The sequence below is a fragment of the Poritiphilus flavus genome (assembly GCF_009901585.1).
Taxonomy (GTDB): domain Bacteria; phylum Bacteroidota; class Bacteroidia; order Flavobacteriales; family Flavobacteriaceae; genus Poritiphilus; species Poritiphilus flavus.
The window spans coordinates 460873-576215 of the sequence record NZ_WXYO01000005.1 but is presented as its reverse complement, the minus strand read 5'-3'; the positions used below and the strand labels follow the sequence as shown (position 1 = coordinate 576215).

The window sequence follows — 115343 nt, the reverse complement described above, 5'->3', positions numbered from 1 at the left end:
CCCAATTGCTGATGTCCTGGTTAAAGGCCATTGCATCAGTGAACATGAATCGCATATCGTCACAACCGCTAGTATTCCAATTACCGATATCCTGATTAAAGTCAGTTGCAAACAGAAACATACCTTGCATCCCGGTGTCTATCACACTACTTGTATTCCAGTTACCAATGTTCTGATTGAAGATGCTGGCTGATTCAAACATGCGTATCATATACTGCACGTTGGAGATGTTCCAGGTATTGAAGCTCGGATTCCCCTCGAGGGAACTACAACCTTTAAACATACTGCCCATATTAGTCACAGCGGACAGGTCAGGGGCGTCAGTTGCCTTAACATCCAGATTGGTACAACCTGTAAATGCAAAATCCATTCTGCTCCAGGCAATATTACCCCATTGGTCTACCGAAAGTATCTTCTCTTTATCGGCGGTATTGTTGAGAAGTATCCTGCTCAGTGTCCCGGCTCCGGAAGTAGCATTGCGAACGGCCAACTGAATCTGCCCAGCGGTATAGCTACTACCTGTAGCTGGGTCCGAGTAGTTGGTGATATTTATAGTTATTGTCCCGCTTTGGTCGAACAGGTCATAGGTGCCATCATTGCCCACATCCACATCGTAGGTCCCTGTCAAAGGGAGGGTGATTGAGTTGCTATCGGAAGAACCGGTAGTGGTGATAGTTGTGTTCCAGGTGGTGATGAACTCGGTCTGGGCGGACAGGCCCAGAGTGCATAAACAAGTAAACAGTGTAAGGACAGGCCTTTTTAGACCTATAAAATGTTTTGTTCTCATAATATATCAAGGTATTTATGTGAGGTGATAGCCCTTGTACGAGCGACTTTAACCCATGGAATGGAAGTCCTCTGAATGTCGTAGCGTTCTGACCATTGCTCAGAACATAAGTATGAAGGGGAATCAGGCGATCCCGGAAATTTCAATCTCCCTGTTTTGCCCAACATCCCGGACATGGCTCTCTTATTATCTTCCAAAACGGTCGGCTCCTTACATTCCAATCTTTCGAAATCATCCAACCAGTCGAGCCTAATTGCGGTTTTGACCGGAGGTGTCATAAGGTTTGCACAAGGAGAATATTTCCAGGAAATCTTCCCCATTCAAGCAATCATGACAATTTTTAGAAGTAAAAGTATCCCCTTACAGCCAAGACTTTAACGGCAATGTAACAACTGCCCTTTGCCGATGTAGCAATCGGCTATATACGGCAATAAGTGTTATTTGCCGGTAGATCGCGTTTGGAAATCGGGTTTAACTAGGCATAAGCATTTGAGTTCTTTAGGTCTCTTGAATACTTCTTCAATTTGGGAAAGACCTCATTAGCAGAAGCTTCAAGATATGACAGGGGCTGGTTTCAATTGGAGTGCTAGCAACATAAAGTCGAGGGTTTATGGCTATCTAATTTGTAGCTTACAGCTGTAATACCGGGCTTTCAGGAGACATATGGATTTTAGTATTAAATAATTAATCGTATGTTTACGCTCTTGCTCCGGCGTATACGGATACGCTAACCACAAGTACAGAAAAGTAGTCAACCATTTACTTTTCAATAGTTTATCGTTTTTGAAACAACGCGGGTTTAGCGCAGCACCCTTCGGCAGGCTCAGGACAGGGTACCTACTCATCCTGAAAAAAGAAACAAAGAACACGGTCTTAATAGGCTGCAAAACATACATCGCGGGGTAGAGCAGCACCCTTCGGCAGGCTCAGGACAGGGTACCTACTCATCCTGAAAAAAGAAACAAAGAACACGGTCTTGATAGACTGAAAAACATACATCGCGGGGTAGAGCAGCACCCTTCGGCAGGCTCAGGACAGGGTACCTACTCATCCTGAAAAAAGAAACAAAGAACACGGTCTTAATAGACTGAAAAACATACATCGCGGGGTAGAGCAGTAGGTAGCTCGTCGGGCTCATAACCCGAAGGTCGCTGGTTCGAGTCCAGTCCCCGCTACCAAGGCAAGCCATCAACGAAAGTTGGTGGCTTTTTTATTGCAAAACAGTCAAGCTTGCTTGTGCTGTGGAGGAATAAGAGGGTGATGAGTAAACAGTAATCAGTGAACCGTAAACAGTCGTCAATTATATTATCAACGGAAGATTACAATTGAGATTTCTTCCCTTTTATGAATTGAAAATTTCACAATCGACTATCTTTAATGTCGAGCAGATGTTTTCCATCTTATGAAATATGCGCAGTTTAAAAATTATACAACTATTCAAAACGAGACCAATAACTATAACCAAGAAACATCCCTTATTAAATGGCACTTCATATCAAGAAAAAGCCGACCACCACGAGAATGATATTCATTAATAGAGGTAATCCACAACTCAGCATCTATCACTTAACACTTACACTGTTGTTTTTGATCTCAACTTGCGTTGAACTAAGCGGACAGGATAATAACAAGCTGACCACAGATCAGATCACCGATGAGATGGTATCCAGGATCCATACAGCCATAGATCCTGAGTTTATATATGAATATGAACAAACAAAGTTTGTGCCTCCAGAGGATAAAACACTGCTGATCATGGGGCAAACTGTTGAGGGCATTACAGAATATATGGATAACTTCCCGAATCAACCCATCCCAGGAGGTTGGGCAGCCTATTGGGCAATTTCTGAATTTAAAGGGGTTACAGAGACTCATAAAAACGAATCCGGCACTTCTCAAAACCACCAAATGTTGATAGATAAGTTTCCCAATACTGTCATCCAAAGCGCTATGTGGATGGTCGGAAAATGGAATATCGCGAAATTCGCGGCCAATGGAGATTACGACCGTGTTATAAAGAAATATAGTAACTGGGCTAAATCGGCTAAAAGACCTATCTACTTAAGAATTGGCTACGAATTTGATGGCCCCCACAACGAACTTGATCCGGAGGAATATGTCAAGGCATATAGAAATATTGTTGATGTCATACGAAAAAAAGGAGTGGACAACATAGCCTTCGTTTGGCATTCCTATGCCTCTAAACCTTATAAGGATTATCCGCTATCTGCGTGGTACCCCGGTGATGAATATGTGGACTGGGTAGCTATATCTGTCTTCGGGCATGCATATGCTGGTACAGACTTTGGTCCTGATTGTGATAATGTGCTGAAGTTCGCTAAAGAACACAAGAAACCGGTTATGATCGCTGAGTCTAACCCTATAAAAGGTATCGATAAGGAAAGCGCTGATGTTTGGGATGACTGGTTTGTCAACCTCTTTTCTTTCGCTTACAGCAAAAACATTAAGGCCATCAGTTTTATAAACGAAGACTGGACCCGCACCAGAATTCCTGGAATTTCGGAATGGAAAGACAGTAGGCTCTACAATAACGAACAAGTTTCCCGGGCCTGGTTTAAAGAGACTGAAAAGAATCGTTATTTGAAGCAATCCGAAGAACTCTATAAGCAGTTAGGATATAACAAACAATAAATATCGAATACAGTAACTACAAACCAGAGGGAAAGAGGGCATTAGTAAAAATTGAACTAACCTAGCCCAATAATCTTTTTTCTGTGTTTGATTCCCCAATGCGTCAGTTCCTTAAAAACTGGATCCAACGTCCGTCCGTACTCTGTAAGTTCGTATTCCACTGTAATTGGTGAAGTATCCTTCACCGTTCTGGACACAATATCATGTTGTTCCAAAAATTTTAAATCTTTTGATAAAACCCTGCCCGTAATTCTTGGAATACTTCGTTTGATCTCGTTAAACCTCATTCTGCCGCCAAGATATAGGGTTGTCATAATAATAATCTTCCACCTGCCACTAAGCAATTCCATGGTGTCCATAATTGGCAATAACTTTTTGGATATTTCACTTTTTTCGTCCATGAATTAAGCAATTAAGTATCCTTAAAGTAACCGGTATACAAAGAGATACTGTTATACTTTGGATACCAAATATACCTAATTTCGAATCACTCAGAAATTCATAATTACCATGGAGAAAATAGTTTTATTTAATGCCACAGGATGTCAAGGTTCTTCAATAGCAAATAGACTACTGGTGAACAAAGTACAAATTATAGCACCTGTGCGTTCCGAAAAAAACATACAGTTATTGAAGGGCAGAAATATCGATGCCTTCCTAACAGATTTTTCAATCAGATCTTTGGTCCCGGAACTTCATAAAGCGAACAAAGTAGTGTTGCAAATACCAGCGGCGGTAAAACCATCTTTAATGATTGAAATTGCGGAAAACGCGATGGATGCGATTGTCCAGGCAGGGTATCCAAAGACCATTGTGGTTATAAGTAGCACCATACCTACAAAGCTGACAAACAAAGAGAGTGTTAATGCACGTCTAAGAATTAAGGAAATGTCTCTAGAAAAATTACCCGATTCACCTATCTTAAGCGCAACCGAATACCTGGAAAACTTTTCAACCGCCTACAGAGAGCCAATCTTAAAACAGGGCGTAATTCCTCAAACAATACCGTCAATCCATGCAGTGAATTATCTTTCCTGGAATGATCTGTCTTTATACGTCCATGCCGCGCTTAATACGACTAACCTAACAGGAAAAGTCTATCCAATTGGTGGAAATGAAGGAATCAACGGAAAGGAATTGGCAGAACGCCTGGGAAAAGTGTTGAAGAAGGAGCTCATTTATTCTGCTGTTTCCCATAAACAACTAGAAGGAATTCTAACACCCATAATGGGCTCTGAAATTGCGCAAGACTATGCAGAATTCTACATATGGCAGGACACCGAAGGAGCAGCCTTACTCAACCCGGATACTGACAAAATTAGAAAACTACTTAATATCGAACTTCCATCATTCGAGGCTTGGGCAGCAGGAGCATTTTTGACTAATTAATTTCGCTATTAGTTAAGAACACATGCTAAAACAGGCGATAGAGCCTAGAACCATTAAGTGGACCCGACTATGCCGCGAGATCGGATATTGCAGCTTGTCCATTTAAGCTTGCTAAAACTGACAGCTGTACTTGCCAACCGGTGGGAATGGTGGTTACAGTAAACAGTAATCAGTAAACAGTAAACAGTCGGCAGTTAGCAGTTACCACTAATTAATGGATCTTCTTCCTTTTCCTGCTTTCTAAATGCAGTGCTAACGACTAACTTAACTTTGGGGAGGGGTTTAGAACCCCTGTGATCAGTAAACAGTCGGCAGTTAGCAGTTACCACTAATTAATGGATCTTCTTCCTTTTCTGCTTTTTAGATGCAGTACTAACGACTAACTTAACTTCGGGGAGGGGCTTGGAGCCCCTATGGTGAGTAAGCAATAAGCACTGAACAGTAGGCAGTGCCGATAGCTATCGGAAGTAAACATTGCTCCTTAACCTTTGGTGTTGATAATGAACGTGAGCCAACTCCCAAATCAAAACTCAAACCTCAAATCTTAGCCTCTTTAACTTGAACCTGATCTTAAACTTGAACTTTAAATTTTCCCTATCTTCACACAATTCTCAAACCAATAACAACTATATGAAAAAGCTAATACTGCTAATCATTTGCATGCTTTTAATACCTGTAACGCATCATGCCCAAAGAAGAAAAAAGCAAAGCACAGAGCCGGTTGTAAAACTTACCGATAGCTTATTTCACGGTTTAAAATGGCGAAATATTGGTCCGTATAGAGGTGGCAGAAGTGTTGCCTGCACCGGAGTTATAGGACAACCCCACACCTACTATTTTGGTTCTACAGGTGGTGGGGTCTTTAAAACTACGGACGATGGCATTAGCTGGAAAAATGTTTCAGATAAATTCTTTAAAACCGGATCGGTCGGGGCCATTGCAGTGTCTGAAAGCGATGTCAATGTAGTGGTGGTTGGAATGGGAGAACATGCCGCTCGTGGGGTTATGACCTCTATGGGCGATGGTGTTTACAAATCTACCGACGCTGGAAAAACATGGGAACATATGGGGTTGGAGTTCACTCGTCATATATCGGATGTTATTATTCATCCAACAAACCCTGACATCATCTATGTGGCTGCACAAGGTGCTCAATACGCACCCACAAAGGAAAGAGGCATTTACAGAACTACTGATGGCGGTAAAAATTGGGAACAGTTACTGTATGTGAATACAAGCACAGGGGCATCCTCTTTATCTATGGATATGACCAATCCACGCATTTTATACGCTGCAATGTGGCAGCATCGGCGTTATCCCTGGATCATAGAATCCGGAGGGGAACAATCAGGATTGTATAAATCCACAGATGGCGGTGATAGCTGGGATAAGATGAAAGAGGGTTTGCCAGAAGAGTTTGGTAAATCAGGTATTTCCGTATCCAGGGCAAACCCGGAAAGGGTATTTGCAGTTATCGAAGCAGAAGGTGAAAAAGGAGGTGTCTATCGGTCTGATGATGCCGGAAAAAAATGGAAACAGGTCAATAGTAATCGTATAAACATCGCGCGTTCCTGGTATTATATGGAGGTCTTTGCCGATCCGCAAAATGAGAATGTGGTATACGTTTTAAACGCTCCCGTGATGAAATCAGTTGATGGAGGTAAGAGCTTTACCAATATTCCCGTTCCGCACGGAGATAATCATCATTTGTGGATCAATCCACATGACAATACCAATCTCATTAACTCCAACGACGGGGGCGCCAATATTTCATTTAATGGTGGCAAGAGTTGGAGCACACAAAAAAATCAAGCCACATCCCAATTCTATCGCGTTATTACCGACAATCTGGTGCCCTATAATGTTTATGGCGGCCAACAAGACAACTCAGCCATAGCCATTGCCAGCCGTACAAATGATCAGGGCATAGATTGGAAGGATTGGTATTCCGTAGCCGGAGGGGAAAGCGCTTTTATCGCCTTTGATCCGGATAATCCGGAAACGGTTTATGGTGGAACATACCAGGGTAATATCAGTAAATGGACAAAAGCCTCCAGGGCTCAAAAATCAATCAAGGAATACCCGGAACTGGGATTAAGCATTGCTCCGAAAGACTCTAAATATCGTTACAATTGGAATGCGCCTATCATTACTTCACCTCATGATAGAAAAACGATTTATCATGCAGGGAATGTTGTTTTTAAAACCACTGATGGTGGAACAAGCTGGACTACCATAAGTCCGGACCTTACAAAGAACGAAGAAGAAAAACACGGTCCTGGTGGAGGTCCCTATACTAATGAAGCAGCCGGAGGAGAAAACTACAATACGCTCTCGGCTTTAGTAGAATCCCAACACCAGGAAGGTGTGCTCTATGCAGGTAGTGATGATGGCCTTTTACACATTACCAAAGATGGAGGCGCAAATTGGGAGAATATTACCCCAGAGGGTATTTCGGATGGTATTATAAACAGTATTGACATCTCCGAACAAGATGCCGCAACTGCTTATGTGGTCATTATGCGATACAAATCCTTAGACCTCAATTCCTATGTTTTTAAAACAACGGACTACGGGCAAACATGGACTAAAATTGTAAATGGGCTCGATGATCCGCATGGGTTTACGAGAGTCGTTAGGGCAGATAAAAAGCAAAAAGGATTGTTATATGCAGGAACGGAAACAGGACTGTATGTCTCTAATGATGATGGCGCACATTGGCAACGTTTAACTTTGAATTTACCAGTAGTGGCCATTAACGACCTAATAATACAAGATAATGATCTGGTAGCTGCAACATCCGGTCGTGGATTCTGGATCTTAGACGACCTGGGCGTACTACAAAATATGACCCTCCCTGATAATTCGCTTCAGATATTCAAGCCAAAAGACAGCTATCGCATTTTTGGCGGCACTTCCAAAGCTATTGGTCAAGGTCAAAATCCCAAAAGCGGAGTGACCTTCGATTATTACCTTAATAAGGATTCGGACTCCTTGGATTTAAAGCTGGACATTTTAGAAGGTGGCAAAGTGATAAGAACCTATACGAATAAAAAGCCGAAAGACTTTAAATCCTGGCCAGGAGGACCGGCGAAACCTCAGGTTTTACCCTCAAAGAAAGGGTACAACAGGTTCACATGGGACTTTAAAAGAGAGGAATTACCTCCTATTAACAAGGTTTTCGTTTTTGGAGGACTTTCCGGGTCCGGTGTGGCGCCAGGCAACTACACCCTAAGATTAACCCTGGATGGGGAGAGTGTGGAAACGGAAGCTACCATTCTTCCTAATCCTGCAATTCAGGCAACAGCTCAGGATTTTGCGGAACAACAGCAGATGCTTGTGACTATTGAAAACACCATTAAAGAGATGCATGAATCCGTTATCCAAATGCGCTCTGCCAAAACACAACTGGAGGCTTATGCCAAACTTTTAAAAGATGACGATAATGCCAAGACACTTATAGAAAAGGGAGAGGCTTTAACAAAGCGCATTAATAGCTGGCAGGAGAACCTCATACAAGCGAAGCAAAAAACCTTTCAGGATGTCATAAATTTCAACAACAAGCTCAATGCACAGCTAATACAACTCAAGGGATATATAGATCAGGCAGACCCAAAACTAACCCAAGGCGCTAAAGAGCGCTTCAAGGATCTAATGAAAGATTGGCAAGTGTATAAAGACGAACGAGATGCTATTATAAACACCGAGATGAGGGGCTATAATGACACTTTTAGTTCATTAAGTATACCTGCGCTAATCATTGAAAAAAACTAAATCAAATATTAGCTTAAAGCTTAACGCAGTTTTAAGTTTTGGGTGTTAAGTGTTAAGTGTTAAGTTAAATTTACTGGAAAACTTAGTATTAAAACCTATTACTCAACACTTTTCAAAAAGATGAACTTAAAGTCTTGGAGAGTTTAACTTAAAGTTTTGCCCTTACTGCTGCGAGGGTAAAATCTGTGGTTTTCTTTTTAATTTTCCAAATACTAAACCAGCTATTGCAAATTTGTGGCAAACTGGGAGTCGTTGGCAGGAATCTATGATAAGGTTAGATATTAATACCTCTTCCCAATAGAGTTCACTTTTTTACTCCAACAAATTTGTCAAATTTTAGTTTTGAAAAATTTCCAATACTATCCCTAACAAACTCTAACCTGGACCAAAATTGCCTATTAATGAATTTTGCAATTTTTCCATCTTCTTGAACCGCTGGTATCAAAGGAGCTCCATCAGAAAGTAACATGTCATTCTCATAACTAATGGAAACAGTACCATTAGGATTATAGAAATTTTCGTCAAATTGATAAACCCCTTTCAATTTTTGAGCTAAATCATATCCTACTGCTGTGGGGTTCACTAAATTTAATTGTTCATATTGCTCTCCAAATACGATCGCTGCAATTTTGGGAACATTGAAGTAAGGAATATGTATCTTAATATTTGACAGCATTATTATGGACAAATCTTCTTCCGGATAAACTAGAAAATAGCTGGAAAATCCTGGTGTGCTTCCACTGCGATAATAACGTAATCGCCCATCTCTACGATTTGCTGATATGCCATATCCCAAAGATGTATCATAATACGAAGATGTGATTGTTTTCCAAGAGTCTACAGACAACAACCTGTTATGAATAATGGCCTGTCCAAACTTATACAAATCATTTACCGTTGAGTAGATAGACGCGTGTCCAATTTTTGTTGACCAATGGATTTTCTCTGCAATTTTCAAGCCGTCAACACCTTCTGGTTCATATCCATTCGCAAGATTAGGAATATCTTGATAATCCACTTTAAACCCGTAATGACCCGTATTAGTCATTTCTAAAGGATTGAAAATGTTACTTTGAAGATACTCTCCATAAGAGTTTCCGGATTGCATTTCAATAATTTTTGCCAACAGGATAAAAGAAGACCCAGAATGCCTGTATTTCATGCCTGGTTCGGCTATTGGCTCTAACTTTCCGATATACTCCACCAATTGGTCTAATGTGTGAGGTGTTTGAGTTAATCTTGCGTATGAGCCATCCGCATTTGAAACAACCCTGGGCAATCCTGATCTTTCAGTAAGTAAATGATGAATAGTTATCTTTTCACCATTGGGAATATCAGTCAGGAACTTAGCTACTTTGTCATCCAAATTAATCTTTTGGTTTTCTACAAGCTGCATTATCGCAACGGAAGTAAACATTGCCGAGATAGATCCAATTAGGAATTTTGTATCTGAAGTATTTTGTACTTTGTTTTCACGATCAAAATAGCCGTAAGATTTTGAAACTACTGTACTTTTTCCGCTTTTAACCAAAACATTACCGCTAAAATTATTGGATTTGGAAATTGGAGTGATTAAGCGATCTATTTTCTCAAAAAGTTCAAAATCCCTATCATTTTTCGGGTCTTGTGAGTATGATACATTAGCTATAATGAACAATATCGAAGTCAACTTCAGTAGCAGTCGTTTCATGGCCATTACTTTTTCAAGTTATACATGAAGGACTTAAAAATTTTTCCAACGTTACAAAACCCTAATAAAGCGTCTGGAAATAACATACAAATTCACAGCTACCACGAGATTGAATCCCGTGGTATGCCAATTTAAACTTCATAAAAAACAGCAGTTGCAATCTGGCTGTGGCGGAGGTGGCCAAGCCGGGATTTGAAATTTTTCTTTAGTGGTAATCTGCATTGTCCCCCCGAGCGGGGTCGAGGGGTAAATAGGAAACCGTTCTCCTGCGCTAAAGGCACTAAGGACGATTTTAGCAGAATTCCCATTTAAAATTCAAAACTCAAAACTTAACCCTTAAACTTGAGCTTGTACATAAACTTGATTTCTTCAAATTCACAATTAGCTGTCCTAGTCAACTAACGGCCTGGTAGATTCCCTAACCACAAGTTCTGTGCGTACTAATTGATGTGTCGGTTTGCCGGTATTGAATTCCTCCAAACGGTCTATAAGGCTTCTAACAGCCATGGTTCCCATATCCTCGGCATGTTGAGACACTGAGGTCAAAGGAGGGTTAGAATAGCGGCCCATAGAACCGTCTGTAAAGCCAATGAAGGAAATATCGTCCGGTATGCTGTAGCCCTGCCTTTGCACCATGTTCATGGCGCAGACCGCAGATCTTTCATCCGCAGCCAGAATAGCATCTACAGGGTATTCCCTAAGATGTTCCTTTAAAGTTGTCGCGAAGGAATCGTAATCCGAGATACGAATAACCTGTGGCTTGAATAACTGCTCACCGCTCAGGCGAATTATGGAACGATACCCTTCTTCCCTTTGCCTGCCCACACTGGTTTTAGAGATAGTGGATAAAAAGGCAATATTCTTACAACCGGTCTGGACCAGATACTCCGTGGCCATACAGGCCGCCTTGAAATCGTCTACGGAAACCTTGTCGCAATCCAACTCCTTGGAGATCCGGTCAAACAAAACCATGGGAACTTTGGCACCTAACTTCTTTTTTAGATGTCCGTAGCTTCCGTTAAATTGAGTCTGGCTGGCCAGGGATATCAGAATGCCGTCTACCCTACCTGAAGTAAAGGTATTCAAGCCACCTTCTTCCTTCTTGGTCAAATCGTCAGAAATGCAGATCATGACGTTATAACCCTGCTTGTTTGCTTCCTTCTCAATGCCCTGAAGCACCATGGCAAAAAACTCATCCAAAATATTTGGTATAACCACCCCTATATTTTTAGTACGCTTTAACTTCAGGCTTCGGGCGGAGTAGTTTGGGATATAACCATGATTTTTAGCAAGCTTCCTTACCTTCCTTTTAGTTTCAAAGCTAATCTCCGGGCTGTCATTGAGCGATTTGGATATGGTAGAAGGTGAGAGATTCAGAATGGTTGCCAGTTCCTTAAGTGTTACCATCGTTTGGTGGGTTTTAGGATGCACACGGGTTTTTTCAGGTTCCGGGCTACTAAATATATCCATTTTTCCCATTTAACCACCAGACAATTGGGTTTATTTCTTAAACACTATGCCTTCATAAGGGGTTCAACATGGCCAGTACTGCAGTCGTTATTGGAAACTCATATCGGAGAAAAGATCAAAACTCCTGTTTCCATTGGAAAATGTTACCTTTCTGGAAAGCAAGAACACAATGATTGGGATTTGGCTACCATAGGCCACTTTTTTAAATACCTGGCAGGCCAAATACCAATTCTCGCACTAAATTCGCGGAGCATATGGATTTGAATCTAAAAGACAAGGTTGTACTGATCACGGGGGCTGCAGGCCTTAAAGGCAGTATAGGAGAGACCATTTTACAAAACCTGGTAAAAGAGGGGGCCATCCCTGCTGTATTAGACTTAAGCGACCGTGGCAGGGAATACGTCAAAGCCATACAGGACAAGGGAATAGACGCCTTATTCTGCAAGACAGACCTCACCAAAGAGGATCAAATAGAGCGAGCGGTCAATGCCGTCATCAAAAAATACGGCAAGATCGATGTGGTGATCAATAATGTTGGGGTTAACGACGGCGCCGGTCTCGATGCTTCCTACGAAGATTTTATGGAATCCCTAAAACTAAACCTGATCAGCTATTTTCTCGTGGTGAAATATGCGCTTCCCGCCCTAAAACGCTCCAGGGGAAATATTCTAAATACCGGGTCTAAGGTAGCCTTAACAGGTCAGGGAGGAACCTCAGGATATGCGGCTGCAAAAGGTGGGGTTTTGGGGCTTACCCGAGAATGGGCGGTGGACCTCATCCAATACGGCATCAGATCAAATGCCCTGATTATTGCGGAAAGCTGGACCCCTTCCTATGAAGAGTGGATCAAATCCATAAAGGACGGGGAAGAAAAACTTCAATCCATCATACAAAAAATCCCTCTGGAAAAACGAATGACCACCCCACAGGAGATTGCAGATCTATGCCTGTTCACGATTTCGGAAAGATCATCTCATACTACCGGGCAGTTCATCTTTGTGGATGGGGGTTATGTGCATTTAGACCGGGCCATGCTCACACAATAAATTCTTCCCTAAACATTAGAAAAACCAACCAGGCATAAGCCAATACCAAAATCAAACAACCCAATGGATAACACGAAAAAGGCCGTAGTAGTTTCTAAGGCGGTATTAATACCTTTTATTCTGATCACCTCTCTTTTTGCGCTCTGGGGTTTAGCGAATGATTTAACCAACCCTATGGTAAGGGGTTTCCAGAAGGTCCTTGAACTCAGCAATACACAAGCGTCCCTGGTACAACTCGCATTTTATGGAGGATATTTTACCATGGCCATCCCGGCCGCCCTTTTCGTCAATCGGTTTTCATATAAAAAAGGAATTCTTTTAGGACTTGCGCTTTACGCCTTGGGAGCATTGCTTTTCTTTCCGGCTGCAGCAAAAGAAAGTTATGGCTTTTTTCTGGCCGCTCTTTATATACTGACCTTTGGCCTGGCCTTTTTAGAGACTACCTCAAACCCCTACATCCTTTCCATGGGCGCTCCGGAGACTGCGACACAGCGTTTGAATTTTTCTCAAATGTTCAACCCGGTTGGTTCCATAACCGGACTGCTGATCGCTCAAAACTTCATCCTTGGCTCACTACAATCCGATGATTTGGCCGCAGACGGCAGTTCTATTTACGACAGCCTGTCCGAATCCGCAAAAGCAGCCATTAGAACTTCTGACCTGGAAGTGATCCGCAACCCCTATGTGGTCCTGGGTCTTGTGGTTTTGGTTTTCTTTATTCTGATCAGTGTATTGAAAATGCCGCAAAACAAAGATCAGGAGGCCCGTGTTAAGTTTACGGACTCTGTGAGGCGTTTGTGGAAGCAACCCAAATTCGCTTTTGGGGTGATCGCCCAGGCCTTTTATGTTGGAGTGCAGATCATGTGTTGGACCTATGTTTACCAGTATGCGGAAACCCTGGGAATTGACAGTAAAACCGCTGTTTGGTATGGCTTAGCGGGCTATGTGGTTTTCCTCATTGGCAGGAGTGTAGGAACAGCCCTTCTGGCCAAAATAGATTCGGGAAAGTTATTAATGCTCTTCGGCATTGGAGGTATGATAACTGTTGTAGGAGCCATCTTCCTGCCCGGTATGCTTGGGATCTATTCCCTTATCGCCACCTCTTTTTTCATGTCCATAATGTTCCCGACCATTTACGGGATTGCTTTGGAAGGACAGGGGGAAGATGCCAAATTCGGGGCGGCATTTTTGGTAATGGCTATCGTCGGAGGTGCGCTTATGCCCTACCTTCAGGGATACATCCTGGATGCAGGCGGTACTGCTTACGAAGACATTTCCATCTTGGGGGTCACGGAAATGCGACTCTCCTTTATTCCTTCGTTCATCTGTCTGGTGATCATCGCCATATTCGGGAACAAGGTCTATAGGGTTTATCACAAAAACAACTCGTAAACCGCAGCCTTAATCTTCCCAATGCGTGTCAATTACATTTTGAATATGAGGATAATTGGCGTCCGTTTCATTAAGGTCTGCTCGCAGTTGTTTCAATTGTCGTTTCAGGTCGGCGATTGTTTCTGCGTATTCAGGGTTGCCGTAGAGATTGTTCAACTCTTTTGGGTCTTTTTCCAGGTCGTAGAATTCCCAGGCCACGGGGGTATGTCGGGTAAAATCGTTCCCCCAGCTATTCTTGTTCCACGCTGCATTCGGGTCATCCGTATCTACCCAGTACTTCCCATAAAAAAAGATGAGTTTATAGCGCTTTGTACGAATCCCGAAATGCGCAGGATTAGCATGCCTGTGCGCCATGTGCATCCAGTACCTGTAGTAGGTAGCCTGTTGCCAGCCTTCGGGCTCCATTCGGGTCTTCAGGATCTCTTTAAAGCTCTTCCCCTGCATATAACCTGGCACCTCCCCTCCCGCTAACTCTAACAATGTAGGGGCAAAATCGGTGTTATTTATGATAGCATCCGTTCGACTTCCGCCCTGATCTGAAGTTGGGTCGAATACAAAAAAGGGCATACGCATAGCTTCATCGTACATCCATCTTTTGTCAATATAGTCGTGTTCGCCTAGCATAAAACCCTGGTCTCCGGTGTAGACAATGATGGTATTTTCCATAAGCCCTTCTTCCTTAAGATAGTCTAATAGCCTTTTCACATTATCATCCACACCTTTTACACAACGCAGGTAGCGTTTTAAATATTCCTGATAAACGATACTGGTATGCTTTTGCTCCGTTTCGTTATGATCAAAAGGTTTTAGTTCTTCCGGGCGAACTTCGCCGGCTGTTCGGTAGTTCTTATAGACTGTGCTGTCCATATAAAGGTTCATGGCCTGATTGCGGACGATATTCCGGTGTGAAACTGAAGATCCTATAATACGCACCAATGAATCTTTAGATCCCCGGGTCGCAATTGACCCATTGTTCTTATTGTCATATAGACTTTCAGGTTCCGGAATGAAGATATCTTCCAGGTAATTATCGTAGCGCGGTGCATTTTCAAAATCGTCATGAGGTGCCTTGAAATGGTGCATCAGGAAAAAGGGTTTAGACTTGTCCCTTTTATGCTCCAACCAGTCTAAGCTAATATCCGTAATAACATCTGAGGAGTGCCCTTTGGTTTCCACGGTATTATCCGGCCAGGCCTCATCACCACGGACTCGGAATACCGGGTCAAAATAAGTTCCCTGTCCCGGTAAAACCTGGTAATAGTCAAATTCCGCGGGCTCATGGTGCAGGTGCCATTTCCCGACAATGGCGGTTTGATAACCCAGTTCTTTCATCTCTTTGGGCAGGAACTGCTTTTCAGCATTTATGGAACCTTCCAGGTCTATGACCCCGTTGGTTTGGGCACGCTGGCCGGTTATAATAGCGGCCCGACTCGGCACGCAAATGGAGTTATTTACAAAACAGTTGTCAAAGATCATCCCTTTCCCTGCCAACTCGTCCAGAACCGGAGTAGGGTTCAGTTCTGCCAGTCTGCTGCCGTAGATCCCGAACCCCTGGGTGGTGTGATCATCGGACATGATAAATATGACGTTTGGCCTTTTGACTTCTGCGCTTTCAGACTGCTTTTTACAGGAAGCAACAATGCCCAAGAATGACAGTGTAATACAGGCATTTCGAATTTGTGCAAATTTCATATTTTGTTTGATTCTGAATCCCATCTTTAGGTGAAGAGATCCTTTACTACATGCCCGTGGACGTCCGTCAACCTAAAACGCCTTCCCTGATGTTTAAATACCAGGCGTTCATGATCTATTCCGAATAAATGCAGCAGCGTAGCCTGGAAGTCGTGAACGTGTACCGGATCCCGGACCACATTATAACTAAAGTCATCGGTTTCTCCATAAGTAAATCCGGGTTTTACACCGGCTCCGGCCATCCACATGGTAAATGCCTTCGGATGGTGATCACGCCCGTAATTATCAGGGGTCAGCTGACCCTGAGAATATACCGTCCTGCCAAATTCTCCTCCCCAGATAACCAGTGTATCTTCCAGCATTCCCCGTTGTTTCAGGTCTTTGATCAAGGCGGCATTCGCCTGATCAGTTCGCTTGCATTGGGCCGTGACCCCACCAGGGCAACCAATATGCTGATCCCATCCCTGATGATAGAGCTGTACGAATTTCACATCTTTCTCTAAAAGTTTTCTTGCCATCAGGCAGTTAGCCGCATAAGTCCCGGGATCCCTGCTGTCTTCTCCATAAAGGTCGAATATATAGTCCGGCTCATCCGAGAGGTCCGTAACCTCAGGAACGGAGGTTTGCATTCGAAAGGCCATTTCATACTGAGTCATCCTCGCCTTGATCTCCGGGTCTCCATAAGCGTCATTTTGCAAGCTGTTAAGTTTAGCCAGGTAATCTAACATCTTCCTCCGATCAGTCCCGTCATAGTTTTCCGGATTGGACAGATAGAGCACGGGATCTTTTCCGGAACGGAATTGCACCCCCTGATGTTCGGTAGGAAGGAAGCCATTTCCCCATAATCTGGAATAGAGGGGTTGACCACCCATGCCCTTGGTTATCAAGGTAATAAATGTGGGAAGGTTATCATTATCGGAACCCAAACCATAACTCAGCCAGGCGCCTATAGAGGGCCTTCCCGGAAGTTGGCTCCCGGTTTGAAAGAAAGTTATTGCAGGGTCGTGGTTTATGGCATCCGTCTGCATGGATTTGATGAAACACAGCTCATCTACGATCTCCGCGGTATAAGGCATCAATTCACTGACCCATGCCCGGGACTCACCATATTGCTTAAAGTCCATTATGGAAGGGGCTATAGGGAAAACGGTCTGATCTGCGCTCATGGCTGTCAGGCGTTGACCCTGCCTTACGGATTCCGGCAGGTCCTGCCCGAACATTTCCCTTAATTTTGGCTTGTAGTCAAACATATCAAGCTGGGATGGTCCTCCACTTTGGAAGAGGTATACAATGCGTTTGGCCCTTGGAAGGTGGTGCGGCAGGCCCATTCGGTTTTTGAGAGCAGAATTCAGTAAATCTGTCCCGGAACTATCGGCGCCTAAGCTTCCGAAAGCCTTTTCCGTCTTCAACAAGGAACCCAAGGCCAAAGCCCCAAGCCCAAGTGAGGTCTTGGTAAGGAAATTTCTTCTGTCCCATTGCTTTTCTACCTCCTGTAAGTCCTTATTGTTGGATCTGATTATGTCGTGATTATGGCACATAACAATTTTTTATCGTTTGGTGATCATCGCATCCAGATTCATTATGGCACTGGCTACCACAGCGTTAGCGGCAATCAGCGCGGTGTCGTCTCCAGCACTAATACGGAAGGCACCGCTGTTAAGCCAACCCAGAGACTTTCTGGGGTTAGACTTAAACTTATCGTACTCTTCTTTTTGAAGTTCCGACAATAACTCCTGTTCCCCTGCACGTATCGCTCTTCCAGTGAGTAGTTTAAATGCCTTTGCGATCCCTTCTTCAGTTTGCTGGAAATCGCTCATTTTTTTCCCAAGAACCCGTGCAGCTTCGATATAGGTAGGATCATTGAGGAGAACTAAAGCCTGTAAGGGTGTATTGGTCTCCTGTCTTCTTACGGTACAAATAGAACGATCAGGCGCGTCAAAGGTAGCAATGGTCGGATGTGGAACGGATCGTTTCCAAATGGTGTACATGCTACGCCTATAGAGGTTTTCACCCTTATCCTGCTCGTATTCGGCTCCGTTTATCTTCCAAAGCCCTTCAGGCTGATAGGGTCGTACACTTTCACCTCCCAGGGTTTTATTCAGAAGGCCGGAGGCCGCCAGAACATTATCCCTTAACATCTCGCCGGAAAGTCTCTTGGAAGGTCCTCTGGCCAAAAGGCGATTTTCTTTATCTCTTTCTAATAGTTCTTCAGTACTCAATGACGATTGTCGATAAGTGCGCGACATCACCATCAGCTTGTGAAGCGCTTTTACATCCCATCCGGAATTCATGAATTCCAGCGCCAGCCAGTCCAACAACTCCGGATGGCTGGGCAATTCTCCCTGGTTCCCAAAATCTTCGGCAGTCTTTACGATCCCGGTCCCAAACATGCGTTGCCAGTATCTATTAACGGCTACCCTTGCCGTGAGTGGATGGTCTTTAGAGACCAGCCATTTGGCAAGTCCAAGGCGATTCTTCGGCAAACTATCCGGAAAAGCGAAGATCCGCTCTGGGGTAGATGGGAAGACCTGTTCCCCATAAACATCGTATTGCCCGCGGTCCAGGACAAAGGACTCCCTGGGTTTTTCCATCTCTTTCATCACCATAATCTCCTTAACGCGGTCCATACTGTCTACCTGGACTCCCCTTGTTTTTTTTAAGGATGCGATGGATTTTCTGAATTTCTGCGATCTGGTGGACCAAAAGTACTCCATGAGTCCCTTTTGCTCATCTTCGGAGAGATCCTCATAGGGCTTTTTCAGTATGCCGGACAGGCCGCCAGGATCTGAAATCTGCATTACCTCTGTAGGGGATAGCGATTTTTGAAAGACAAGCAGGTCGTCCACAATGGCACCACCAATGCCTTTTCCACGCCATCTGGCACCGATCTGAAGTCCGGGTTCCTCGGGATTGTCCAATGGACTACCTTCGTAATCATTGAAAATAATGTCCTTGTATAGATTGTCAATGACCACCCTGGTCTTCATTGGCTCGCCATTCAAGTAGAGTTTCAATCCGTCTGCCCGGCTAGACCCATCGTAGGTCATGGTTAACTGCACCCATTGTTCTTTAGGAATGTCTTCAAGGGTTTCCTCCACCAGAGCGTTGTCTGGCCAGACATGGGCCAGTAGCATTTCTATTTTATTGTCCTTTAGATTGAGATGGTATCCTCTATAGTTGTAAAGCCTCGTACCTACCATCTTGTGAAAAATGACCCCGTTTTCCAGGTCTTTTGGAACATAGATCCGAATGCCTATGCTGAAGGGTTCGTTCCTTCTATAGATCCCGAGTTTATCCAGATCCAACCATACATCCCCATCCATTTGCAAGCCTTTTCCACTATATCCCTCGGTAAAATGGCTCTTTTCATTCTCAGTAAACTGCGTTCTCATACGTCCTTTCTGTGCAGGGTTGAGCTTGTTGAATAACTTGAACTGGTCAAAATCATAGTGGATGACAAGTTTCTCCGGCAAAGCTTTCGGATCAATATTCTTATACTCCTGGTTTGTAAGCCATTTTTTCGCCAGGTTCTCATCTTCTTTACGGGCCAGCTCTAAAGCATTCTCATCCTGATCAACCAACTTATTGATATAGGCCAGAAAATCCTCCTGTTCTTTAGTTGGGAGCAAAAGAGAAGGAACCGGCATAGAAAAATCCCATGAGATCTGTCCTGATTCGTTTACGTTGTTGAAAAAACTATAAAGCTCGTAGTAGTTCTTTTGCGAAATGGGATCGTATTTGTGATCGTGGCATTTTGCACAGGCCATGGTAATTCCCATAAGACCTTCTCCCAAAACATCTGTGCGGTCAGACACATAGGCTACCCTGAATTCCTCATCCACAATACCCCCTTCCATATTCTGCGGATGCAACCTGTTAAATGTAGTGGCAAGAATTTGTTCATGAGTGGGATCCTCCATCATATCACCTGCCAATTGCCATTGCAAAAAGGTGTCGTAGGGCATATTGCTGTTAAATGAACTTATCACCCAGTCTCTCCATGCAGATACATCCCGGTATCGATCAACAGTATAACCATGGGTGTCCGCATATCTGGAGACATCCAACCAATCCACAGCCCGCTGTTCTCCATAATGGGGAGAAGCCAGCAAACGGTCTACCACTTTTTCATAAGCGCTTTCAGAGTCATCATTCAGGAAATCTTCAATTTCATCGAGGGAAGGTGGTAAACCGGTAAGATCAAAAGAAACCCTCCTCAACAAGGTTTCTTTATCCGCCTCCTGAGAGAAGCCTAATCCCTCGCTTTCTAATCGCGAAAGAATAAAATGATCTATAGGGTTAACCAGGCTTGCCTCAGACTCAACTTCGGGTATGGAACGCTTTTCAGGAGGGGTAAATGCCCAATGGTCTTTGTATTCCGCCCCCTGTTCAATCCACTTGATAAGCAGCGCTTTTTCCCGGTCCGAGAGGGAGAGATGTGAATCCGGTGAAGGCATAAGGATCTCGGGGTCATCTGATAAGATCCTATGAACAATTTCACTTTTGTTCAAATTCCCGGGCTTTATGGCATACTTGCCGGGAGATTGAGCCAATTCAGCATAGGCAAGTTCCTGGAGATGCAATTGTAAACCCGCTTTTACTTCCGCTTCATCAGGTCCGTGGCAGATGTAACATTTGTCGGACAACACGGGCTTGATATGCTGATTAAAATCTACATTCTCAGGAAGCTGGGCATAAGCTTCCTCCACGCCTGGCGGTAGTTCAGGTCCTCCGCAAGAGAACAATAATATTCCTGCAAGGAGGCTAAGTATGAAAGCGAGTTTATTCATATTTGCTGCCCGATAGAACTGCTTAGCATTTGTTTTTAAAACGATTTTCACAACAACCTCTAAGATACCTATTTGCCTTGCCAATTTCAATTTTTAACACCAACCCAAATGCGTTATACCCGGCAAGCAGAAGATCGCATCTAAGAGCCGGGCTCGTAAACCCCACTAAGGTCCAGAGTATCCTTGAGTTCTTGCTGCATTTGCCGAAGCTCCTTAAAGAGCAGATCTACCTTTGATTTATATTGAGGTTGCCCGGAGAGATCGCGCATTTCCTGTGGATCGGTTTTCAGGTCAAAAAGCAAGAGTTTGTTGATCTTGGGGTAAACCACCAATTTAAATCCGTCTTTCCGGATCATTCTTTGGAAGTTTATATAACCCCCGTAAATACCGTCATAGGAACTGCCCTGCTGTTCTCCGTTTATCAAGCCCATCAGGCTATGGAAATACAGATAATCCGGCCTTTCTATGCCGGCCAGGTCCAGGGAGGTGGCCATGGCGTCCTGCAAATAAATGTCTTCCGCAATTTGTTTCCCTGCGGGTATGCCCGGGCCTGAAATCAGAAACGGTACTCGTATACTGTGATCAAAAAGGCTTTGCTTCCCCATCAGGCCATGCCTGCCCAATGCCAGACCGTGGTCCGCGGTAAAGATGATATAGGTATTTTCTTTTTTGCCACTTTGCTCAAGACCATTCAGGATCTCGCCAATCTGCTGATCTAAATGGGTGATTATGGCATAGTACTCCTGCTTGTGTTTTTTAAGGGCATAGGCGGTCCTCGGATAAGGCGCCAGGGCTTCATCCCGCAGTTTTGGGCCGTTTCCTATGGCTTCCTTAAAGGGGTATTCCGGCAACCAATTCTCAGGAAGATCAAGCTCTTCGGCCTTATACATCGCTATGTATTCCGGAGGTGCCTGCCTGGGGTCATGTGGGGCATTGAATGCCAGATACATGAAAAAGGGCTTATCCCTTCCGGCGGCCTCAGAAATAAACTGAAGCGCATCGTCCCTGAGGACCTCACTCCAATGCTTACCTCCCTCCCAAAAGCCTCCGAAACTTTTATCTGTTGGGGACCAACTGCTATCCTTCTCGCTCAGGGGCCTGTTATAACCCACAGGCATAACGGAGGAAGGGTGCTTGTCCGTGCCTTCTATGCTTTTAAATTTTTCTACCATGGGGTGATGCTCCCAGGCATCCGGCGGCATCCCGGGACGCGGGTGAACAACCTGCCCGAATACTTTCTCTGGTGGGGCATCCACATGCCATTTGCCAGTCATATAAGTATCATAACCTGCTTGCTCCATTAACTTCCCCCAGGTCTTATCCAAATTCCGGTCCTGCAACCATTCCTGGCGGAATTCATTGGCTTCCCAGACACTTCTCCCGGAAATGATCATGGCTCTGGATGCTACACAGACGGCCCCATTCCAGGCGCCCATATTGTATGCGTGGGTAAAAGTCGCCCCTGTATTCACCAGCTTGTCCAGGTTGGGTGTGGCAATTTCCTGGTTTCCCAGAGCATGGATGGCTGTATAGGTCATGTCATCCGCAAAAATGAAAACAATATTAGGCTTAGAAGCTTCCTGATCTTTTTGTTCCGCACAGGACGTTAGAACTATTAATACACTGAGAAAAAAGAGCTTTTTCATGATCTGAATTGATTATTCCGATAAGATCCTGGAGTGTGATGTGGCATAGATGGCCATTATTTTTGATGCGTACCTTGTCTTTATAATAAACTACACTCCAAGCGTAAGTCCTCCAGCCAGACAACTTAGCACAGGCTATCCCAAGATAGGAATTCCTGTTCGTTGAGGCAAAGTCTTATAGCCCGGGGGCAACTAAGAACTGCTGTGTTTATCAAAGTAGCGCAGACTGCTTTCCAGGTGTTTCTGCCAATAGGGCCATTCATGTGCTCCATCGAACTCCTCGTAAATATGATCTATTTCTAATTCCAAGAGTTGATTGTGAAGGGTTCTGTTAGCTTCAAGCAGATCATCTTCCAAACCACAGTCGAACCTGATTGGCGGGAGATGGTGCTGATTTTTCCGGATGGCATCAATGGCGTCAATCACTTCGTCTTGCAGGGCGTAGGCATCCAATGGTTCTTCTACAAAACTGCTCATCTCCTCAAAACGGGTTATGGCGCTATGGGCAGATATTGCCTTGAACTTATTTGAATACAGCGCACCCAGCCTCAGGGCGCCAAAGCCACCCATAGACAGTCCGCCAATACAAAGTGGGGAATCCGGGCCGGCATAAGGGCAGTTCTCCCTGATCGCCAGGGGAACTTCGGACACTATCCATTCACCGAAGTCCTTTTCCGAATGCCTGATATATCCTGATCCGTCTCCCCAAAGCCCGTCTGAGGGCATGGCAATTATAGCAGGGCATATTTGAGCTTCAGCAACTAGTTTTTTTGCCGTATGATGAGCACCTCCTTTTAGGGCCCAGGCCCAGGCACTGCCATATACTCCGTGAAGCAATATATAAATAGGCAAGTTCGTGACGGCCTCAGGGACATCGGGCACATAAAAACAAATATCACCCCTGCCTTTTAGTTTCTTAGATTTTACCGTTAGGAAGCGCAGGCCGTCATTTTCAAAAATTGGATCCGAAAGTTGTATGGTATGGAAGCTGCTCAATTTGACAGATTTTAGTATATAATTTTAACTCACCTTTGAAGTTTTATTTAATCAAAAACAATTACCCCTTTGGCATTTTTACCATTCAGCAGGTCGTCGAAGGCATTTGAAAGCTTATCCAGGGGATATTCACGGGTAATCATTTCGTCCAATAAGAGAGACCCTTTTTTGTAAAGCCTGATGAGCTTAGGAAAATCTGTTTGGGGACGACACTGCCCATACAAGGGGTTGATGTAGATCTTATCCCATTCAAACAATCGCATATCTACTATGATCTCCTCTTCTATGCCGCTTACCTGTACCGCTGTACCTGCATTCCGTATCATCGCCAGGGGTGCAGCTCCTAGTGCCGGGATGGCCGTACATTCAAAAGCGTAGTCCGCGCCTCTGCCATCGCATAAAGACTTCACTTTATTAGCCGCAACCTCTAGCTGTTTGTCTGCTTTATCGGCCAAAATAGTATGTGTGGCTCCAAATTGTTTCGCCATTTTGAGCTTTTCAGGATTGATGTCGACAGCTATGATCATTCCCGCTCCCGAAATCCTCGCGGCCTGTATGACATTCAACCCAACACCACCACATCCCAGGATTACGGCGGATGATCCTGATTCAAGCTTTGCCGCATGTACCACCGAACCATAACCCGTCATCACCCCACAACTGACAATACTCGCCGCGGAGAAATTCAGATCTGCTTCATCTACTTTAACCAAAGCGGAGCGCTTAACCAAGGTATATTCACTCAGCGTACCTATGTTAAATGATCTTTCAATGGGTTTTCCTTTCCAGACGGATCCATCCAGCCTGGCATGCCCCGGGGTGTAACCGTTAGCTCCGGCAACCACGGGGGAATTTTGTTCGCAAAGGTGCTGATTGCCCTCCTGGCACTGGAAACAATTCAGGCAGGGGGTTGCCCAGTTGAGGATCACCTGATCTCCTACGTCAAGTCCGCTGACATCAGGACCCAGTTTTTCTACAATCCCGGCACCCTCATGCCCCATGATGATGGGTTTTCCCCAGGACAAAGAATCGTAATCCGTATGACAAAGCCCGGCGGCTTTCATCCGAACAACAACCTCATCTCCTTCTGGATCCGCAACCCTTACGTCGTCTATAATAAAATCGCCGTCTCCCTTTGCAATGGCACTTTTGGAATGAATGGGCATCTGTTTTTTGATTAGGTTATTCAGCAAATAGACTTATAGGCTTCAATTCGGTAGCGGGTACTGTAAATTTAGTTTATTTATTATTCGGTTTTCCGACGGAGGCCAGGTTCCTGATATATAGGTCTTGGTTAGGATTTATTAGTACTGTTATATTGAGGTCAAACATCAATAAGAATATGACGGGCTGGTGTTAAAATGTGGATTTAGGTTCTACGATAAGAGAAATGAATTCGCTAAAAAGTTCTTGGATGCTTATCGATTATTTGAGGTCTTCACCGCAATAAAGAGGAATTTAATCTATCTAATATTAGTTTTTGGCAGGATACTATGCTCATATGAGGGCTTTGTCTAAATTTGCTGTTTTCATGAGTAGCTTTTGGAGCAGAAATTGGTCATAAGTGTCAAGATTACAGAATTGGAGTTAACCTTAATAGTTCGATAAATTTTGCGGCGAAAATTTTCAATAATGAGACTTAAGGAAGTTGTTTTTATTGTTTGTGTATGTCTCATCGCCGGATGCAGCAGCGGAGATAATAATTCTGAGGATCCAAATGAAAATGAGGGTGGCCAATTGCCTAAAGGGAGTTTTCCTTCAAATGTTACCATTATTGGGGAAAGAGATGACATAAAGTATCAGTTAGATATTAGCAGGGACGGAGTTATCTCTCCAGAAATCAATCTGCATGAACAGCTGGATCTAAATGAGGACACCTCGTTATTTTATGTAGTTAGGGGGGATATCCTCAGGTTCCATTACCACCTTGGCAGAACACACTATTCTCAAAAAAATCTTGCCACCGGTGAGATTATTGGCCGAGTAAATATTTGCCCGCCAGTTGAAGGTGAACAGCAGAGTGGTGCATCCATTCATTCCAACTCAAGAATGGCAATTCGTATTAATAGTTTTTCTACCAACGAGGATTTTGCTGTAATCCATGACATTGCCACTGGTTCATGCCAAAAAATACTACTACCGCCACACGTGAATCATGAATCCTCTATAATGAATGAATCCTACCTAGTACTATACCTTCAATCAGAGGAGTTAGGGGATTTTCTTGTAGTAATTGATCTGGAATCCGGCACTATAGTTAAGACTTTTAGTTATGGATTGGGGAACTTCATTAGTGGTACAATAAACGACAAGACTTTATGGGTTTTCTCGAGGGACTTTACTTATCAGGCATATGATCTGGAAACTTCTGAACTTGTCAGGCAAGGTGAAGCTTATGATAGCATAGTAGATATGGGACTTAGGTTGTTCCGCAGTAAAAACCTGGGATCTAAGATGCTCTTAACACTTTCCTACGTTCAGCCTAATCCGGTCGTTGAAGGCCCTTTAATCTATGACTATGATACAGGAGTGGCGTTAGGGGAGAACATGGTTCTTTTAGAGGCAAATGATTTTATGAACAATAACGGCTACGGATTTGTAGGGATTAACGATTTTGACGTAGATATGGAAAGCGAGACCATCTATGTATGCGGAAAGGGCGTTAGAGGTAGCGACGTGAGTAATGTCGGCATTTTTATGGTATTGGACTTTAGTGGTCGCATAATTCATTTTACAGAAATTGGAATAACACCAGAAGAAATTTTCGTACGAAACTAGCGGCCAGATAGTCCCGAATTATCCACATTAGGTACATCAAAATTTCCCGTTTACGCTTTAAATTACCGCATTTAGGAAAGTCTGATATTATATTCATTTTCGTTGCTATAAAATGCTTATTTCATTATTTTAGTGAATATATTCCTCAGTTTAAGGCATAAGTAAATCCATTGAAATTTCTAAGCACCATAATAATCTGCCTTTTGTGCTGCCTCAGTTTATCTGCTCAGCAAGACAACTCCTTATTTACTAAAGATTCATCCAAAAACGATCTCTTTAAAAAAGACTGGAGCAGTTTTGATCATTTACTCAGGGGAAGTCCTAATCTGCAGCAACAGCAATTGTCCGAATTAGACCTTCGATCCGATATTACCTTAAATGATCTCATCCTGGAAGATATGCAAGCCAATCCAAACCACAGCGGCAGGGTTGTTGACATGCCCATTCACAAACCTGATGGAACCCACGCCATGCCCATTTTCCAGGTTTATGATCCGAATCGGTTCTATTTAAGGATTTTGCCTTCGGAATAGGCAAATGTATTATTGTTAAGGTTCTTTAAGCTTTCGTCGGCCCTGCCACCAGTCCGATCATGCAACTATCCCTCCATCCACAAATCCAATAATCCAACAGTCCAACCATTCAACAATCCAACAGTCCAACCATTCAATAATCCAATAGTCCAGCAATCGAATCGTCCGTTTATCTAAAAATCCAACTATCCAACCATCCAACCCTCCCCATATGACATAAATCATTGTCGTTTTTAACTGTGCTTAATACTTTCGGATTTCTTAAAAAGGAGAAAAGAGAGAATAGACGATAGACGATAGAAATTAGACAGCAAGACTTGGACTTAAGCTTAAACTTAATCTTGGACTTGTGCTTAAACTTGGACTTAGACTTCAATCATCATGAACACTAATATAAAACTATGCTTATTTGGACTATTAACCGCTGCTTTAACACTATCCGCAGGATGCAAAGAGAAGAAAGTAGAAAAACCCGTATCGGAAACTGTGGAAGTCCCGGTAAAGGCCGTGCCAAAGACACTGAAGCAGGTAGGGGATTTTGCCAGTCTCTCCTTTGCTTCTATTGATGAGGCCTCTGACCAATTGAGCTTCTTATTGGTTGACAGCCAGGGGGTAGTTCAAAATTCAGATATGGATGCTGCTCTGCGTCAATACCGCAGCCTTACCTCCTCCAAAGTAGTGGATTCCTGGCCGGTTTTTGAACTAAAGAACTCTAACGAGGCCATAGTTACAGTACAGGGAGAGGGGTATATTGGCCGGATATGGGCCACCGTTCTGGTAGGCAAGGCGAGTGGAAAGATCAAGAAAATCGCACTTGGCCACCTTGCAGAATCTGAAACACATGGCGCTAAAATGACCCGCTCCTCCTTTCAGGATCAGTTTGTAGGCAAATTGGTCAACAACCAGGACCAGACTTTTGGGTTTAGGCAGGACGGTACGATCGTTGCGGACGGCCCACAAATGGTAGATGGTATTTCAGGGGCTACGGTTACCAGTCGTGCCGTAGTAAACATGCTAAATTCCGGCATAGAAAGGTACAGCGAATACCTGGCAAATGAGGAATAGATAGTTTTCGTATCTTTCCCCTACCAATCGCTTTAAACCTATGTACACCCGAAGAATATTTCCCGTGAGGGGGGTCATTCGCTGGACCCGCCGTCATATTTTCCTCTTTCTTCTCCTGGCTGCAATCCCTGTAATTCTCTTTGAAGTACTGCGCTGGAAATGGCTACATGTGCCGTGGCTTCCATTGGCCGTACTGGGTACCGCTGTAGCTTTCATCGTAAGTTTTAAAAACAACGCCTCTTATGACAGGCTCTGGGAAGCCCGGAAGATCTGGGGAGGTATCGTAAACTCCTCCCGTTCCTGGACTATTATGGTAAAGGATTTCATCACGGACCGGCACGCCAAATCGCCCAAAGGAAAGGAAGGCCTGCACACCATTCACAGGGAACTGGTGCACCGGCATGTTGCCTGGTTAACCGCCTTGAGATATCAGCTGAGAAAAGATAAACCCTGGGAAACCCATTTGAAAACAGGAAAGTCTAACAAGGAATTCCGTGAAACCCAGTATACGGTTCACGAAGACACCTATCCGATCAAGGATATGATCACTCCCTATATCTCCAGGGAAGAATACGATGAGATCTTTGCCAAGGGAAATCAGGCGTCACAATTACTGGGGATACAATCCAGAAGGTTGCGGGAATTGCTTGATGAAGGTCATATCGAGGATTTCCGGCATATGGAAATGGAAAATATGCTGGTGGAGTTTTATACGCTACAGGGGAAATGCGAGCGGATCAAGAACTTCCCTTACCCCCGGCAGTTCGCCACGCTGAACTATATCTTTGTCTGGATATTTATTCTTTTACTTCCTTTTGGGGTGATGGAAAGTTTTGAGGCCATTGGAGGCCAGATCATCGAAGATCTCAAAGCCAATCCCGCATATTTTGACTTCACTCAAAAGCTGCAGATCTTTATCGGCAACCACTTCGTTTGGTTCTCCATCCCTTTTAGCGCGCTGATCGCCTGGGTATTCCACACCATGGAAGCTATTGGGGAAAATACCGAGAACCCCTTTGAAGGTGGGCCAAACGATGTTCCCATTACGGATATGAGCCGGGGCATTGAAATCGACATCCGCCAGCTTATAGACGACACGGATATCCCAGCACCTTATACCTGGAAGAACGATATTGTGATGTAGTAACCCCCTGGTTAATTTGTAAGAATTCCTTCGGGACCTGGCTTTGCTCTGCGACCTCTCAGCGAATTTATGCCCATAAGCAGGGTGATCAGCAGGAAGATCGCCGCCCCGATCGCAAATACGGTCACCGCGATACTCTCAAACAACATTCCCCCAATAATAAGGCCCAACATACTCGCAAAACTACCCATACTATTACCATAGCCCTGTATTGCTCCCTGCATATGCTTCTCACCGCTTGCTGAAAGCAGGGCCAGGAAACTGGGCCACATCAAACCATTACCTACCGAAAACAAGGTGTTGGCCAGATATAGTAAAAGCGTATTATCCAAACCTAACAGAAAGAAGCCCAGGGCTAAGAAAAGCGAGCCCATTATAATCAGTGTCCGATTGGAAAGTTTCCTGGAAAGTCTGGTAAGCAGAGGCCCCTGCACCAGGATCATGATAAAACTGGAGTAAGCCAGAAAGATTCCCAGATCCGTGGCTGTCCAATCTAAAAGCGTATTCGCATATATCGGCAATCCGGCATAAAAAAGGCTGAAGGCGAGAAAAGTCAGGAAGTAAACGGCATACAACAAGGGGATACCTGGTTGCTGCAAGACGGCTTTCCACCCTCTTTTGGGCGGATTCGCCTGTAATTCGCCTTCTTCAAAACAATTCTTATGCTCTACCTGGAAGAACCTGCGGAACGCGCCCAACTTTACCTTACCAGTATTGACCACGCAGGGAACGGTCTCTTCCAGCCTGGTATTGATCACAAAGATGGCGATAAGAGAAATTACAGCAGCCAGTAAAAGAGGGAGCGCCTCCCCCATAAAAGTAGAAGCAAGTATGCCAGCCACTGCCGGCCCCAGTACAAATCCCAGGCTTGTTGAAGCCCCCATCTTCCCAAAATTTGCATTCCGGTCCTCGTCCGTGGAAATATCGGAAAGGTAGGCATTAGCCACAGAGACATTCCCGCCTGTGAAACCGTCAAATATTCTGGCTAAAAAAATAATCAGCAAGGGCAGGGTCATAGTGTAGTTGCCGGTAAGTTCCGTATCCTGGCCCCATAATGTAGTTTTTGGCAGCAGAAAGGCCAATAGAAAGAGTACCCAGGCAACAAAAGTGCCCAATTGGCTGATCACCAGCACCTTCTTGCGGCCAATCCGGTCTGAAAGACTTCCAAGAATGGGAGCCCCGATGAACTGGAAGAAAGGATACATAGCTCCAAGAATGCCATAAATAAAGCCATTTCCCCCCAGATCCACCACTATAAATATCAGTATCGGAATGACAATACTATAACCTAAGATCCCGATGAAATTCACCAGAAGTATCGGAAAGATCCGGGCCGGAATGAGTTTGGAAATGCGCAAGGGAAGTGGTCTTTAGTTTCCTATAAAAATAGCAAATCCAGAGACGCGCAGGTGGACTCTTAAAAATTAATTCCAATGTTTTTTAAGCTAGATAGAATTTAAGTGCTGAACCATTCTTTTTCTAAATGTCGCATCCGGAAGGCGCCCAAATCCGGCACCCATATTATCCAGAAGATGATGTGGCTTGGAAGTTCCGGGAATTGCGCAGTTTACCGCCTCATGTGCTAATATATATTTTAAGAAGAACTGCCCCCAGGAATGGATATCAGCCTCTTTACACCAGGCAGGCAATTCCTTCCCTTTGATAGCTCGGAACAGGCTGCCCCCGTCGTAAGGCCTGTTGATCAGAACCGCAGTCCCCTGGTCCCTGGCAACTCCAAGCAGCCTGTTCTCCGCATTTCTTTGATTGATGGAATAATTGAACTGTACAAAATCCGGCTTTTCGGCTTGTATAATTCGGGCCAGTTTCTCATGTGAGGAATTGGTATAATGCGTAATACCCCAATACCTGATCTTGGCCTTTTCCTTCCACTCTCTTAATGTTTTTATGTGCGTCTGCAAGTCTACCAGGTTATGGATCTGCATCAGGTCCATTTGTGGCCTGCGCATTCGCCTCTTTGAGGTCTCCATCTGCCGGATACCGGATTGCTTCCCTGAAGTCCAGACCTTAGTAGCGTAGAAAAAACTGCTTTGTATGCCCATTTTGGCGGTCAGGTCTCCGACAACCTGCTCAGAGCTCCCGTACATGGGAGAACTGTCAATGACCTTGCCTCCTTTTTGTTTCATGGCAGAAAGAACCTTTTCCAACTGCTCACGGAGCGTGGAAGAGGTCCCTACATCGAAAGACTGCCAGGTTCCCAGGCCAACAATAGGGAGTTGTTCCCCGGAGGAGGGTATCTTTCTGGTTCTGATGCTCTCTGCCTTTGCTGACCAGTGAGATGGCCATACCAAAGTACCGGCAGACATACAGGCAAGCTGTTTTGCCATTTCTCTTCTGGAGTACTTTCTCATATCAGTTCGTTTTTTGATGTATATAATTTTTAGAGCTCTCCTCCGCTTTCCTGCCCAATCGGAATCCGGTGTAAGACCATAGCATTACTAAAGGTACGGCAATAAGTGCTATCCAGGACAGCCCGAACCCGAGAGATACCAGTCCGGCAAAGGCCCAGCCGGAAAGGGCGTCCCCTCCCCTGTAGATTGCAGTGTCGAGAAAATTCTTCGCCAGGTACTTTTCACCGCGGTTACATACGGTATACAACATTTCCCTTCCCGGCCGGAGCAGGATAAAATTACCCGTACGGTGTAATACCATTAAAGCGCCTATCACAAGGAGTATCGGGGTCTTACTCAATAGCAGAAAACCCAGCCCAATCAAAACAGGTACAGCACATAGCGTAATGGCCAGTCCGAATTTGCGGATCATACGATTGGTTAGCAGTAATTGTCCGCTTATCGCAAGTGTATTGGTAATCAGGTCTACCCTGGAAAAGTAGGTCACACGGGCCGTACTATCAGCTAAGGTGGCCTCAACAATGTGCGCCTGTTCAAAATACAGGAAAGTAGAGACTGAGGTATACAACAGCATGAACAAGACCAGTTTTTGCAGGTAGGCAGAATCCCATACCATTTTTATACCGGAAAGAATGGATCCAGATCCAAGCAAGGGTAATGAAGTTTTTGCATCTTCCGAAAGTGCTTCGACTCTGGACAGCCTGTGCATACGCTGCAAGCGAACCAAAGACCAGAGTACCAGGAACAAAAGAAGCAGTGCCAGGAGAAAAAGGTTCTCAATACCAATTATACCGATCAGAGACTGGGTAAGCAGCGGCCCCAAAATGGCTCCCAGGCTTCCTCCCACGGCTATGATACCGAAAAGCCGCTTGGATTGCTCAGTAGTGAAAAGGTCTACCATAAAACTCCAGAATAAGGAAACAGCGAACAGGTTAAAGACACTTAACCAGATAAAAAAAACAATCGGCAAGATATCCGGATACAGTTTGAAACTAAAGAGAATGTAGAATGCGATGATATTGAGGATAAAAAAGACATATGAAAACCTAAGCACCCTGGCAATCGCATATTTCCGGCATAACATGCCAAAAACAGGAACTATGGCCAGCATGCTCAGGAAGGTACCTGTAAACAGCCATTGCATATTTGAAGCTCCGTTCAGTATCCCCATTTCATCTCGTATGGGCCTAAGCACAAAATATGCAGCGAGCAAGACAAAAAAGTAAAAGCAGGCCCAGAATACCTTAGACCGCTCCATGGGTTCAATTAGCAGATAAGTGGAAAGTCGCTCCCGAGACACAGAATTATGCTTAGTAGTCTCAAGGTGAACAAACGACCTTGGAAATCCTGAGCAATTTTTAAATGCGACTTACGGATTTATAAATCCCTCAAATCAACTTTGGTGATCGCGGAAGTAGGAAGGTGTGGTTCCTGTGTGTTTTTTAAAGGAAGCATTAAAGGAAGAAAGGGAATTAAAGCCACATTCATAAGCAATCTGGGCAATTTTAATATTGCGGAAGGCATCGGAACTTAGTTTGCTTTTGGCCTCTTCCACCCTATAGGAATTGATCAAATCCGAAAAATTTGTCTTAAACCCTTTGTTGATGACATGTGAAACGATATACCGTGCCGTTCCTACAAGTTCCGATAAGCTTTCAAGGGAAAAGTCCGCTTCCAGATAAGGTTTTTCCGCTACCATCAGGGTTTCGATCCGATTCCGGATCCTGTCAAATTCCTTAGCCTCCAGGTGAATATTACCATACTTTACAAGCTGGCCTTCGGAACTTCCCGTTTGCCTTTCCGTAACTGCAAAAAAGGCGATCGCGAAGACAAATACACCATAGACCACGGGGCCGGCCAAATAGGGTGTTAACCCCAGCAGATAGTTGGAAAAATAGGCCAGTTGAATGCTGAAAACCCCCAGTACCAGGACACTCAGCCATAGCCAATCCCTGTTGGCCAGTTTGGCAAGGCTTTCTTCCCGCCTTCTTCGGCCAAAAGAAAACACCAGCAAGCCAAGAGTGAGCAAGGCGTACGTCAATTGCTGGTATAAAAGGGCGGAATAGCCTCCTTTATACCAAAAATTGGCCTCATTAAGATAAAACAGCAGAAGCAGCAATACGGCGGATGGAAGAAAGTGCAGTAAGTGTATCCCCTTCCAGGACTTATCCCGCATGAAATAGATCAGGTATAAAAACAACAGGGGACCGCTTGCACTATGGGCAACGAAACCCAGATTCAGGAACCACTGGGGAACCTGGTCCAGATATACCCACAGCAGGGATTTTACGATCCGCAGTGTAATAAACAGAAAAAAAAGCGTCAGTAGAAGGTTTTTGGTGTTCCTGCGTTTGCTCAGGAATAGATATACAGAGAGGAAGGCGCTTTGCATCGCCCCGAAACTCCCTAATACGAGCTCGGCAGTCTCTGACAACTGTAATATTCCCTTTTTCGCTGATCCTGAACCGACCACCCTGGATAATTGTTTGATTTATACCAGTAAAATACCACTTTTTGCGGCAGCATTGACCGCATTGCTCAGAATTTATTGACTTATTAAAAGAAAAAGATTATTGTTCAATACCAGAGACCTCGAGCCCTGAAAGTTCTCCGTTGTTGAATTCCGGGCTAACCTCAATGGGGTTGCAACAGATCTCACAGTCTTCGATATAAGTTTGCCTGCTAATTGAAGGATCAAAGAGCATTGAGATGTTTTCCCAACAATAAGGACATTGAAAAAAGTGCTCGTACATCTTATCAGAAAGCGATCAAAGTGTTAGAAAATAGAATCATTCCACAGTCATTTAACGGCCAACGACGACTTACAAATTTACCCAATTCACGGTTTTTTCAGCACTGCTTTATCAGCTGAAAAGTCACAGTTCCCTGAAAACAGTTGTTTTGGCCGAAGGCAAAATTGTATTAATTTTACTCGGAAAATTCGGATACTTGGGGTACTTCACACCCAAATTACCGTTTTTATCATAACCAATCGTGAATCCCGAATAATGAAATTATCCATCGTAAGCCCCGTGTATCAGGCTGATAAAGTTATCGGGGAACTCGTACGCAGGATACATGAAAGTGTTCAGCAAATTACTCCTGATTATGAGATCATCCTGGTGGAAGACGGTGGATTGGACAATTCCTGGGAAGAAATCGCAAATATCGCGTCCCGGGAAGAAAAGGTCAAAGGAATTCGGCTGAGCAGGAATTTCGGCCAACATTATGCCATTACAGCCGGGCTGGACCACGCCAGGGGCGAATGGATAGTGGTGATGGATTGCGATCTGCAGGACTTGCCTGAGGAGATTCCAAAACTCTTTGCAAAAACCGCCGAAGGATACGAGGTTGTACTCGCGAGCCGGACAAGGCGAAGGGATTCTTTTGTCAAAAAATTCTTCTCCAGGGCATTTTACAAGGTTCTGAGCTACCTTACCGGCTATACGCATGATGAAACGATCGCCAATTTCGGCATCTACCATAGAAAAGTGATCGATGCGGTGATCTCCATGAGGGAATCCGTTCGTTACTTTCCAACAATGATCAAGTGGGTCGGTTTCAACACTACCAAAGTAAAGGTAGAACACGGAAGACGGACTGAGGGGCGATCCAGTTATAATTTCAGATCGCTATTCAGGCTGGCCATAGATATTATTCTCGCCTTTTCGGACAAACCCATACGCTTACTGATCAAAGCCGGAGGAATCGTTTCCCTGGGTTCTATAGTTGTGGCCATGGTTTACCTTTACAAATGGCTCAAGGGCGATGTTATCGTGTTGGGATATACCAGCCTGATCGTTTCCATTTGGTTTTTGTCTGGCCTTATCATGGCGACCCTCGGTGTGGTGGGGCTCTATGTCGGTAAGACATTTGAAGGGGTACGGCAGCGGCCATTGTATATCGTAAAGGAAATGATCCATGATTAGGCTTTATCTGCTTGGCAAAAAAGGATTGGAATGCCTGAAAGGCCTTGATCCCAAATTCCTTCCATCTATTTCCGACATCGTAATAGGCCAGGATAAGAACATAGTTGAAGATCACGCCGAGGAACTCAAAGAACTGGCGGAGCGACAAGGAATACCCTTTTATCTGGGAAAAGATGCCCCGGAAAACGAGTCCGTTTCCCTGCAGTTCGCGATAGGCTGGAGGTGGATGATCCCGTCTGAAAAGGAACTGGTCGTTTTTCACGATTCCCTGTTGCCCAAATACCGGGGCTTTAATCCACTGGTCAGCGCCCTTATTAATGGGGATAGCGAAATTGGCGCCACAGCCTTTATCGCCAACGATGAGTTTGATAAGGGAGCCATAGTAAAGCAACGAAAGCTATCCGTTGACTACCCTGTTAAAATAAAAGAGGCCATAGACAAAATAGCTTTGTTGTATGTGGATATGCTCAACGAACTTATGGCAGATTTCCAAGGACCTGGTCTTTTATCCTCTGAACAGAATGAGAGCCTTGCTTCCTACAGCCTCTGGAGGGACGAAGAGGATTACGTTATAAACTGGTCTCAGTCCGCCAAAGAGATCAAAAGATTCATAGACGCTGTAGGTTATCCCTATAAAGGAGCAAAAACCAAGGTAGAGGGTTCCTGGGTTCGTATCTATGAAGCTACTGTTGAAGAAGATCTGATGATCGTAAACAGGGTTCCCGGAAAATTGCTATTCCGGCAGGCTGAAAAGGTTGTTATCGTCTGTGGACAGGGTTTACTAGGTGTTGACGAATTCTATGACAACTCGGGAGAGCCCACCACAATTCCTAACTCATTTCGACTCAGATTTGGCTAATGGATCCATTGCAGTTTAACATCCCGTTCAATAAACCTCACCTTACCGGTAAAGAACTGGTATACATCCGAGATGCCGTGGAGAGCGGGCAGCTATCCGGAAATGGCAAGTATACGAAAATGTGCCAGCGTTTCTTTGAAGAGGAATTCGGTTTTCTAAAGTGCCTGTTGACTTCTTCCTGCACGGATGCCCTTGAAATGGCAGCCATTTTGCTGAATATTAAAGAGGGGGATGAGATCATTGTTCCGGCCTATACATTCGTTAGCACGGCGAATGCCTTTGTGCTCAGAGGTGCGAAGATAGTATTCGCGGATTGCCGGAAAGACAACCCTAATATGGACGAAGATCTGCTGGAGGACTTGATTACTCCCAGGACCAAGGCCATAGTTCCGGTTCATTATTCCGGCGTGGCCTGCAATATGGAGCGCATTATGGAATTGGCAGAGGATCATGGGATCTATGTAATCGAGGATGCTGCCCAGGCTGTTAACAGCTATTTCACCGACACCAAAGGCAATAAACACGCCTTAGGTTCCATTGGCCATATGGCGACTTTTTCCTTTCACGAGACCAAAAACATCATTTCAGGTGAAGGGGGTATGCTGGTAATCAACGACCCAGAACTGGTCCCCAGGGCGGAGATCATTTGGGAAAAAGGGACCAATCGTTCCGCTTTCTTCCGGAACGAGGTTAAGAAATATGAGTGGGTGGATATTGGCTCCTCATTTCTTCCCTCTGAGGTAACCGCGGCATTTTTATATGCACAGTTGGAATCTATGGATAAAATCCACCAAAAGAGGCGTAAGATCTGGGACACTTATTTTGAAAGACTGTCTGAATGGGCGAAAGAACAACAGATCCAATTGCCATCTATTCCGGCTTATGCCACAAATAACGCCCACCTGTTTTACCTGGTAGCAAGAGACCTGGAGCAACGAGATCTGATCATAGATCATCTCAAAAAACAGGGAATATTGGCCATTTTCCATTATTTAAGCCTGCATCGCAGCCCATTCTATGCCGCAAAACACGGAACACGGGAATTACCTGAAAGCGACAGGCTTTCCAATTCCCTCTTGAGGTTACCCTTGTTCTACGGATTATCTGAAGAGGAATTGGATCATATTATAGAAAACTTAAAGTCCGTACCATTTAATGAATAACCACCCAAATTTGAATAGATGAGCAGCCGTATGAGCACTTTCTTTAATAAAGCAACTGTAAAATACGGCATAGCCCTGGGTGTTATTTTCCTGTATCACCTTCCCTATTTGATCTACTGGGATAATGCCCCGATTACCATACACGACAACCTGGACTCTACTTTTGCCTGGGTCAAGGTGCTGTTGGATAGCGGGATGTTGTTCTCATCTCCGAATGAGCCGGTGCTACAGGTCTTAAACGGCCTCCCCAAATTTGCTTTTTATGGAAGTTACGATCTGGGGCTGCTCTGGTTCGCACTCTTCGGGATGTACGGCGGCCTGGTGGTAAATAAGATAGTGATGAGTGTGGTGGGCTTCTTTGGTATGTTTTTGCTGCTTAAAAAACATCTGCTCCCGGAAAATACCCCCGAACTGATCCCCTGGGGTACTGCAGTCCTTTTTTCCATATTACCTTTTTGGTCTTTTACCCTGAGTGTGAGTGGCATCCCCCTGGCTTGCTACGCCTTTATGGAGATTAGACAGGGAGAACGCAGTGCGGTAAACTGGGTGATACTATTTTTGTTCGCTTTTTATTCTTCACTGATACTCTCCGGACTTTTTTTGCTGCTTGTTCTGGCTTTCATTTTGGTTTACGACCTGATCCGGCAACGGAAGATCAACTTCCGGTTTCTGTATGCGATTATTTTTTTGGGTCTGATGTATGCCATAAGTCATTTCCCGCTGGTTTACTCCTTCTTTTTCAAAGGAGATTTCGTATCCCACAGGACGGCTTTTGATCTCAAGACAAGAACGCTTTCGGAAAGTCTGGAACAACTGGACGCCATCTTCAGGTTTGGTCAGTACCACGCCCACAGTCTCCACACCTATCTGCTCATTCCCATAGTTGGTGTACTGATCTTTCTTATTATCAAAAGACAACCCCTTAAGCGATACCTGTTACTATTCCTGTTTATCGTAATCACCTCATTACTCTATGCCGTACTCCGTTGGGAATTGGCCGCTTCCTTCTTCAATAAAATAGCCCAGATCCTGCCTATTCAGCTTCAGCGATTCCATTTCCTGCATCCCATGGCCTGGTATATCTTACTCGCTCTTGCCCTATCGGTCATAGTACGCTGGCAACGCCTAGGGAAAGTACTGATCATCGCCATACTGGGATTCCAATTTTTATTCATTGTTGACAAACACGAGATCCGGACCGAATCCGGACAGCCTTCCTTTAAACAGTTTTTTGCGGAATCCCTTTTTCAGGAGGTCAGGGAATTCATTCCGGAAGCAGCCGAGGATTACCGGGTGATCAGTGTGGGGATACATCCTTCAATCTCACATTACAACGGCTTTTACACCCTGGATGGCTATTTCCCGAATTACCCGCTTGAATACAAAAATGATTTCCGTAGAATAATCGCGAAAGAACTTGCGAAGGATACCTACCTCACCTATTATTTTGACCATTGGGGATCCCGATGTTACGCCTTCAATCAAACGTTGAGAAGGGACCATTTAAACCCGACTCCCCGGAAGATCCGAAACCTGGAATACGATTATAAGGCCCTGGCAGAAATGGGTGGCAAGTACCTGCTCTCCAGTGCCGAGGTTGATCCAGAAAACAATAGGGAAGTAAAACTACTCAAGGTATTCGAGCATCCGGACTCCTACTGGACGATCTATCTCTACGAAAACAAGGAATATCAGAAATAACTACCACTGCAGTACTTAGCCTGCCCGCAATCTTAGAACGGAATATTGAGTAATTGACCCGTTAGCTGTAATAACTGTAATTCTGCCAACTTGGCGTCGTACTTTGCCAGGTTTTTGTTGGTTTGTGCATTCAGCAGATTAATTTGTGCCTGACGGAACTCTATGGAAGTAATTCTTCCAAGTTCAAACTGTTCCTGAGAACGCTCAAAATTATTCTGGTTAGTGATGACGTTCTGTTGCTGGATCTTAAAGATCTCCAGGCGGTTCTCATAGATAGCCAGCGCATTCAGGATGTCCCTGTCTACCTCCAATTCCACCTGCTCATTCAGTATTTCCTGGTTCTTGTAAGCAAGTTTGGCATTTTTCAAGCGTACGGTGGTCCCTCCACCGTCAAACAGGTTCCAGGTTAGGCTTGCGCCAAGGGCAAAGTTCCAGGTCTCATTATTGGTGCCTGGAAAAAAGGCGGAGGCCGCGCTCTGGTTCAGGTTCCATCCGTAGGAGCCATTTAAGCCTACAGTAGGCAAATACCCTGATCGGCTGATCTTGATATCGTATTCATTTATAGCGGTATTACTTTTCTGTTGAAGAAGTGCTACATTGTTCTCCTTTGCGGTAGCGATAAAATCTTCGAGCTGTAGCTTAGGGATAAACCGGACTACGGTGTCCACTTTAAAGACCTCGTTCAGGCTACGGCTTAAGACTACATTCAAATCGCGTTTGGTATTGACCAGTTGTTGACGGGCATTGAGCAGACTAATACTGTCATTCGTAACATCTACCTGGGCATTCAGAATGTCCAGCTTGGTATTTTGTCCGTACTCAAAGGCGTACTCTGCCCTGGTGATCCGGTCCCTGGAGATCCTGAGCGCTTCTTTAAAAACGTTTTCGTTTTCCGACAGGCGCGCAACCTCAAAGTATACGGTAAACAACTGAAGTACAGTATTCTCTATGGTCTCTCTGGCCTGCAGTTCACTGAGTTCATATTGCTCCCTGAGGCTTTTGTAGTTATACAGTCGGCCAAGACCATCAAAAAGCGTATAGTTGACCGTAAGCCCGGAGTTGTATCGCTGTGCTTCGGCCTTATCGAGGACGATATCCGGTCTGGGATCCCCATTTTCCAGAAATTGACCCGGAAATTCAATAACAGAATCATCCCGGTTGTATGTCGCCCCGGCATTTGCCGTAACTGTTGGCAAATAACCCGAATTCAGAATACTCTTGTTATTCTCCGCTATCTCAACCTGATTCCTGGCAACCGCGATACCAAAATTGTTTTCCAGCGCTAATTCAACCGCAACCTCTTTTGAGAGAAGTTCTTCCTGGGCCTTCATCCCTGTCGACACTATCAAAACAGCGATGATCAGTAAAAATGTTTTTCTCATTATTCCTTTACTTGAAGGGCCTCCTCAGTTTCTTCCAATTGTTTAAGCGGGCCTTCCAATTGTTCTTCTATAACCGTTTGTTTGTCCTCTAATTGTCCCTGAAGATGCCGTTCTTCAGCCTGTTCTTTTATGGCTCTTTCCACTTCTTCCTTCGTTATGGTATTTCCGGTTTTCAACCATTTTGTTCCTACTTTCACCTTGTTGCTGAAAGACAGGAACAAGGGTACCATGATCAGGGTGAGCAGTGTGGCAAAGCCAATACCATAGGCAATTGCAATGGCCATTGGCTTCAGAAACTGCGCCTGCCGGCTTTTCTCCAGGAGTAAGGGGGCCAAACCTGCAATCGTGGTCACGGAGGTCAAGAATATGGCCCTGAACCTGGAGCGGCCCGCTTCATAGATCGCATCATCGAACTTCATTCCATTCCTCAGGTTCCCGTTGAATTTACTGATCAGTACCAGGCCATCGTTAACCATAATTCCGATCAGTGCAATAATACCCAGCATGGACAGGATATTTATCGGAAAACCGTGTATCCAGTGCCCCCAGGCAACAGCCGTAAGGCTAAAGGGGACCAGCAAAAGCAGCAGCAAAGGCTGACTGAAACTCCTAAAAGTAAAAGCGATGGTAATGTAGATCAGCAATAAAACTGAAAACCCAACCACATTGAGGGAGTCCAACAATTTATTCGCTTCCCTGTTCTGGCCTTCATAAGAGGGGGTTATAGTAGGGTATTTGGCCTGGATATCCGGCATAACATCGTTCTTTATCCAGTTCATGATATCCGTACCGCTTGTGGTATTGGGATCTTTGAGGTCCGAAGACAAGCGTATCTCCCTTCTACCGTCCAGATGGTTTATGGCCACATCGCCTCGTTCAATACTGTAAGAAGCTATCTCCTTAAGCGGTACCCGCCCCCCGTTCGGAGTAGCGATCCGCATTTCATCCAAATCCGTAATGGATGAGCGGTTTTCCCTGTCATAGCGAACCCAAACCCGGATCTCATCCTGCCCGCGTTGAAAACGCTGTGCCTGTGCTCCAAAGAAGCCGGCTCTTACCTGGTTCATTACCGTTCTCAGATCCAGGCCCAACAGATAGGCATTCTCCTTTAATTCCAGCCTTATTTCTTTAATCCCTGCGGGATCGTTATCTGCAACATCCTTTAGCAGATCATTGTTTATCATGGCCGTCTTCAACTCCTGCTTTGCTGCTTTGAGCTCTTGTATATTGGTGCCGAGCAGGGCGACGGAAACCGGATCTCCTCCAAAATTCCCTCCGGAACCGTAGATAAGACTTTCTACTCCAATTACCGGACCTACCAATTCCCTAAGCCTGCCTGTGACCACATCGGCGCGTACAGCATCCGGTCTTTCTTCCCCTGGTAACAGGTTTATAACAAGAGTAGCGGCCGAAGAACCCGGTCCCAGATTCTTGATCACATTCTCAAACAGTACTTTATCCGTTCCTGCCAGATACTTTTCGGTAAGTTCCTGGTTAACGATCTCGGCATTTTCTTCAATCAAACTTATGATGGAATCCGTAACCCGTTCGTTGGTACCATTAGGCATTAATAGTTCTACCCTAACCTGGTCGCTGGCTATACGAGGAAAGAAGGAAGTGCGAATAATACCCCCGCCTATAGAACCCAGGGTGAGAATCAGCGCCATCGCGAAAAAAGCGAATGTGAGCAATTTGTATTTCAGCGAGAAACGAAGGGCAGGACTGTACATATTGTCCCTCATCCAGGCCATAATACGGTCTCCTGTTCTGTTGAACCCTCTTAGTTTGGCGAAGACTAAGGCAATACCTGTTTTTGGTCCTTTGTCCTTATTGGGACTCAAGGCCTTGGAATGTGCCAGGTGGGCAGGTAAAATGATCAGGGCTTCTACCAGTGAAATAATAAGCGTAAGCAGTACGATCACCGAAACCTCTCCAAAGAAATCCCCGATCCGGCCATCCAGGAATAGAAAGATAGAAAAAGCGAGCACGGTGGTAATAATGGCAGATACAATCGGTGGTATTACCTCCATGGTACCATCAATCGCCGCCTTGATAGGCGTCTTGCCCTTTTCATAATGCTGGTATATGTTTTCCGCAATAACGATCCCATCATCCACCAGGATCCCAATTACAATGATCATTCCGAAAAGGGAAAGCACATTAATGGTAACCCCGAAAAAGGGAGCGAAAACAAACATCCCCAGAAAGGAAATAGGCAAGCCAAAGGCTACCCAAAAGGCCAGCCGTGTATTCAGGAAAAGTGAGAGGAAGATAAGTACCAATATCATCCCCATAATGGCATTTTCCGTAAGCAGTTGTGTTCTCTGGGTTAAAACCGTGGAAAGGTCCCGTACCACGCTTAGCTGAACATTGTTGTATTTCTGGTTGAACTCTTCTGTATATTCCCGGACCTTCTCCGCGGACGAAATAAGATCTTCGGTATTTGTGCTGGTAATGGTGGTATTGACGGACAGCTCCCCGTTGAAAAAAGAGCTGTTAGGGGATTCCGAAAAGCGGTCACGCACTTCAGCCACATCCTTGAGGCGTACCGCCTTCCCACTGGCATCAGCTCGAATAATGAGGTTAGACAACTCATCGCCGTAATAGGAGCGATTGTTTGCCCTGATCAGGTATTCTTCCGCGCTGGTCTTGATATTACCCCCTGTAACCAGAATGTTGGCATTGCCAATGGCCAGAGCAACCTGGTTAAAAGACATATTATAGGCCAATAATTTGTCCTCATTAACAGCAATTTCGATCTCTTCCTCCGGATAGCCGGTAATACTGATCTGTGAGATCCCATCTATGGCCCTAAGTTCGTTCTCAATTTGCCTGGCGATTTGTTTTAGGGTAACCAGAGGTATGTTCTCTCCGCTGATCGCAAAACTGATCGTTTGCCTTATCGCTTCAAGTTTAGAAACGATTAGGGGTTCCATACCCGCCGGGAAAGTAGGTACACGGTCTACCGCATTCTTTACTTCCAGCAGCATAAAATCAATATCCCTGCCCTTCTCAATTTCCACGTTAATGGAACCGCTGTTTTCTCTGGAGGTAGAGGTAACCCTGTCTACACCTTCCAGTCCTTTGAGGTTGTCTTCTATTTTCAGTACGATTCCCTCTTCCACCTCCTGGGGAGAGGCCCCGGGATAGGCGATAGTGATCAGGATATTTTTGGAGTCCGTAAGTGGGAAAAAGGAAGATTTCAGTGATTTGGCTCCAAAGATGCCAAAGATAAAAAAGGCGATGATTATGACGTCTACAGCGACATGGTACCTAATGAAATATGCGATTACTTTTCTCATGGCATGGAAAAATTTAGGATCACCTTAGGCTTTGAGATTCATTGAATACCCGTACCAGCATTCCTGCATAGGCACCAACCACCGGTTTTGAAACTATAGTTGTTCCATCGGGAACTTCTTTCAGAACCACTTTCTTTTCTGAAAAATACACCGGTTTCACCGGGATAAGATCCAGGATAGAGTCTCTTACGACAAAGATCTGGTCGTTTTCGAGCAGCAGATTCCGATCTATCTCAATAGCCTCCTTTTCAGATTTGGCATTGAGTTTGGCCTCCAGGTACATCCCCTCCTTCAGATCTTCGTGTCTTACCTCAATAAAGGCCGTTATGGTCTGAGTGGCCTGATCTACTCTTCCGTTAATCCGGCTGACGGTGCCCTGATAAGCCTTGGTTTTTTCGAGATTTATCAGTTCCACGGTCTCTCCGACTTTTAGCAGATCGCTATAACTTTTGCTAACTGCAACTTCCAGTTCATAGACCCCGGTATCTATAAATTCCCCAAGTTTCTGACCGGCCCTGATCAACGTCCCTTCCGTCACCAAAGCTTCCGTAAGCACCCCGTCAAACGGCGCCCTGATACTGTATTTAGCCAGGCGCTGTTCCATATTTTTGAGGTTGTAATAATTGGTCAGTATCCCGCGGCCCGAGATAAAATACTTTTCCTTATCCGTACTCATTTCCGGAAGGGGTGGGGTAGTTTTATCAATATCAAAGCTGCTGAGGTAATCCTGCCATTTGCCGTATACTTCCTTATAGTCCATTCTAAGATCCGGCATGATGGAAGTAATCAGATTATACAGGTTGCTCTTGGAGGACTGCACACTGGCATAGTATTCCGAAGCATCCATACGAATAATGGTCTCTCCGGCCCTATAGGGTTGCCCTGCCTTAAAAAGCCTCCTGCCCTTGCGGAAAACCCCCTGCACTTCAGAATAAAGTTCCAGGCGCTGTTTGGCCACCAAATTGCCATTGGCCGGGACAATTATAGGAACCTCAGAATTCTTTACCGTATCTACAAATACGGTTTTAATAACTTTTCCCGGACGGGGCCTTGCGGTATCCCTGCTATTTACTATTAGCCTGGCCGCGTAAACGGAGGCGAGGATAATCACAATGCCCAGAATGGATAAGGCTATTTTTCTCATAAAACGTATTATAAAGTAGCTGTCTCTGCTGTAAAATTATGCTGTACCCTTTTCAGGATCTCTATTACTCTTTTTTTCTCCTCTGACGTAATGTCTTTCTCCATGGTTCGCATAAGTGATTTCATCACTGGCTTTGTCCTTTTGAATACCTCCCGCCCTTCAGGGGTGAGAAAAACTTCGTTATTGCGTTTATCTTCGGCTGATTGTTTGCGCAGTATGTAGTCTTTCCTTTCCATCTTTGATAGAAGGCGGGCAAGGGAAGACTTATCCCTGAATGTCAGAAAAGCAAGCTCATTCTGATTAAGACCGTCATTGTCATGGAGTTTTTTTAAGACGATCATTTGTTCTTTCGTCAGATCCAGTCCTTGTTTTTGAAGCGCTTCGTGAAGGTAATAGTCCATTATCTTAGTGGTCTTCCCCAACCAAGGACCCAGCGAACTTTCAAAATCAAGCTTATGCTGTTCATCATGCATTGGGCGAAACTAAATAAAAATTGATTAGTTGCACATGCAACTAATGTTAAATATCTCTTAAAAATTTGGGAGTTTGCCATTGAAAAAGGGACGCTTTCGCATCCCTTTATCCAAACTAACTAAATATAAAATTGACTACTCGTTGTCATCAACATCGTCTTCGAACTTGGTATCAGCCATCCTTGTCCTGGAAAAATTGATATCCTTGAAATCCTTTTTAGCGTCTTCCTTGTCGTAATCGAAGACCAGGAAGTTCCTTGTGTTTATTTGTTCCAGGTTTTTGTACGAACTGAATTTGTTGTTTTGGATCTGCAGTACCTTCAGGCTTGCCAGTTCTCCAAATTCCTTTGGTATGGCGCCGTCGAGCTGGTTGTTAGACAACACCAGCTCTTCCAGCATAGCCATTTGCCCCATTTCTGCCGGTATCTCGCCATACAAAGTGTTTTGAAAGAGTCCCAAACTCTTGAGTTTTGTAAGTTTTCCTATGCTGTTGGGAATTCTTCCGAATATCTTATTGCTAGATAGATTGAGCTTTTTCAGATTACCAAGGTCTCCTATGCTTTCCGGGATACGGCCGACAAAAAAGTTGTTGAAGGCGGTAAACTCTATAAGGTTACTCAACTTGCCAATATCGCTGGGGATGGAACCCCCGAGTAGATTCATTTCCAGCCTTAGAGAACGCAGTTGTACCAGGTTAACCAGGCTTTTGGGTAATTCCCCATCTATGCTGTTAAACGCCAGGTTCAGACTTCTCAGGTACTTGAGGTTGCCCAGGCTTTCGGGCAGGCTGCCTTTGAGGTTATTCCTGAAGAGATTTAATCCTATAACCCGGTTGTTTACCACATGTACCCCATGCCAGTCTGAGACCGGCTGCTTTAAATCCCAGGTCTTATGCCATTTCGGCCCGTTGGTGCTTTCATAGATCTCCATAAGCGCCTGTCGCTCTCCATCGGAAACCTCAGCCAGTATAAGTTGGACACTTCCCAACAAGATCGTAAGCGTTAGAAGTAGATTTTTCATAGTGCTGATTTAGGGACTACTCAACCGATTTGGAATTAAACTTATAACTCTTTAAAGAATTACCCTACAAAAATAACGGCATTTATGGATAAAATGCCTATTTTATCGATGAAGTGTTCATTTTTGTTGTGAAAGTCCGTTTATCTGTTGTGAAAAAATTTTGACTAACACTAAATCCTCGCTTTACCCCCTGTTTTCGAGCTCTAAGGTGAGCTTTTCCCAGTCAGACATCAGCTGTTCCAGTTCTGCTTTTTTGAGGTGGTATTTGTCAAAAAATCCATCCTGTGCAATGGTTTCATCATAATTCATTTGTAAATCATGATCAATGCCGGCGATCTCCTTTTCAAGGTCAGAGATCTTGCTTTCAATACCGCTCAATTTATTCTTCAGGGATTTTAGCTTTTTCTGATCCTCGTAGCTTGATTCCTTTTTTTTATCTGGCTTAATGTTAACCTTTTCCCTCTTTGTCCTTTCTATAGCCCTGAAATCATCTACTTTCCGTTGTTCCAGATAGTAGTTGATGTCTCCGAGGTACTCCTTAATTTTCCTGTCCTTGAATTCGTAGACCTTGTTGGTGAGTCCCTGAAGGAAGTCACGATCGTGAGATACCAATATTAAGGTCCCGTTGAACTTTTGCAATGCTTTTTTAAGCACCTGTTTGGATTGGATATCCAGGTGATTCGTAGGTTCGTCCATAACCAGGACGTTCAGGGGTTGTAAAAGCAACTTCGCCAGGGCGAGCCTGTTGCGTTCACCCCCGCTGAGCACCTTTACATATTTGTCAACATCATCTCCACTAAAAAGGAACGAACCCAGAATATCCCTTACCCTACTGCGGTTTTTTTCATTCGCGGCATCCGTCATCGTATCGAGAACGGTCTTGCTGCCGTCCAGGTATTCGGCCTGGTCCTGGGCAAAGTACCCTATCTGCACATTGTGCCCTAACTTAAGCTGCCCCTGGTATTCCAGCTCGCCCACAAGTATTTTCGCCAGGGTGGTCTTCCCCTGTCCATTCTGGCCGACAAAAGCGGTTTTGCTGTCGCGTTCCAAAAGCAGATCGATGTCCTTTAAAACCTCCTTGGGTCCGTAAGACTTGCCCAGGCCTTCCATCTCGGCTATGACTTTGCCGGGGTTAACAGCGACTTCAAAGCGGAGGTTCATCACGCTGTGGTCTTCTCCATCTACCTCTATGCGTTCCATACGATCCAGTTTCTTGATCAGGGACTGTGCCATGGAGGCTTTGCTCGATTTTGCCCTGAACTTCTCGATCAGCCGTTCTGCCTGCTGGATCTCACGGTCCTGGTTCTTTTTGGCGCTCAGCTGTTGTTCCCTGATCTCCTGCCGCTGGATCAGGTATTTTGAATATGGTTTGTTGTAGTCGTAGATACGCCCCAGAGAGATCTCAATGGTGCGATTGGTTACCTGGTCCAGGAACATTTTATCGTGGGATACGATCACCACAGCCCCGGCAAAATTTTTGAGGAATTGCTCCAGCCAGATAATGGATTCTATGTCCAGGTGGTTTGTAGGCTCATCCAGAAGGAGAATATCGTTGTTCTGAAGCAACAACTTGGCCAGTTCTATTCTCATGCGCCAGCCTCCGGAGAAGGTTTCCGTCTTTTTGTCGAATTCATCCCGTTTAAACCCAAGTCCGAGAAGCACCTTTTCCGTATCTCCCTCATAATTGTATCCGCCGAGAATTTCGTAGCGGGCTGTGATATCGTTCAGGTCGATGATCAGCTGGTTGTACTCTTCGCTTTCATAATCCGTTCTGCTGCCCAGGGCCTCGTTGATGCGATCCAGTTCGGCTTCCAGTGTTTTGAGTTCCTCAAAGGCCTGATAAGCCTCTTCCAGCACTGTCCGCCCTTTCTCAAACTCAATATCCTGTCTGAGGAAACCGATCCGGACTCCTTTTTCCTGAGCGATAGTACCGGATTCCGGAGCAATATTCCTTGAAAGCAGGTTGAGCAAGGTAGACTTCCCCGCCCCGTTTTTACCGATCAGGCCAACCCGATCTCCCGGCTTTAGCCGGAAGCTGATCTCTTTGAAGAGGTTTTCTCCTCCAAAAGAAACGGAAAGATTGTGAACATTAAGCATTATTTGTGATCTGTGTTACACTTAAAATCGCCTGAAATCCTACTTTTGTAGAAACTTTTGCAAATGTTAAAAAAAGGAAACAAACTCTACAGTATTTTAACAGGAAGTTGCCCCAAATGCCACCAGGAAAGCATGTATAAAGACGTTAATCCTTATAGACTGGGAAAGCTGTTTGACATGCATGAACACTGTTCCAATTGCGGCACCAAATACAAAATAGAACCCTCTTTTTTTTACGGCGCCATGTATGTTAGTTATGCTGTTGGTATTGCCTTTGCCACGGCCGCATTTGTGATTTCATACCTCATTGTAGGTGCCTCCCTGATCAACACCTTTATCTCCATCGTCGCTACCCTGGTGGTATTTTTGCCTGTGATCATCAGGTTATCCCGGAATATCTGGATCAATTTCTTCATTAAATACGACAAAGAGGCTGTTAAAGGCTGAATATTGAACTTACAGGCATCAGCTGGTTTGATACCTGGATGCGAAGCGGGAGATGTCCATAGCAGCATTCAGCGGTTTGCCTTCTTCAATATATTCAAACAATTGTTTGGCCGCATAGGGTGCTATCAGGACCCCCCGGGAACCCAGCCCGTTCAGCATGAAAAGATTGTCGAATTTTGGATGCCTGCCTACCAGGGGGCGTCGGTCTGTAACCGTAGGCCTGATCCCGGCCACATGATCGATCACTTTGTAGGGGCATTTTAAGAAGGTATTGAGCTTCTCTAATAACTCTGCCCGTGCTTCCTCTGTAGGCGTATTGGTTTTGTCCTTCCATTTGTATGTGGCCCCTATGCGGAACATTTTCCGGCCAAGAGGAATGCAAAACACTCCCGACTTGACAATTTCAGCTATTTCAAGATCCGGCGCCTCAATGGTCAGTAGTTCACCCTTGGTGCCATTCAGAGGTAAGTAGTTAAAGAACGGATCGCTTTTTAATCCGTAGCCCATGGCTAAGATCAGCTTTTTGGCCACGACCTTTTTGTAGGTCACGGAGTCCTTATCAATTTGCAGTTGGGTGAAGTCAAAGGTGTCCTTGAATAGCTTGTACTGTGATTCCAGGTAGTATGTGTAGGATCTGAGTAATAAAGCAGTGTCTACCCTGCCGGTATGTAATAGTTTTCCAAACCCGAATGGCGCATCGATATGAGGATTGGAATTCGGGATGATCTCGGTGGACATATAAGGCTTGAGTCCCGGACGGTCTGCGGCCTCAAACCAGAGATTCTGCTCTTCAACTGAGGCGAATCTGCGCAGAATGGCCAATTCATGATCCAGTTTAATACCCAGCTTACGCTCTATATTCCGATAGAAAGGTTTGGCAAGCTCCAATTGTCTGGGGCCTTCCCAGGCGCCGGTAAAACGTTTTAGGATGACGGGGTTGTATAAGCCGGCAGCCACCTCAGAGGACTTCTGTGAGCCGTCTGAGATCACTTTGAAGCTCTTTTGGTGAAGCTCTAGGGTTTCGCAGATGGAAACCCCTGCCAGGCCCAGACCCACTATCAAATAATCGTACATGGGGCAAAGGTAAAAAAAGGCATGCGGTGGTGAGGAATAAAAAAACGCCGCACCTTCCGGTACGGCGTTTTCCGCATATTATAGAATTGGAATAAATAATGCTTAGTAGGCCCACATATCCTGTTCCCTGTCTCTTATCGTCTCTTTAATTCGATTCGCTTCGAGTAATTGGAACAGGGCGTTGTCCGCAATATAATCCTGAATTACACGGTCTCCGTGAACGTTGTCTTCCCTGTAGATGACCCCGTTAAAACGGCGAGCATTCAAGAGCATATCAAACGAAATGGGTTGTGCAGAATTGCGCTGGTTAAACACCTTCGCATCGTGTAATATCTGCCTGGCACTTGGCAGCCAAACCCAGAACAATTCCACTTTGTTGTCTGCAGGATCCATAGATTCGTCGTCTATGAAGTTTACGTCAGGTGCAACTGGTGCGATACCCAACATACGGTATTTAAGCTCACCCTGGCGCTTGTCAAAATACCATATCCCTTTAATACGGTACTCTTCGATATCTGCGGCAGTAAGATCTCTTCTGTTAACAAACTCTTCGGAAAGCTGTTCCCCGGCATTGATCTGTTCGTAACCGAGATCAGTAGTATCTATCTTCTGCAAGGTTGCAGCAAGGTCTCCAAAGTTTCTCTTTTCAGTAAAGTAGGAATCCACATAAACATCCGTGAGCTTCCCGTTCTTGATATTCTTAATAAAGACATCATACAGTGATCTTCTGTCTGCACCAATATCCACGGTGTCTATTGGGTAGTACAGTGGGAAATTCACTCGCTCATCAAGATCGATAACTTCCCATACGGTCTTAGACCAAAGGATATCCCTGTCGTCTACATAGCCGTATTCCAGTGGAGCATCATTATCCAAAATCTTTTTCTCTTCAGTTTTTACACCGATTTCCTCCGGTTTTTTAGCGTTCAGGATATTGGCCTGAGCCACCATGGAGGCTGGTAAAAGTGCAAGAGCTCCAGCGATTAAAACATTCTTCCAATTCATTTTTAACTACTATTTGCTGTTATAGGTTAAGTGCAATGCGCCATTCTGGATTCAACTTCTTAAAGCCTGTTGAATGGCGCATTACACAGTTTAATTTTCCCTATTCTTAGTTGGTAAGCTCCACGACTACCGGAGATACCTTCTTCAATTTATAAGTTCTGTTATTGGTGATATACGCCTGGATATCGAATATCTGTACGGCATCACCTCTTTTAGCTCTTTTAAGAGCAGACTTAGCTCTGTTATCCAGTTTACTACCGTTAACGCTTACTGTAGGCTGACCAGGAACTTTGAATTTAAATCCGCTTACCGCAAGATTCAGGTCAAAGTCAAAGTCTTCCAACAAGGCACCAACAGAGGAGATCTCAAGATTTCTCCTTGGCATCTTAACGCTACCAGCTTCACCTCGGATAGATCCTGCAGGCCTTGGAATATCTTTAATTCTGAATTCAGATCTTGTAGATATTCTTTGTCCGTCAGGCAATATACCTGAAGCGGTAATAGTAACAGTTCTACCTTTTCCAGGATTCATGGTATAGCTGCTACCACTTCGCTTAGAAAGACCAGGTGCAGAAGCTGTAACCTTGTTATTAGGAATTCCAGGAATCGAGATAGACATAGGGTTAGATACACCTCTATAAACCACGTTCATCTTGTCTGCGGCAATAAGTGCAGCGTTAGGCTTAGAGATGGTAGAGAAAGAATTCTTTACAGGTACTTCTTTTTCCTCACCATCCTGCATATAAAACAGAGAACCGGCAATAGTGTGATCTCCAGGATTTCCAGCACCGATCAACATCTTAACTCCACCTTCCTGAAGCTCGTAATCCCTTCCTTCTGTCAGTTTACGACCGTCTAAAGTAAGCTCAGCTTTAACGGGCTTAGCAGACTTATCAGTTTTTCCTAAAACGATGTTTCCGGTAAAACGCTCTCCAGAGTAGAAAGCGGACTTTTCCTGCTCTAACAAAGTAGAGAAGTTAGATAGTGAAACCTGATCGGTCAGCTCTCCTTGTAGCATAGCTTTAAGGGCACCTTCTTCAGTAGCTTTGATATCAGACTGAAGTGCAGTGATCTTAGTAAGCGACGCGATCAAAGGGAAACCTTCGTAGTTATAGTTTATCCAGTCTACCTTAACACCGTCCCTACGCTTTACCTTACCGTCTTTGTCTCCTGTCTGGAAGCGAGCGGAAACAGCGCTTTTTACCTCCTGGAATTCATCTCCAAGGATAGCCAAAACCTGATCGCGGTAGCTATTCAAGTTTTGCAGGAACTTCTTTCCTTCAGGAGCCAGGTTGTCTCCCTGAAAGAGTTTTTGGTCCAGGTAATCCGACTTATCCATCACCTGATAGTCTTTAGGATCTTCGATATCCTTGACCATTTCTTTCTTCAGGTTTTCAAGATAATTGTAGTAATCTGTAGAGAGTTGCTTGATCTTCTTGGCGTCCTCATGCAGTTTTGCATACTTCGCAGCATCCTCACCTGCTTTGGTTTCAAGGCTTGCCAAGAAAGCCGTATTGCTCTCTGTAGCTTTTACATTAGAAGCCTCTAACTTTTCGTTCATTAGTCCGAACGCAGCCAGAACTTCTTTACTCATATTTAAGGCCAACATCGCGATGAAGATCAAATACATTAAGTTGATCATCTTCTGACGTGGTGATAGCTTTCCTCCTGCCATGTTTTCTAATTAGTTTTTAATTAATAATTTGATTTGGGTGGTTTCAATAAAAACTAATTAGCTTTTGCTCATGGCGCTCAACATACCGCCGTAAACTCCATTCAGGGAAGAAAGATTAGAGGCCAAAGACTCCATTTGGTCTTTAAGGGCACCAGCATTCTGTACCACTTCTTCGTTGATTGAAGCCTGACGGCTTGCGCTTTCCAACTGAACTTTATACAAGCTGTTCAAAGATTCCATCTGAGCAGCAGCATGTGTCATTTCTTCAGAGTATTTCTTAGTAGACTCCATGGCATCGGCAGTAGGAGCGATACCTTTGGCAGCATCTTCGAAATTCTTGATACCGTCGCTAAGGCTTTCCATCAGGTTAGCATCAATTCCGGCTTCCTGAAGCAACTGATCCAGTTTTCTTGAAAGAAGACCTTCAGCTTCCTGAGCTTCTTGTGCGTCCGTCTTACCGTTAGACTGACCTCCGGCCAATTCCGGGTATACTAAAGACCAATCGTATTCGTCGTCTACCGGCTCAAAGGCGCTGATAGCAAAAATAAGTGCTTCGGTAATCAGACCGACTGCAAGAAGCAGACCACCTGTAAGGGGACCGAATTCCCAGTGTAGGATTTTAAAAAGTGCACCGATAATTACTACCGAAGCCCCCAGGCCATAGGCCATATTAAAAAGTTTTTTTGTTGATTTTGACTGTGCCATAATTTTAAATTTAATTTAAGTTTATTCTGATTTAAGTATTTGGTTAAAGGTTTGATTACTTAATTACGTATAAATTACTGTGTAGAGTCTTCCTCTCCCATATAATCTTGTACGGTTCTGAATCCAATATAGCTTCTTGCTGAATCCTTGTACTCATAATCACGTGTACTTACCTGTAGGAAATAAGCAACATCTTTCCAGGAACCGCCTCGGATAACTTTACGGGCATTGCCGCCGTCACCTCCGTTAGGGTTCATGGTAGATACGTAATCGTAAGAACTTGGATCGTAGCTGGAATTGGTCCACTCCGATACATTTCCTGCCATATTGTACAGGTTAAAATCATTAGGTTCGTATGATTTTGCCTCTACAGTATAGAGCGCCGCGTCTGCAGCATAATCCCCGCGCTGAGGTTTGAAGTTGGCCATAAAGCAGCCCGTATCGCTAATTACATACGGTCCACCCCACGGATAGGTTCCACCTTCGATTCCACCTCGTGCAGCGTACTCCCATTCAGCTTCTGTAGGTAATCTGAATTGGTTTACAAACTGCCTTCCACGGCTCTTCTGATCGTCATTTTTGAATTTAGTCCTCCAGTTACAAAAAGCTTTTGCCTGCATCCAGGAAACTCCCACCACCGGATAATCGCTATACGCGTCATGCCAGAAATAGTCGTTGTGCATTGGCTCGTTGTAAGAGTATTCAAAATCCCTGATCCAAACTGTGGTATCAGGATATATTTCTAATTCTTCCTGCTTGATAAATTCTTTTCTTCTCGCGTCACGGTTCCTTGCAGCAGCCTCTATATCCATCCAGCTGTACTTGTACTTCAATTTGGTAACGTCTACTGTGCGTTGTCCGTTATACGATTCCTCTTCAGGAATGTAAAGGGAATCCATCACCTCGGTGTAATACTCATCCGGGTAATCAGAAGTATCCCATATCACATCTTCGTCTTTGTTCAAAGAACGTCCTTCGTATCCAGTTTCGCCAAGCCCGGAATAATTGTCGAGCATGTACTTGTCATAGGTGGACATTCTGGTAGTATCTGCATCTTTGAATGCGTACTCACCAATTCCTCCATCTTCAGGACCCATTCCCAATTCATCCGCAAGGATAGCTAGTCTGGTTCTCACAATAGAGTCTTTGACCCACTCCACGAACTGACGGTATTCACTGTTGGTGATCTCAGTGTCGTCCATGTAGAAAGATCGGACGGTAACGGTTTTGGTCGGTGCATTAAGTACCTGAGCCATATCCTCCTCACTCTTACCCATAATGAAAGAACCCCTTGGGATAAGTTCCATTCCATAGGGCTTTTCAGGGTACCATTTCTTACCTCTGACTCCTACTAGTTCACCTTTTGTCTTAGAGCCGCAACTGCTGAGCAAAAAGACAAATGCTATAGATGATAACAATAGCTTCTTCATACTTTAGGTTAAATTTCGATTAAGACTAAAACAGTAATGACAATTTGTATTATTCTGTAAAACTGAATTTTGAATAATTTATTGTGTAAAACCGCCTCTCGTTTTAAATTATTTTTTGTTAGCTGAAGCCTTTTTTATAGGCCTTGAACCACCGTTCAGGAAGATTTTGATCGCAAGCATCCAAATAGTCCTGCTCGGTGCATGGTAATAACGCCGATGAATTGGTTTTAGTATGTGAAGCTATGATTGAAGGAATCTCTACCCACCATCTTTCGGTGAGATGACTTTTATAAAAGACCAATTCTTCTGTTTCGGAGGGTACAATGAATTTAGTGAAGTCCTTATTATCAGCTCCCGGGCTTTCCTTTATTCTGTAATTAAACCCTTCCATGAAATACCAGATTATCTGGGCGGTTAACTGAAACGCCTGGGGATTATTCTCTATCTCGTATATCCCAAAAACGGATACCATATCGCTGATCCCTGCATACCTGGCGATGGCACATATCTCCCTTCCTGTAAAACCATTTGGAGAAAAGTTTTTGGAGAGGCCCATCTCGCTCGCCCGGATCGCCCGGGCATCTATACTAATAATATGTGCGTTTCTCATTACAGGTTCTGCCAGAGTGATATCCGCTGTAATATCACCCAGCCTGTAGGCATCAAAAAAAAGCCGTTCCATCAGATCTATTTCCTCCTGGGCGTTGAAATAACTCTGATATCCGATATTGGAAAAATTGAAAAGGTTGTTGGGCTTGTCCGTGATGATCTTACTCATATAGGAATGCGACGAGATCAGTTCTTCATCAGCGCCAAAATCAAAGCGGCTGTCCACACAAACCAGGTTGATCATATCCTTGATCTTATCAAAGGCCCGGTAAGTGGGATAAGTGATATCTTGCGTAGCCCCTATTACAATAGGGATGACTCCTTCTTCGAGCAATTCCGCAACGATCTCCTTCACCACAAAATAGGTATCCTCTACGCTTTCCCCTTCCTCAATATCACCCAGATCTACCAGGGTGGCATTCCAGTTTCCCATCATCAGTTTGTAAAACTGTATCCTGAGTTCGGTGGTGTTGAGACGCTCCGGTTTCTTTTCGAAGGCGTTTCGCGATTCCAGTACGCCAAGTATGGCAAAGGAAGCATTAGCGAGCACAGGAAGCCCATCTCTTTTGGTATGTATATGGATATTTCGGCCCACTGCCTGGGGAGGAAGTAACTCGCAATGCGCCAGTACTTTGTCGTCTACCGGAACTAAAAAATCAAATGCCATGGACCATGATTGCCTTAAGACTTTTTGGTCTTCTTTTTTGGTTTTTTCTGAGCTAACAAAGCCTGGACATCTTCAAGCGACATTGCAGAAGGATCCACATCTTTGGAAATCTCAACCTTCGTTTTTCCTTTAATTATATTGTGTCTGCCCCATCGGGCTTTTTCGATTCGAATGTTTTCTTCGGGCCATTCCCTGACAAGTTTTTCAGCCTCTTTCTGCTTTTTAGCCTCTATCAGCTCTTCGATATCGGCCTGGCTCAGGTTGTCAAAATCGTATTTCTTGTTGACGTTGATAAACATTCCGTCCCACTTGATAAAAGGCCCGAAACGTCCTTTACCTTTGGTCACTTCCTTACCTTCATAGCTGGCTATAGGAGCGTCTGCCTTTTGCTTTGCCTGTATCAATTCTATGGCCCTTTCAAGGTCCACTTCGAAGGCGCTTTCTCCCCTGCCCAGGGACACAAACTTCTTACCAAATCGAACATAAGGCCCGTATCTGCCTACATTCGCTTCAATCTCTTCACCCTCATATACCCCCAACTTACGCGGAAGTTCAAAAAGTTCCATAGCTTCTTCATAGGTGATGGTATTGAGAGATTGTTCCGGAAGTAAACTGGCAAACAGCGGTTTCTCTTCTTCTTCCACCGTGCCTATCTGCACCATCGGACCAAAACGCCCTAAGCGAACCGCAACCTGCCTCCCGGTTTTTGGATCAGTACCGAGCACCCGTTCTCCACTGGCCCGGTCTGCGTTCTCCTCCACGTCCTGTACGTTTGGATGGAAGTCTTTGTAGAACTCCTTCATGACTTTCTTCCAATCCTCGTCCCCGGCGGCTATCTCATCGAAGTCTTTCTCTACCTGGGCGGTAAAATTGTAATCGAGGATATTGGCAAAATGACTTACCAGAAAGTCGTTTACGATCATCCCTATATCTGTGGGCACCAGTTTCCCACGGTCTGATCCTATGGTCTCCGACAGGGTTTTATCCTGTATACTCCCTGATTTCAAATGGAGTTGGGTGTACTTCCTCTCAGTGCCATCCACCGTACCCTTTTCCACATAACCTCTGTTCTGAATGGTAGAGATGGTAGGCGCGTAGGTAGACGGCCTTCCGATTCCTAACTCCTCCAGTTTCTTCACCAGAGTAGCTTCAGTATAGCGGTAGGGCGCCCTGGTAAAGCGCTCGGTGGCAGTCATATAATTATTCCTGACCGCTTCGCCTTCCCTTAGTGCCGGCAACATTCCTTCCTGCTCTTCCACCGCGTCTTCCTCATCCCTTCCTTCCAGGTATACCTTCAGAAAACCGTCGAATTTAATCACTTCGCCATTTGCGGAAAAAAGCTCCTGATGGGTATTGGCTTTTATTTTTACATTGGTGCGTTCCAATTCTGCATCACTCATTTGAGATGCCAGCGTACGCTTCCATATCAGTTCATATAACCGCAGCTGGTCGTTTTCTACGTTAGGCGATTGAAGGGACATATCTGTAGGGCGTATCGCTTCGTGCGCTTCCTGAGCCCCTTTGGATTTTCCGGTAAAGTTCCTGACCTTGCTGTAGGACTCCCCGTAATTGGTTATAATGGCATCTTTGGCCGCATTGATAGCCTCATTAGATAGATTAACACTATCTGTTCTCATATAGGTAATAAGCCCGGCTTCGTATAAGCGTTGGGCTACCTGCATGGTGCGGGAAACTGAAAAGTACAGTTTACGCGAGGCTTCCTGTTGTAAAGTGGAAGTCGTAAATGGTGCCGCCGGTGTTTTTTTTGCAGGCTTCTTATCCAGTGAAGTAACCGAAAAGTTAGCTCCTATATTCTTTTCAAGGAAGTTCTGAGCCTCTGTCTTTGAGCCAAAGGTTTTACCCAATCTGGCCATGAAAGGGTTTCCTTCATCATTGGCGAATTCCGCGGCCACCCTAAAGGAGGCTTCAGGATTAAAGGCCTCTATACTTCTTTCCCTTTCAACGATCAAGCGTACGGCAACGGATTGCACCCTCCCGGCGGAAAGGCCCGGTTTTATTTTTTTCCAGAGTACAGGTGAAAGTTCATAACCAACCAGACGATCAAGGACACGCCTGGCTTGTTGGGCGTTTACCAGGTCGTAGTTGATGTCCCTGGGGTTTTCTATGGCCTTTTGAATGGCGGATTTAGTAATGGAATTAAAAACTATCCTGCGGGTCTTACTTTTATCCAGTTTTAAGGTTTCCACCAGATGCCATGAAATAGCTTCCCCTTCCCGGTCTTCATCACTGGCCAGCCAGATAGTTTCAGCATTTTTTACCAGATCCTTCAATTTTCGGACCAGGGTTTTCTTTTCCTGGTCAACGATGTACTTGGGTGTAAAATCATTCTCGACATCCACACCAAGCTCCTTTGACGGCAGGTCCGCGATATGTCCGAAACTCGAAGTTACTTTGAAATCTTTACCAAGGAATTTCTCGATGGTCTTGGCCTTAGCAGGAGACTCTACGATTACTAAATTCTTTGCCATTCATGCTTTTTTGAAGGAACAAAAGTATAGTAAAATTTTTATTTCGGGTTATCTCTATGTTATTTGCCATAAAAAAACACCCTGCAAATACAGGGTGTTTATGGGTATAAACCCAGATTTGAATAGTTATTGATACACTTATAATTCCAGGGTACTGATCAGGCGGATCTCATCTTGTAAATACTCGTATTGATACAGAACCTCATCACCTACCATCAGCAAATGATCTTCCATCGGGATAACGTCAAAAGTGATGATATCCTTGAAGTGATTTAAGGATATCAGATCTTCAACATCTGTTTTGTCATAAACCTTAAGGCCGGAAGATCCATCACATATGAACAACTTCTCATCTTTAATTCCAAGGCCATAAGGTTCATCCATGGGATAACTGATCTTCAGTGTAGGCGCGGTTATTTCGGAAATGTCTACAATAAAAAGTCCGCTTTCTTCCGCCCCGCAGAGACTGCCACCCCTCAGGGTAACATAGGCGTAATCCCCATCAACTACAACGGGGTCACAGGCGGTACCGTGCCTAAACTCTGAAACAAACGTCGGGGTAGCCGGCGTAGTGATATCATATATATACATGCCTTGCATGCTCCCGATAAACAAATGTTGTCCCCGATTAAAAATGGTTTCAATATCAAAACCGGCAAAAACGTCTTCCAGGTCTTTAGGGTTCTCAAGGTCAGAGATCTCAAATACATTGATATTATGACTGTCTACCGCATATAGATAGTCGTCCACGATCTTAAAGCGTGCCAGGGAACCGCCTTGTCCTGTGCCGTCGTTAGCAGACTCGGCTACAGCCAGATCATCCAGGAACAAACCAGGTTGCACTTCTTCTATCAATCTTCGCTCACTGACAACTTCCCATCCTACCAGGATCTCATTTTGGTAGTCTATCCCATCGTACTCGAAAATATCCGCGGCCGGCCAGACTACATTGTCGCGCAGTACATCCCTCATTCTGTTTACTATCTGAATGTTGTCAATATCCGAAATATCAAACACCATTAAATCCGTGAGGCTGTCCGCATAGAGATAATCGTCCTTGACAGAGATGTCTACATTTCCGGCAATTTTAATAAAGGAGATCTTTTGAGGAGAAGACGGGCTGCTGTTATCTATAACATGTACTCCTTTATATTTATCATTGACAAAGACATAGTCCTTGTAGGCATAGATCTTTCCTGATTCATCTATAGGTAGCGGACCGATAATATCCACACTGTTCTCAAATTCCTCAAGGGTCATTGTTAAAGGTCTTGCAACCAGGTAGTCGGCGTACTTGTCATCTTGATTGTCATCATCACAGGAAAGTGTCCAGATAGTAATGAATGCCAGGAGGAGCAGGGTTGTTCTTTTCATAGTTTGTTTTTTTAATTGTTATTGGGCTGTCAAAAAATAGATACGGAGGCTTTTCCGGCGTTGCGTATAATTTCATAAATAATTAACTGTCAATTTGTCACAAAATTTTATAAAGTACTATCTTTGCTGATCGCAAAAGATGCGTCGCAAGAGTGCAGATCATGGAGAAAACTATAGACGAATCGGTTCAGGGAACAGCCCTTGTGCTTAAGGATAAGGGAAGTAATTCCAGAAAGCTTTACATCGAGAGCTACGGCTGCCAGATGAATTTTTCTGATAGCGAGATAGTGGCTTCCATACTGGCCCAGGAGGGCTTTAACACCACTGAGAACATTGAAGAGGCAGACCTCGTACTGGTAAATACCTGTTCTATACGCGAGAAGGCAGAACTAACCGTTCGAAAACGCCTTGAAAAATTCAATGCGGTTAAGAAGACCAGACCACATATTAAGGTAGGGGTGCTAGGTTGTATGGCTGAACGGCTTAAGAGTCAGCTATTGGAAGAAGAGAAGATAGTGGATATGGTCGTGGGGCCAGATGCCTATAAAGACCTTCCCAACCTTGTACAGGAAATAGATGCGGGTCGGAATGCAGTAAATGTCATCCTTTCTAAAGAGGAGACCTATGGCGATGTGGCTCCGGTACGTTTGAATTCAAACGGGGTAACCGCTTTTGTTTCCATAACCCGGGGATGCGACAATATGTGTACTTTTTGTGTTGTACCCTTTACGAGAGGAAGGGAAAGAAGCAGGGATCCTTTATCCATATTAGAGGAAGTTAACGACCTCTGGGAGAAAGGTTTTAAAGAGGTAACGCTGCTGGGGCAAAATGTGGATAGTTATTTATGGTATGGGGGAGGACTTAAAAAGGATTTCGAAAAAGCCTCTGAAATGCAAAAAGCCACGGCGGTGAATTTTGCAAAGCTTTTGGAAATGGTTGCCCAGGCGCAACCTAAAATGCGCTTTAGGTTTTCTACTTCCAACCCTCAGGATATGACTTTAGACGTTATCGAGACTATGGCGCGATACCGGAATATTTGCGATTACATCCATCTACCAGTTCAAAGTGGCAGTAACCGGATACTCAAGGCCATGAACCGACTTCACAGCAGGGAAGAGTACTTCACCCTGATAGATAACATCCGAAGGATCAATCCGGATTGTGCGATTAGTCAGGATATGATAGCCGGCTTTCCAACGGAGACTGAGGAAGACCATCAGGACACGCTTTCCCTGATGGAATACGTGAAATACGATTTCGGTTTTATGTTCGCCTATTCGGAACGACCGGGTACTCTGGCTGCGAGAAAACTTGAAGACGACATCCCGGAAGAAACCAAGAAACGAAGGCTGAGAGAGATCATAGCCTTGCAACAGCAACACGGGCTGTACCGAACACGGCAGCATCTCGGTAAAACGGAGGAAGTGTTGATAGAAGGGCTTTCTAAAAAGTCCACAGATCACTGGATGGGGCGTAACTCCCAAAACACCGTGGTGGTTTTCCCAAAAGAGCATTATAAAGTAGGGGATTTTGTCAATGTACGTATTGATGACTGTACCTCGGCGACTTTGCTGGGAGAAGCAGTTGGCTATTCCGAAAACAACTAGGTATGGAAAATGTACAGGCCATAAAGCAGCGTTTTGAGCTCATTGGTAACGATGTAAAACTGAATCGGGCTCTGGAGAAGGCTATTCAGGTAGCCCCTACGGACATTTCTGTACTGGTTACCGGAGAAAGTGGAGTGGGTAAGGAATCTGTACCTAAGATCATACATTCGCTATCTCACAGAAAACACGCCAAATACATAGCGGTAAACTGTGGCGCTATTCCTGAAGGCACCATAGACAGTGAGCTATTCGGGCACGAAAAGGGCGCTTTTACCGGGGCAACACAAACAAGGAGCGGCTACTTTGAGGTTGCCGATGGCGGGACCATCTTTCTTGACGAGGTTGGGGAATTACCACTTACTACCCAGGTGCGCTTGCTAAGGGTACTGGAAAATGGGGAATTCCTGAAAGTGGGTTCTTCTCAGGTTCAGAAAACTGATGTGCGCATTGTTGCGGCCACCAATTTGAATATGATTGAGGCCATTAAAAAAGGAAAATTCCGGGAGGATCTTTATTACCGGCTGAGCACGGTGGAAATTCATATTCCACCACTCAGGGACAGGCAGGGAGACATCCATTTGTTATTCCGAAAATTTGCCTCGGATTTTGGCCAGAAATACAAAATGCCAACCATTCGCCTGGAGGAAGACGCGGTACAGTTGTTATTGAAATACCGATGGCCGGGTAACATCAGGCAACTCCGAAATGTAGCGGAACAGATCTCAGTTTTAGAAGAAGGGCGGAATATTTCGCTGGCCACGCTGAACAGTTACCTGCCTAATGCGGGAGACTCTAATTTACCTGCGGTAATCAGCAAGGACTCAAGCGACAGCAATTTCAACAACGAAAGAGAGATCCTCTACAAAGTGCTTTTCGATATGAAGGGAGACCTGAACGATCTCAAAAAGCTTACCCTGGAGCTGCTAAAGTCTAGTGACACCGCCAAGGTACAGGAAGAAAACGAAACTTTGATCCAGAAGATCTACGGCACCAATGGTGAACCTGTCCGTGAAGAAGAAGATGCGCCTTTGGAGGTATTACCTTTGCCCGAGGCCCGGACGGAACCTCAACCTCCTCCACAGCAGGAAGACAAATATCACTTTGCTGAAGAGATCCAGGAAGAGGAGACCCTGTCCTTACAGGAGAAGGAAATTGAACTGATCAAAAAGTCTTTAGAGCGAAACAGGGGTAAACGGAAAGCCGCTGCCGCTGAGCTGGGAATATCTGAAAGAACGCTCTATCGGAAGATCAAGCAATACGATCTATAGTTTGGAATCACTCGGTTTGAGGTTAAAAGTTTCCGAAAGTTGTTGAGAATTACAAAATTAAATTGTCTATTTGGGTTGGTTATGCCTGATATAATATGGTCCGTAACTTAGTCACGATGTACAAACAACTTTTAAAATCCTGGTCTTTTAGAAACGCAGCCATGCTGTTCTTCGCTTTGCTTATCTCTGGCTGCGGGGCCTATAATTTTACCGGAGGGGATGTGGGCGACGCAACAACTTTCCAGGTAAACTACTTTCAGAATTACGCTTCTCAAAGCCCTGGCTCTACTTTTGATCCTGCGCTGGATCGGGACTTCACCTTATCCTTACAGGACGTCATCCTGAACCAGACCAGTCTGGACCTGGTTAGCTCTAACGGAGACCTGTTATACGAGGGTGAGATCGTGGAATACCGGGTATCTCCGATGACGGCAACGGCAGAACAAACAGCAGCCCAAAACCGTCTGACCATTGGGGTCAATGTACGTTTCTTTAATCGCACCAAGGAAGATTCGGATTTTGAAAGGCGCTTTTCTTTCTTCTTTGACTTTGATGCGAATTCACAGTTGGCTTCGGTAAGGGATGAAGCTCATGAGGCGATCTTTGAAAGGATCAATCAGGATATATTCAATGCTTCTCTGGCGAATTGGTGAGTTCAGTTGACAGTGAACAGTGGGCAGTAAACAGTCCTCCTTCGCTAAAGCTTCGGAGGATGAATACATAAGAGTTATTATGTCAGGTCGAGCGCAGTCGAGACCTAATTTAGGATAGTGCCATAAACAGTCCCGATAGCTATCGGGAGTGAACAATAAACAGTTACCCCATTAACTATCCGATGGTCCAATATTCCAAAAGCCCAACCATCTATCCGTCTAACAATCCAACAATCTACCCATCTAACTGTCTAATCGTCTAACAGTCTAACTATCCAACTATCTAACCATCCAATAGTCCAACTATCCAACAGTCTAACTATCCAACAGTCCAACCATCCAACCATCCAATAATCCATTTCCAAATTCTCAAATTTTCAAATCTTCAAATTACTACATTGCTACATTTTCACATTCTCAACCCTCTTCTCCTTTTTGCTTCTAAACCCCAAGTTACTTACCTTAGGCCTCCATTAAGGAATACACATGAAAGTTTCGGACTTCACATACTTATTGCAGCACCCGGACAAGGTAGTAGATCCGGTGCAGACCAAGCATCTGGAAGATGTTCTTGAAGAGTATCCTTATTTTCAAGCCGCCCGGGCCCTTCATCTTAAGGGCTTAAAAAATCTTAACAGTTTTAAATACAACAATGCCCTAAAAGTTACGGCTGCCTATACGGCAGACCGGGATATACTGTTCGATTTTATCACCTCCAAGGAATTTCTGCAGAACAGTATAGCCGATACCATCTCTGGTAAAACCCCGCCCTTAGGCGAAAAGGAGATCATCTCGGAAGAGATCATTCCGGATCCGGAGACCGAACCTTCGCTGATCGAGGAATCTGAAGATCTTCCACTACCCCGTTCCGCAAAAGACGCGGATACCATACTGGATCCTTCCCTCTTCAAATCAAAAGACCCTGCGGTTGATAAGGCTATTGAAGCGGATCGTAAAAGAGCAGCTGAGGAACTGGAACTTGGAAAACCAATTGCGTTCAGTAAAAAAGAAAAATATTCCTTTGGAGAGTGGCTGCAACTCACCAATTTGAAATCCGTAAAAAGAAAACCTAAGGAGGTCGATAATTCCAAGGCCAAGGATCTTAAGGAAATTCATTTCCCCCTGGATGAAGATCTGGCCAAAAAGAAGAAATTCGACCTGATCGATAAGTTTATAGCCCATAATCCAAAAATTGTCCCGAAAGAACATGTAGACATCGAGATAGATATCAAAGAGTCTACTAAAATGGACAAAGAGGAATTGATGACGGAGACCCTGGCGAAGGTCTACCTGGAGCAGAAAAAGTACAAAAAAGCCATACAGGCCTATAAGATTTTAAGTTTGAAATATCCGGAAAAAAGTGGTTTCTTTGCAGACCGAATTAAAGCGGTGGAAAAAATTCAACAAGAAAAATCAGATTAATGAGTACTTTTTCAATCTTCCTGATCCTCATCATCGTAGTTTGCTTTCTTTTGGTTCTGGTGGTTATGGTTCAAAACCCAAAAGGTGGCGGACTTTCTTCTTCCTTTGGAGGTGGTGGCAACCAGGTTGTCGGTGGTGTGAAGAAAACGGGAGACTTCTTAGATAAGAGTACCTGGACACTGGCTACATTACTGATCGTACTGATACTGTTATCCAATGTAGCTTTGAAAGGTAGTTTCGCAGATGCAGAATCCAAATTACTCCAGGGAGACGATATAGAAAATGCCATTCCCGAGGAACTTCCGGAAGAATTACCTGCAACGGATGGTAACAGTCCTTCAGATTCAATTCAGTAAGGTTCTATCGAAAAAATATTTTGAAATGCCAGCATGAATGACAAGCTGGCATTTCTTGTTTTACAAACTGTCAGTTTTCAGCTATTGGCATAATTTCTGCCTAAAGAAAACATGAAAATTTAAAATCTAAAAACGAAAATCAATATGGCTAAAGTTAACATCAAACCACTGGCGGACAGGGTCCTTATTGAGCCCATGGCGGCAGAGACCAAAACCGCTTCCGGTATTTTTATTCCGGATACCGCAAAGGAAAAACCTCAAAAGGGCAAGGTAGTAGCGGTTGGCCCTGGCACTAAAGACGAACAGGTCACGGTAAAGGTTGGAGACACCGTACTTTATGGGAAATACTCTGGAACTGAACTTAAACTGGACGGTTCAGATTATTTGATGATGAGGGAAAGTGACATTTTAGCGATCATATAAAAACCGATTAAATTATCTATAGACAATGGCAAAAGACATAAAATTTGATATTGATGCCCGCGATGGCCTTAGACGAGGGGTAGATGCCCTGGCCAACGCGGTAAAGGTAACCCTGGGACCAAAAGGAAGAAACGTTATCGTAAGTAAATCGTTCGGTGCTCCTCAGGTTACTAAAGACGGGGTAACCGTTGCCAAGGAAATTGAATTGGCAGACCCTCTTGAGGATATGGGTGCTCAAATGGTAAAAGAAGTGGCCTCTAAAACAAACGACCTCGCGGGGGACGGTACCACAACCGCCACAGTGCTGGCTCAGGCCATCGTAAAAGAAGGATTGAAGAACGTTGCGGCAGGGGCTAACCCCATGGACCTCAAAAGAGGAATAGACAAGGCTGTTGACGCAATCGTGGAAAACCTTTCCAAACAATCCAAAAAAGTTGGTGATTCTTCTGAAAAGATCACCCAGGTAGCTGCCATCTCTTCCAATAATGACGAAATGATCGGGGCTTTGATCTCAGAAGCTTTTGAAAAAGTAGGGAAAGAAGGTGTAATCACTGTAGAAGAAGCCAAAGGAACAGATACTTATGTAGATGTTGTTGAAGGTATGCAGTTCGATAGAGGTTACCTCTCTCCATACTTCGTTACAGATTCAGAAAAAATGACAGCAGATCTGGATAGCCCTTATGTGTTGTTATTTGATAAGAAGATCTCTACAATGAAAGATCTTCTGCCCGTGTTAGAGCCTGTTGCTCAGTCAGGAAAACCCCTGTTGATCATCGCAGAGGATGTAGATGGCGAAGCACTTGCCACCCTTGTTGTGAACAAGCTAAGAGGTTCTCTTAAAATTGCAGCGGTAAAAGCTCCCGGCTTCGGTGATCGCAGAAAAGCCATGTTGGAAGACATCGCCATTCTAACTGGTGGCACAGTAATCTCTGAAGAACGCGGATTCTCCTTAGAGAACACCACTTTGGATATGCTGGGTAGCTGTGAAAAGATCACCATAGACAAGGACAATACGACTATCGTTAATGGATCAGGTGCTGCAAAACACATCAAGACCCGTGTTGGTCAGATCAAATCACAGATAGAGACCACTACCTCGGATTACGACAAGGAAAAACTTCAGGAACGTCTCGCCAAATTGGCGGGAGGGGTAGCCGTACTTTATGTTGGTGCAGCCTCTGAGGTAGAAATGAAAGAAAAGAAAGACCGGGTAGACGATGCACTTCACGCTACCAGGGCTGCTGTTGAAGAAGGAATTGTCGCTGGTGGTGGAGTAGCCTTAGTACGCGCTCAAAAGATACTTTCTAAAGTTGAAGTAGAGAACTCTGACGAAGAGACCGGATTGCAGATCGTTGCAAGGGCTGTTGAATCTCCACTTCGCACCATCGTTGAAAACGCCGGTGGTGAAGGTTCTGTAGTAGTTGCCAAGGTAAATGAGGGCAAAGGAGACTTTGGCTACGATGCCAAGTCCGAAAAATACGTGGATATGCTGAAAGCAGGGATCATCGATCCTAAGAAAGTAACCCGAATCGCGCTTGAAAATGCGGCTTCGGTTGCCGGAATGATCCTAACTACGGAATGTGCTCTTACGGATATTAAAGAAGAGGCTCCTGCCGCAGCACCTCCGATGGGAGGAGGCGGTATGCCGGGTATGATGTAAGCCCGTTGGCCCATTCATAAAAATGAAACCGCCCTGACATTGAATCGTCAGGGCGGTTTTGTGTTTAGGCATTCGGGTATATATAAGAGTTAGCTGCCATAGAGCTCAGTAGTATAAAAAGCAGGGATGGAAAACCAATAGGCCATAAATGAGGAGGAGGTTTTGAGGCTTTGCCCGGTCCGCGGACCTGATACGGCTTCCCCAAAAATGTTCCAGCTGTTTCCTTCATTATCACTTAATACGACCTCGGAACCATTGAAATCATAGGTGTATTGCAGGCCACCCTTGTCTCCATCCAGTTCAAAGGACGCCATAAAATTCGCATTGCCCACGATAAGGTATTCCTTTCCATTAAAGGTATCCCGTATAAGGTTTTCAGCAATAAGGTCAGCAAAGCGGTAAGCCTTGGCATCGTCACCATCTATTATGGCGTGGATACGTTCTTTGGAAGGCAGGCGATCGTCTACCGGTACCGGGAAAATAAAAAATTCATTGTTGGTGCGGTAGTCCACATAGGGGTAAACTCCGTAAGTGCGCGAAAAGCCAGTATTCAGACTTAGGATTTTGGTATCCGGATACATGGTCTTCCAGGTTTTCCAATCAGTTTCAACCAGGGTGACAAGCTCCACCTTCTGCCCTATCAACTGCCCGTTTACGGACTCGTTGAGGATTTGAGACCAGTTGCTGCGCGTAGCCCTGTCAAAAGGAATGAGGTTGGTATTGTACAACAGCCCGGAAACACCAAAGGTGGTCTCCTGCCCGTTAATGATCCGGTTCCATCCTATGCCGGTGCCTGTCAGCGGACAATAGGTAACCGCCATGGAAACATCCCCAATATTGTCGTTTACAATCTCATGCCAGTCCAACACAATATGCTGGTAAGCCCTGATATCATCCCCGTTCTTAAATCCTAATACCAGATCAGAATCCAATAGCAAAGCGGCATTGTCCGCCACCGTAAACCCGGGATTCTCCAATGCCGGGATCCCGTCCCTGCCAGGTCCACCATCAAAAACATCCGCAACAGGAATGCTCCAGACATCTGAGGTGCCAGAATCGTCGGTGGACTCTGTACCTCCACCTGTTTCTTCTGTAGTACTGGAAGAGCTACATGAGAACAGCAGCCCTATCAGTACCAGTAGTAAAACTTCCTTTTTCATTCGCTTACATTTATGAGATTATCATTTTTCACTTTGAATTTATAAGTCATGCCGGCAGTTACCCGGAGCGTAGGCGTAAGTTGCGTGCCTTCCACAAAACTGTAGAGGGGTAATTCCAACCTTGTGGTAATCGCGATGTTCGGATTGATCTGTGCACTTAATTCCGGTCGGACAAATACCCATTCCCCTCCGGTATTTGGAAGGTCTACCTTATTGATGCGGTCTTCCTTCGCCTTTCTATACTTAAAAACAATCCCCGGATTGAATACCGTATTAAACAACAAGAACTGATCTGTATATCCCAGGTTGCCCTGAATGACATCACCGAATTCATAGACAGAAGTGTTGTTCAGGTATTCATCATTTTCACCGGTTAACCTGTAAATAAAGCTTGCGGATAGTGTTGCCGATGGCCGGAAACCCAATCCTTTTGAAAAGGAGAGCCAGCCTAATCCATCCCATGCCCCGCTGCCGGGTTGCAGATCTGCCGTGAGCTGTATGCCCTGGTCTGTGGTTAAATCCGATCTCCCAAAGGGAGCCTTGGCGCCCACACCAATACTCAGTACGGTCTCTGCTCCAAGTACATTAGGAAAGGCGTATTTTACTAACAGCACCGCGTCTCCAATACCCGTGGTTTCCGTAAGGCTTTCATTCCCGAATTGGGTTATGGTCCTGGTCTGGTTTACCCAGGTAAAGAGGCTTTCTATAGAAAAACGGTCAGAAAAAGCATATCCAATCCCCAACAGGACAGAATTGGTGTTCCGTTCCCTGGAATCATCGTCCAAGGTATTGGAACCGGCATTCAGGGTATTCAGATTATTGTAGTCGTAGTTTAATCCTAACTGGAAAGATCCTTTGCCCTCATTAGACATCCCCAAATTATTAGACAAAGGCACTCCTCCTGAACAACAGGTTTGGGTATAGGCCTGCTGCCCAAACAGAAAAACCAACGTAATGAAGGTCATCCGGTTGTACATATATAAGGATGTTGCCCGATTTTAGTGGTCGAAATCCGGGAATCCTTACACAAAAGGCTGGAATAAATGCGGTTTTAACGGTGAAAACCCATGCCTGGCCACTTAAAAGCAGAATATATCAGGAAAGTTGGCAATTACTAAAGGAGGTGTTTCCTGTCACATCGAGCGCCCGCCTGATCCACATAGTCGGGCAGGCAGTCGAGATGTATTGGTAATGGAGATAGAAATAGTTCTCGACTGCGCTCGAACTGACAATTTAGATTTAGGACACTCCTCCTTCTGGCTTATTTCAGCATCATTTAGTCGTGATGCTTTTCAGAATCATCGGTGTCGTCTTCCCGGTATTTACAACAGGGATGAACATTGTCATAAGCCTCCTGAGTGGCTTTCAGTTCCTTGGTATCATGACCCACCTCAACCAACGCGGTTTTGATCTGCATGGCATCGGTTTTCCTTTCGTCAATGATCAAAGACAATTGATGCGAAGGGATATCCCAAAGGGCGTATTTTACACCCTTGACCCCTAAAGCAGCTTTCTCAATGCGCATCTTACACATTTCGCATTTCCCGTCAACCTCGAAGGTCAACTTCTTGTTCTTGTCCTGCCCCATCGCAACCGATGTTACCAAAACGCAGATCAGTGATAATACAATTTTCTTCATGACATTAATTTTTATCAAACTATATTTTATATCGGAATCCCGCATAGTACATCCTGCCCATTATGGGAGCAAATACTATACTGGTATCAAAATTCGGTCCAAAGGGATCTGTCGATCCCAAGACCGGACTATCCTGGGTGAAATTGGTTAAATTTTCACCACCTATGTAGACCTCAAACTTCCCGGAGAACACCTTGGTTACCTGAGCGTTCATTAAGCTATAAGGTTCTGAATTTTCAGGTAGCCTGAACTCCGCCGGGTTGGCCGAGGTATTCGGAAGGCGTTGCTCTCCCAGACTGTGAACGGTATAATCCAATCGCCATTGAGAGCCGTTCTCCTTAGGTTTGGTCTGGTATCCCAGATTCGCAAAAAATCGTTGCCTGGCCTGTAGGGGTTTTTGGAGCCTGCCACTTTGGTAATCCGTCTTTACATCGTACAACTTGTAGGCCGCACGCAAGTCCAGATTCTCCAGGATCTCGTGGTTTACCTCCAACTGAAAACTATTGGCATAGCTCTCTCCTTCCAGGTTGTAGAACGAAATTGCCCGGGGATCCTCCCAATCCACAACCACCTGATCGCGAAAGTCTGTGCGGTAATAATCCACCGTTACGTTCCCCTGTCTTCCGAACAAGTTGAAGCCCTGTAAAAAACTAAGCCCGTAGTTCCAGGCGTCTTCGGGATCCAGCCCATAGACGCTTCTTCCGGTATCCAGTATGCGCAGTTCCCTGGAAGTGGCAAAAAACTGCTGATTCTCTGCAAAGAAGTTGGCGGCCCGCCTGCCACGACCAAAAGACCCCCTTAAACTGGCCCCTTCCCATGGAGTATACCTGATGTGAAATCTTGGAGTAAAAAAGGTCCCCAATCGGTTGTGGGTATCCACCCTAAGGCCGGCGGTTAAACTTACCTTTTCCAGGTCTTCGTAGCTGTATTCGAAAAAGGCTCCTACAGAATTATCTACCCGTGCATAATCCACGGTATTGACCAATTCGTCATACCCATCATGAGCAAATGTAATCCCAGTCTTGAATTTGTTACGGGTATCCCCAATGATAGAATTGAACATCAGGTTGGAATAGATACTTTCATGCCTGATATCGTATTGGTTGAAGCCAAAGTAAGATTCCTGTTTATGCGTACTGTACGACAACTGAAATCCAAAACTCTGAAAAGGCAATTCCGGAAAAACATAACCGAGTTTTAGGGAGGAATCGAATCTGCGGGTATCTATTTCACTTCCCCAGGCATTGGTGGTAAAGCGGTCCGTTAGCGGGTCGTAATCAGACTGCCCCACCTGTTTTTCATCGTTCAGGAAGCGGACATTCACAAAACTTACCCAGCCTTTTTCCGCATCCTGTATCTGCCAGCGGTTTTGAACATTGATCTGATTGGCGAGTGGTGCATCCAGAAAACCATCTCCATTCCGGTCTTCAATCTGATCCCTTCGATTTCCGTGGATGTAAAGGCCAGTGCTCAGTTTGTCCGTAAGTTTATGATTGATGTGAGTGTTAAGCTCCAACCTTCCGTTCCTGTTGGCATAGCCGTTTATAAAAAGGCTATTGTCCGTTAAAGGTTTGACCAATTCCGCGTTGATCTGCCCGGAAATACTCTCATATCCGTTTACCACGCTACCGGCACCTTTGGTGATCTGTATACTTTCTACCCAGGTTCCGGGAGTGAAAGTAAGGCCATAGGCCTGAGAAGCTCCACGTACCATAGGAATATTTTCCTGGGTTATCAACAGATAAGGACTGGTAAGACCCAGCATACGGATCTGCCTGGTCCCTGTAAGGGCATCAGAAAAATTAACGTCTATGGCCGGGTTGGTCTCAAAACTTTCAGACAGGTTGCAACAAGCTGCCTTAAGCAACTCGGCGCTGTTGATCGTGACCACATTCTGCGAACTAAAACGGGCCTTTTCAACAGCATCCCTTTCTTTGATCAATTCCACTTCCTCCAATTCATTGGACGGTATCAACAAGTGGTGTACGAACTGAGGGGAATTTATGGTCAGGGTGTCTGTTCTGTAACCCACATAGCTGATGATCAATTTCTTGTACTCTTGTAAATAAGGGATGCTAAAAGTGCCATCCGCTTTGGTGATCGTTCCGGTCTGCGAGTTCATCCAATATACGTTGGCCCCTTCCAGGCCAATGTGCTCATTTTCGGGATTGGCTTCCATAACCATGCCTTTTAACTGCTGCTGAGAAAAAGATATGGAAGGTAGCAGACCCAAAAAGATCATAAATACTATTTTCTTCATTGGATCTTCTTTAAGTGTAAAATCTGCTAAGCATAATCCCCGCCATGAGCAGCATAATGGCATTCTCAATAAAGGTAGCCTCTGTCATAGGAAGTTTAAGGGCCGTTCCAAGACAGGCACATCGGATACTCTTTTTGTCAAGTAGGGTTTTTGTAACCCCTACGGTAGTGATGCCCAAGATCACTATGGTGACAATAAGCGCTATGTTCAATTGAAAGCGCATAAGGAACATCAGGCCCAGGGCCAGCTCGAGAAACGGGTATATCCAACCATATACCGGCAAAACTTTAGCCAGGGGGTCGTACATGCGGAAACTTTCCGGAAATCCTTTCAGGTCTAAGAACTTAAAAAAACTGAAAACGATATAGAAAAGCCCCATAAAGTCCAGCATAGCCTCTCCCGTATTCCAGTCCCTAAAGTTTAACAAGAAGCTGGCGCTGAAAAGGTAAAGAAAGATGAGGAAAAGCGGCCTTAGCTGCTGGAGTTTGGTTTTTCCTACCGTAATTTCCGGAGTAACGGATACTTCTTTGGATTGTTTTTCGGAAATGGAATATTTGTCTGAAAGCGCTGATCTCAGATCTGATAAGGGAATATGCCTCTTCATGGATATCACGGCCTGGGAGCTTTCCAGGTCTACGGCCACATCCTGCACTCCGTCAAGGGAGATCAGTTGATCCGTAACGCTTGCAACGCAACCGCTACAGGTCATTCCATCTATTTTGTATGTATGTTTCATTTTATTTGATATCAAAAATTACGTCTGTAAAGTACATTGGGAAAGCATTCAACAGAGAATGAGGTCCCATGGTTTGCCTCCCGGCTCAAACGGCAGTTCGTTTTAACGGGTAGACACAGTAGTAACCTTTGGATATCAAATCAGAAATACCTGATCCAGCAATTGAAGATCCCGGATCAATATGGGAGGTGGGTATTCCTTGTGAGGAACTACCAGTTCCTCAAGGTTTTCAAGGGTATTAAGATAGGTATAAGTAAAGGCATATAGGAAAACCTGCTGTCCGAGGTCCAGTTGTTCCCAGGAATGATTCAGGTCGTCCTGCCCATCCACAGCGATCAGTTCGTGTTCGCAGCAGGAATTCTCGAGGGTACTCTCCAAATCGCTCAGCATACCACAGCCTTCCGCCTTGCTAAACAGGGCGACGTCAACGACCATGCCCATGCAATAGTGCTTCTCTATGGTCCAGGAGACGGTAGAAGCCAGGAGCAAAAAGGCCATGGCCAAGGCAGTTATTTTATGAAAAAAAGCTTTCATTGGAATACAAAAATAAGAAATCCTGATCTTTAGAGGACACTTACCGCTTTTATTAACGAAATATTAGCGCAGAGATTGCGTAAGTTCCCAGCAGGAGATAGGACTAATCTGGGGTTTTAAATATCTTTGCAAAAAACTATTTATGTTCGATAAACTAAGAGCTCAGATCCAATCAATTACAGCAAAAGAGACCCTTTCAACCGAGGCCAGGCTACAGGAGATTTGCGAACTACTTCGGGATGCAGTTCCATATTACGACTGGGTTGGATTTTACTTTCGGAATGGCGAGAAGGAAGAACTGAAACTCGGCCCCTACTCAGGAGAACCCACGGATCACACTATAATTCCATTTGGAAAGGGGATTTGCGGGCAGGTAGCGGTATCAAACCAGAATTTCGTAGTACCAGACGTTAGCGCACAAGACAATTATATCGCCTGTAGCATTACGGTAAAATCCGAAATCGTGGTGCCTCTTTTTGTAAATGGGGAAAATATAGGTCAGATCGATATCGATTCCAACACCCCGGACCCCTTCTCGGAAGCGGATGAACGATTTTTGGAATTCGTAAACCAGGAAGTCGCCAAAATTCTTTAAAACTTTAAGGTTTTTGTTGATAACCTCATCTTATATTTCGCCTTAAAAAAATTACATTTGTGCTTTTACGCCACCCTGATTTTCAGGGCTTGAGATTGTGTAAAGACGTCCGGATGCGACAGCTGTCCCAAGACTGAGTAAGAACTATTTTCACAAAAGTAAACTGTTTAAAATGAGTACAGGCAAGAAGGCAACATCCGCGCTAATTTCAGTATTCCACAAAGACGGACTGGAGCCCATAGTAAAAAAACTAGATGAACTGGGTATTCAGATCTACTCCACAGGAGGCACTGAGAAATTTATACGTGAACTGGGTATTGAAGTGATACCGGTAGAAGAGGTAACCAGCTATCCTTCCATACTTGGAGGCAGGGTAAAGACCTTGCATCCAAAGGTTTTCGGTGGGATCCTGAACAGGCAGGACAATGAGGGTGATGTGGCTCAGCTCGAAGAATTTGAGATCCCGCAGCTGGATATTGTCATCGTGGACCTGTATCCTTTTGAAAAGACTGTTGCCAGTGGTGCTTCAGAACAGGACATTATAGAAAAGATAGATATAGGCGGAATATCCCTTATAAGGGCAGCGGCTAAAAACTACAAAGACGTGCTCTGCGTTTCTTCTATGGAAGACTACGCAGCTTTCCTTGATCTCATTTCTTCCGGGAACGGCAGCACAAGCCTTGAGGACCGACAAAGATTTGCGGCCAAGGCATTCAATGTGTCTTCGCACTATGATACGGCCATCTTCAATTACTTTAACCGTACCGGAGCACAAAGCGCCTTGAAACTCAGTGAGCTTAGTGGCAAGATCTTGAGATATGGAGAGAATCCGCATCAGAAAGGCTATTTCTTTGGCGATTTTGAGGCCATGTTCAGTAAATTACACGGAAAAGAACTCTCCTATAACAATCTGTTAGATGTAGATGCAGCCGTAAATCTGATGGCTGAATTCCAGGACGACGCCCCTACTTTTGCCATTCTGAAACACAATAATGCCTGTGGACTGGCTACCCGGGATACCATTAAGAATGCCTATGTTGATGCCCTGGCCGGTGATCCTGTCTCGGCTTTCGGAGGAATCCTAATCGCCAACCGGGAGATCGACGCAGATACCGCTGAGGAGATACACAAACTTTTCTGTGAAGTAGTGATTGCTCCGAGCTACACAACAGAAGCCCTGGATATTCTAACGGGAAAGAAAAATCGTATCCTGCTCGTTCAGAATGATGTACCCCTTTCAGATACCCTGGTACGAACCTGCCTAAACGGCTACCTGGTTCAGGACAAGGACATGAAAACCGATGCGATTTCCGATCTGGAATACGTAACCGATAAAAAACCTTCACAGCGGGAGCTCGAAGACCTCATCTTTGCCTCCAAGCTTTGTAAGCATACAAAATCCAACACCATCGTACTCGCAAAGAACAAGCAATTGTGCGCCAGCGGTACCGGTCAGACCTCCCGTGTAGACGCCCTGAATCAGGCGATTCACAAGGCAAAATCCTTCAATTTTGATCTGGAAGGAGCCGTTATGGCGAGCGATGCATTCTTCCCTTTTCCGGATTGTGTAGAAATTTCGCATAAAAGTGGTATTACCAGCGTTATACAGCCTGGGGGGTCCATAAAAGACCAGCTCAGCATCGATTATTGTAACGAAAATGGAATTGCCATGGTAATGACAGGGACCCGTCATTTTAAGCATTAATTTTACTACTTTTGTCGATGAAATGCACCCTTTAATCCGAAAACCAAACTAGAATAATGGGATTTTTTGATTTCTTAACAGAGGAGATTGCTATCGATTTGGGTACTGCAAATACGTTGATCATTCATGCTGATAAAGTAGTGGTTGACAGCCCCTCTATTGTTGCCCGGGACAGAATTACGGGTAAAATTATCGCAGTGGGCAAAGAGGCCAATATGATGCAGGGCAAGACCCATGAGAACATCAAGACGATCAGGCCTTTGAAAGATGGGGTAATTGCGGATTTTGACGCTTCTGAGAAAATGATCAATATGTTCATAAAGAACATTCCGGCATTAAAAAAGAAGTGGTTCCCTCCTGCTCTTAGAATGGTGATCTGTATTCCATCAGGGATCACTGAAGTGGAAATGCGGGCGGTTAAGGAGTCTGCGGAACGGGTAAACGGAAAAGAGGTATACCTTATTCACGAGCCCATGGCCGCGGCCATCGGTATCGGTTTGGACATCATGCAACCCAAAGGGAATATGATAGTAGACATCGGAGGTGGTACCACGGAGATTGCGGTAATAGCCCTGGGGGGTATCGTTTGCGATAAATCAGTAAAGATCGCGGGTGACGTATTTACCAATGACATTATTTACTATATGCGCACTCAGCATAATCTATATGTTGGCGAAAGCACCGCGGAGAATATCAAAATACAGATCGGATCCGCCACTGAGGACCTTCAGTCGCCACCGGACGAGATGTCTGTTCAGGGACGTGACCTGCTCACCGGAAAACCCAAACAGGTTTCAATTTCCTTCAGAGAGATTGCGAAAGCCCTGGACAAGTCCATTCTCAGGGTAGAGGATGCGGTAATGGAGACCCTTTCTCAGACACCTCCGGAACTGGCTGCGGATATTTACAATACAGGAATATACCTGGCCGGAGGAGGTTCTATGCTGCGCGGGCTGGATCGCAGACTGTCTCAGAAGACCGACCTCCCCGTTTATATCGCAGAAGACCCTCTTAGAGCGGTAGTACGAGGTACCGGAATCGCGCTCAAGAATTTGGAGCGCTACAAGAGTATCCTCATCAAATAAGCTTGCAAAGGCCCGCAATTGAACATGCCCAATTGAATTGCTAAATAAGTACAGCTTGTAACCAATACGAAAGTGAATGCAGCAGATCGCTAATTTTATCATCCGATACAAAACCTCGCTGCTCTACATGCTCTTATTGTTTATTGCGCTTGCCTTTACTGTTCAGTCTCACTCCTATCACAGATCGAAATTCTTTAACTCCGCCAATTGGTTCAGCGGTACAGTATACAGTGCCTCCAGTAGTATTTCTTCCTATTTTGACCTGGACGATGAGAACAGGGCCTTAGTGGAGGAGAATACGCAGCTGAAAAGGCTATTGCTGAACAGTCCGGTATTGGATTCCGTAGAATTGGATACCACAGAGATCAACTATACGATACTTCCGGCGCAGATCATCAAAAACAGTTATGCCAACCCGGATAATTATATTACCATCAACCGGGGTAAGCGCGATAGCGTAAAACAGGATATGGGCGTTATAACCGCGAAGGGAATATTGGGTATTGTGGAGATCACCAGCAACAGGTTCGCTGCGGTTCAAAGCATTCTCAATACCAAATCCACCATAAACGCCAAGATAAAAAACACCAATTACTTTGGCTCTCTGACCTGGGATACCAAACGCTACGACGTAGTGCAGTTGGAAGATATCCCCAGGCTGGTACCCCTATTGGTAGGAGACACTATTGTTACCGGGGCCATGTCCAGTATTTTCCCGGAAAACATCCCTATTGGAACCATCAAAAAATTTGATTTGAATGCCTCCAAAAGTTTTTATAGAATAGATGTGGAGCTTTTTAATGATATGACCAACTTAAAAAATGTCTATGTCATTGAAAATATAAATCGCCCTGAAGTCTTACAGCTCGAATCCGAGATAAACAACCAATGACCAACAGTTATTACTTCATCAATGTTATTCGGTTTACGCTGCTCGTCCTGGTGCAGGTATTGGTCTTTAACCGGTTGAACTTCTTCGGTTTCATCAATCCTATGGTCTATATTCTGTTTCTCTATTGGTATCCGATCAAGGAAAACAGGCCTGTATTCCTGGGCATTGGTTTCCTGCTGGGGCTGGCCATAGATTTCTTTTCAGATACTATGGCTTTACACGCGGCCTCAACGGTGACTATCGCTTATCTTAGGCCAACCATTATGCGTTTTGTATTCGGGGTGAATTACGAATTTCAAAGTTTCAAATTATCCAACACCACCAGGGCACAACAAATTACATTTTTGGCGTTATTAGTAGTAGCGCACCACATCATTTTCTTTAGTCTTGAAATTTTTAGTTTATCTAATTTGCTCTTAATTTTGAAGAAAGTACTATTCACGGGAAGCGCAACACTTGTTTTATGTCTTTTATTCGGTTCGCTTTTCAGCGTTAGCAGGGAGTAATGAAAAAGGTACTGTTATCATCCATAATCGTGATCATCGGCATCACCTTCATCGGGAGGCTGTCCTATCTGCAGATATTCAGCTTTTCGCCAGACCAGGTCTTGGAGGACCCCGCCATAAAAGCTATTTACGATTATCCTGAAAGAGGTTATATCTACGACCGTAACGGCAAGTTGCTGGTAGGGAATCAACCGGCTTATGATGTAATGGTGATCCCCCGGGAGGTACAACCCCTGGATACCCTGGAATTCTGTTCCCTATTGGGAATAGACAAGGAGCAATTTATCGATAAATTAAAGAAAGCCAGGATATATTCCCCACGTCTACCTTCGGTATTGGTCCCGCAACTCTCTAAGGAAGACTACGCCCGCCTACAGGAAAAGATGCGTAAATACGAAGGCTTTTACATTCAGAAAAGATCGCTTCGGGACTATCTCACAGAAAGTGCCGCCAATGTTCTGGGATATATCAGTGAGGTAAACGAAAGGGATCTCAAAAAAAATCCATATTACGAACAGGGAGAACTTACCGGAAGAACCGGGGTAGAAAAGCAATACGAGGAGACACTGAGAGGAAGAAAAGGCGTACAGTACATCCAGAAAGACCGGTTCAACAGGGATATCGGACCCTATAAAAATGGTATTCTGGACACCTTACCTGAACAGGGTAAAGAAATAAGCATAACCCTGGACAAGGACCTTCAGGAATATGGAGAACGATTGATGAACGGGAAACGGGGTGGTATTGTGGCCATAGAACCAGAGTCAGGAGAGATACTCGCTATGATCTCCGGCCCTACATATAATCCTTCCCTACTTGTGGGGAGAGAACGTTCCAGAAATTATAGCAAATTACACTACGATACTATTGCCAAACCCTTGTTCGACCGGGCAATATCTGCCGAAGGATCTCCCGGTTCCCCATTCAAGACATTGAATGCGCTGGTAGCGCTGCAGGAAGGCGTAATCCAACCAGGGACTACTTTCCGCTGCTATAACGGCTTTTATGTGGGCAATACCAAAAGGGGTTGTCATTGCGGTGGTGGCATGCGCAACATGAATAGCGGTATCTATAAATCCTGCAACGCTTACTTTGCAGGTACGTTTAGAAAGATTTATGAAAAATTCCCAACGACAGACGAGGGTATGGATGTTTGGGAAAAGCATATGAAGAGTTTCGGGCTTGGGAATTACCTGGGTTACGACCTGCCTACCGGAAGGCCGGGGCGCATACCTGGTAAAACCTATTACGATAAGTGGTATGGGGATAACCGCTGGGCATCGTCTTATATCATCTCCAACTCCATAGGACAGGGAGAAGTAGCGGCTACTCCTATTCAACTTGCCAATATGACCGCCGCGATAGCCAATAGAGGCCATTACTTTACACCTCATATCCTTAAAAAGATTGGTGGAATACCCATAGACCTACCGCAATTCACCGAGGCCAAATACACGACTATAGACCGTAAGCATTTTGAGCCGGTAGTTCAGGGAATGGCGGATGTGTATAAAAAAGGTACGGCCAAATGGCTTCAGATCCCGGACATAGAAATTGCTGGTAAGACCGGAACTGTTGAAAATTTCACAAAGATAGACGGGCTTAAAACACAGTTGACAGACCACTCCGTTTTTGTGGCATTTGCGCCGGTTGAGAATCCCAAAATTGCTCTGGCCGTTTATATCGAGCATGGCTATTACGGGGCAAGATATGCCGGACATATCGCCTCATTGTTAATAGAAAAGTACCTCAAAGGTGAAATTACCAGGACCGACCTGGAGAAGCGAATGCTTGAAAAGACCCTCGAACACGAGTATGCAAAACCGCATAGCGGGGAAGAATTCAAGATAAATGAATATGTCTGGTAGAAGTGTACTTAAGCGGGTCGATTGGCTTAGTGTTCTTTTTTTCCTTTTGCTTGTAGGCATTGGATGGATCAATATTTATTCCAGTACATTTTCCGAAGAAAGCCCTTCTATTTTTGATTTTGGACAGCTGTACGGTAAACAACTTTTCTTTATTGGAGTAAGTCTGGTAGGCGTTCTGGTGATACTCGCCCTGGAAGCTAGTTTTTACGAACGGTTTTCAAGTGTGCTGTATATTATTTCGCTGGTGTTGCTCCTGGGGCTATTCCTTTTTGGTAAGACCATTGCCGGGGCCACCTCCTGGTACGATCTCGGTTTCTTTAACTTACAGCCCTCAGAATTTGCAAAGGTGGCCACCGCCCTGGCGCTGGCAAAGTATCTCAGTGATATCCAGACGGACATCAAGCGAAGAAAAGACCAGCTCTATGCCTTCCTGATCATCCTGGTCCCTGCCTTGCTTATTGTGCCCCAACCGGATCCGGGTAGTGCCATGGTGTTCTTTGCGTTGGTCTTTGTGCTGTTCCGGGAAGGCCTGCCACTCTATTACCTGGGGATCGCGCTACTGGCCATACTGGTTTTTATTACAACCCTGATGTTCGGCACGACCTGGGTAGGGATTGGACTGGCCTTGCTGATAGCCATTTTCCTTTTGGTAAAGAAATCCTCCTTTAAGGTTCCGGCCATTCCGATGGTGATCTTTTTTACGGTTGCGATCGCCTTTTCCCTCTCCGTAAATTTCGTCTACAACAATGTTTTTGAACAAAGGCACCGTGACAGGTTCAGTCTTTGGCTACGTCTGGAAAAGGACCCGGCCAAACTGGAAGAGATCCGGAAGACCATCGGGTACAATACGTACCAATCTGAAAAGGCTATTGAATCCGGAGGATTTTCAGGCAAAGGCTTTTTGGAAGGAACGCGTACCAAAGGGGATTTTGTACCTGAGCAGCACACGGATTATATTTTTAGTACGGTGGGCGAAGAGTGGGGATTCCTGGGCACAGCCACCGTAGTGATACTGTTTACCTTGCTTTTGCTAAGACTGGTATATCTGGCCGAAAGGCAAAGGAATGCTTTTAGCCGAATGTATGGATACGGGGTCATTTCCATTCTTCTGATCCACTATTTTATCAATGTGGGAATGGTTATTGGCGTACTGCCTACCGTTGGTATCCCGCTGCCATTTTTTAGTTATGGTGGTTCCGGTCTTTTAGGATTTACAGCCCTATTGTTCATTTTTCTGAAGCTGGATGCCAACAGACTCAACGAGTGGCTCTAGATCTCCCAGTCTTCGGACATAAGGCTTCCTTCCAGAGTTTTTTCCTCCGCTTCCGGCAAGTTTTCAAAAAAGTCTATCCCGGTCAATTCTTCAATGCGGTCCACAGCAACACAAAAGGATTTCAGAGGGGCTGAAGTTTCTTTGTTCGGGATCACAAAAGCGATTACCTTAAGATTTCCAGGATTGCCCCTGGCAATAATTTTATAGTAGCTACCCGGTACGGTGACTTCTTCCTCTCCGATGGCGTCCATTGGCCGACTCAATACGCCTCCGGTTACCACATAGAGCTCCCCGTATCTTCTACACCAATTACGTACCTGCATCTCCAGCCTGTTCCAGATCCCAGCGTTAAAATCCCGGTCCTGCGGACTGATATTACTGGTATAAAACGTCTCGTTGTACGCCTGCTCGGAAAACCTGCGATCTCCGGCCGGACACAAGTGGCCCCTGTCATATCCTGAGCCCCGGTAATTACGCCAATCAGCCGAGTGAGAAGCTATCTTCGGATCTTCAATAAAGTAAGGCCGCTCACGATCGTCCTGGGTCAGGTGGGACCTCTTTAGGGTGTAAGCCACCCATTCTGACTGTTCGTCCGCTTCCCGGTACGAAAGCGCATAGTGTTGGTGCCTGACCAATACCCCTGTGGTAGTGGCAGGTCTGAAGAATTCCGGAACAACGGTATTTCCGGAGATATCTTCCGGTTTAGAGTAGGTAGCCGGTGTATAGAAGTTTTCAAAGATCCAAAAACCAACGATACAGAGTACTAGTAAAAGGGTATAGATCAGTTGGTTCCTGCGACTTTTTCTCATCCGCCAAAAGTACTTGAAATCCCTGAAATCCGCTTCGAAAAGAAGTAAGAAAAACACTTTAAATCCGACTAAAAGGGGAGCAAAGATCTCAGATTACTTTTGTATTTTAACTCTAATAAAAACAAGCTTATGCTTAGGTGGAAAGACATTGTACATTTTAGTGTTAACGGTAATCCGGAACCGGACCTCAGGGTCGAAAAAACCGAACAGGAATGGCGTGAATTGCTGAGTCCTGAGCAATTCAGGATCACAAGGAAGAAGGGTACGGAAGCGCCTCATTCAGGGGCTTTGTGCAGCATATACGAAGCGGGAAAATACTCATGTATTTGTTGTGACACGCCGCTCTTTGATTCCACGATCAAATTCGAATCCGGAACAGGCTGGCCAAGTTTTACCCAGCCAATTAAGGAGAACGCCATTAAATACGAGAGGGATAACTCATACGGGATGGTCAGGGTTGAGGTAATGTGCAATACCTGTGATGCTCACCTGGGACATGTATTCCCGGACGGGCCGGAACCCAGCGGATTGCGCTATTGCATTAATTCAGAGTCCCTGCAACTCGACAAAAAAACTGAAGCTTATGGAGAATAGATCGAATATGGATACAGCTACATTCGGAGGAGGCTGCTTTTGGTGTACAGAAGCAATATTTCAACAGGTGAAGGGTGTGATTAAGGTAGTTTCAGGATACACAGGCGGCAAGGCCCCGGGGAAACCCACCTATCGGGAAGTGTGTTCTGGGCTTACCGGTCATGCAGAGGTGGTTCAGCTTACTTTTGATCCCAATGTGATCTCTTATAAAGAACTTCTGATCATATTCATGACTACCCACGACCCGACTACCCTGAACAGACAGGGGGCCGATGTTGGGACCCAATACCGTTCTGTGATCTATTATCACGACGATGAACAGAAGCAACTAGCGGAAGATGTATTGAAGGAGGTGGCACCTTATTTTGACAATCCTGTGGTTACGGAGATCAGCCCGTTGCAGGTATTTTATGAAGCCGAGGACTACCATCAGGATTATTACCGCAACAATACGCAGCAGGGGTATTGCAATTATGTGATCACTCCTAAACTTGCAAAGTTACGGCAGATGCACGCCGATAAACTAAAAGATGTAACGGTATAGCTTCTTTCAGTCCGGGTAAAGCGGAAGCCTTTCGGTCCTGTGTAAGGTGATAATGTTGAAAAAAGCGATAGGTGGAATGATGTCTGCCTCGAAGATCACTTCGTTGTTAGACATATCGATCTCCATGGACTTTCCAAATATGGATCCGTCAAAAATGATGGCGCCCGGGGAGTACAACATATGATCTTTCTGAGGCAAATAGTCTACATCTGAAACGATCCTGGAGTAGGCTTCCTCCCCAAGTTCCTTGCCGTACTGCCAGATCTGTTGTATGGTCATATCAGTCGGGTTGACCCTGTAAACCACAGCCCGGCTGTACCGTTCATTTGAGCTATAGTTCCGTGAATCTCCATTATCAAAAAGCATGATATCTCCATTAGGCATAACCAGGGGAGCGTGTTGGTACCAGTTCCATTCAAAGTCGGGATGATTGCTATCACCGTCCAAAACAGCCTGGGAGCTAATGGGTGTGCCATCCTTGTCCAGGGGAGTTAGCAGGAATTGATTAAGGTCTTTCCCGTTCCCTGCGGAACCCCAATCCTTGTGCGGGGCCATGATCCACACTACCTCGTTAGAGGCTGTAAGCTTAACCACACCCTGCGTACGTCCGGAAACGATTATGGTATCATCCGTCTCATCATAGACCACCGCATTGGCGTGAAACCAATCCTGGCTATCAGTCGTCCAGGTGGTACGCGTTTTTTCCAGCGAGACTCCCAGGTCCCAGACCTTAATGATCTGCTTGCTCTCCCGATCAATTTCAATAATGTGGTCCTCAATAGTAGGAGCGCCAATTTTGTTCACTGTTACAAGAAAGTTCCCATTTGGTTTTTCATGTACCTCATGGTGAAACTCATAACCGGGCATTTCCCAGGTATTCTGTACAGCCCCAAAAAGGTCTACTTCGTAAATGCTATTACTGGCATCTCCACCAAAAGCTGTACCTCCTGATCCAAAATAAAAATTCCCATTGGCAAGGCGTTCCATACCATCGTCATAGAATAAACCATTGAGGTCCGGATGTCCCCTGAAATCCAGATACCAGCGTATATCGCCAAAGGAATCAAAAATGAAAGGCCTTTGTGGGAAAGCAGTACCATTATGTCCAAAGTAACTCACCAGGGTAAAGCCTTCTGCCATGGCCTGCCTGTCCGCTTCTTTGATGACGATCTGAGGTAAGTCTGCAAGCAAAGGGCCGGTCTGAATTGTATAGTCTTTGCTGCCAAGCGAAGTTCCTGAATCGTCCTCGAAATTCAGTGTAACCGTATTTTCGGTGTTGGCATAAAGGCCGTGAACGGGTATACTGAAATCGGTACCCATATCAGGAAATTCCCGAATAATATCAGACTCTTCCCCATTTTTCCCATGAACCCTCAGGCTGATACTGACATCAGAGGCAGTGCTGAGATCAATACGGGCAGAGAGTGGCGCATAAGATCCGGGGTTTACCCTAACCACATCTGAGAGGATTACGTCCGGGCCCTCTACCGGAGGTGTATCATCCGAGGAACCTGTGACATCATCCGATCCACAGCCATTGAGCAATAGTCCCAGGCAAAACATTAGAAGTGTACCTCTACGTAACAATTCCTTTTTTATTAAAGATAAAATTAAGAGCAAAAAAAACCCTGAAATATTTCAGGGTTTATTGATTCTTAATGGATGATCAGCCCTTTACACTGGCCAGTTTTCCATTTTTAATATTGTTGATCTTCAGGTCCTGAAGCACATTAATCGCTTCTTCCACATAGACATCCTTAGCCAGGTTCTTATGCCAGCGATCTCTCTTTTCCCTTAAGACCGGATCTTCATTAAACAGTTCCTGCTCGTATTTAAGGGACTTGAAGGTGAGTTTGGAATCGTATTCTGAGATCGACCTAAAGTAGTCGGACTTTTCTTTGTCCTTTTTCTCTTCCTTCTTGTAATCATCGTAGTTCAGGGAAACCACTGTTTCTTCCTGTTGACGCTTCAACCACTTGGCATTCTCCTCGATCAGTTTGATCTGAGGATTCATTGCCATACGCTTCCTGCTATTTTCAATTGTGGCTTCGTAATCAATATATCCATCCCAGGTCTTATAGTTCGCCGGGGTGATCTTGTCCCATCCAAGAGGATTAGACTGATCACGCTCACCCAGGTCTATATAACTGTACTTATCCGGCACAACCACATCGCTTTTTACCCCTTCCAGTTGGGTAGAACCACCGTTGATCCTGTAAAACTTCTGGGTAGTGAGCTTAATGGCACCTAGATCGCCGTGTTCGTTGCTTCTAACTATATTTTCCAATGGGATCACGTTTTGAACCGTTCCCTTTCCAAAAGTCTGCTTACTACCAATAACTATGGCCCTTTTGTAATCCTGCATAGCCGCGGCAAGGATCTCGGAAGCCGAAGCAGATAATTCATTGACCAATATTACCAATGGGCCATCCCATTGAATGCGCTCATCCTTATCCTCATAGATATCCTTATCCTTACCTGAGGAGCGAACCTGTACTATGGGTCCGTCCTTGATAAACAAACCTGCCATTTCCACAACGGTCTTCAAGGAGCCTCCGCCATTATCTCTTAGATCCAATACAAGGCCTTCTACCCCGTCTTCTTTAAGGCGATCCACTTCTTTGGCTACGTCCGTAGCGGCATTCCGCTCGGCATAATCGTTAAAATCCACGTAGAATTTCGGCAAATTGATCAAGCCGAATTTCTGATTATTCTTGATCACTGTAGCTGATTTGGCATAGGATTCTTCCAACAATACCACGTCTCTCGTGATGGATACCTCTCGAACAGAACCATCAACCTTTCTTACCGTAAGGTCTACAATGGTACCTTTGGGGCCCTTGATCAACTTGATGGCATCGTCTAGTCTCATTCCAACAATATCCACAGGTAACTCCCCTTCCTGACCCACTTTAAGGATCTCATCACCAACTTCCAGCTGCTTGTCTCTCCATACGGGTCCTCCGGAAATGATCTCTACGATCCTTGCACCTTCCGGTTTCTTTTGCAGCCTCGCTCCTATTCCTTCAAACTTACCGGACATACTGATATCAAACTTATCCTTGTCATCCGGTGGGAAGTAGTAAGTGTGAGGGTCAAATTCGTCTACTATGGTATTGATGTACTGAACAAACCAGTCTTTTCTTTCCAGATCATCCACGAAATCAAAAAACTCGTCCAGGGTTTCCGTAGTTGCTTCCCTGGAAGCCTCTTCCAATTCTTCCGCGGACTTGCTCTTATATCCTTCTTCCTCTTTTTCTTTTCGCTCTTCGTTTCGCAACTTGGAGTCGAAAGTTCCAATAGTGGCGTATTTCAATTGCTTTCTCCAGCGCTCTTTCAGTTCTGATTTGGAATCTACAAAGGCCTGCTCTTTATAGTCAATGTCCAGGCTCTCTTTTTTGCGATAATCAAAGGGTTCTGAGAGCACTTTTTTATAAACCTCTCTAGCCTCTGCCATACGAATCATCAGACGGTCATATACAAGGTTAAAAAAGCTGATGTCCGTATTCTTTATCTGGTCATCGATCTGAAATTTGTATTGCTCAAACTCCAGGATATCATCTTCAAGGAAATACCTTTTGGTCGGGTCTACCACATCAATGAAATCTTCGAACACATTGGCAGAAAAATCGTCATTGATATTTTTGGGTTCATAATGGCCTTTCTCCAGAACATAAGTGATAAGGTCTAAGAGCAGTTTGTCCTTATCGTCATTTTCGAAAGCTTTGTTGGTGAAGCTGCAGGAAGCTGCAGCGATAACAGTGATTAAAAATCCAAGCGCTAAATTCCTTTTCATCTATTGTTTTTTATGTTGCGTAAGCCGATTCCTGTTAACCGAATGGGCTTCGTTCGTTGTTCACAATTCAACCAATTCTCTAAGATACTGAAAAAACTATGCCAGTCAGCAGTTCAGAGACATTAATTTTTTGTTAAACGAAGTGCTAATTAGGTCTTTAGGAAAAACGTATTTTTGTGCCATAAATTATGTCGGATGCAAAAACCATTGATTTTGGTTACCAACGATGACGGTATAACTGCTCCCGGATTACGTGCTTTAGTGGGTTATATGAAAGAGATCGGAGAGGTAGTCGTCGTAGCGCCAGACAGCCCGCAATCGGGTATGGGGCACGCCATAACACTGGACAACACCTTATATTCCACAAAGATCAATACGGACGCCAAAAACGGGGCAAAAGCGGAGTACAGTTGCAGCGGAACCCCGGCAGATTGTGTAAAATTGGCCCTTCAGGAGCTCTTGGACCGAAAACCCGACATCTGTGTCAGCGGCATAAACCACGGCTCTAACTCCTCCATAAATGTCATATATTCCGGTACCATGAGTGCTGCTATAGAGGCAGGGATTGAAGGAGTTCCTGCCATTGGATTCTCCCTTTGCGATTATTCCTGGGAAGCCGACTTTGGACCTGCCAGGGATTTTGTGATCCGCATTGTACGTGAGGCGCTTGTCCATAAGATCCCCAAGGGTGTTGTGTTGAACGTGAATATTCCAAAAAGCGATAGCAAGGAGATCGCGGGGATTAAAATATGCAGACAGGCGAGGGCAAATTGGAAGGAAAAGTTCGATAAGCGTACCAATCCCATGGGAAAGGACTATTACTGGCTTACCGGAGAATTTGAATTGCTGGACAAAGGCCAGGATACGGATGAATGGGCCCTCGCAAACGGATATATTTCAGTGGTTCCCACACAATTTGATCTTACCGCTCATCACGCCATACAACGATTAAACAATTGGAATTTGAATGAATAATAAAAAAGAAATTGCCATAGGTTTTTTAGTAGGTATTATTGCGAACACTATTGGAACCCTGGTGTACATCCTTATTTTTTCGGACTACGATATTGCCACCACCTTTGAAGTGGCGATAGAACAGGGTCATGTAGGCAGCCTGTTAGCCTTGGGAGCCATATTGAACCTTGTGGCCTTCTTTGGGTTCTTAAAGATCCGGAGAGATGCCAGGGCCAGGGGCGTTTTGATAGCTACCTTATTGACGGCAATGGTAATTCTTTACTACAAGATCTTCTGATCTTGGTCTGGCTGAGATGTTGAATTAAATAGGATGAAATACTACATCATTGCAGGTGAGGCTTCGGGTGATCTTCACGGATCTAATCTGATAAAAGCTATTAAACAAAAGCAAGCCACAGCGGAGATACGCTGTTGGGGAGGGGATCTCATGCGGTCTGCCGGGGGAGTACTTGTAAAACACTACAAGGAAATGGCATTTATGGGCTTCCTTGAAGTATTGCGGAACCTGCCCAGAATCTTCAAAAACATCAGGTATTGCAAGGAGGATATTGCCCGTTTTAAGCCAGATGTACTCATATTTATCGACTATTCCGGTTTCAATCTAAGAATAGCGGAATGGGCACGGAAAGAAGGATTCAGAACCCAGTACTATATTTCTCCACAGATCTGGGCCTCCAGAGAAGGCCGGATAAAAAAGATCAAAAGAGATATTGATGCCATGTATGTTATCCTTCCTTTTGAAAAAGACTTTTATGAAAAAAAACACGACTATCCGGTACATTTTGTAGGCCATCCTCTGATTGACGCCATTGCGGACTTTCCAAAAAAAGACCCTGCGGAATTCCGGAACGAGCACGGACTAGATCCGGAAAAGCCGATCATTGCACTGCTACCGGGAAGCCGGAAGCAGGAGGTTCAGAATATGTTACGACTCATGCTGGCTGTGACCACGGATTTTCAGGGTTACCAGTTTGTAATAGCGGGAGCTCCAAGCCTGGAGGATGAGTTTTACCTTCCTTTTCTAAAGCAAAAAGAAGTAAGTTTTGTTTCCAATAAAACCTACCAGCTCTTAAGTTGTGCGCATGCAGCTTTGGTAACCAGTGGTACGGCCACGTTGGAAACTGCCCTTTTTAAGGTGCCACAAGTAGTCTGTTACAAGGGGAATTGGCTGTCTTACCAGATCGCGAAACGCATCATCACACTGAATTATATCTCTTTGGTAAACCTGATCATGGACAAAGAGGTGGTCACGGAACTCATTCAGGGAAAACTCACGCCAAAGAATATTTCAGCCGAATTAGCCAGGATCGTGGAGGGACCAAAACGCCGTGAACAACTGGGATCTTATGACAAACTGGAACAGAAACTGGGAGGCAAAGGCGCCAGTGAAAAAGCGGCGGAACTCATTGTAAAATCAGTGTAATTCCTCAACTTCCTTGTGTTAGATTCCTGACTTTTCGAATAATTCTATAATTTTAACCTCCGAGAGCCCCTAAATTTCTTGGATGACCCGTAAAATCTTTATTCCTGTCCTTCTCCTTTCCCTGGCCAGCTGTGGGGTGGTTAAAAAGAAGACCACCTATGGCAAAGAGCGGAAAATTACCGTCGAGGCCTCGGAAAAAGACAGTCTTACCACAAGGGAGGAGGCAAGTATCATTCCCGCCCCAGAGGTTACTGACAAAGCAGACGAGATCATCAGAAGCGCGTTGACCTATTCAGGTGTGCGTTATAAATTCGGTGGTACCACAAGGAAAGGCATGGACTGTTCCGGCTTGTTGTATGTCTCATTCGGGGAACACGATATTGCCCTACCCAGGGTTTCGCATCAAATGGCACAGGAGGGAAAACGAATCCGGATCAATCAGGTAACCAAAGGCGATCTGCTTTTCTTTAAAACCAGCAGGCGGGGCAGAAAGATCAACCATGTTGGCCTGGTGGTTGAAGTAGCAGGAGACGACATCCGTTTTATTCACTCCACATCTTCCAGAGGGGTCATTGTTTCTTCATTGCGGGAAGGCTTTTGGAACTACGCCTTTGTAAAAGCTACCCGGGTACTCTGATGCTACCAAAACTCATTAAATAATACATCATACTGCTGTTAAACTGCAGTCCTAAGCCTTAAGATAGCACGGATAAACCAGGTTTATCCGTTATGAAATTATTAGACTTCATTCCTATCAGGCTGACTATCTTTCTGATCTTAGGGATCCTGCTTGGAGATTGGCTCCAGATCTCCGCTCCTTTTGCGTTAATCACAAGTTGGCTTTTACTTGCTTTGCTGGGATTGCTGTTTTTGGGCAAGTACAGGCGATGGTCCGTACGCTTTGGCCTGCTGACCTTCGCCCTAACGAGTTGCATCGGAGTTTACCTATACAGCTATGCGAATCATTCGGAACGCGGGGAACATTATACCAATCATCAATATCAGGGAGTACGTTTCTGGCATTTAAAGATCAGCAAAAAGCTTAAGGCCACTGACCACTACAGCAGGTATTATGCCGAAGTTATCGCTTTGGACAGCCTGCAAAGATCCGGCCGTATGCTGCTGACAAAAAGCCTGGAAAATGGATCGAAATTCCAGGTAGACGATGAACTGCTGGTATTGGCACAGGCCATGGAAATACGAAAGCCATTGAATCCCCATGAATTCAATTACAGCAACTATCTGAACAAACAAGGGGTACTACACCAGATCCGTCTGGACAGTCTGAATCATCGTCTCTTAAAAAATAGCCGGGCCACCCTAAGGGGTATGGCAGCCTCTATCAGGTCTACGGTGATGCAGAAGCTGGAATCCAGAGGTTTTGGAAAATCGGAGCTATCGATAATTCAGGCGCTACTCCTGGGAGATCGTATGGAGATCTCCCGTGACACCTATGAAAGCTATCAACGTTCCGGGGCTGTACACCTTTTGGCCGTTTCCGGCCTGCACATTGGCATTGTCCTTCTGATCCTACAATTTCTTTTGAAGCCACTTGGCGTCCTTCCGGGTGGTAACAAGCTACAACTACCCATTATTTTGCTTGCCCTTTGGGGTTTCGCTCTATTGGCCGGACTGTCTCCCTCTGTCATCCGGGCGGTCAGTATGTTCTCTTTTATAGCTTATGCCATGTCCTTAAACAGGCCCAACAATATACACAACACCCTGGCGCTTTCCGTACTTTTTATCCTGCTCGCATTTGATCCATTGCTGTTATTTCAACCGGGTTTCCAGATGAGTTATGCCGCAGTCATCGCAATTGTAAGTGTTTATCCGCGATTCATGCGGTTTTGGTTGCCCAGGAATGTTTTGGTACGCAAGATCTGGCAATTGACTTCAGTTTCCATTGCAGCCCAGCTTGGGGTATTACCCATAAGCCTTTATTACTTCCATCAGTTTCCGGCTTTGTTTTTAGTTACTAACCTGATCATCGTTCCTTTTCTCGGTATACTTCTGGCTTTTGGAATATTGGTTGTAATTCTCGCCTTGTTAGACTTGCTGCCCAATGGATTGGTATGGATCTATGATTCCCTCATCCGGGGCATGAACCGCATTGTGGATTGGGCGGGTAGACAGCGGGCATTTGTCTTTGAGGATATTCCATTTGATTTTGCCCAACTGATAATTTGTTACTTGCTTATCTTTTCTTTCCTGGCTGTATTGGACAAATTCAAGTTCCGACGCCTGGCCTTGTTAATGTCCGTGTTCATCTTACTACAAGCCTGGACCGTAATTCGGGATTATAAGGTGGCCGGATCAGAACGTATTCTGGTCCTGCATCAGTACAAAAATACGGCCATCCTTCATCAAAAGGGATCTAATCTAGCCTTATACAGCCGGGATCCCTCCAGATTAGACTACTTTCTGAGTTCCTATAAAACCGCGGAGCGGATCAAAACCATCACCTTTAAAGAACTAAAGAACGCCTATACCATAGGAAGTGAAAAACTGCTTGTACTGGACAGCTTAAGCAGGCATCCCCCATCAGGTATTCAGGTAGACTACCTCCTGATAACGCAATCTCCCAAAATACACCTGGGGCACTACCTGGATCAGCTCAAGCCCAAACTGTTAATCGCGGATGGAAGCAATTACGGCACTTACATAAAGCGGTGGCAGAAAACCTGCGCCAAAAGAAAACTCCCTTTTCACTATACAGGCGAAAAGGGAGCATATATTTTTGAACAGTCACCTTAGGCTAACGATCTGCCATTTCCACTTCTTCAGTGGCCTCTCTGGCTAAAACGGTCTCTTGGTCCTCAGCTCCATGAGTAAGGCGTTTTAAGGGTTTAAGCAGCAATAACACCAATACTCCAAAAAGTACGGCAAATACAAACAGGCCTCCAAAGACTTTCAATTCTCCTGCCTTTACAGAACTTTCCCCGATAATTCCTGCCACTTTATTGCCTAAACCGGTCGCTGCCCAATAGACTCCCATCATCAGCGCCATATATCTGGCCGGGGCCAGTTTGGTGAAAAAGGAGAGCGAGACCGGAGACAGGCATAATTCCCCGATAGTGTGGAATAAATAAGCCAACACCAGCCAGTACATGGCTGAACTTCCTTCACTTTCGTACTGCAGGGAAGCGAATACCATGTACACGAAACCTATTCCCATAATTATAATTCCAACCCCCATCTTAAAGAGGGAGGAGGCTTCTTTACCTTTTAGTTTTCTCCTGGCCCAAAAATTGGCAATGGCCACCGCCAATAATATTATGAAACCGGCATTGGCTCCCTGGAACCAGGCTGCAGGCACTTCCCATCCCAGGAACATACGATTGGTCTTCTCCTGGGCGTATAAATTCATCAAGCCACCCATCTGCTCAAAGCATCCCCAGAAAACCATCACCATCAGAAGGGATAATAACAGCACCACATAACGGTCTTTTTCTACCTGGCCGTTAAGGTTCTTATAGATCATCATCATCATTCCTGTGATCAGGGAAAGTACGATGAACAGTGCTCCATAGCCCCAGTGATCCGGTCCTTCAAAAGTGAATCCGGCGTAGAGTGATAGAGCCAGCAAAACCACTACAATCCCTAGTTGGAGAGGGGATTTAAGCAATTGTCCGAATAAGGTAGACAGGCTGATATCCGACGATTTTTCTTCTACAGTTGGTTCGTTGCCAACATGGGTCAGGAAGCGTTGGCCGTACAGATATACCAGCAAACCCATTAACATTCCGATCCCCGCCAATCCAAAGCCGGAATGCCAGCCGTATACGGCTGCCACAAGGCCAACGGATAGAGACGCGATAAATGAGCCAAGGTTGATACCGACATAGAAAATGCTGAATCCCTTATCACGCCGTATATCATTCGGCTTGTAAAGTCCACCAACCATAGTCGAAATATTGGGTTTAAGCATCCCAACACCCAATATCACCAGTCCGAGACCGGTATAATAGGCCCAAACCGCATCAATAGCAAGGACTCCATGACCGCAAGTAAGTAATATGGCCCCAATGGTTACAGCCTTTTTCTGTCCAATGATCCTATCTGCGATAAACCCTCCGGGTATCCCCATAACGTATACCAGCATAGTGTACCATCCGTAAAGTGCCAGGGCCTCAGTACTGGTCCACCCCAGACCGCTTTGTGGGTCATTTTCCAGGGTCTGTGCAGTCATATAAAGGGTAAGTAGCGCCCGCATTCCGTAATATGAAAAGCGTTCCCACATTTCGGTAAAAAACAGGACATACAAGCCTACCGGGTGTCCAAATAGCTCTCTTTGATGAGCTGGTCTTAAGGTGTTTGCCATAATGTATATGTAGTTTAGTTAGTCTAGCCTTTGATCATCTCCTTCTCCGGAACTTCCTGTTTTTTTGATGGGAGAGCGCCTAAATTCTTGTGGATGAAGTCCGTCATTTTGGTATAGAGATGCAATCGGGTGTTACCACCGTAAATACCATGTGTTTTGTCCGGGTACATGGCCCATTCAAATTGTTTGTTGGCCTGTACCAATGCTTCTATCATTCGCATGGTATTTTGGGCGTGAACATTGTCATCACCCGATCCGTGAACAAGCAGGTATTTTCCTTTTAGCAATTCGGGGTAATTCAGGGGGGAATTCTCATCGTAACCACTGGGGTTCTCCTGAGGGGTAAGCATATAGCGCTCTGTATAAATGGTATCGTAAAATCTCCAACTGGTTACCGGAGCAACAGCGATGGCCATCTCAAAAGTGTCATTTCCCTTTAAGAGGCAGTTGGTAGACATAAAGCCCCCATAGCTCCAGCCCCAGATGCCGGTCCTATCCTCATCTATATAAGGAAGTTCACTTAATTTCCTGGCGGCGGCTATCTGGTCTTCCACCTCATACTTCCCCAGTTCCTTTTGTGTAACCTTCTTAAAGTCTCTTCCTTTGAGTCCGGTACCACGTCCGTCTACACAAGCGATGATGTAACCTTCGGAAGCGAGCATCTGATGCCAGTAGTCGTTGGCACCCATCCAACGGTTGGCCACCTGTTGAGATCCCGGTCCACTGTATTGATACATGAAAAGAGGATACTTCTTTGCCGGATCAAAATCCTTGGGTTTGATCATATACATATTCAGATCGTTCCCGTTGATATTGATCGTAGAGAATTCTTTAGGGCTCAACTCGTAACCGCTTAGTTTTTTCAATAAGGCATCATTGTTTTTAATGTCTTTTATTTTCCTACCGGATTTGGCTTTGTGAAGGCTATACTCCGGAGGTGTTGCTGTACTTGAAAAAGAGTTGATGAATACGGAAAAATCCGCGCTGAAATCAGCCCGGTTCGTTCCTTCTCTTGAGCTCAGTCGAGTTTTACTCTTCCCATTGGCGTTGATGCTGTAAATATCCCTGTTGATAGAGCCATTCTCGGTAGACTGGTAAAAGATCTTTCCGGAATCACCGTCATATCCATAGTAATGGGTAACCTCCCAGGGTCCTTTGGTAACCTGGTTTTTGAGCTTACCGTCAGCTCCGTAGAGATAGATATGATTGTTTCCATCCCTTTCGCTGGTCCAAATGAAACTATCATCGGAAAGGAAGGTAAGGTCGTCCGTAATATCTACATAGGCCTCATCTTTTTCTTCCAGAAGCACAGAGGCTTCAAAGGTTTCGGCATTCACAAGCCACAATTTCAGATCATTCTGATGCCTGTTCAGCGTTCGGACGCTCAAAGAGGACGGATCATTCATCCATTTTATCCTGGGGATGTAATAGGGATTATTTAATTCGATGGGAGTAGTTGTACCCGACTCAACATCGTACATATGTAAAGAGACCTTGGCATTTTCTTCCCCCGCCTTAGGGTATTTAAACTGTTGTTGTGAAGGATATAGGGTTGTGCCGTAAATGTCCATGGAAAACTGAGGTACATTAGTCTCATCAAATCGTAGGAAAGCAATGTGGGTACCATTTGAATTCCATGCAAAGGCACGGACAAAGGCAAACTCTTCTTCGTAAACCCAGTCGGTTATCCCGTTAATTATTTTGTTTTTTTCTCCATCTGTGGTAAGCTGGCTGGTCTTGCCTGAAGGGAGATCCAGAAGAAAGAGGTTGTTCTCCCTTGCATATGCTACTTTATTTCCATCAGGAGACAGAGAAGGTTCCTGAATCTTGGTTTCGGAAATCCTGGTAGCCTGTTGGGTCTTCAGGTCGTAGACGTAATAGATCCCAAGTCTTGAATGTCTGTAAACCCGTTCCACCTCTGTTGCAAGGAGAATTTTGGATTCATCGTCACTAAAGGAATAAGAGGTAAAAAAAGGAATGCCTTTGGCAGCATCCGACGAAACTAAAGTTGCCGTTTTTTCCTGAGACTCATAGTCGTATTGATCTATGGAACTCCTTTTGCTGGCCCTGTCAATATTTAAGACGGTGTACTGCTCTCCATTTTTCATGGAGCGCAATACGTCCATACCTTCTGTCCTAAAACTTCCTCCCCAAATATCTTCCAGGCTGATCTTCTGCTGAGATAGTAAAACTGTACAGCTCAGGAATGCCAAAAGAAACAAAACAACGGGTTTTTTCATGATCACAAAATTTTTATTAAATCTTCCAAGTTTACTAATATTTTACCTAAAAAAAGAACTTTGCGCCTAAAACCTTAGAACTTTACGCGCGGTTCTGACTATTGAGGAATCTAAGCTTCACTTCCGCCCGTAATCCTTATATTTATCCTCCAAAACACGGAATACATGACCGCTCCTATCGAAGGATTTTCCAAGCTCTCCAAAGAAGCAAAGATCGATTGGATTGCCAAAAACTATACCGCCAAACCCGAAGCTGCAAAAGAACTCCTCAAAAAATACTGGAATTCGGATACCCGCGTGCAAAAGCTGCATGATGAGTTTATAGAGAATACCATAAGTAACTATTACCTGCCCTTTGGGATCGCGCCAAATTTCCTGATCAACAACAAATTATATGCCATTCCAATGGCCATTGAAGAAAGCTCGGTAGTAGCTGCAGCCAGCCGTGCGGCCAAGTTCTGGCTGAGCAGGGGCGGGTTTCAGGCGTCGGTCAGTGGCACTGAAAAAGTAGGTCAGGTTCACTTTAAATACAATGGTGATAAGGAAAAGCTCGGGCGATTTATCGCTTCACTACAGCCTGTTTTTCTTTCTGAAACCACTGAGCTTACCGCCAAAATGGAAAAAAGAGGCGGTGGGATAAAACAGATCGAGCTAAAAGACAAAAGCTCAGACCTGGCAAATTACTTCCAGCTGCACTGTACGTTTGAAACGGTGGATGCCATGGGTGCCAATTTTATCAACTCCTGCCTGGAACAATTCGCGGCCATACTGGAAAGGGAAGCCAGGAATAATTCGGAATTCGACGAAAACGAAAGGCAGCTTGAAGTTGTCATGAGCATCCTTTCTAATTATGTGCCGGATTGCCTGGTAAAGGCTAAGGTGAGCTGCCCTATAAGTGAATTGAACGAAGACAAAGGCCTTTCTCCCGAGGAATTCGCGGAAAAAATGGTGCAGGCGGTCGCTATCGCAAAAGCGGAACCTTTCAGGGCCGTGACCCACAACAAGGGGATCATGAACGGTATAGACGCTGTAGTCCTCGCAACAGGTAACGATTTCAGGGCTGTGGAAGCCGGTATTCACGCCTACGCGGCCAGCGAGGGCAGATATTCCAGCCTTACCCATGCGGAGATCAAGGATGACATTTTCTCTTTTTGGATTGAAATCCCTTTGGCAGTTGGTACTGTGGGCGGACTTACCAGTCTGCACCCCCTGGTAAAACTGGCACTTGAAATCTTGCAAAACCCCAATGCCAAAGAGCTGATGCAGATCATCGCGGTTGCCGGACTGGCGCAGAATTTTGCCGCCCTGAGATCGCTGGTAACAACCGGTATCCAGCAAGGCCATATGAAAATGCATTTGCTGAATATGCTCAATAAACTGGGTGCCAGTGAAGAGGAAAAAGTAGCCCTGATCCATCACTTTAAGACCCATACCGTTACCCATAGCGCGGTGGAAGAAGCGATCCATAATCTACGTAAATAATGGAAAGGGAATTCCGCAGCAATGGCAAACTTCTGCTCACCGGAGAATACGCCGTACTCGATGGTGCACTTAGCCTGGCCGTGCCAACCCGCTTCGGTCAAAGCCTGAAAGTTCTGGAGAATAATTCAGGCCTTATACGTTGGAAAAGCCTGGACCAGGACAACAAGGTTTGGTTTGAAAGCGAATTCCCCGTAGATATACTTACGAATACCTCCAAGGACACGGATACTGACGATATAAGCCTGATGTTGATGAAGATCCTTAGCCAGGCCAGAAACCTCAACCCAGATTTTCTTGAAGGCTCCAGGGGCTATGAGGTTGTAACCCAATTGGATTTCCCACGAAACTGGGGTTTGGGAACATCGTCTACCCTGATCAACAATATTGCGCAATGGGCTATGATAGACGCTTTTGATCTGTTACATGGCAGCATTCCAGGAAGCGGATATGATATAGCCTGTGCACAGCACAGCACAGCAATTTTATACCAAATTGAAGATTCCAAACCACGGGTTACTCCTGTAGATTTTAGCCCGCCATTTCAAGACCAGCTATTTTTTGTATTCCTCAACAGGAAGCAGAACAGCAGGGAAGCGATCGCGCACTACAGGGAGAAGACCTTGAACAAAGCGGAACTCATAGCTGAGATTTCCGGGATCACAGAAGGTATGGTCAATTGCAATGATCTGCATGACTTTATACATCTCATGGAAACTCATGAGCAAACCCTTTCTGAGGTTCTTGGTCTGGATACTGTTAAGTCTTCTACCTTCCCTGACTATCCCGGAGCAGTTAAAAGCCTAGGTGCCTGGGGCGGGGATTTTGTACTGGCCGCGGGCGAACCAGACAGCCCTGTGTATTTTAAGCGCAAAGGCTATGCTACCGTTTTCGCATTCAAGGACCTTGTACTAAACAAAAAAGCAGGCCGTTAAGACCTGCTTCTTCTTTTATAAAATATGTTTTCCTAGTAAAAGGTCGCCCTGTTGTCTTCGATATCCGCTTTCTTTTTCAAAGCGTTGTATACTGCTGAATTTACCCTGGCAGCATTTGAAGATTGTAGTGTAGTGGCGTATGTCGCATAATTGTCCAACTGAGGGGCGTCCTCCTTTTTAGTCACCTCGATCTTAAAGACCCCGGTTTCCCCTTCCAGGAGCTCAGAGGCAGTACCCTCGGCCAGGGCGAAGGCGGTCCCTACAATAAGAGGTTCTCTTCCCGCTCCCGCAATGGTTGGGGTTTTTACGGTCAGGGCTGAAGCATTCGATATACTTTGGCCGTTATTGGTCGCAAGGTCGTCCAGGGATCTTCCGCTGTTGGCGGCAATGATCTGGGCGGCTTTTTTCTGCTTTCTGAGAATAGGGAGTACCCTTCCGGAGGCATCTTCTACACTCATCAATCCTTTATCATACTCGCCGGTTAGCTGAACAACAGCATATCCGTTATTGATACTGAAACGCTTGATGTCCCCTATCTTGGTATCGTCATTGAAAGCCCATTGCACGATTGTTCGCTGAGCCCCAAGCCCTGGCAGGTTCTCGTCTAACTGTTTGAGCTTATTGACTGGTCTTACCAGGAATTCGCTTTCCTTTGCAACATCGGGAAAGGATTTATCCGAAGAAGTCGTAGCCATTTCAAATTTGGTGGCGTCCTCAAAAAGTTTATTGATGGTTTCCTCAGATGGTTCTATATCCCTGCTAAGGGTAGCGATCTGAACTACATCTTCCTTATCATCCACCTTTACAATATGAAAGCCGAACTCAGTCTCTACCAGTCCGATATGACCCACATTATTGCCAAAAGCAAAATCATTGAATTTTGGGGTCATTATACCTTCCTGAAAAAATCCGAGGTCGCCTCCTCTTGGAGCAGAAGGCCCGTCTGAATTGTCTCTGGCCAACTCGGCAAAAACGGTCCCGCTTTTAGTGGCTTCTTTAAGCAGTTCGTTTGCTCTTTCTTCTGCTTCTTCTTTTGTCCTGGTGATCTCCGGACTAGCTCTCTCAGCACCTTCATAGGTGATAAGAATGTGACTCGCCTTTACGGAGCCATTTGGCCTGCGGGCTATCATACGGGAAACTTTAAAGGCGTCTCCATCCCTGTAAGGACCGTAGACTTCCCCTACCTGAAGATTCATCAGAGTATCTGCAAACTGAGATGGAAGTTCCTTTTTAGCTCTGAAAATCGTGTCGAATTTGGTATCCGAATTACGATCAAGGAATTCCGCAATATTGGTAGTCCTCAGAAAACCCGGGATGGTGTCTGTGGTATCCTGCTCTTCAAAATACTCCACTGAGTCTTCCAATAGCTGGCTGATCTGATCCTTTATAGCTGCCTCATCTTCCGGAGATGGCTTCTCCTCAAAATACACAAATTGCAGGTCTCTGGCCGGATCCTGTTCGTATTCATCCTTGTGTTCAGCGATGTATTCCGCGATCTCGTTCTTGGAAACTACTATGGTACTATCCGGAACGGAAGCGTAAGGTATACGCACATAACGGATATCCACTTTATCGTTGGCCAGTTTATAATCCAGCTCTCCTTCTTTGAGGGTTGCCCCGTTTCCGGCCTTGATCAGGTTAAAATAGGCCTGTTCTTTTGCCCGGTCTATGATGGATTGCTCGTCTAGCAGCCAGTCGTTATACTGATCCGGCGCACTTTGCTTAAGTTCGATGATGAAATCCCTGAACTTCGACTCGTCAAAAACCCCGTTTTCGTTCATGAATTGTGGGTTGGAGGCCAGGCCAGGACTGGATTTAATAACATCAATGATCTGATCCTGCTCAATGCTGATCCCAAGATCTTCAAACTGTTGTCCGAGTATGGCTGAACGCTCAACCTGGTTCCAAACGGTATTCACCAACTGCATGGAAGTAGAAGAAGGGAAACCGGAACGGGAAGCCCGCTCAACTTTTCTTCTGAACTCATCAATTGAAATTTCATTTCCGTTGATCTCCGCTATGGAAGAACCTACCTTCCCTCCTGAAAAATCGTTACTGGTAAAGATCCCGGAAATGACGAAAGCGAACAGCGCCATCCCAATAATAAGGATCAGTACCGTGGTACGCTTTCTAATATTCTCTAAAATCGCCATAATGCGTAAAATTTAAAATTATCCCGACTAATATCGGGTGGCGAAATTACCATTTTCTGCCTAATAATAAAAGTTAAATCCTAATGAGATAGCTGCTTAGCCGGCCTTAATCCTTTTCAAGTACTTCCATGGTGACCAGGTCTATTTTTGTGCTGGACACTTCCAGGACGGTAAAGAGAAAGTTTTCTACCTGTATCCTCGAATCCTGATCCGGGATCTCCCCGGTCTCATTGACGATCAGCCCTCCAAGGGTTTCATATTCTTCGCTTTCAGGTAAATCCAGTTTGTACTGTTCATTGAGGTAGTCCACTTCCAATCGTGCGGAAAGCTTAAAGCTGCCCGGCCCCAATTGTTCTTCATGAAGGTCTGTGGAATCGTGTTCATCTTCTATTTCGCCAAAGAGTTCCTCCACAATATCCTCTACGGTCATAATGCCTGAAGTACCTCCGTATTCGTCAAGCACTACAGCGATACTCTTGCGTTTCTTGGTAAGTACATTCAGGATATCATTGATCAGCATGGTTTCCGGCACAAACTCCACAGGCAAGAGTATACTTCTTATGGTCTTGGGTTTCTTAAAAAGCTCAAAAGAATGGACGTAGCCAATAATATCGTCTATGGTATCCCTATACACCAGTATTTTGGAGTAGCCGGTCTCTGTAAACAGCTTAGCCAGGTTTTTAGGAGTTTCGTGCAATTCTACCGCGGTGATCTCCGTTCTTGGCACCATTACTTCCCTGGCCTTCACTGCGGAAAACTCCAGGGCGTTCTGAAATATCTGTATTTCGGAGTCTACCTCATCTTCCTCTTCCACCGTTTCCATTTGTTCTGTAATATAATCCCCCAACTCCATTTTACTAAATGCCAGTTGTACCTCATCCCCATCTGTCCTGAAAAAGGTTTTCAGGATAATATCTGAAACCTTGATCACGAATTCAGAAAAAATCGAAAAAAGCAGGTAGAAAAAATATGCCGGGATGGCCAGTACCTTTAGCAGGGTATTTGAATAGATCTGAAATAGCACCTTAGGCAAAAATTCCGCAGTGATCAGTATAACAAGCGTGGAAACCAGCGTCTGTGTCAGCAGGTTAAAATCTGTAAGCATAAGGTGCAGGAAGCTATTGGACGGTGTCAGGGTCTGAAACCAGCTTACGAGCAGATCACCCATATACAAGCCGTAAACTACCAGGGCGATATTGTTGCCGATAAGCATGGTAGCGATAAACTTTGAAGGTTTTTGAGTAAGACGGGTCAGCACTTTTGCAAGTATCCCTTCCTGTTTTTTCTCAATTTCAATATGGATGCGATTCGCCGAGACAAAAGCGATTTCCATGCCCGAGAAAAAGGCGGACAATAGCAGTGAAATCAGAATGATAATTACTGGGGTCTCCAACGCTAGTTCTGATTTTCCTTTTTGCGCTTCTCAAATCGTTTGCGGTACCTGCGCCTGAACAGGAACATACCAAGGGAGGCCAGGCCAAAAAAGATAAAAATATAGGTCCCTTCCCTGTCCGTGTTCCACTTAGTGGCTATCTCGTATAAACATACCAGGAAAACGCCCAGGTAGAGGTACTCTGTATATCTCAGTATTTTGATCATGATTCATCTTCTTTTATGGTCATCAGACCATAGGTCTTATGTGCTTTAAAAAAATTCAGGTCCCTTCGGAAGTCCATGCCTTCACCGTCCATTATGGTCCCGTCTTCCGGATTGGTGAATTTGAACTTGGCCTGGGTGAAGATCCAGTCTTCCGTTCTGTCCCAATACAACTGAGGGGTTTCCAATTTCTTGCCGTCATGGGTCTCTATCACCACGTTCCCTTGCAGGTCAATGATATTTGTTGCGGAATAAATGATACCGTAGTCCGCAACTATGGTGCTTTTATTGTGCTCCTCGTCGAAGAAATCAACTTTCAGGCCCTCCGGAAAATTCCAGTATTTAAATCTCAGGTTGTCAAAATCCTCCGCGATGGTGCTATTCAAGATAGCGATTAATTTAGTATCGCTACTATCTTCACTCCCTACTTTTTCTACGGTTTCCGTATAGGTAAGCCTGAAGTTCTGGGCCACGCCCTGTGGGTAGATGAGTTCCTGAGCTTCCTCACCTATACGCTTGTAATTGTCCTTACAAGCTAAAAAAAACATTGCCATAGTAAGAACCATGGCAATGCACTTATTATTTCCGAAAAAGGATTTCATTTAACTTATAGACTGGGCACTTTTACGCTGCCTCCAACCCAACAACTAAAGGTGATGGATTTCCCGGCCAGACCGGAATTAAATATATCCGTTTTGGACGGCGCCTTAGCACTGTAACTGGCAGCCGACTGATTAGCTCTTCCACTCAATGAAGGATCTACCCTTCCCGCTTTTCTGGCCATATCCGCAGCCCTCCAGTACACCGCTCTTTTTTCGAATGGTGTACTACCGCATTGGTTAGCACTGGTAGCGTAGAGATTGGCAATTAGCAAATAGGCTTTTCCATTAGCTGAGTTCGCGTTGATCGCTTTCTGAGCATAGGTTCTCGCCGAAGATTTGCTACTTTTCCTCATAATAGTGGCGATCTTATAAAGGATATCTGATTTTTTGTACGAATCTGTTTCCAGTTCAACCGCCTTGTTGAAATCCGCGATAGCTCCTTTGTTATCGCCAGCTTTTTGCTTGAGAACCCCGCCGTACATATATGCACTGGCCGAAGGCTCAAGGGCCAACTGAGCTTCAAATAGTTTTCTAAACATAGGATCGTCTGTACACTCTTTTCCGAACATACGTCCTACGGCTCTTTTTACCCAGGTAATATCACCTTTCTTGGCATCGAAACTTTTTTCGTAAAGTGGGATAAGGTTGCTGCAATCTGCAAGCGCTCCCAATTTGCTGTCGATACTTCCGTTGATCTTACCGTACGACTTGGAGTTGGTAGTCGCCACCCGAAGTTTGCTTTTTTCTTTCTTAGTAAGCGTTCCCAAGGAATCTTTTGGAAGCAACTGAGTTACAATGTTGGTAAGTTTCTTATTCTCTTCTTCAATTTTTTCAGTAACGTCATCGTAAGTATCGAATACTGACTGAAGATCCTGCTTACCTTCTCCGTGAAGATCTACAAGGCTTGAGAAATAAAGGTAAAGTGCTTTTGGATTTTTGAAATTCTTTCTGTCTTCTTTAAAGGCTTTATCCAAAGTATTGTAAAGCTCTTCATTAGAAGCCATTTTGTTGTCGTATAGCAGTAATGCTTTTTTAACAGATACGACGCCGAGTGGGTATCGCTTTGGAAAGTGGACCCCACCGTTATCCCAAAGGGTAAGAAGGTCCTGGATAAAACCGTCTTTCTCTCCTCCGGAGCTGTTTTTTATTTTGTGTTGAAGGATTTTTTCCCCCAGTGAAAAGTTCGCCTTATTTATTGCAGGGCAATTTTCATAAACCATCTTCCAGGGCGTATAAGCCGCATCGTAATTTTTTACTTTGGCGTGTTCCGCGTATATGGAAAGATTGGTCATACATTCAGGATTTTGAGCCTGCGCATTACTTATGCCAACCATGCCCAAAACCGCGATCATCATTAAGTAAAGTTCCTTTTTCATCGTGTTAATAAGTTTAAAGCGGTTAATGTACTAAATTTTTATCAATCTATCTGCCTTTTTCTGAACCATAAGTCGTTTAAAGACAGTCCTAAGTTCACTTTAAGATAACTTTCTTGAATTAAGTCCGCTGTTGTAGTTCCTTTCCTACCCAATTCAAAACCAAGGTTAAGATTGGAGAAATTACCACCCAGCGGTAAGCCAAATCCAAAAGTTATGCCAAAGTCTTTGATCTCTTTATCATTAACAATTAATCCGGTGTTCTGCATCCGGACGCCTGCCCTATAAGTAACGCGTTTTAAATAACCTGAAAAGGAAGAATAGTCTGGTATAAAGAAGCCTCCCAAAGTAATCCTATTGGCATCCTGATAGCGCACATTTTCTACAGTAGTAAAATCATTGGTAAAAGAACTCAGTTGCTGGAAGCTGTATTCTGCCCCCAGGAACCATTTTTTATCCTCCCCAAATCCCAGGCCCAGAGTGGTCGTTGTGGGGAGTTTCAATTCTGTATTGCGAAGGTTTTGCGCGTCCAGGTCTACCTCAATAACTTCGATCTCTTGCAGGGAACTCAAAGAAAAAGACCCGATCCGTTGTGAATTTTCGGAAGTTAAGTTAGCCTGAGTATTTACGGTAACTGAGGTAAACAGGGTGTACTTATCTTTGATCATCGGGGTATAAGTCGCTCCGAAATTAAAGTCGAAACCGTTTACTTTGGATTCCCTGCGATCCAGGGTACCAAATTGCACATCCTCTACACTTTGTACTCTTTGGTTTCGCAATTCCCCGAAGTTATAACTGGCGGTTGCCCCTATGTGCACATTCGGCACCACCTGATATCCCAAAGAGACATAGGCCTGGTTTAGGCCCCCGTCACCATTGAACTGATTGGTGACGGTTTCCCCATCGCCATTGGTACTCTGATCAATGATGTTGTATCCTACGGAGGTAAACGGTTTTAAACCAAAACCTACCCCGAGTTTCTGACTGAGTGGGAATCCTATAGAAAGGTATTCCAGGTTGGTGACACTGCTGTTCTCTTCTTCGGTAAAGCTACTGAGGCGCACTTCGCGATGGCTCAACCCTACGGTATATGTAGTAAGTCTTAGTTTTCCGTAAGCCGCCGGGTTTCTGAGGTTGATGTGAATGCTATCGGTATACATGCTCAACCCCCCCATCATTTGATTGTCTATAGTACCTGCGGATCTCAATTCACCAATACCGAAAAAAGAGTAGGGAGAAACAGTACCATTTTGAGCATTCATGTAAAAGGCGGTAAGGCATATAACCGCGACGAGAATCTTTCTTACCATCTAGCGTTTGTTGTATTCCAGCAAATAATTCAAGCCTTCCAGGAGAAAATTAGAATGCGCAAATATGGTATTTTTTAGTCGTTTAGACAAAAATTGGGCGTCGCCCCCTGTTAAAATAACTGTTAAATCTTGAAAACGAGCAAGGTACTGTTCAATTACCCCATCAATCTCGTTACAGATACCGTTGACCACCCCGCTGTGGATACCGGATTCGGTGGAGTTACCAATAAAATCCAGAAGCTCTGAAGGTTCCAGTAATGGTAGTCCGGCGGTATGTTCGTGTAGCGCGTTATACCGCATTCTAAGACCGGGAGAAATGGCTCCCCCGAGGTATTCTCCATAGTCGTTTAGCATATCATAAGTAACGCAGGTCCCGGCATCTACAACCAGGGTATTGCCATTGGGATTGCGGTAAAAAGCAGCCGTGGCAAGGGCAATGCGATCTACCCCCAGGGTTTGGGGTGTGGCATAGGAATTTTTAAAGGGTACCCGGGTGTCATGGCTTAGGAAATGCACCTTGCAGAAAATGGAAAGTACCGCCTTGTCCCGGCTATCCATAGGGCCTACGGAGGCCACCATGGCGTGGCGTATATTGGGGAAGCGATCGAACAGTTCTTTCACCTTGTCGGAGAAGCGGAGGAGCTCCGTTTTTTGGAAAAAAACCATATTGTTTTTGTCAAAAACCGCAAGCTTTACAAGGGTATTACCGGCATCTACGATCAGGTTCATAATGCAAAGATCACAAAAAGAAAAAAACAACCGGCTTTTTTTACTATTTAGTTTGTAGTTCCTAAATTTGAAAGTATATTTGCCCCCGCCTTCGCAAAAGCGAGTGCTTTTGCTTCGGCGGACGCAAGCCCGCCAGAACTGGCAAGTTGAAATCTGGTTTCGGCTCAAGAAATTGAAATACTGGTACCTTAGCTCAGTTGGTAGAGCAACGGACTGAAAATCCGTGTGTCCCTGGTTCGATTCCTGGAGGTACCACATCAAGCACAAAACCCTGACGTTTCAGTCAGGGTTTTTTATTTCCAGGAGCCGTGAAAAGTATACTTTTCTAAGGAAACTGGGAATAAAATACACTGCCGCAGGTAGTGGTTTTGTATTTGCATAAGGGGTATCAAAGGAACAACGAGCAAAGCGAAGTTATCTCCTAGAGGTACCACATCACTCACAATCCGGACGCTACTGTCCGGATTTTATTTTCAGGAGCCGTGAAAAGTATACTTTTCTAAGGAAACTGGGAATAAAATACACTGCCGCAGGTAGTGGTTTTGCACCTACACTCCGGTAGGCAGGTTTGCAGCAGGTTAATAGGTAATTCTACATTAAAAAGCCTCAAACAGCTGGCAGATACCCCTGAGATAGATGTTATTGTTTTTTTGATCCATTGCTAAACGGATACGTTAAATACCATGGAAAAGCAAATCAAATTCGTGCCAGAGACGATTTAGATGCACTTCTAAGTACTATTGATAATTCAATAGGAAAACTTTCCTTTGCTGAGTAATTCACTTTGAATTTTCCTACATTTCCCTTACTTTTATCTTTCCCGGTCACTTTAAACCAAACTCGAAATGAAAAATGCACTATTGGCGCTGTTTTTGCTTCCCCTTATTTCTTGTTCCTCAGATGATTCCGACGGAAATATTCAACAACAAGACCCTATAATTGGAGAATGGGTAATTATTGAAAGTGGAGCGACCTTTGATGATGGAGATCAGTTCGTAGAAGTTAATCCCTGTAGTAATGCTCATAGACTATTTATTTTTGAGGACGGTCTGCTTGATTCGGAACTTCGGGGGTTTAACAACGGGGCCTGTAATCTGGACTTAATACGCACTGGTGAGTGGGTGAAAACCACCAGTAACGATTTCCCAAATGCAAATTATCGTCTTACATTTAATGCTTTACCTGATGTCGATGATGAAGTGTTGAGCTATGCTAAAATCACCTTCTTTAGCAGCACTATGAGAATTGAATATGAAGATGTTAAAAACGAAAGCATCTTTGATATGACGTACAGAGTCTATCGAAGAGAATAGCGATTTTGATCCGGTTTCCAAAAAGAGTGATCAAGCGCTGAAGAAATCATAGGCTACAGCAAAATGTAGTTGGATTATTCCTCATTGGGAAGCGGGTAAGGGTTATCATGATTATTACAAGAAAAAGATCTATTGGGGCTCAGGTCTAAATCCCCAGTCAGAAAAGCTATCCGTGTCCTGGATGTACAAACCTCATGAGCTCTCCCACAAGCGGTGGTTTTGTGCCTGCGCTACGGTAGGCAGGATTGCTTCAGGGGTATAAAAAGAACAACGAGCGAAACGAAGTTATCTCCTGGAAGTACCACATCACTCATTATCTCACGATTTTCTACCAGGATTACTACTTTTGTAGCACAGTTAAAAAGTCAAAATCAAAAGCTTCTTTAATCTTGTTATTGACTAACAGTAAGGAAAGCCACAATTTTCTCTTTTTGCTCATTTTATATCAAAAATTTACTAATTTTAACAAAAATAGCTGAAATTTTGACCTCTGAAGAAGCCATTTACTTTAGAAAAAAGCTGGGTCTGACCCAAAAAGAGCTGTGCGCTGTTGTCGGATATTCCGTGGGCACCGTAAAGCGATGGGAAAACGGTACCATCAAGGTTCCCCGACCGGTCGAAATCATTTTCGGCTATATTCAGAAGTATGAAATGGGCCCGTTACCGGAACTGGTCAAGTCTTTAGACAACTATGTTGAGCTCAGAATTCAGGAAGAGAACGAGCTAATTTGGAAACAGCTTAACATATTCCGGAAACGGTTAAAAGAGCAGGATCAGGAGAAACTCGATTCTGGAAAGAATATCAGGCAGTCTTTTTAGAACTGTTGATAACCTTGATACCCGCCACCCATTTCATTTCTTTTTCTTTTAATCCAATCAAAAATTTACAAGTTTTGCAATCGTGAGTGTGAACCATGAAATGCAAATGCTTTAAGGCCTCCTTGGAGTTTTCCTTAAAGAGAATAGCCTCTTTCTCAGCTTTGAGATCCTTCACCTTGTGAACTGCGATGATGTCCAATAGCAGTACTTCAAAAAATCGCCGTTGATCCTCGTCGGCCACTTCAATACAAAGCTCCAGGCCTTTGATCACTTCTTTGAGTCCGCCAGGAAATGCCTCTATCTCCTGAGCGAGTTTTTCTTGTAGGGTCATTGTTAGTTGTTGTTTTGTTTGTAGTAGTAAAATAAGAAACTAGACCCACAGGCCGATCATCCTTGCCGAAATAATAGCGTTTTTAAGGATAAAAAGCTGCATCCCTTGTAGGAAAAAGAGGATGCATAAATGATCAGCCAAAAAAAAACAGCCTCGGACGAAGGCTGTTTCTCCCGCTATAAAATATAGATTGATATAGCGAAAATTTCCTTTAAGAATTGTCTACAACCCCGGCACCGGGTGCATTCTTCTTAACCGAAGCGATCCCCTTGGAGCAGGTTGCTGAACTGGCGTACATCTGACTTGTACCGATCACCTGTCCGTTAGAAGCTTTGAGGTTAAAACGTGGCTTTCCGTTCTTCGCAACACTTACGTCGAACATCTTATCATTCTGTGAATTCTTTCTTACGGATTCGATTCCGTTCTCGCAGGCAGACTTGGTATTGTAGCCCTCACTACTGAGGATCACCTGTCCGTTTGAGGCTTTAAGATTGAACCGGAATTTTCCGGCCTTGTCTTTTTTGATTTCAAATTTTCCCATAATGGTCTGTTTAATTTTTCCTAAACATACTAATAAACTGCCGACAATTCCAAATAACATTCTGGAATACAAGCAGAATACCTCTTATAATGCCTAAAATGTGAATACTTTCTGTAGGCTTTTTTTTCTTTTGCGACTATATTGCGTAAAAACACCTTGTTAATTTGAGAAATGTTGACCTCCATTCCACCCCTGCAGATTTGCAAAAACTACTCAATGCCAAAGGGTGGCTAGGAAGCGGAGAAGAGATTCAATCCATAGCCAAAGCCGGCGAAGGAAATATGAATGTTGTACTCCGAATTCAGACGAATTTGCGATCGTTCATCCTAAAACAATCCCGCCCCTACGTACAAAAATACCAGCAGATACCCGCGCCCCTGGAGCGTATATCCGTGGAATATCAGTTTTATTCAACGGTCCGTGGCAAGGCGATAGATCCCTATATTCCAGCCATTGAGGCCTATGACGAGGAAGATTACCTCATGCTGATGGAAGACCTGGGGACTTTTGAGGATATGACCTCAATATATCATACGCGCGAGATTAGCCCAAAGGCCCTTCAGCAATTGATCAGCGTGCTTAAGGCCATCCACCAGGCGGATGTACCCGCTACTTTTCCAAAGAATACGGCTTTGCGTGAATTGAATCATCAACACATTTTTGTACTCCCATTTATGGAAGACAATGGCTTTCAGCTAAACGACATACAAGAAGGCTTGCAAGAGCTTTCCATGCCTTTTAAAAAGGATATAGCATTGAAAACCGTGGTTAATAGCCTGGGCGAAAAATACCTCTCCGAGGGCGAGGTTCTCATCCATGGCGACTATTATCCCGGAAGCTGGATGAGCAACACCGAACAGGTTTTTGTGATTGATCCCGAGTTTAGTTTCAGGGGATTTCCCGAGTTCGACCTGGGCGTTATGGCCGCGCACCTCATCATGGCCAGCATGGATGCTGAGTCGCTCAATACCCTTCTACACGCCTACGGACCCGGGCTCAATTCCGGAATGGTAGGGCAGATAGCAGGTATAGAAATTCTGCGCAGGATCATAGGACTGGCCCAATTACCACTCCAAAGAAGTATTGAGGAAAAAGCGTATCTTTTGACTACCGCCAGAAAATTGGTATTAGAATGAAAAAGACCTGCATATTTTTTGGGTTACTGATTGGAATATTGACCTTTTCCTGTAAAGATCCAAAGCCGACCCTTGATATTCCCGAACCCAAAAAACAGGCCTATACCAGCGATTCCCTAAAGTTGTCCGCTGAGGAGTATTATGATAAGGTCCTGGGCGCCCTGGTAGGTTCTGCTATTGGAGACGCGATGGGGGTGTCTACGGAAATGTGGCACAGAAATGACATCCGCAGAAAATACGGCTATATTACAGATATCCCGGATGGGATACGGGTGCAATCCCCGGAAGGCCCCTGGGAGCACAATCTGCCCAAAGGCGCAACAACGGACGACACCCGTTGGAAACTTCTCATGGTGGGCTACTTCAATCAGCATCCCAAAAATCTAAAGGGGTCGCATTTTATAAAATACATTTCGGATTACTACAGTTCTGTTGCTTCAAAGCTTTCTGACAAGGAGATCCTCGCAAGTCCGGATTCGCTGGATTCAAGGTTGGAAAAAGTAGATTGGATCAAAGAATGGGCAAGAGTAGCCATGGCCTATCAGCAAAGCACTCAGGCCTTTATGGAAGCCCGCAACCGCTTTTACGGCGGTGAGATGTCTTGCGCCGGAATGTTATATACCCCAATGTTCGGCCTGGTAACCTCCAGTCCTGAAGAGGCCTATACTCTGGCCTATGACCATACGGTCTTTGATCTGGGCTATGCCAAGGATATTGCCGCGCTACTGGCCGGAATGACCCATATGGCTTTGAGGACCAGTAATATGGATTCCATTTTGGATGCGGCTGCGGTAATTGATCCGCTCCGCTATCAGGACAGCCGATTAGTCGGGCGTATCTCAAATTCCATCAGTGAAACTTCCAGGCGAACCGTATGGATGGCCCGGGAGGTGGAGGTTCCGGATTCTGTGAACCTCAAAGACTCCCTGGAACTAAAACTACCTCCAGAGTTCGGAGGCAGCCCTACGGAATGGGCCCAACAGGAATTTGCTTACGATATCTTAGACAGAGACAAAAGAGCCATCGCTTTTCACGCAGCTGAGATCTGGCAGATCCTGATCACAGGCATGGAATTCGGACAGGGAGATTTTGAGAAGACCCTGCAATTCATTATCAACTACGGCCGGGATAATGACACCGTGGGAGCCGTGGCCGGAATGATCTTAGGAGCCAAGGAAGGTTACAGCAAACTACCTGTAGATATGCGTATGGAAGTGCTGGAAACCAATCGGGAACTGCTGGGTATTGATCTGGAAGATATGGCCAGAAGGATGGCCGGTCTGCAACCGTAATTCCCAACCCTTATTTACTACCAAATCGTCTCAGCCCTGCTGATCTCCAGGTCCGGGATATCCAGATCTTCTTCCGATGGATTCCGGATCTCCAATTCAGTATAGGGTTCATTAGGAAAGAGCTGCGCCGTCATCACGTACTCTCCGTCATTGATAAAAACTTCTATGGAAGACCAATCCATCAGTATCCTGAAAGTGGCAGGAGCATCCCCTAAATCAGCAACCGGCATTTGCTGAATTTTGTCGGCAAAATTCTCTTTGAATGCCGTCTTGCCCGAAGCGACACGGTCCAACAGGAAAAGGTTTTTATCGCTATCCAGGGTCAGGACCAGTTCTTCCTCCAGGGAATTTTTAAATTTCAATACGAAATCCCCTGAAGTCGAAAAACGAACCTCAGCCTGGTTCAGATTATCGAATGTTATGGTTTTTGATGCTTCGGAAGCTAATTGAACGGATTCCTGTACTTCGCGCTTTAGGATGGTACCAAAATTCTCCACAGGACTGCTGGCAACTATAAAGCGATCGCCTTTTTTCAAAAGTCGCAGATTCCTGGGTAAGGTCATAGCGCTACGCCAATTTTCAGTTGGCGTATCCCGGGCATAGTCCCAATTGCTCATCCATCCGATAAACAAGCGCTCCTCATCCGGAAGATTGTTATAGGTGACCCCGGCGTAGTTGTCCGTACCCCAATCCAGCCAACGTGTGTCTTTTTGATTGGAAGTAAATTGCGTGCCGTTAAAATTTCCTATAAAATATTGGGTGCCACTACCTCCGTTAGGAGCTCCCGGATTAATACTTATTAGCAATACCCATTTTTCCTCCCCGGTCTCCTCGTCTTTCATCGCAAAAAGATCCGGGCATTCCCATACCCCGCCATGGGCGCCAACATCCTTGCCAAAATCGCTCAGGTATTCCCATTCTCTCAGATTTTCGGAACGATAGAACTTCGCGTGATCTCCTGCTACCAGGACCATGATCCAACTGGAAGAATCCGCATGCCAAAAAACTTTCGGGTCCCTGAAATCCCTGATACCCGCTTCATTACCTATAACAGGATTGTCCTGATATTTGGTCCAGGTAGCGCCTTTGTCCAGGCTATACGCGATTCCCTGGGTCTGGAAATCCGAACGCCCTTCCTGCTCCCCTTCCATATTGTGATAGGTAAAAATGGCGACCATAGGAGGCTTGTCTGCGGTGCCAAATCCCGAAGTATTTTCATAGTCTACTACCGCGCTGCCGGAAAAAATAAGGCCGTGCTCATCCGGGAATAAGGCGATGGGCCGGTGTTCCCAGTATACCATATCCTTGCTTACCGCATGGCCCCAGTGCATGGGTCCCCACACAATATCTCCGGGGTAATACTGATAGAACAAATGGTAAGTCCCGTCGTAGTATACCAGTCCGTTGGGATCGTTCATCCATTTCTCTTCCGGAGAAAAATGGAATTGTGGCCGGTAGGCTTCCCGGTACCTCATCGAATCTATAACAGCAACTTCGTCTCCTGACTTATTCATGTCTTTGTTCTTACACCCCATCAACGTTATTAAAACGGCGCAAAAAATACAACCTTTCTTAACAGTTTCCATACTTAAAACGGATTTTGATAAAAATACTTTTATTTTCGTTCCTTGAAAAATCCTTTTACCTTCAATTTATGGGAGTTTCATTACCTTAATACCATGTATTTTCGCCTTCGTCTTATCGTATTGCTCTTAGGTATTTTTATTACCGGTGTTTCTGGTCAGGAAACCATTAAGGAAACTCTGGAAACACTGAATAAAAATTCCATACCCTATATCTCAGTGGAAGAATTGGCCAAAATAGACGAGCCAGTACTTTTGGATACCAGGAGCAAAGAGGAATTCCGCGTAAGCCGTCTTAAAAATGCCATTTGGGTTGGCTATGAAGACTTCAAGGCCGGCAGGGTGAGTAGGAAGATCAAGGACAAGAAGAAAGAACTGATCGTCTATTGCTCCGTTGGAGTGCGTTCAGAAGTGATTGGCGATACACTAAAAGTACTGGGTTATGAAAACGTCCGAAATCTTTACGGAGGTATTTTTGAATGGAAGAACAAGGAACTTCCAGTTTACGATCGCAAAGGCATGCAAACCGAAAAGGTACACGCCTTTGATGAATACTGGGGCAAATTGCTAAAGAAAGGGGAGAAAGTTTATCCCGACTAAAGTTTTGAACAGGAAGTTTACGCTTTTCACGAAATTTTTAATTTTGGCAGTGAAAAGACCCCGGCTAATTTAAAACCCTCGATTCCTTGCATATTGTAAACCCCCACGAAGACAAGAAAGACCCCCAGTCCATTCACCTGAATACCGTAGCAATGAAAGACCTGCTACTGATCTTTACCCGAAATCCCAAACTTGGAAAAGTCAAGACCCGCCTTGCCGCTACCGTTGGAGACCAGGCAGCTTTGAATATATATGAATTTCTTTTGCGACATACTTTTGAAATCACTAAGGAATTAAATGTTGCCAGGGAAGTTCACTACTCTGAAAGCATTGCAGAAAATGATATCTGGGACAATTCAAGATTCACCAAGAAAGTGCAGGTGGGGGCAGACCTTGGAAAACGGATGCACCACGCCTTTCAATCGGGTTTTGAGAGCGGATTTGAGCGGGTAATGATCATCGGTAGTGATATGTACGACCTTTCCCAGGAAGACCTTGAAAAAGCTTTCGATCTACTCAGGGAATATGATTATGTGCTGGGTCCTGCCGTGGATGGGGGGTATTACCTTTTTGGCATGCGGGTCTTCAGCCCTGAAGTTTTTCAGCACAAGGCCTGGGGATCAGAAACCGTACTTTCAGATACCCTGAAAGACCTGGAGGGGAAAAGTGTAAAATTACTGGAACCCCGTAACGACATAGACGTCTTTGAAGACATCAAAGACAATCCGGCATTTAAACCCTTTTTGAAATAATTCATTATGCTTACGCAAAAACAACTTGAAGAATCCACTACATACCTGAAGAACAGAGGATTTGACTCTCCTGAGATCGGTATTGTTCTGGGTACCGGCCTGGGTAAAATGGTACACGAGATCAAAGATCCGATAGAAGCCCATTACAACCACATCCCCTTCTTTCCGCTGGCCACCGTAGAATTCCACTCCGGAAAACTGATCTATGGTAAACTGGAGGGAAAAAAGGTGGTGGTGATGCAGGGCAGATTTCACCTTTATGAAGGTTATGACCATACCGATGTTACCTATCCAATTCGGGTGATGCATATGCTGGGAATCCAAAAACTCTTCATTTCTAACGCCGCCGGTGCTATCAACCTCAGCTACAAAAAAGGGGATATGATGCTGATCGAAGACCATATCAACCTGCAGGGAGGTTCACCACTGGCGTTTAAGAATGTGGCGGAGTTTGGAGATCGATTTGTGGATATGAGTGAACCCTACGACCCGGAAATGCGTAAGCGTATTGAGGAAATTGCCGAACAAGAGCAGATTACACTGAGAAAAGGGGTCTATGTGTCAGTGGTCGGTCCGCAATTGGAAACCAAGGCGGAATACCGTATGCTGAAGGTACTCGGGGCTGATGCTGTTGGAATGAGTACAGTGCCGGAAGTAATTGTTGCCAATCATTTACGACTACCAATAGTAGCGGTTT

The 115343-nt window shown here is 44.8% G+C and carries 94 protein-coding genes and 2 tRNA genes (2 of these 96 only partly in view); 46 read left to right on the top strand and 50 right to left on the bottom strand.

Features of this window, described 5'->3' with window-relative positions:
* Nucleotides 1–787 carry the 5' end (the start) of a BspA family leucine-rich repeat surface protein gene (locus tag GTQ38_RS12780; protein ID WP_161435911.1) on the bottom strand. Its footprint begins 4001 nt before the window's first position, so only the first 787 of its 4788 coding nucleotides appear in the window; the start codon lies at nucleotides 785–787; its stop codon lies off the left edge, out of view.
* A gap of 1102 nt (nucleotides 788–1889) precedes the next feature.
* Between GTQ38_RS12780 and GTQ38_RS12775 the strand changes: the two genes are divergently transcribed.
* Together GTQ38_RS12775 and GTQ38_RS12770 are read left to right on the top strand one after the other, a co-directional pair.
* Nucleotides 1890–1965: transfer RNA gene (locus GTQ38_RS12775), tRNA-Met, on the top strand.
* A gap of 304 nt (nucleotides 1966–2269) precedes the next feature.
* A complete protein-coding gene (locus tag GTQ38_RS12770; protein WP_161435910.1) occupies nucleotides 2270–3439 on the top strand; it encodes a glycoside hydrolase family 26 protein in 1170 nt (389 codons plus the stop codon).
* 56 nt (nucleotides 3440–3495) lie between these two features.
* On the opposite strand, the gene GTQ38_RS12765 is transcribed toward GTQ38_RS12770, so the two are convergent.
* Nucleotides 3496–3840: a winged helix-turn-helix transcriptional regulator gene (locus GTQ38_RS12765; protein ID WP_161435909.1), complete on the bottom strand. Its 345-nt coding sequence runs from the start codon at nucleotides 3838–3840 to the stop codon at nucleotides 3496–3498.
* Nucleotides 3841–3949: 109 nt separating this feature from the next.
* On the opposite strand from GTQ38_RS12765, the gene GTQ38_RS12760 reads away from it, so the two are divergent.
* On the top strand, nucleotides 3950–4828 hold the full coding sequence (locus tag GTQ38_RS12760; protein WP_161435908.1) for an NmrA family NAD(P)-binding protein: 879 nt from the start codon (nucleotides 3950–3952) through the stop codon (nucleotides 4826–4828).
* Between the two features lie 630 nt (nucleotides 4829–5458).
* Complete coding sequence (locus GTQ38_RS12755; RefSeq protein WP_161435907.1) at nucleotides 5459–8602, top strand: VPS10 domain-containing protein; 3144 nt, start codon at nucleotides 5459–5461, stop codon at nucleotides 8600–8602.
* Between the two features lie 304 nt (nucleotides 8603–8906).
* On the opposite strand, the gene GTQ38_RS12750 is transcribed toward GTQ38_RS12755, so the two are convergent.
* Nucleotides 8907–10292 (bottom strand): serine hydrolase domain-containing protein, encoded by a 1386-nt coding sequence (locus GTQ38_RS12750; protein ID WP_161435906.1) that lies wholly within the window; start codon nucleotides 10290–10292, stop codon nucleotides 8907–8909.
* Between the two features lie 390 nt (nucleotides 10293–10682).
* Nucleotides 10683–11762: a LacI family DNA-binding transcriptional regulator gene (locus GTQ38_RS12745; RefSeq protein ID WP_161435905.1), complete on the bottom strand. Its 1080-nt coding sequence runs from the start codon at nucleotides 11760–11762 to the stop codon at nucleotides 10683–10685.
* A gap of 254 nt (nucleotides 11763–12016) precedes the next feature.
* Here GTQ38_RS12745 and GTQ38_RS12740 point away from each other — a divergent pair, with 254 nt between their 5' ends.
* Complete coding sequence (locus GTQ38_RS12740) at nucleotides 12017–12808, top strand: SDR family oxidoreductase (RefSeq protein ID WP_161435904.1); 792 nt, start codon at nucleotides 12017–12019, stop codon at nucleotides 12806–12808.
* A 63-nt stretch (nucleotides 12809–12871) separates the two neighbouring features.
* Nucleotides 12872–14200, top strand: coding sequence for an L-fucose:H+ symporter permease (gene fucP / locus GTQ38_RS12735; protein ID WP_161435903.1), 1329 nt, complete (start codon nucleotides 12872–12874; stop codon nucleotides 14198–14200).
* Nucleotides 14201–14209: 9 nt separating this feature from the next.
* On the opposite strand, the gene GTQ38_RS12730 is transcribed toward fucP, so the two are convergent.
* From GTQ38_RS12730 to GTQ38_RS12705, 6 genes are all read right to left on the bottom strand, one after another.
* Nucleotides 14210–15892, bottom strand: coding sequence for a sulfatase family protein (locus tag GTQ38_RS12730; protein ID WP_238857916.1), 1683 nt, complete (start codon nucleotides 15890–15892; stop codon nucleotides 14210–14212).
* Nucleotides 15893–15918: 26 nt separating this feature from the next.
* Nucleotides 15919–17430 (bottom strand): DUF1501 domain-containing protein, encoded by a 1512-nt coding sequence (locus tag GTQ38_RS12725; protein ID WP_161435901.1) that lies wholly within the window; start codon nucleotides 17428–17430, stop codon nucleotides 15919–15921.
* A gap of 9 nt (nucleotides 17431–17439) precedes the next feature.
* Nucleotides 17440–20682: a DUF1553 domain-containing protein gene (locus GTQ38_RS12720; RefSeq protein WP_161435900.1), complete on the bottom strand. Its 3243-nt coding sequence runs from the start codon at nucleotides 20680–20682 to the stop codon at nucleotides 17440–17442.
* A gap of 140 nt (nucleotides 20683–20822) precedes the next feature.
* A complete protein-coding gene (locus GTQ38_RS12715) occupies nucleotides 20823–22328 on the bottom strand; it encodes a sulfatase-like hydrolase/transferase (protein ID WP_161435899.1) in 1506 nt (501 codons plus the stop codon).
* 192 nt (nucleotides 22329–22520) lie between these two features.
* Nucleotides 22521–23324, bottom strand: a complete 804-nt coding sequence (locus GTQ38_RS12710; protein ID WP_161435898.1) for an alpha/beta hydrolase — start codon at nucleotides 23322–23324, stop codon at nucleotides 22521–22523.
* Between the two features lie 47 nt (nucleotides 23325–23371).
* Nucleotides 23372–24490, bottom strand: a complete 1119-nt coding sequence (locus GTQ38_RS12705; RefSeq protein WP_161435897.1) for a Zn-dependent alcohol dehydrogenase — start codon at nucleotides 24488–24490, stop codon at nucleotides 23372–23374.
* Nucleotides 24491–24956: 466 nt separating this feature from the next.
* On the opposite strand from GTQ38_RS12705, the gene GTQ38_RS12700 reads away from it, so the two are divergent.
* The 4 genes from GTQ38_RS12700 to GTQ38_RS12685 all read left to right on the top strand — a co-directional run bounded on the left by GTQ38_RS12700 (nucleotide 24957) and on the right by GTQ38_RS12685 (nucleotide 28844).
* Nucleotides 24957–26102, top strand: coding sequence for a hypothetical protein (locus GTQ38_RS12700; protein WP_161435896.1), 1146 nt, complete (start codon nucleotides 24957–24959; stop codon nucleotides 26100–26102).
* A gap of 170 nt (nucleotides 26103–26272) precedes the next feature.
* Nucleotides 26273–26635, top strand: a complete 363-nt coding sequence (locus GTQ38_RS12695; protein ID WP_161435895.1) for a hypothetical protein — start codon at nucleotides 26273–26275, stop codon at nucleotides 26633–26635.
* A 381-nt stretch (nucleotides 26636–27016) separates the two neighbouring features.
* Nucleotides 27017–27700: an FMN-binding protein gene (locus GTQ38_RS12690; protein WP_161435894.1), complete on the top strand. Its 684-nt coding sequence runs from the start codon at nucleotides 27017–27019 to the stop codon at nucleotides 27698–27700.
* Between the two features lie 40 nt (nucleotides 27701–27740).
* Nucleotides 27741–28844 carry a bestrophin family protein gene (locus GTQ38_RS12685; RefSeq protein WP_161435893.1) on the top strand — a complete coding sequence of 368 codons (1104 nt, stop codon included), beginning with the start codon at nucleotides 27741–27743 and terminating at the stop codon, nucleotides 28842–28844.
* A gap of 11 nt (nucleotides 28845–28855) precedes the next feature.
* Here GTQ38_RS12685 and GTQ38_RS12680 read toward each other — a convergent pair whose 3' ends face one another.
* The 5 genes from GTQ38_RS12680 to GTQ38_RS12660 form a co-directional block, all read right to left on the bottom strand.
* Nucleotides 28856–30202: an MFS transporter gene (locus GTQ38_RS12680; protein WP_161435892.1), complete on the bottom strand. Its 1347-nt coding sequence runs from the start codon at nucleotides 30200–30202 to the stop codon at nucleotides 28856–28858.
* Between the two features lie 87 nt (nucleotides 30203–30289).
* The gene (locus GTQ38_RS12675; RefSeq protein WP_161435891.1) at nucleotides 30290–31213 is read right to left on the bottom strand and encodes an aldo/keto reductase; all 924 of its coding nucleotides are present in this window, start codon (nucleotides 31211–31213) and stop codon (nucleotides 30290–30292) included.
* Between the two features lies 1 nt (nucleotide 31214).
* Nucleotides 31215–32513, bottom strand: a complete 1299-nt coding sequence (locus GTQ38_RS12670) for an NTP/NDP exchange transporter (RefSeq protein WP_161435890.1) — start codon at nucleotides 32511–32513, stop codon at nucleotides 31215–31217.
* Between the two features lie 93 nt (nucleotides 32514–32606).
* On the bottom strand, nucleotides 32607–33647 hold the full coding sequence (locus GTQ38_RS12665) for a helix-turn-helix domain-containing protein (RefSeq protein WP_161435889.1): 1041 nt from the start codon (nucleotides 33645–33647) through the stop codon (nucleotides 32607–32609).
* Between the two features lie 136 nt (nucleotides 33648–33783).
* On the bottom strand, nucleotides 33784–33966 hold the full coding sequence (locus tag GTQ38_RS12660) for a CPXCG motif-containing cysteine-rich protein (protein WP_161435888.1): 183 nt from the start codon (nucleotides 33964–33966) through the stop codon (nucleotides 33784–33786).
* A gap of 255 nt (nucleotides 33967–34221) precedes the next feature.
* Here GTQ38_RS12660 and GTQ38_RS12655 point away from each other — a divergent pair, with 255 nt between their 5' ends.
* From GTQ38_RS12655 to GTQ38_RS12640, 4 genes are read left to right on the top strand one after another with little or no spacing between them, the layout of a single operon-like run.
* On the top strand, nucleotides 34222–35142 hold the full coding sequence (locus tag GTQ38_RS12655; RefSeq protein ID WP_161435887.1) for a glycosyltransferase family 2 protein: 921 nt from the start codon (nucleotides 34222–34224) through the stop codon (nucleotides 35140–35142).
* Nucleotides 35135–36001: a methionyl-tRNA formyltransferase gene (locus GTQ38_RS12650; RefSeq protein WP_161435886.1), complete on the top strand. Its 867-nt coding sequence runs from the start codon at nucleotides 35135–35137 to the stop codon at nucleotides 35999–36001. Before GTQ38_RS12655 ends, GTQ38_RS12650 begins: the two co-directional genes overlap by 8 nt.
* Nucleotides 36001–37164: a dTDP-4-amino-4,6-dideoxygalactose transaminase gene (rffA, locus tag GTQ38_RS12645; protein ID WP_161435885.1), complete on the top strand. Its 1164-nt coding sequence runs from the start codon at nucleotides 36001–36003 to the stop codon at nucleotides 37162–37164. The genes GTQ38_RS12650 and rffA overlap by 1 nt, the downstream gene beginning before the upstream one ends.
* 18 nt (nucleotides 37165–37182) lie before the next feature.
* Nucleotides 37183–38865: a DUF6044 family protein gene (locus GTQ38_RS12640; RefSeq protein WP_161435884.1), complete on the top strand. Its 1683-nt coding sequence runs from the start codon at nucleotides 37183–37185 to the stop codon at nucleotides 38863–38865.
* 32 nt (nucleotides 38866–38897) lie between these two features.
* Here the strand turns inward: GTQ38_RS12640 and GTQ38_RS12635 are convergent, their stop codons facing one another.
* The 6 genes from GTQ38_RS12635 to GTQ38_RS12610 form a co-directional block, all read right to left on the bottom strand.
* Complete coding sequence (locus tag GTQ38_RS12635; protein WP_161435883.1) at nucleotides 38898–40247, bottom strand: TolC family protein; 1350 nt, start codon at nucleotides 40245–40247, stop codon at nucleotides 38898–38900.
* Nucleotides 40247–43549, bottom strand: a complete 3303-nt coding sequence (locus GTQ38_RS12630) for an efflux RND transporter permease subunit (RefSeq protein ID WP_161435882.1) — start codon at nucleotides 43547–43549, stop codon at nucleotides 40247–40249. Before GTQ38_RS12630 ends, GTQ38_RS12635 begins: the two co-directional genes overlap by 1 nt.
* A 19-nt stretch (nucleotides 43550–43568) precedes the next feature.
* Entirely contained in the window at nucleotides 43569–44693 is a 1125-nt protein-coding gene (locus GTQ38_RS12625; RefSeq protein WP_161435881.1) for an efflux RND transporter periplasmic adaptor subunit, read from the bottom strand.
* Nucleotides 44694–44701: 8 nt separating this feature from the next.
* Nucleotides 44702–45094 carry a MarR family winged helix-turn-helix transcriptional regulator gene (locus tag GTQ38_RS12620; RefSeq protein ID WP_238857915.1) on the bottom strand — a complete coding sequence of 131 codons (393 nt, stop codon included), beginning with the start codon at nucleotides 45092–45094 and terminating at the stop codon, nucleotides 44702–44704.
* Between the two features lie 207 nt (nucleotides 45095–45301).
* Nucleotides 45302–46186 (bottom strand): leucine-rich repeat domain-containing protein, encoded by an 885-nt coding sequence (locus tag GTQ38_RS12615; protein WP_161435879.1) that lies wholly within the window; start codon nucleotides 46184–46186, stop codon nucleotides 45302–45304.
* 183 nt (nucleotides 46187–46369) lie between these two features.
* Nucleotides 46370–48283 (bottom strand): ABC-F family ATP-binding cassette domain-containing protein, encoded by a 1914-nt coding sequence (locus tag GTQ38_RS12610; RefSeq protein WP_161435878.1) that lies wholly within the window; start codon nucleotides 48281–48283, stop codon nucleotides 46370–46372.
* 63 nt (nucleotides 48284–48346) lie between these two features.
* Here GTQ38_RS12610 and GTQ38_RS12605 point away from each other — a divergent pair, with 63 nt between their 5' ends.
* Nucleotides 48347–48730 carry a DUF983 domain-containing protein gene (locus tag GTQ38_RS12605; protein ID WP_161435877.1) on the top strand — a complete coding sequence of 128 codons (384 nt, stop codon included), beginning with the start codon at nucleotides 48347–48349 and terminating at the stop codon, nucleotides 48728–48730.
* An 18-nt stretch (nucleotides 48731–48748) separates the two neighbouring features.
* Here GTQ38_RS12605 and GTQ38_RS12600 read toward each other — a convergent pair whose 3' ends face one another.
* The 8 genes from GTQ38_RS12600 to GTQ38_RS12565 all read right to left on the bottom strand — a co-directional run bounded on the left by GTQ38_RS12600 (nucleotide 48749) and on the right by GTQ38_RS12565 (nucleotide 59758).
* Nucleotides 48749–49804 (bottom strand): NAD(P)/FAD-dependent oxidoreductase, encoded by a 1056-nt coding sequence (locus tag GTQ38_RS12600; RefSeq protein WP_161435876.1) that lies wholly within the window; start codon nucleotides 49802–49804, stop codon nucleotides 48749–48751.
* A 102-nt stretch (nucleotides 49805–49906) separates the two neighbouring features.
* Nucleotides 49907–50809 (bottom strand): type IX secretion system ring subunit PorN/GldN, encoded by a 903-nt coding sequence (gene porN, locus GTQ38_RS12595; protein WP_161435875.1) that lies wholly within the window; start codon nucleotides 50807–50809, stop codon nucleotides 49907–49909.
* A 106-nt stretch (nucleotides 50810–50915) separates the two neighbouring features.
* Nucleotides 50916–52484: a type IX secretion system motor protein PorM/GldM gene (gene porM, locus GTQ38_RS12590; RefSeq protein WP_161435874.1), complete on the bottom strand. Its 1569-nt coding sequence runs from the start codon at nucleotides 52482–52484 to the stop codon at nucleotides 50916–50918.
* Between the two features lie 57 nt (nucleotides 52485–52541).
* Nucleotides 52542–53189 (bottom strand): type IX secretion system motor protein PorL/GldL, encoded by a 648-nt coding sequence (gene porL / locus GTQ38_RS12585; protein ID WP_161435873.1) that lies wholly within the window; start codon nucleotides 53187–53189, stop codon nucleotides 52542–52544.
* 74 nt (nucleotides 53190–53263) lie between these two features.
* A complete protein-coding gene (gene porK / locus GTQ38_RS12580; RefSeq protein ID WP_161435872.1) occupies nucleotides 53264–54619 on the bottom strand; it encodes a T9SS ring complex lipoprotein PorK/GldK in 1356 nt (451 codons plus the stop codon).
* A gap of 118 nt (nucleotides 54620–54737) precedes the next feature.
* Nucleotides 54738–55895 (bottom strand): formimidoylglutamase, encoded by a 1158-nt coding sequence (locus GTQ38_RS12575; protein WP_161435871.1) that lies wholly within the window; start codon nucleotides 55893–55895, stop codon nucleotides 54738–54740.
* Nucleotides 55896–55909: 14 nt separating this feature from the next.
* Nucleotides 55910–58384, bottom strand: a complete 2475-nt coding sequence (gene topA / locus GTQ38_RS12570; RefSeq protein ID WP_161435870.1) for a type I DNA topoisomerase — start codon at nucleotides 58382–58384, stop codon at nucleotides 55910–55912.
* A 138-nt stretch (nucleotides 58385–58522) separates the two neighbouring features.
* Entirely contained in the window at nucleotides 58523–59758 is a 1236-nt protein-coding gene (locus GTQ38_RS12565; RefSeq protein WP_161435869.1) for an LVIVD repeat-containing protein, read from the bottom strand.
* Nucleotides 59759–59919: 161 nt separating this feature from the next.
* Between GTQ38_RS12565 and miaB the strand changes: the two genes are divergently transcribed.
* From miaB to groL, 7 genes are all read left to right on the top strand, one after another.
* Nucleotides 59920–61365, top strand: coding sequence for a tRNA (N6-isopentenyl adenosine(37)-C2)-methylthiotransferase MiaB (gene miaB, locus GTQ38_RS12560; protein ID WP_161435868.1), 1446 nt, complete (start codon nucleotides 59920–59922; stop codon nucleotides 61363–61365).
* A gap of 2 nt (nucleotides 61366–61367) precedes the next feature.
* Entirely contained in the window at nucleotides 61368–62633 is a 1266-nt protein-coding gene (locus GTQ38_RS12555) for a sigma-54 interaction domain-containing protein (RefSeq protein WP_161435867.1), read from the top strand.
* 161 nt (nucleotides 62634–62794) lie between these two features.
* Nucleotides 62795–63286, top strand: coding sequence for an LptE family protein (locus GTQ38_RS12550; RefSeq protein ID WP_161435945.1), 492 nt, complete (start codon nucleotides 62795–62797; stop codon nucleotides 63284–63286).
* A gap of 486 nt (nucleotides 63287–63772) precedes the next feature.
* Nucleotides 63773–64708, top strand: a complete 936-nt coding sequence (locus GTQ38_RS12545) for a hypothetical protein (RefSeq protein WP_161435866.1) — start codon at nucleotides 63773–63775, stop codon at nucleotides 64706–64708.
* Nucleotides 64708–65064 carry a preprotein translocase subunit SecG gene (gene secG, locus GTQ38_RS12540; RefSeq protein WP_161435865.1) on the top strand — a complete coding sequence of 119 codons (357 nt, stop codon included), beginning with the start codon at nucleotides 64708–64710 and terminating at the stop codon, nucleotides 65062–65064. The genes GTQ38_RS12545 and secG overlap by 1 nt, the downstream gene beginning before the upstream one ends.
* A 144-nt stretch (nucleotides 65065–65208) precedes the next feature.
* Entirely contained in the window at nucleotides 65209–65487 is a 279-nt protein-coding gene (locus tag GTQ38_RS12535; protein ID WP_161435864.1) for a co-chaperone GroES, read from the top strand.
* Nucleotides 65488–65512: 25 nt separating this feature from the next.
* A complete protein-coding gene (groL, locus tag GTQ38_RS12530; RefSeq protein ID WP_161435863.1) occupies nucleotides 65513–67147 on the top strand; it encodes a chaperonin GroEL in 1635 nt (544 codons plus the stop codon).
* Nucleotides 67148–67236: 89 nt separating this feature from the next.
* On the opposite strand, the gene GTQ38_RS12525 is transcribed toward groL, so the two are convergent.
* The 6 genes from GTQ38_RS12525 to GTQ38_RS12500 all read right to left on the bottom strand — a co-directional run bounded on the left by GTQ38_RS12525 (nucleotide 67237) and on the right by GTQ38_RS12500 (nucleotide 73476).
* A complete protein-coding gene (locus GTQ38_RS12525) occupies nucleotides 67237–68307 on the bottom strand; it encodes a DUF3179 domain-containing protein (RefSeq protein WP_161435862.1) in 1071 nt (356 codons plus the stop codon).
* On the bottom strand, nucleotides 68304–69284 hold the full coding sequence (locus tag GTQ38_RS12520) for a transporter (RefSeq protein ID WP_161435861.1): 981 nt from the start codon (nucleotides 69282–69284) through the stop codon (nucleotides 68304–68306). The genes GTQ38_RS12525 and GTQ38_RS12520 overlap by 4 nt, the downstream gene beginning before the upstream one ends.
* 299 nt (nucleotides 69285–69583) lie before the next feature.
* Nucleotides 69584–69946, bottom strand: coding sequence for a heavy-metal-associated domain-containing protein (locus GTQ38_RS12515; protein ID WP_161435860.1), 363 nt, complete (start codon nucleotides 69944–69946; stop codon nucleotides 69584–69586).
* A 19-nt stretch (nucleotides 69947–69965) separates the two neighbouring features.
* Nucleotides 69966–72206 carry a TonB-dependent receptor gene (locus tag GTQ38_RS12510; RefSeq protein ID WP_161435859.1) on the bottom strand — a complete coding sequence of 747 codons (2241 nt, stop codon included), beginning with the start codon at nucleotides 72204–72206 and terminating at the stop codon, nucleotides 69966–69968.
* 10 nt (nucleotides 72207–72216) lie between these two features.
* Nucleotides 72217–72942, bottom strand: a complete 726-nt coding sequence (locus GTQ38_RS12505; protein WP_161435858.1) for a heavy metal translocating P-type ATPase — start codon at nucleotides 72940–72942, stop codon at nucleotides 72217–72219.
* 135 nt (nucleotides 72943–73077) lie between these two features.
* A complete protein-coding gene (locus GTQ38_RS12500) occupies nucleotides 73078–73476 on the bottom strand; it encodes an HYC_CC_PP family protein (protein ID WP_238857914.1) in 399 nt (132 codons plus the stop codon).
* Between the two features lie 142 nt (nucleotides 73477–73618).
* Here GTQ38_RS12500 and GTQ38_RS12495 point away from each other — a divergent pair, with 142 nt between their 5' ends.
* The 7 genes from GTQ38_RS12495 (at nucleotide 73619) to rodA (ending at nucleotide 81400) form a co-directional block, all read left to right on the top strand.
* Complete coding sequence (locus GTQ38_RS12495) at nucleotides 73619–74071, top strand: GAF domain-containing protein (RefSeq protein WP_161435857.1); 453 nt, start codon at nucleotides 73619–73621, stop codon at nucleotides 74069–74071.
* Between the two features lie 172 nt (nucleotides 74072–74243).
* The gene (gene purH, locus GTQ38_RS12490; protein ID WP_161435856.1) at nucleotides 74244–75776 is read left to right on the top strand and encodes a bifunctional phosphoribosylaminoimidazolecarboxamide formyltransferase/IMP cyclohydrolase; all 1533 of its coding nucleotides are present in this window, start codon (nucleotides 74244–74246) and stop codon (nucleotides 75774–75776) included.
* 56 nt (nucleotides 75777–75832) lie between these two features.
* Nucleotides 75833–76861: a rod shape-determining protein gene (locus GTQ38_RS12485; protein ID WP_161435855.1), complete on the top strand. Its 1029-nt coding sequence runs from the start codon at nucleotides 75833–75835 to the stop codon at nucleotides 76859–76861.
* A 76-nt stretch (nucleotides 76862–76937) separates the two neighbouring features.
* Nucleotides 76938–77753 (top strand): rod shape-determining protein MreC, encoded by an 816-nt coding sequence (mreC, locus tag GTQ38_RS12480; RefSeq protein ID WP_161435854.1) that lies wholly within the window; start codon nucleotides 76938–76940, stop codon nucleotides 77751–77753.
* Complete coding sequence (locus tag GTQ38_RS12475; protein ID WP_161435853.1) at nucleotides 77750–78259, top strand: rod shape-determining protein MreD; 510 nt, start codon at nucleotides 77750–77752, stop codon at nucleotides 78257–78259. The genes mreC and GTQ38_RS12475 overlap by 4 nt, the downstream gene beginning before the upstream one ends.
* A complete protein-coding gene (gene mrdA, locus GTQ38_RS12470) occupies nucleotides 78259–80127 on the top strand; it encodes a penicillin-binding protein 2 (protein WP_161435852.1) in 1869 nt (622 codons plus the stop codon). Before GTQ38_RS12475 ends, mrdA begins: the two co-directional genes overlap by 1 nt.
* A complete protein-coding gene (gene rodA / locus GTQ38_RS12465; RefSeq protein ID WP_161435851.1) occupies nucleotides 80117–81400 on the top strand; it encodes a rod shape-determining protein RodA in 1284 nt (427 codons plus the stop codon). Before mrdA ends, rodA begins: the two co-directional genes overlap by 11 nt.
* On the opposite strand, the gene GTQ38_RS12460 is transcribed toward rodA, so the two are convergent.
* A complete protein-coding gene (locus GTQ38_RS12460; RefSeq protein ID WP_161435850.1) occupies nucleotides 81397–82209 on the bottom strand; it encodes a DNA/RNA non-specific endonuclease in 813 nt (270 codons plus the stop codon). The genes rodA and GTQ38_RS12460 overlap by 4 nt on opposite strands.
* Before the next feature lie 129 nt (nucleotides 82210–82338).
* Between GTQ38_RS12460 and msrB the strand changes: the two genes are divergently transcribed.
* Both msrB and msrA read left to right on the top strand, forming a co-directional pair.
* The gene (gene msrB / locus GTQ38_RS12455) at nucleotides 82339–82803 is read left to right on the top strand and encodes a peptide-methionine (R)-S-oxide reductase MsrB (protein WP_161435849.1); all 465 of its coding nucleotides are present in this window, start codon (nucleotides 82339–82341) and stop codon (nucleotides 82801–82803) included.
* Complete coding sequence (msrA, locus tag GTQ38_RS12450; RefSeq protein ID WP_161435848.1) at nucleotides 82793–83347, top strand: peptide-methionine (S)-S-oxide reductase MsrA; 555 nt, start codon at nucleotides 82793–82795, stop codon at nucleotides 83345–83347. Before msrB ends, msrA begins: the two co-directional genes overlap by 11 nt.
* A 6-nt stretch (nucleotides 83348–83353) precedes the next feature.
* On the opposite strand, the gene GTQ38_RS12445 is transcribed toward msrA, so the two are convergent.
* A complete protein-coding gene (locus tag GTQ38_RS12445) occupies nucleotides 83354–84934 on the bottom strand; it encodes an aryl-sulfate sulfotransferase (protein WP_161435847.1) in 1581 nt (526 codons plus the stop codon).
* Nucleotides 84935–85013: 79 nt separating this feature from the next.
* Nucleotides 85014–87143 carry a carboxy terminal-processing peptidase gene (locus GTQ38_RS12440; protein WP_161435846.1) on the bottom strand — a complete coding sequence of 710 codons (2130 nt, stop codon included), beginning with the start codon at nucleotides 87141–87143 and terminating at the stop codon, nucleotides 85014–85016.
* Nucleotides 87144–87338: 195 nt separating this feature from the next.
* Between GTQ38_RS12440 and surE the strand changes: the two genes are divergently transcribed.
* The 5 genes from surE to GTQ38_RS12415 all read left to right on the top strand — a co-directional run bounded on the left by surE (nucleotide 87339) and on the right by GTQ38_RS12415 (nucleotide 92295).
* Nucleotides 87339–88118 (top strand): 5'/3'-nucleotidase SurE, encoded by a 780-nt coding sequence (gene surE, locus GTQ38_RS12435; protein ID WP_161435845.1) that lies wholly within the window; start codon nucleotides 87339–87341, stop codon nucleotides 88116–88118.
* Nucleotides 88111–88395, top strand: coding sequence for a hypothetical protein (locus GTQ38_RS12430; RefSeq protein WP_161435844.1), 285 nt, complete (start codon nucleotides 88111–88113; stop codon nucleotides 88393–88395). Before surE ends, GTQ38_RS12430 begins: the two co-directional genes overlap by 8 nt.
* Before the next feature lie 33 nt (nucleotides 88396–88428).
* A complete protein-coding gene (gene lpxB, locus GTQ38_RS12425; RefSeq protein WP_161435843.1) occupies nucleotides 88429–89541 on the top strand; it encodes a lipid-A-disaccharide synthase in 1113 nt (370 codons plus the stop codon).
* Between the two features lie 82 nt (nucleotides 89542–89623).
* Entirely contained in the window at nucleotides 89624–90178 is a 555-nt protein-coding gene (locus tag GTQ38_RS12420; protein WP_161435842.1) for a C40 family peptidase, read from the top strand.
* Nucleotides 90179–90270: 92 nt separating this feature from the next.
* Complete coding sequence (locus GTQ38_RS12415; protein ID WP_161435841.1) at nucleotides 90271–92295, top strand: ComEC/Rec2 family competence protein; 2025 nt, start codon at nucleotides 90271–90273, stop codon at nucleotides 92293–92295.
* A gap of 1 nt (nucleotide 92296) precedes the next feature.
* Here the strand turns inward: GTQ38_RS12415 and GTQ38_RS12410 are convergent, their stop codons facing one another.
* Both GTQ38_RS12410 and GTQ38_RS12405 read right to left on the bottom strand, forming a co-directional pair.
* Nucleotides 92297–93862 (bottom strand): peptide MFS transporter, encoded by a 1566-nt coding sequence (locus GTQ38_RS12410; RefSeq protein ID WP_161435840.1) that lies wholly within the window; start codon nucleotides 93860–93862, stop codon nucleotides 92297–92299.
* Between the two features lie 23 nt (nucleotides 93863–93885).
* On the bottom strand, nucleotides 93886–96102 hold the full coding sequence (locus GTQ38_RS12405; RefSeq protein ID WP_161435839.1) for a S9 family peptidase: 2217 nt from the start codon (nucleotides 96100–96102) through the stop codon (nucleotides 93886–93888).
* Between the two features lie 165 nt (nucleotides 96103–96267).
* Between GTQ38_RS12405 and GTQ38_RS12400 the strand changes: the two genes are divergently transcribed.
* Together GTQ38_RS12400 and GTQ38_RS12395 are read left to right on the top strand one after the other, a co-directional pair.
* A complete protein-coding gene (locus tag GTQ38_RS12400; RefSeq protein ID WP_161435838.1) occupies nucleotides 96268–97584 on the top strand; it encodes a hydroxymethylglutaryl-CoA reductase, degradative in 1317 nt (438 codons plus the stop codon).
* Nucleotides 97584–98516, top strand: a complete 933-nt coding sequence (locus GTQ38_RS12395; RefSeq protein ID WP_161435837.1) for a GYDIA family GHMP kinase — start codon at nucleotides 97584–97586, stop codon at nucleotides 98514–98516. The genes GTQ38_RS12400 and GTQ38_RS12395 overlap by 1 nt, the downstream gene beginning before the upstream one ends.
* 32 nt (nucleotides 98517–98548) lie before the next feature.
* On the opposite strand, the gene GTQ38_RS12390 is transcribed toward GTQ38_RS12395, so the two are convergent.
* The 7 genes from GTQ38_RS12390 to GTQ38_RS12360 form a co-directional block, all read right to left on the bottom strand.
* On the bottom strand, nucleotides 98549–100669 hold the full coding sequence (locus tag GTQ38_RS12390) for a peptidylprolyl isomerase (RefSeq protein WP_161435836.1): 2121 nt from the start codon (nucleotides 100667–100669) through the stop codon (nucleotides 98549–98551).
* A 106-nt stretch (nucleotides 100670–100775) separates the two neighbouring features.
* Nucleotides 100776–102002 carry a hemolysin family protein gene (locus tag GTQ38_RS12385; RefSeq protein ID WP_449421291.1) on the bottom strand — a complete coding sequence of 409 codons (1227 nt, stop codon included), beginning with the start codon at nucleotides 102000–102002 and terminating at the stop codon, nucleotides 100776–100778.
* A 62-nt stretch (nucleotides 102003–102064) separates the two neighbouring features.
* Nucleotides 102065–102268 carry a hypothetical protein gene (locus tag GTQ38_RS12380; RefSeq protein WP_161435834.1) on the bottom strand — a complete coding sequence of 68 codons (204 nt, stop codon included), beginning with the start codon at nucleotides 102266–102268 and terminating at the stop codon, nucleotides 102065–102067.
* Nucleotides 102265–102867: an LPS export ABC transporter periplasmic protein LptC gene (gene lptC / locus GTQ38_RS12375; protein WP_238857913.1), complete on the bottom strand. Its 603-nt coding sequence runs from the start codon at nucleotides 102865–102867 to the stop codon at nucleotides 102265–102267. Before lptC ends, GTQ38_RS12380 begins: the two co-directional genes overlap by 4 nt.
* A gap of 5 nt (nucleotides 102868–102872) precedes the next feature.
* On the bottom strand, nucleotides 102873–104243 hold the full coding sequence (locus tag GTQ38_RS12370) for a tetratricopeptide repeat protein (RefSeq protein WP_161435833.1): 1371 nt from the start codon (nucleotides 104241–104243) through the stop codon (nucleotides 102873–102875).
* Between the two features lie 41 nt (nucleotides 104244–104284).
* Nucleotides 104285–105550: a hypothetical protein gene (locus GTQ38_RS12365; RefSeq protein ID WP_161435832.1), complete on the bottom strand. Its 1266-nt coding sequence runs from the start codon at nucleotides 105548–105550 to the stop codon at nucleotides 104285–104287.
* Complete coding sequence (locus tag GTQ38_RS12360) at nucleotides 105551–106279, bottom strand: type III pantothenate kinase (RefSeq protein ID WP_161435831.1); 729 nt, start codon at nucleotides 106277–106279, stop codon at nucleotides 105551–105553.
* A 182-nt stretch (nucleotides 106280–106461) separates the two neighbouring features.
* On the opposite strand from GTQ38_RS12360, the gene GTQ38_RS12355 reads away from it, so the two are divergent.
* From GTQ38_RS12355 to GTQ38_RS12345, 3 genes are all read left to right on the top strand, one after another.
* Nucleotides 106462–106534, top strand: a tRNA-Phe gene (locus GTQ38_RS12355).
* Nucleotides 106535–107124: 590 nt separating this feature from the next.
* A complete protein-coding gene (locus tag GTQ38_RS12350) occupies nucleotides 107125–107592 on the top strand; it encodes a hypothetical protein (protein WP_161435830.1) in 468 nt (155 codons plus the stop codon).
* A gap of 483 nt (nucleotides 107593–108075) precedes the next feature.
* Entirely contained in the window at nucleotides 108076–108411 is a 336-nt protein-coding gene (locus GTQ38_RS12345; protein ID WP_161435829.1) for a helix-turn-helix domain-containing protein, read from the top strand.
* On the opposite strand, the gene GTQ38_RS12340 is transcribed toward GTQ38_RS12345, so the two are convergent.
* On the bottom strand, nucleotides 108395–108742 hold the full coding sequence (locus tag GTQ38_RS12340; RefSeq protein WP_161435828.1) for a hypothetical protein: 348 nt from the start codon (nucleotides 108740–108742) through the stop codon (nucleotides 108395–108397). The genes GTQ38_RS12345 and GTQ38_RS12340 overlap by 17 nt on opposite strands.
* Before the next feature lie 211 nt (nucleotides 108743–108953).
* The gene (locus tag GTQ38_RS12335) at nucleotides 108954–109283 is read right to left on the bottom strand and encodes a YegP family protein (RefSeq protein ID WP_161435827.1); all 330 of its coding nucleotides are present in this window, start codon (nucleotides 109281–109283) and stop codon (nucleotides 108954–108956) included.
* A 164-nt stretch (nucleotides 109284–109447) separates the two neighbouring features.
* On the opposite strand from GTQ38_RS12335, the gene GTQ38_RS12330 reads away from it, so the two are divergent.
* The gene (locus GTQ38_RS12330) at nucleotides 109448–110419 is read left to right on the top strand and encodes a phosphotransferase (RefSeq protein WP_161435826.1); all 972 of its coding nucleotides are present in this window, start codon (nucleotides 109448–109450) and stop codon (nucleotides 110417–110419) included.
* Nucleotides 110416–111711, top strand: coding sequence for an ADP-ribosylglycohydrolase family protein (locus GTQ38_RS12325; RefSeq protein ID WP_161435825.1), 1296 nt, complete (start codon nucleotides 110416–110418; stop codon nucleotides 111709–111711). The genes GTQ38_RS12330 and GTQ38_RS12325 overlap by 4 nt, the downstream gene beginning before the upstream one ends.
* A gap of 17 nt (nucleotides 111712–111728) precedes the next feature.
* Here the strand turns inward: GTQ38_RS12325 and GTQ38_RS12320 are convergent, their stop codons facing one another.
* A complete protein-coding gene (locus GTQ38_RS12320) occupies nucleotides 111729–113225 on the bottom strand; it encodes a glycoside hydrolase family 32 protein (protein ID WP_238857912.1) in 1497 nt (498 codons plus the stop codon).
* A gap of 114 nt (nucleotides 113226–113339) precedes the next feature.
* Between GTQ38_RS12320 and GTQ38_RS12315 the strand changes: the two genes are divergently transcribed.
* From GTQ38_RS12315 to GTQ38_RS12305, 3 genes are all read left to right on the top strand, one after another.
* Nucleotides 113340–113894: a rhodanese-like domain-containing protein gene (locus tag GTQ38_RS12315; protein WP_238857911.1), complete on the top strand. Its 555-nt coding sequence runs from the start codon at nucleotides 113340–113342 to the stop codon at nucleotides 113892–113894.
* Nucleotides 113895–113980: 86 nt separating this feature from the next.
* Nucleotides 113981–114646 carry a TIGR04282 family arsenosugar biosynthesis glycosyltransferase gene (locus GTQ38_RS12310; RefSeq protein ID WP_317169071.1) on the top strand — a complete coding sequence of 222 codons (666 nt, stop codon included), beginning with the start codon at nucleotides 113981–113983 and terminating at the stop codon, nucleotides 114644–114646.
* A 6-nt stretch (nucleotides 114647–114652) separates the two neighbouring features.
* On the top strand, nucleotides 114653–115343 hold the 5' portion of the coding sequence (locus GTQ38_RS12305) for a purine-nucleoside phosphorylase (RefSeq protein ID WP_161435823.1). The gene runs 128 nt beyond the window's last position; 691 of the gene's 819 nt are visible here — the first part of the coding sequence; the start codon lies at nucleotides 114653–114655; the stop codon falls past the right edge of the window.

What these genes read in the sequence shown, in the direction of transcription:
- GTQ38_RS12770 (WP_161435910.1), top strand. Translation starts at nt 2,270, where the DNA reads ATGGCACTTCATATCAAGAAAAAGCCGACCACCACGAGAATGATATTC.
- GTQ38_RS12765 (WP_161435909.1), bottom strand. Translation starts at nt 3,840, where the DNA reads ATGGACGAAAAAAGTGAAATATCCAAAAAGTTATTGCCAATTATGGAC.
- GTQ38_RS12760 (WP_161435908.1), top strand. Translation starts at nt 3,950, where the DNA reads ATGGAGAAAATAGTTTTATTTAATGCCACAGGATGTCAAGGTTCTTCA.
- GTQ38_RS12755 (WP_161435907.1), top strand. Translation starts at nt 5,459, where the DNA reads ATGAAAAAGCTAATACTGCTAATCATTTGCATGCTTTTAATACCTGTA.
- GTQ38_RS12750 (WP_161435906.1), bottom strand. Translation starts at nt 10,292, where the DNA reads ATGAAACGACTGCTACTGAAGTTGACTTCGATATTGTTCATTATAGCT.
- GTQ38_RS12745 (WP_161435905.1), bottom strand. Translation starts at nt 11,762, where the DNA reads ATGGATATATTTAGTAGCCCGGAACCTGAAAAAACCCGTGTGCATCCT.
- GTQ38_RS12740 (WP_161435904.1), top strand. Translation starts at nt 12,017, where the DNA reads ATGGATTTGAATCTAAAAGACAAGGTTGTACTGATCACGGGGGCTGCA.
- fucP (WP_161435903.1), top strand. Translation starts at nt 12,872, where the DNA reads ATGGATAACACGAAAAAGGCCGTAGTAGTTTCTAAGGCGGTATTAATA.
- GTQ38_RS12730 (WP_238857916.1), bottom strand. Translation starts at nt 15,892, where the DNA reads ATGAAATTTGCACAAATTCGAAATGCCTGTATTACACTGTCATTCTTG.
- GTQ38_RS12725 (WP_161435901.1), bottom strand. Translation starts at nt 17,430, where the DNA reads ATGTGCCATAATCACGACATAATCAGATCCAACAATAAGGACTTACAG.
- GTQ38_RS12720 (WP_161435900.1), bottom strand. Translation starts at nt 20,682, where the DNA reads ATGAATAAACTCGCTTTCATACTTAGCCTCCTTGCAGGAATATTATTG.
- GTQ38_RS12715 (WP_161435899.1), bottom strand. Translation starts at nt 22,328, where the DNA reads ATGAAAAAGCTCTTTTTTCTCAGTGTATTAATAGTTCTAACGTCCTGT.
- GTQ38_RS12705 (WP_161435897.1), bottom strand. Translation starts at nt 24,490, where the DNA reads ATGCCCATTCATTCCAAAAGTGCCATTGCAAAGGGAGACGGCGATTTT.
- GTQ38_RS12700 (WP_161435896.1), top strand. Translation starts at nt 24,957, where the DNA reads ATGAGACTTAAGGAAGTTGTTTTTATTGTTTGTGTATGTCTCATCGCC.
- GTQ38_RS12690 (WP_161435894.1), top strand. Translation starts at nt 27,017, where the DNA reads ATGAACACTAATATAAAACTATGCTTATTTGGACTATTAACCGCTGCT.
- GTQ38_RS12685 (WP_161435893.1), top strand. Translation starts at nt 27,741, where the DNA reads ATGTACACCCGAAGAATATTTCCCGTGAGGGGGGTCATTCGCTGGACC.
- GTQ38_RS12675 (WP_161435891.1), bottom strand. Translation starts at nt 31,213, where the DNA reads ATGAGAAAGTACTCCAGAAGAGAAATGGCAAAACAGCTTGCCTGTATG.
- GTQ38_RS12660 (WP_161435888.1), bottom strand. Translation starts at nt 33,966, where the DNA reads ATGTACGAGCACTTTTTTCAATGTCCTTATTGTTGGGAAAACATCTCA.
- GTQ38_RS12655 (WP_161435887.1), top strand. Translation starts at nt 34,222, where the DNA reads ATGAAATTATCCATCGTAAGCCCCGTGTATCAGGCTGATAAAGTTATC.
- GTQ38_RS12650 (WP_161435886.1), top strand. Translation starts at nt 35,135, where the DNA reads ATGATTAGGCTTTATCTGCTTGGCAAAAAAGGATTGGAATGCCTGAAA.
- rffA (WP_161435885.1), top strand. Translation starts at nt 36,001, where the DNA reads ATGGATCCATTGCAGTTTAACATCCCGTTCAATAAACCTCACCTTACC.
- GTQ38_RS12640 (WP_161435884.1), top strand. Translation starts at nt 37,183, where the DNA reads ATGAGCAGCCGTATGAGCACTTTCTTTAATAAAGCAACTGTAAAATAC.
- GTQ38_RS12635 (WP_161435883.1), bottom strand. Translation starts at nt 40,247, where the DNA reads ATGAGAAAAACATTTTTACTGATCATCGCTGTTTTGATAGTGTCGACA.
- GTQ38_RS12630 (WP_161435882.1), bottom strand. Translation starts at nt 43,549, where the DNA reads ATGAGAAAAGTAATCGCATATTTCATTAGGTACCATGTCGCTGTAGAC.
- GTQ38_RS12625 (WP_161435881.1), bottom strand. Translation starts at nt 44,693, where the DNA reads ATGAGAAAAATAGCCTTATCCATTCTGGGCATTGTGATTATCCTCGCC.
- GTQ38_RS12620 (WP_238857915.1), bottom strand. Translation starts at nt 45,094, where the DNA reads ATGGACTATTACCTTCACGAAGCGCTTCAAAAACAAGGACTGGATCTG.
- GTQ38_RS12615 (WP_161435879.1), bottom strand. Translation starts at nt 46,186, where the DNA reads ATGAAAAATCTACTTCTAACGCTTACGATCTTGTTGGGAAGTGTCCAA.
- GTQ38_RS12610 (WP_161435878.1), bottom strand. Translation starts at nt 48,283, where the DNA reads ATGCTTAATGTTCACAATCTTTCCGTTTCTTTTGGAGGAGAAAACCTC.
- GTQ38_RS12605 (WP_161435877.1), top strand. Translation starts at nt 48,347, where the DNA reads ATGTTAAAAAAAGGAAACAAACTCTACAGTATTTTAACAGGAAGTTGC.
- GTQ38_RS12600 (WP_161435876.1), bottom strand. Translation starts at nt 49,804, where the DNA reads ATGTACGATTATTTGATAGTGGGTCTGGGCCTGGCAGGGGTTTCCATC.
- porN (WP_161435875.1), bottom strand. Translation starts at nt 50,809, where the DNA reads ATGAATTGGAAGAATGTTTTAATCGCTGGAGCTCTTGCACTTTTACCA.
- porM (WP_161435874.1), bottom strand. Translation starts at nt 52,484, where the DNA reads ATGGCAGGAGGAAAGCTATCACCACGTCAGAAGATGATCAACTTAATG.
- porL (WP_161435873.1), bottom strand. Translation starts at nt 53,189, where the DNA reads ATGGCACAGTCAAAATCAACAAAAAAACTTTTTAATATGGCCTATGGC.
- porK (WP_161435872.1), bottom strand. Translation starts at nt 54,619, where the DNA reads ATGAAGAAGCTATTGTTATCATCTATAGCATTTGTCTTTTTGCTCAGC.
- GTQ38_RS12575 (WP_161435871.1), bottom strand. Translation starts at nt 55,895, where the DNA reads ATGGCATTTGATTTTTTAGTTCCGGTAGACGACAAAGTACTGGCGCAT.
- topA (WP_161435870.1), bottom strand. Translation starts at nt 58,384, where the DNA reads ATGGCAAAGAATTTAGTAATCGTAGAGTCTCCTGCTAAGGCCAAGACC.
- GTQ38_RS12565 (WP_161435869.1), bottom strand. Translation starts at nt 59,758, where the DNA reads ATGAAAAGAACAACCCTGCTCCTCCTGGCATTCATTACTATCTGGACA.
- miaB (WP_161435868.1), top strand. Translation starts at nt 59,920, where the DNA reads ATGGAGAAAACTATAGACGAATCGGTTCAGGGAACAGCCCTTGTGCTT.
- GTQ38_RS12555 (WP_161435867.1), top strand. Translation starts at nt 61,368, where the DNA reads ATGGAAAATGTACAGGCCATAAAGCAGCGTTTTGAGCTCATTGGTAAC.
- GTQ38_RS12550 (WP_161435945.1), top strand. Translation starts at nt 62,795, where the DNA reads ATGCTGTTCTTCGCTTTGCTTATCTCTGGCTGCGGGGCCTATAATTTT.
- GTQ38_RS12545 (WP_161435866.1), top strand. Translation starts at nt 63,773, where the DNA reads ATGAAAGTTTCGGACTTCACATACTTATTGCAGCACCCGGACAAGGTA.
- secG (WP_161435865.1), top strand. Translation starts at nt 64,708, where the DNA reads ATGAGTACTTTTTCAATCTTCCTGATCCTCATCATCGTAGTTTGCTTT.
- GTQ38_RS12535 (WP_161435864.1), top strand. Translation starts at nt 65,209, where the DNA reads ATGGCTAAAGTTAACATCAAACCACTGGCGGACAGGGTCCTTATTGAG.
- groL (WP_161435863.1), top strand. Translation starts at nt 65,513, where the DNA reads ATGGCAAAAGACATAAAATTTGATATTGATGCCCGCGATGGCCTTAGA.
- GTQ38_RS12525 (WP_161435862.1), bottom strand. Translation starts at nt 68,307, where the DNA reads ATGAAAAAGGAAGTTTTACTACTGGTACTGATAGGGCTGCTGTTCTCA.
- GTQ38_RS12520 (WP_161435861.1), bottom strand. Translation starts at nt 69,284, where the DNA reads ATGTACAACCGGATGACCTTCATTACGTTGGTTTTTCTGTTTGGGCAG.
- GTQ38_RS12515 (WP_161435860.1), bottom strand. Translation starts at nt 69,946, where the DNA reads ATGAAGAAAATTGTATTATCACTGATCTGCGTTTTGGTAACATCGGTT.
- GTQ38_RS12510 (WP_161435859.1), bottom strand. Translation starts at nt 72,206, where the DNA reads ATGAAGAAAATAGTATTTATGATCTTTTTGGGTCTGCTACCTTCCATA.
- GTQ38_RS12505 (WP_161435858.1), bottom strand. Translation starts at nt 72,942, where the DNA reads ATGAAACATACATACAAAATAGATGGAATGACCTGTAGCGGTTGCGTT.
- GTQ38_RS12500 (WP_238857914.1), bottom strand. Translation starts at nt 73,476, where the DNA reads ATGAAAGCTTTTTTTCATAAAATAACTGCCTTGGCCATGGCCTTTTTG.
- GTQ38_RS12495 (WP_161435857.1), top strand. Translation starts at nt 73,619, where the DNA reads ATGTTCGATAAACTAAGAGCTCAGATCCAATCAATTACAGCAAAAGAG.
- purH (WP_161435856.1), top strand. Translation starts at nt 74,244, where the DNA reads ATGAGTACAGGCAAGAAGGCAACATCCGCGCTAATTTCAGTATTCCAC.
- GTQ38_RS12485 (WP_161435855.1), top strand. Translation starts at nt 75,833, where the DNA reads ATGGGATTTTTTGATTTCTTAACAGAGGAGATTGCTATCGATTTGGGT.
- mreC (WP_161435854.1), top strand. Translation starts at nt 76,938, where the DNA reads ATGCAGCAGATCGCTAATTTTATCATCCGATACAAAACCTCGCTGCTC.
- GTQ38_RS12475 (WP_161435853.1), top strand. Translation starts at nt 77,750, where the DNA reads ATGACCAACAGTTATTACTTCATCAATGTTATTCGGTTTACGCTGCTC.
- mrdA (WP_161435852.1), top strand. Translation starts at nt 78,259, where the DNA reads ATGAAAAAGGTACTGTTATCATCCATAATCGTGATCATCGGCATCACC.
- rodA (WP_161435851.1), top strand. Translation starts at nt 80,117, where the DNA reads ATGTCTGGTAGAAGTGTACTTAAGCGGGTCGATTGGCTTAGTGTTCTT.
- GTQ38_RS12460 (WP_161435850.1), bottom strand. Translation starts at nt 82,209, where the DNA reads ATGAGAAAAAGTCGCAGGAACCAACTGATCTATACCCTTTTACTAGTA.
- msrB (WP_161435849.1), top strand. Translation starts at nt 82,339, where the DNA reads ATGCTTAGGTGGAAAGACATTGTACATTTTAGTGTTAACGGTAATCCG.
- msrA (WP_161435848.1), top strand. Translation starts at nt 82,793, where the DNA reads ATGGAGAATAGATCGAATATGGATACAGCTACATTCGGAGGAGGCTGC.
- GTQ38_RS12440 (WP_161435846.1), bottom strand. Translation starts at nt 87,143, where the DNA reads ATGAAAAGGAATTTAGCGCTTGGATTTTTAATCACTGTTATCGCTGCA.
- surE (WP_161435845.1), top strand. Translation starts at nt 87,339, where the DNA reads ATGCAAAAACCATTGATTTTGGTTACCAACGATGACGGTATAACTGCT.
- GTQ38_RS12430 (WP_161435844.1), top strand. Translation starts at nt 88,111, where the DNA reads ATGAATAATAAAAAAGAAATTGCCATAGGTTTTTTAGTAGGTATTATT.
- lpxB (WP_161435843.1), top strand. Translation starts at nt 88,429, where the DNA reads ATGAAATACTACATCATTGCAGGTGAGGCTTCGGGTGATCTTCACGGA.
- GTQ38_RS12420 (WP_161435842.1), top strand. Translation starts at nt 89,624, where the DNA reads ATGACCCGTAAAATCTTTATTCCTGTCCTTCTCCTTTCCCTGGCCAGC.
- GTQ38_RS12415 (WP_161435841.1), top strand. Translation starts at nt 90,271, where the DNA reads ATGAAATTATTAGACTTCATTCCTATCAGGCTGACTATCTTTCTGATC.
- GTQ38_RS12410 (WP_161435840.1), bottom strand. Translation starts at nt 93,862, where the DNA reads ATGGCAAACACCTTAAGACCAGCTCATCAAAGAGAGCTATTTGGACAC.
- GTQ38_RS12405 (WP_161435839.1), bottom strand. Translation starts at nt 96,102, where the DNA reads ATGAAAAAACCCGTTGTTTTGTTTCTTTTGGCATTCCTGAGCTGTACA.
- GTQ38_RS12400 (WP_161435838.1), top strand. Translation starts at nt 96,268, where the DNA reads ATGACCGCTCCTATCGAAGGATTTTCCAAGCTCTCCAAAGAAGCAAAG.
- GTQ38_RS12395 (WP_161435837.1), top strand. Translation starts at nt 97,584, where the DNA reads ATGGAAAGGGAATTCCGCAGCAATGGCAAACTTCTGCTCACCGGAGAA.
- GTQ38_RS12390 (WP_161435836.1), bottom strand. Translation starts at nt 100,669, where the DNA reads ATGGCGATTTTAGAGAATATTAGAAAGCGTACCACGGTACTGATCCTT.
- GTQ38_RS12385 (WP_449421291.1), bottom strand. Translation starts at nt 102,002, where the DNA reads ATGGAAATCGCTTTTGTCTCGGCGAATCGCATCCATATTGAAATTGAG.
- GTQ38_RS12380 (WP_161435834.1), bottom strand. Translation starts at nt 102,268, where the DNA reads ATGATCAAAATACTGAGATATACAGAGTACCTCTACCTGGGCGTTTTC.
- lptC (WP_238857913.1), bottom strand. Translation starts at nt 102,867, where the DNA reads ATGAAATCCTTTTTCGGAAATAATAAGTGCATTGCCATGGTTCTTACT.
- GTQ38_RS12370 (WP_161435833.1), bottom strand. Translation starts at nt 104,243, where the DNA reads ATGAAAAAGGAACTTTACTTAATGATGATCGCGGTTTTGGGCATGGTT.
- GTQ38_RS12365 (WP_161435832.1), bottom strand. Translation starts at nt 105,550, where the DNA reads ATGGTAAGAAAGATTCTCGTCGCGGTTATATGCCTTACCGCCTTTTAC.
- GTQ38_RS12360 (WP_161435831.1), bottom strand. Translation starts at nt 106,279, where the DNA reads ATGAACCTGATCGTAGATGCCGGTAATACCCTTGTAAAGCTTGCGGTT.
- GTQ38_RS12350 (WP_161435830.1), top strand. Translation starts at nt 107,125, where the DNA reads ATGAAAAATGCACTATTGGCGCTGTTTTTGCTTCCCCTTATTTCTTGT.
- GTQ38_RS12340 (WP_161435828.1), bottom strand. Translation starts at nt 108,742, where the DNA reads ATGACCCTACAAGAAAAACTCGCTCAGGAGATAGAGGCATTTCCTGGC.
- GTQ38_RS12335 (WP_161435827.1), bottom strand. Translation starts at nt 109,283, where the DNA reads ATGGGAAAATTTGAAATCAAAAAAGACAAGGCCGGAAAATTCCGGTTC.
- GTQ38_RS12325 (WP_161435825.1), top strand. Translation starts at nt 110,416, where the DNA reads ATGAAAAAGACCTGCATATTTTTTGGGTTACTGATTGGAATATTGACC.
- GTQ38_RS12320 (WP_238857912.1), bottom strand. Translation starts at nt 113,225, where the DNA reads ATGAATAAGTCAGGAGACGAAGTTGCTGTTATAGATTCGATGAGGTAC.